This window comes from Stenotrophomonas sp. 28608_Sma (assembly GCF_056486185.1).
This window is the reverse complement of sequence record NZ_CM151308.1, coordinates 2,344,064-2,456,837: the sequence shown is the minus strand read 5'-3', so window position 1 is coordinate 2,456,837 and position 112,774 is coordinate 2,344,064. Positions and strand designations below refer to the sequence as shown.

The 112,774-nt window shown below is 65.4% G+C and carries 118 protein-coding genes and 1 pseudogene (2 of these 119 cut by a window edge); 52 read left to right on the top strand and 67 right to left on the bottom strand.

Annotated elements, in window-relative coordinates; genetic code table 11:
- The 10 genes from ACZLHH_RS11545 to ACZLHH_RS11500 all read left to right on the top strand — a co-directional run.
- On the top strand, positions 1–90 hold the 3' portion of the coding sequence (locus ACZLHH_RS11545; protein ID WP_149908488.1) for an NAD(P)/FAD-dependent oxidoreductase. The gene continues 1,188 nt to the left of window position 1, outside the view; the window shows 90 of its 1,278 coding nt (coding positions 1,189–1,278); its start codon lies beyond the left edge, outside the window; the stop codon is at positions 88–90.
- The gene (locus tag ACZLHH_RS11540) at positions 87–854 is read left to right on the top strand and encodes a DUF1365 domain-containing protein (RefSeq protein ID WP_132810095.1); all 768 of its coding nucleotides are present in this window, start codon (positions 87–89) and stop codon (positions 852–854) included. The genes ACZLHH_RS11545 and ACZLHH_RS11540 overlap by 4 nt, the downstream gene beginning before the upstream one ends.
- Complete coding sequence (locus tag ACZLHH_RS11535; protein WP_180844238.1) at positions 851–2,110, top strand: class I SAM-dependent methyltransferase; 1,260 nt, start codon at positions 851–853, stop codon at positions 2,108–2,110. The genes ACZLHH_RS11540 and ACZLHH_RS11535 overlap by 4 nt, the downstream gene beginning before the upstream one ends.
- A 1-nt stretch (position 2,111) precedes the next feature.
- Positions 2,112–2,657, top strand: a complete 546-nt coding sequence (locus ACZLHH_RS11530; protein ID WP_132810094.1) for a DUF2878 domain-containing protein — start codon at positions 2,112–2,114, stop codon at positions 2,655–2,657.
- Entirely contained in the window at positions 2,654–3,439 is a 786-nt protein-coding gene (locus tag ACZLHH_RS11525; RefSeq protein ID WP_149908486.1) for a DUF1295 domain-containing protein, read from the top strand. The genes ACZLHH_RS11530 and ACZLHH_RS11525 overlap by 4 nt, the downstream gene beginning before the upstream one ends.
- Positions 3,436–4,509: an SAM-dependent methyltransferase gene (locus tag ACZLHH_RS11520; RefSeq protein ID WP_478478784.1), complete on the top strand. Its 1,074-nt coding sequence runs from the start codon at positions 3,436–3,438 to the stop codon at positions 4,507–4,509. Before ACZLHH_RS11525 ends, ACZLHH_RS11520 begins: the two co-directional genes overlap by 4 nt.
- 8 nt (positions 4,510–4,517) lie before the next feature.
- Positions 4,518–5,051: a lipocalin family protein gene (locus ACZLHH_RS11515; RefSeq protein WP_049421983.1), complete on the top strand. Its 534-nt coding sequence runs from the start codon at positions 4,518–4,520 to the stop codon at positions 5,049–5,051.
- 135 nt (positions 5,052–5,186) lie between these two features.
- The gene (locus ACZLHH_RS11510) at positions 5,187–5,714 is read left to right on the top strand and encodes a GNAT family N-acetyltransferase (protein ID WP_032127338.1); all 528 of its coding nucleotides are present in this window, start codon (positions 5,187–5,189) and stop codon (positions 5,712–5,714) included.
- Between the two features lie 44 nt (positions 5,715–5,758).
- On the top strand, positions 5,759–6,505 hold the full coding sequence (locus tag ACZLHH_RS11505; RefSeq protein WP_223224608.1) for a LuxR C-terminal-related transcriptional regulator: 747 nt from the start codon (positions 5,759–5,761) through the stop codon (positions 6,503–6,505).
- Positions 6,502–8,826 (top strand): ATP-binding protein, encoded by a 2,325-nt coding sequence (locus ACZLHH_RS11500; RefSeq protein WP_081352231.1) that lies wholly within the window; start codon positions 6,502–6,504, stop codon positions 8,824–8,826. Before ACZLHH_RS11505 ends, ACZLHH_RS11500 begins: the two co-directional genes overlap by 4 nt.
- Here the strand turns inward: ACZLHH_RS11500 and ACZLHH_RS11495 are convergent, their stop codons facing one another.
- From ACZLHH_RS11495 to ACZLHH_RS11240, 52 genes are all read right to left on the bottom strand, one after another.
- Positions 8,827–9,582, bottom strand: a complete 756-nt coding sequence (locus ACZLHH_RS11495) for a SapC family protein (protein ID WP_032127340.1) — start codon at positions 9,580–9,582, stop codon at positions 8,827–8,829.
- A 110-nt stretch (positions 9,583–9,692) separates the two neighbouring features.
- Positions 9,693–9,965: a hypothetical protein gene (locus tag ACZLHH_RS11490; RefSeq protein ID WP_005409616.1), complete on the bottom strand. Its 273-nt coding sequence runs from the start codon at positions 9,963–9,965 to the stop codon at positions 9,693–9,695.
- Positions 9,966–10,217: 252 nt separating this feature from the next.
- On the bottom strand, positions 10,218–12,254 hold the full coding sequence (fusA, locus tag ACZLHH_RS11485; protein WP_149908484.1) for an elongation factor G: 2,037 nt from the start codon (positions 12,252–12,254) through the stop codon (positions 10,218–10,220).
- A gap of 439 nt (positions 12,255–12,693) precedes the next feature.
- Positions 12,694–13,443, bottom strand: a complete 750-nt coding sequence (locus tag ACZLHH_RS11480) for a hypothetical protein (protein WP_149908483.1) — start codon at positions 13,441–13,443, stop codon at positions 12,694–12,696.
- Positions 13,444–13,506: 63 nt separating this feature from the next.
- Complete coding sequence (locus tag ACZLHH_RS11475) at positions 13,507–14,124, bottom strand: energy transducer TonB family protein (protein WP_149908482.1); 618 nt, start codon at positions 14,122–14,124, stop codon at positions 13,507–13,509.
- A gap of 75 nt (positions 14,125–14,199) precedes the next feature.
- Positions 14,200–14,640, bottom strand: coding sequence for a hypothetical protein (locus ACZLHH_RS11470; protein ID WP_149908481.1), 441 nt, complete (start codon positions 14,638–14,640; stop codon positions 14,200–14,202).
- Between the two features lie 221 nt (positions 14,641–14,861).
- Positions 14,862–15,623: a heme ABC transporter ATP-binding protein gene (locus tag ACZLHH_RS11465; protein WP_149908480.1), complete on the bottom strand. Its 762-nt coding sequence runs from the start codon at positions 15,621–15,623 to the stop codon at positions 14,862–14,864.
- The gene (locus tag ACZLHH_RS11460) at positions 15,620–16,663 is read right to left on the bottom strand and encodes a FecCD family ABC transporter permease (protein WP_014037165.1); all 1,044 of its coding nucleotides are present in this window, start codon (positions 16,661–16,663) and stop codon (positions 15,620–15,622) included. Before ACZLHH_RS11460 ends, ACZLHH_RS11465 begins: the two co-directional genes overlap by 4 nt.
- Positions 16,660–17,706 carry a heme/hemin ABC transporter substrate-binding protein gene (locus ACZLHH_RS11455; RefSeq protein WP_149908479.1) on the bottom strand — a complete coding sequence of 349 codons (1,047 nt, stop codon included), beginning with the start codon at positions 17,704–17,706 and terminating at the stop codon, positions 16,660–16,662. Before ACZLHH_RS11455 ends, ACZLHH_RS11460 begins: the two co-directional genes overlap by 4 nt.
- Positions 17,707–17,757: 51 nt before the next feature.
- Positions 17,758–19,134, bottom strand: a complete 1,377-nt coding sequence (locus tag ACZLHH_RS11450) for a YncE family protein (protein ID WP_149908478.1) — start codon at positions 19,132–19,134, stop codon at positions 17,758–17,760.
- A gap of 122 nt (positions 19,135–19,256) precedes the next feature.
- Positions 19,257–20,285, bottom strand: coding sequence for an alpha/beta hydrolase (locus ACZLHH_RS11445; protein WP_149908477.1), 1,029 nt, complete (start codon positions 20,283–20,285; stop codon positions 19,257–19,259).
- A 282-nt stretch (positions 20,286–20,567) separates the two neighbouring features.
- A complete protein-coding gene (locus ACZLHH_RS11440) occupies positions 20,568–21,365 on the bottom strand; it encodes a hypothetical protein (protein ID WP_180844237.1) in 798 nt (265 codons plus the stop codon).
- A 10-nt stretch (positions 21,366–21,375) separates the two neighbouring features.
- The gene (locus tag ACZLHH_RS11435) at positions 21,376–23,343 is read right to left on the bottom strand and encodes a hypothetical protein (RefSeq protein ID WP_180844236.1); all 1,968 of its coding nucleotides are present in this window, start codon (positions 23,341–23,343) and stop codon (positions 21,376–21,378) included.
- A 6-nt stretch (positions 23,344–23,349) separates the two neighbouring features.
- Positions 23,350–23,541, bottom strand: coding sequence for a hypothetical protein (locus ACZLHH_RS11430; protein WP_154263128.1), 192 nt, complete (start codon positions 23,539–23,541; stop codon positions 23,350–23,352).
- Positions 23,542–23,591: 50 nt separating this feature from the next.
- Positions 23,592–29,228, bottom strand: coding sequence for a hypothetical protein (locus tag ACZLHH_RS11425; RefSeq protein ID WP_180844235.1), 5,637 nt, complete (start codon positions 29,226–29,228; stop codon positions 23,592–23,594).
- Complete coding sequence (locus ACZLHH_RS11420) at positions 29,225–34,198, bottom strand: tape measure protein (protein ID WP_180844234.1); 4,974 nt, start codon at positions 34,196–34,198, stop codon at positions 29,225–29,227. The genes ACZLHH_RS11425 and ACZLHH_RS11420 overlap by 4 nt, the downstream gene beginning before the upstream one ends.
- Positions 34,195–34,356: a hypothetical protein gene (locus ACZLHH_RS11415; RefSeq protein WP_311069193.1), complete on the bottom strand. Its 162-nt coding sequence runs from the start codon at positions 34,354–34,356 to the stop codon at positions 34,195–34,197. The genes ACZLHH_RS11420 and ACZLHH_RS11415 overlap by 4 nt, the downstream gene beginning before the upstream one ends.
- Positions 34,357–34,541: 185 nt before the next feature.
- The gene (locus ACZLHH_RS11410; protein WP_180844233.1) at positions 34,542–34,901 is read right to left on the bottom strand and encodes a hypothetical protein; all 360 of its coding nucleotides are present in this window, start codon (positions 34,899–34,901) and stop codon (positions 34,542–34,544) included.
- A gap of 156 nt (positions 34,902–35,057) precedes the next feature.
- On the bottom strand, positions 35,058–36,038 hold the full coding sequence (locus ACZLHH_RS11405) for a hypothetical protein (RefSeq protein ID WP_180844232.1): 981 nt from the start codon (positions 36,036–36,038) through the stop codon (positions 35,058–35,060).
- A 2-nt stretch (positions 36,039–36,040) separates the two neighbouring features.
- Positions 36,041–36,214: a hypothetical protein gene (locus tag ACZLHH_RS11400; RefSeq protein WP_180844231.1), complete on the bottom strand. Its 174-nt coding sequence runs from the start codon at positions 36,212–36,214 to the stop codon at positions 36,041–36,043.
- Positions 36,211–36,663 (bottom strand): phage tail terminator protein, encoded by a 453-nt coding sequence (locus tag ACZLHH_RS11395; RefSeq protein ID WP_180844230.1) that lies wholly within the window; start codon positions 36,661–36,663, stop codon positions 36,211–36,213. Before ACZLHH_RS11395 ends, ACZLHH_RS11400 begins: the two co-directional genes overlap by 4 nt.
- Positions 36,660–37,166, bottom strand: coding sequence for a DUF1320 domain-containing protein (locus tag ACZLHH_RS11390; protein WP_180844229.1), 507 nt, complete (start codon positions 37,164–37,166; stop codon positions 36,660–36,662). The genes ACZLHH_RS11395 and ACZLHH_RS11390 overlap by 4 nt, the downstream gene beginning before the upstream one ends.
- Positions 37,166–37,522: a hypothetical protein gene (locus ACZLHH_RS11385; RefSeq protein WP_180844228.1), complete on the bottom strand. Its 357-nt coding sequence runs from the start codon at positions 37,520–37,522 to the stop codon at positions 37,166–37,168. Before ACZLHH_RS11385 ends, ACZLHH_RS11390 begins: the two co-directional genes overlap by 1 nt.
- Positions 37,523–37,589: 67 nt before the next feature.
- Positions 37,590–38,483 carry a Mu-like prophage major head subunit gpT family protein gene (locus ACZLHH_RS11380; protein WP_197572985.1) on the bottom strand — a complete coding sequence of 298 codons (894 nt, stop codon included), beginning with the start codon at positions 38,481–38,483 and terminating at the stop codon, positions 37,590–37,592.
- 37 nt (positions 38,484–38,520) lie between these two features.
- A complete protein-coding gene (locus ACZLHH_RS11375; protein ID WP_180844226.1) occupies positions 38,521–38,928 on the bottom strand; it encodes a hypothetical protein in 408 nt (135 codons plus the stop codon).
- Between the two features lie 32 nt (positions 38,929–38,960).
- Complete coding sequence (locus tag ACZLHH_RS11370; RefSeq protein WP_180844225.1) at positions 38,961–40,094, bottom strand: phage protease; 1,134 nt, start codon at positions 40,092–40,094, stop codon at positions 38,961–38,963.
- Between the two features lie 258 nt (positions 40,095–40,352).
- On the bottom strand, positions 40,353–40,904 hold the full coding sequence (locus ACZLHH_RS11365; protein WP_180844224.1) for a phage virion morphogenesis protein: 552 nt from the start codon (positions 40,902–40,904) through the stop codon (positions 40,353–40,355).
- A 138-nt stretch (positions 40,905–41,042) separates the two neighbouring features.
- Entirely contained in the window at positions 41,043–42,242 is a 1,200-nt protein-coding gene (locus ACZLHH_RS11360; protein ID WP_180844223.1) for a PBECR2 nuclease fold domain-containing protein, read from the bottom strand.
- Positions 42,235–43,818 (bottom strand): DUF935 domain-containing protein, encoded by a 1,584-nt coding sequence (locus ACZLHH_RS11355; protein ID WP_180844222.1) that lies wholly within the window; start codon positions 43,816–43,818, stop codon positions 42,235–42,237. The genes ACZLHH_RS11360 and ACZLHH_RS11355 overlap by 8 nt, the downstream gene beginning before the upstream one ends.
- On the bottom strand, positions 43,812–45,380 hold the full coding sequence (locus ACZLHH_RS11350; protein ID WP_180844221.1) for a hypothetical protein: 1,569 nt from the start codon (positions 45,378–45,380) through the stop codon (positions 43,812–43,814). The genes ACZLHH_RS11355 and ACZLHH_RS11350 overlap by 7 nt, the downstream gene beginning before the upstream one ends.
- Positions 45,377–45,955, bottom strand: coding sequence for a phage protein Gp27 family protein (locus tag ACZLHH_RS11345; protein ID WP_180844220.1), 579 nt, complete (start codon positions 45,953–45,955; stop codon positions 45,377–45,379). The genes ACZLHH_RS11350 and ACZLHH_RS11345 overlap by 4 nt, the downstream gene beginning before the upstream one ends.
- A 5-nt stretch (positions 45,956–45,960) precedes the next feature.
- Positions 45,961–46,266, bottom strand: a complete 306-nt coding sequence (locus ACZLHH_RS11340; RefSeq protein WP_049436663.1) for a VpaChn25_0724 family phage protein — start codon at positions 46,264–46,266, stop codon at positions 45,961–45,963.
- The gene (locus ACZLHH_RS11335; protein WP_049436662.1) at positions 46,266–46,544 is read right to left on the bottom strand and encodes a hypothetical protein; all 279 of its coding nucleotides are present in this window, start codon (positions 46,542–46,544) and stop codon (positions 46,266–46,268) included. Before ACZLHH_RS11335 ends, ACZLHH_RS11340 begins: the two co-directional genes overlap by 1 nt.
- Entirely contained in the window at positions 46,541–46,654 is a 114-nt protein-coding gene (locus tag ACZLHH_RS11330) for a TraR/DksA C4-type zinc finger protein (RefSeq protein WP_429000435.1), read from the bottom strand. The genes ACZLHH_RS11335 and ACZLHH_RS11330 overlap by 4 nt, the downstream gene beginning before the upstream one ends.
- Before the next feature lie 263 nt (positions 46,655–46,917).
- On the bottom strand, positions 46,918–47,331 hold the full coding sequence (locus tag ACZLHH_RS11325; RefSeq protein ID WP_180844218.1) for a hypothetical protein: 414 nt from the start codon (positions 47,329–47,331) through the stop codon (positions 46,918–46,920).
- A gap of 270 nt (positions 47,332–47,601) precedes the next feature.
- On the bottom strand, positions 47,602–48,291 hold the full coding sequence (locus ACZLHH_RS11320) for a transglycosylase SLT domain-containing protein (protein WP_180844217.1): 690 nt from the start codon (positions 48,289–48,291) through the stop codon (positions 47,602–47,604).
- Entirely contained in the window at positions 48,288–48,608 is a 321-nt protein-coding gene (locus ACZLHH_RS11315; protein WP_049436660.1) for a hypothetical protein, read from the bottom strand. Before ACZLHH_RS11315 ends, ACZLHH_RS11320 begins: the two co-directional genes overlap by 4 nt.
- A 166-nt stretch (positions 48,609–48,774) precedes the next feature.
- Positions 48,775–49,137, bottom strand: coding sequence for a hypothetical protein (locus ACZLHH_RS11310; protein ID WP_154263155.1), 363 nt, complete (start codon positions 49,135–49,137; stop codon positions 48,775–48,777).
- Between the two features lie 11 nt (positions 49,138–49,148).
- Entirely contained in the window at positions 49,149–49,565 is a 417-nt protein-coding gene (locus ACZLHH_RS11305) for a Mor transcription activator family protein (RefSeq protein WP_180844216.1), read from the bottom strand.
- On the bottom strand, positions 49,565–50,155 hold the full coding sequence (locus tag ACZLHH_RS11300) for a hypothetical protein (RefSeq protein ID WP_180844215.1): 591 nt from the start codon (positions 50,153–50,155) through the stop codon (positions 49,565–49,567). The genes ACZLHH_RS11305 and ACZLHH_RS11300 overlap by 1 nt, the downstream gene beginning before the upstream one ends.
- On the bottom strand, positions 50,152–50,418 hold the full coding sequence (locus tag ACZLHH_RS11295) for a hypothetical protein (RefSeq protein WP_180844214.1): 267 nt from the start codon (positions 50,416–50,418) through the stop codon (positions 50,152–50,154). Before ACZLHH_RS11295 ends, ACZLHH_RS11300 begins: the two co-directional genes overlap by 4 nt.
- Positions 50,415–50,831, bottom strand: a complete 417-nt coding sequence (locus tag ACZLHH_RS11290) for a gp16 family protein (protein ID WP_197572984.1) — start codon at positions 50,829–50,831, stop codon at positions 50,415–50,417. Before ACZLHH_RS11290 ends, ACZLHH_RS11295 begins: the two co-directional genes overlap by 4 nt.
- Positions 50,828–51,280, bottom strand: coding sequence for a hypothetical protein (locus ACZLHH_RS11285; RefSeq protein ID WP_154263159.1), 453 nt, complete (start codon positions 51,278–51,280; stop codon positions 50,828–50,830). Before ACZLHH_RS11285 ends, ACZLHH_RS11290 begins: the two co-directional genes overlap by 4 nt.
- Positions 51,267–51,560, bottom strand: a complete 294-nt coding sequence (locus ACZLHH_RS11280) for a hypothetical protein (RefSeq protein WP_154263160.1) — start codon at positions 51,558–51,560, stop codon at positions 51,267–51,269. Before ACZLHH_RS11280 ends, ACZLHH_RS11285 begins: the two co-directional genes overlap by 14 nt.
- The gene (locus ACZLHH_RS11275; RefSeq protein ID WP_128987855.1) at positions 51,557–52,177 is read right to left on the bottom strand and encodes a DUF3164 family protein; all 621 of its coding nucleotides are present in this window, start codon (positions 52,175–52,177) and stop codon (positions 51,557–51,559) included. Before ACZLHH_RS11275 ends, ACZLHH_RS11280 begins: the two co-directional genes overlap by 4 nt.
- Before the next feature lie 20 nt (positions 52,178–52,197).
- Positions 52,198–52,650: a hypothetical protein gene (locus ACZLHH_RS11270; RefSeq protein ID WP_180844212.1), complete on the bottom strand. Its 453-nt coding sequence runs from the start codon at positions 52,648–52,650 to the stop codon at positions 52,198–52,200.
- Between the two features lie 10 nt (positions 52,651–52,660).
- Positions 52,661–52,951, bottom strand: a complete 291-nt coding sequence (locus ACZLHH_RS11265) for a hypothetical protein (protein WP_049436652.1) — start codon at positions 52,949–52,951, stop codon at positions 52,661–52,663.
- Entirely contained in the window at positions 52,948–53,136 is a 189-nt protein-coding gene (locus ACZLHH_RS11260) for a hypothetical protein (RefSeq protein ID WP_180844211.1), read from the bottom strand. The genes ACZLHH_RS11265 and ACZLHH_RS11260 overlap by 4 nt, the downstream gene beginning before the upstream one ends.
- A 41-nt stretch (positions 53,137–53,177) precedes the next feature.
- Complete coding sequence (locus tag ACZLHH_RS11255; protein ID WP_180844210.1) at positions 53,178–54,149, bottom strand: AAA family ATPase; 972 nt, start codon at positions 54,147–54,149, stop codon at positions 53,178–53,180.
- 254 nt (positions 54,150–54,403) lie between these two features.
- Positions 54,404–56,380: a transposase domain-containing protein gene (locus ACZLHH_RS11250; protein ID WP_180844209.1), complete on the bottom strand. Its 1,977-nt coding sequence runs from the start codon at positions 56,378–56,380 to the stop codon at positions 54,404–54,406.
- A gap of 14 nt (positions 56,381–56,394) precedes the next feature.
- Positions 56,395–56,838, bottom strand: a complete 444-nt coding sequence (locus ACZLHH_RS11245; RefSeq protein WP_049436648.1) for a hypothetical protein — start codon at positions 56,836–56,838, stop codon at positions 56,395–56,397.
- Between the two features lie 65 nt (positions 56,839–56,903).
- The gene (locus ACZLHH_RS11240; RefSeq protein WP_180837778.1) at positions 56,904–57,254 is read right to left on the bottom strand and encodes a helix-turn-helix domain-containing protein; all 351 of its coding nucleotides are present in this window, start codon (positions 57,252–57,254) and stop codon (positions 56,904–56,906) included.
- A 160-nt stretch (positions 57,255–57,414) separates the two neighbouring features.
- Here ACZLHH_RS11240 and ACZLHH_RS11235 point away from each other — a divergent pair, with 160 nt between their 5' ends.
- The 3 genes from ACZLHH_RS11235 (at position 57,415) to ACZLHH_RS11225 (ending at position 59,391) form a co-directional block, all read left to right on the top strand.
- Complete coding sequence (locus tag ACZLHH_RS11235; RefSeq protein ID WP_180844208.1) at positions 57,415–57,951, top strand: helix-turn-helix domain-containing protein; 537 nt, start codon at positions 57,415–57,417, stop codon at positions 57,949–57,951.
- Between the two features lie 73 nt (positions 57,952–58,024).
- A complete protein-coding gene (locus ACZLHH_RS11230; RefSeq protein ID WP_152906275.1) occupies positions 58,025–58,249 on the top strand; it encodes a hypothetical protein in 225 nt (74 codons plus the stop codon).
- Positions 58,250–58,620: 371 nt separating this feature from the next.
- Positions 58,621–59,391, top strand: coding sequence for a class I SAM-dependent methyltransferase (locus ACZLHH_RS11225; RefSeq protein WP_180844207.1), 771 nt, complete (start codon positions 58,621–58,623; stop codon positions 59,389–59,391).
- A 131-nt stretch (positions 59,392–59,522) separates the two neighbouring features.
- Here ACZLHH_RS11225 and ACZLHH_RS11220 read toward each other — a convergent pair whose 3' ends face one another.
- Together ACZLHH_RS11220 and ACZLHH_RS11215 are read right to left on the bottom strand one after the other, a co-directional pair.
- On the bottom strand, positions 59,523–59,912 hold the full coding sequence (locus ACZLHH_RS11220; protein WP_149909321.1) for a DUF805 domain-containing protein: 390 nt from the start codon (positions 59,910–59,912) through the stop codon (positions 59,523–59,525).
- 189 nt (positions 59,913–60,101) lie between these two features.
- The gene (locus tag ACZLHH_RS11215) at positions 60,102–61,379 is read right to left on the bottom strand and encodes a replication-associated recombination protein A (protein ID WP_014037159.1); all 1,278 of its coding nucleotides are present in this window, start codon (positions 61,377–61,379) and stop codon (positions 60,102–60,104) included.
- Between the two features lie 288 nt (positions 61,380–61,667).
- Between ACZLHH_RS11215 and ACZLHH_RS11210 the strand changes: the two genes are divergently transcribed.
- Positions 61,668–62,840 (top strand): hypothetical protein, encoded by a 1,173-nt coding sequence (locus tag ACZLHH_RS11210; RefSeq protein WP_149909320.1) that lies wholly within the window; start codon positions 61,668–61,670, stop codon positions 62,838–62,840.
- 204 nt (positions 62,841–63,044) lie between these two features.
- On the opposite strand, the gene lolA is transcribed toward ACZLHH_RS11210, so the two are convergent.
- From lolA to ACZLHH_RS11195, 3 genes are all read right to left on the bottom strand, one after another.
- Positions 63,045–63,683 (bottom strand): outer membrane lipoprotein periplasmic chaperone LolA, encoded by a 639-nt coding sequence (gene lolA, locus ACZLHH_RS11205; protein ID WP_024958744.1) that lies wholly within the window; start codon positions 63,681–63,683, stop codon positions 63,045–63,047.
- Between the two features lie 111 nt (positions 63,684–63,794).
- Positions 63,795–65,738 (bottom strand): DUF3857 domain-containing protein, encoded by a 1,944-nt coding sequence (locus ACZLHH_RS11200; RefSeq protein ID WP_149909319.1) that lies wholly within the window; start codon positions 65,736–65,738, stop codon positions 63,795–63,797.
- Positions 65,739–65,777: 39 nt separating this feature from the next.
- Positions 65,778–68,138 (bottom strand): DNA translocase FtsK, encoded by a 2,361-nt coding sequence (locus tag ACZLHH_RS11195; protein ID WP_149909318.1) that lies wholly within the window; start codon positions 68,136–68,138, stop codon positions 65,778–65,780.
- A 233-nt stretch (positions 68,139–68,371) separates the two neighbouring features.
- Between ACZLHH_RS11195 and trxB the strand changes: the two genes are divergently transcribed.
- Complete coding sequence (trxB, locus tag ACZLHH_RS11190) at positions 68,372–69,343, top strand: thioredoxin-disulfide reductase (RefSeq protein ID WP_149909317.1); 972 nt, start codon at positions 68,372–68,374, stop codon at positions 69,341–69,343.
- Between the two features lie 102 nt (positions 69,344–69,445).
- Positions 69,446–70,570, top strand: coding sequence for a GNAT family N-acetyltransferase (locus ACZLHH_RS11185; protein WP_149909316.1), 1,125 nt, complete (start codon positions 69,446–69,448; stop codon positions 70,568–70,570).
- An 85-nt stretch (positions 70,571–70,655) separates the two neighbouring features.
- Here ACZLHH_RS11185 and ACZLHH_RS11180 read toward each other — a convergent pair whose 3' ends face one another.
- The gene (locus tag ACZLHH_RS11180) at positions 70,656–71,924 is read right to left on the bottom strand and encodes a hypothetical protein (RefSeq protein ID WP_149909315.1); all 1,269 of its coding nucleotides are present in this window, start codon (positions 71,922–71,924) and stop codon (positions 70,656–70,658) included.
- Positions 71,925–71,996: 72 nt separating this feature from the next.
- On the opposite strand from ACZLHH_RS11180, the gene aat reads away from it, so the two are divergent.
- The 4 genes from aat (at position 71,997) to ACZLHH_RS11160 (ending at position 73,992) form a co-directional block, all read left to right on the top strand.
- Positions 71,997–72,737, top strand: a complete 741-nt coding sequence (gene aat / locus ACZLHH_RS11175) for a leucyl/phenylalanyl-tRNA--protein transferase (protein ID WP_149909314.1) — start codon at positions 71,997–71,999, stop codon at positions 72,735–72,737.
- Positions 72,738–72,823: 86 nt separating this feature from the next.
- The gene (gene infA / locus ACZLHH_RS11170; RefSeq protein WP_005409596.1) at positions 72,824–73,042 is read left to right on the top strand and encodes a translation initiation factor IF-1; all 219 of its coding nucleotides are present in this window, start codon (positions 72,824–72,826) and stop codon (positions 73,040–73,042) included.
- 170 nt (positions 73,043–73,212) lie between these two features.
- Positions 73,213–73,485 (top strand): hypothetical protein, encoded by a 273-nt coding sequence (locus ACZLHH_RS11165; protein WP_019659642.1) that lies wholly within the window; start codon positions 73,213–73,215, stop codon positions 73,483–73,485.
- A 129-nt stretch (positions 73,486–73,614) separates the two neighbouring features.
- On the top strand, positions 73,615–73,992 hold the full coding sequence (locus tag ACZLHH_RS11160) for a hypothetical protein (protein ID WP_032127355.1): 378 nt from the start codon (positions 73,615–73,617) through the stop codon (positions 73,990–73,992).
- 48 nt (positions 73,993–74,040) lie between these two features.
- Here the strand turns inward: ACZLHH_RS11160 and ACZLHH_RS11155 are convergent, their stop codons facing one another.
- From ACZLHH_RS11155 to clpA, 3 genes are all read right to left on the bottom strand, one after another.
- Complete coding sequence (locus tag ACZLHH_RS11155; RefSeq protein ID WP_032127356.1) at positions 74,041–74,328, bottom strand: HigA family addiction module antitoxin; 288 nt, start codon at positions 74,326–74,328, stop codon at positions 74,041–74,043.
- Between the two features lie 8 nt (positions 74,329–74,336).
- On the bottom strand, positions 74,337–74,615 hold the full coding sequence (locus ACZLHH_RS11150; protein ID WP_149909313.1) for a type II toxin-antitoxin system RelE/ParE family toxin: 279 nt from the start codon (positions 74,613–74,615) through the stop codon (positions 74,337–74,339).
- Between the two features lie 183 nt (positions 74,616–74,798).
- Positions 74,799–77,084 (bottom strand): ATP-dependent Clp protease ATP-binding subunit ClpA, encoded by a 2,286-nt coding sequence (gene clpA, locus ACZLHH_RS11145; RefSeq protein WP_071227429.1) that lies wholly within the window; start codon positions 77,082–77,084, stop codon positions 74,799–74,801.
- Positions 77,085–77,222: 138 nt separating this feature from the next.
- On the opposite strand from clpA, the gene ACZLHH_RS11140 reads away from it, so the two are divergent.
- On the top strand, positions 77,223–78,035 hold the full coding sequence (locus tag ACZLHH_RS11140) for an APH(6) family putative aminoglycoside O-phosphotransferase (RefSeq protein WP_149909312.1): 813 nt from the start codon (positions 77,223–77,225) through the stop codon (positions 78,033–78,035).
- Positions 78,036–78,173: 138 nt separating this feature from the next.
- On the opposite strand, the gene clpS is transcribed toward ACZLHH_RS11140, so the two are convergent.
- On the bottom strand, positions 78,174–78,500 hold the full coding sequence (clpS, locus tag ACZLHH_RS11135; protein ID WP_006444529.1) for an ATP-dependent Clp protease adapter ClpS: 327 nt from the start codon (positions 78,498–78,500) through the stop codon (positions 78,174–78,176).
- Positions 78,501–78,612: 112 nt separating this feature from the next.
- Here clpS and ACZLHH_RS11130 point away from each other — a divergent pair, with 112 nt between their 5' ends.
- The 9 genes from ACZLHH_RS11130 to ACZLHH_RS11090 all read left to right on the top strand — a co-directional run bounded on the left by ACZLHH_RS11130 (position 78,613) and on the right by ACZLHH_RS11090 (position 84,410).
- Positions 78,613–79,086: a hypothetical protein gene (locus tag ACZLHH_RS11130; protein WP_032127360.1), complete on the top strand. Its 474-nt coding sequence runs from the start codon at positions 78,613–78,615 to the stop codon at positions 79,084–79,086.
- A 1-nt stretch (position 79,087) separates the two neighbouring features.
- On the top strand, positions 79,088–79,549 hold the full coding sequence (locus ACZLHH_RS11125; protein WP_149909311.1) for an NUDIX hydrolase: 462 nt from the start codon (positions 79,088–79,090) through the stop codon (positions 79,547–79,549).
- On the top strand, positions 79,546–80,688 hold the full coding sequence (mnmA, locus tag ACZLHH_RS11120; RefSeq protein WP_107431878.1) for a tRNA 2-thiouridine(34) synthase MnmA: 1,143 nt from the start codon (positions 79,546–79,548) through the stop codon (positions 80,686–80,688). Before ACZLHH_RS11125 ends, mnmA begins: the two co-directional genes overlap by 4 nt.
- Positions 80,685–81,299 carry a high frequency lysogenization protein HflD gene (hflD, locus tag ACZLHH_RS11115; RefSeq protein WP_149909310.1) on the top strand — a complete coding sequence of 205 codons (615 nt, stop codon included), beginning with the start codon at positions 80,685–80,687 and terminating at the stop codon, positions 81,297–81,299. The genes mnmA and hflD overlap by 4 nt, the downstream gene beginning before the upstream one ends.
- A 164-nt stretch (positions 81,300–81,463) precedes the next feature.
- Complete coding sequence (locus ACZLHH_RS11110; protein WP_010485867.1) at positions 81,464–82,654, top strand: methyl-accepting chemotaxis protein; 1,191 nt, start codon at positions 81,464–81,466, stop codon at positions 82,652–82,654.
- A 98-nt stretch (positions 82,655–82,752) separates the two neighbouring features.
- A complete protein-coding gene (locus ACZLHH_RS11105; RefSeq protein WP_049399379.1) occupies positions 82,753–82,968 on the top strand; it encodes a hypothetical protein in 216 nt (71 codons plus the stop codon).
- Positions 82,969–83,065: 97 nt separating this feature from the next.
- Positions 83,066–83,413, top strand: a complete 348-nt coding sequence (locus ACZLHH_RS11100; RefSeq protein ID WP_049399381.1) for a hypothetical protein — start codon at positions 83,066–83,068, stop codon at positions 83,411–83,413.
- Positions 83,414–83,532: 119 nt separating this feature from the next.
- On the top strand, positions 83,533–83,790 hold the full coding sequence (locus ACZLHH_RS11095; protein WP_223224721.1) for a hypothetical protein: 258 nt from the start codon (positions 83,533–83,535) through the stop codon (positions 83,788–83,790).
- Between the two features lie 92 nt (positions 83,791–83,882).
- The gene (locus ACZLHH_RS11090) at positions 83,883–84,410 is read left to right on the top strand and encodes a hypothetical protein (protein WP_149909309.1); all 528 of its coding nucleotides are present in this window, start codon (positions 83,883–83,885) and stop codon (positions 84,408–84,410) included.
- 117 nt (positions 84,411–84,527) lie between these two features.
- On the opposite strand, the gene ACZLHH_RS11085 is transcribed toward ACZLHH_RS11090, so the two are convergent.
- Positions 84,528–87,287 (bottom strand): bifunctional diguanylate cyclase/phosphodiesterase, encoded by a 2,760-nt coding sequence (locus ACZLHH_RS11085; protein WP_149909308.1) that lies wholly within the window; start codon positions 87,285–87,287, stop codon positions 84,528–84,530.
- A 131-nt stretch (positions 87,288–87,418) separates the two neighbouring features.
- Between ACZLHH_RS11085 and ACZLHH_RS11080 the strand changes: the two genes are divergently transcribed.
- Together ACZLHH_RS11080 and ACZLHH_RS11075 are read left to right on the top strand one after the other, a co-directional pair.
- A complete protein-coding gene (locus ACZLHH_RS11080; RefSeq protein WP_149909307.1) occupies positions 87,419–89,521 on the top strand; it encodes a sensor histidine kinase in 2,103 nt (700 codons plus the stop codon).
- Positions 89,522–89,525: 4 nt separating this feature from the next.
- Positions 89,526–91,298, top strand: coding sequence for an EAL domain-containing protein (locus tag ACZLHH_RS11075; RefSeq protein ID WP_032127372.1), 1,773 nt, complete (start codon positions 89,526–89,528; stop codon positions 91,296–91,298).
- A gap of 410 nt (positions 91,299–91,708) precedes the next feature.
- Here ACZLHH_RS11075 and ACZLHH_RS11070 read toward each other — a convergent pair whose 3' ends face one another.
- From ACZLHH_RS11070 to flgA, 4 genes are all read right to left on the bottom strand, one after another.
- Positions 91,709–92,929: an ATP-binding protein gene (locus ACZLHH_RS11070; RefSeq protein ID WP_019337422.1), complete on the bottom strand. Its 1,221-nt coding sequence runs from the start codon at positions 92,927–92,929 to the stop codon at positions 91,709–91,711.
- A gap of 91 nt (positions 92,930–93,020) precedes the next feature.
- Positions 93,021–93,359: a flagella protein gene (locus tag ACZLHH_RS11065; protein WP_049399388.1), complete on the bottom strand. Its 339-nt coding sequence runs from the start codon at positions 93,357–93,359 to the stop codon at positions 93,021–93,023.
- Positions 93,356–93,661, bottom strand: coding sequence for a flagellar biosynthesis anti-sigma factor FlgM (gene flgM / locus ACZLHH_RS11060; RefSeq protein ID WP_049421929.1), 306 nt, complete (start codon positions 93,659–93,661; stop codon positions 93,356–93,358). Before flgM ends, ACZLHH_RS11065 begins: the two co-directional genes overlap by 4 nt.
- Positions 93,662–93,736: 75 nt before the next feature.
- On the bottom strand, positions 93,737–94,393 hold the full coding sequence (flgA, locus tag ACZLHH_RS11055) for a flagellar basal body P-ring formation chaperone FlgA (RefSeq protein WP_180845105.1): 657 nt from the start codon (positions 94,391–94,393) through the stop codon (positions 93,737–93,739).
- 192 nt (positions 94,394–94,585) lie between these two features.
- Between flgA and ACZLHH_RS11050 the strand changes: the two genes are divergently transcribed.
- The 20 genes and pseudogenes from ACZLHH_RS11050 to ACZLHH_RS10955 all read left to right on the top strand — a co-directional run.
- Complete coding sequence (locus tag ACZLHH_RS11050; RefSeq protein WP_032127374.1) at positions 94,586–95,530, top strand: chemotaxis protein; 945 nt, start codon at positions 94,586–94,588, stop codon at positions 95,528–95,530.
- Positions 95,531–95,667: 137 nt separating this feature from the next.
- Complete coding sequence (gene flgB / locus ACZLHH_RS11045) at positions 95,668–96,063, top strand: flagellar basal body rod protein FlgB (RefSeq protein WP_005409576.1); 396 nt, start codon at positions 95,668–95,670, stop codon at positions 96,061–96,063.
- A gap of 3 nt (positions 96,064–96,066) precedes the next feature.
- Positions 96,067–96,474, top strand: a complete 408-nt coding sequence (flgC, locus tag ACZLHH_RS11040; protein WP_010485892.1) for a flagellar basal body rod protein FlgC — start codon at positions 96,067–96,069, stop codon at positions 96,472–96,474.
- 23 nt (positions 96,475–96,497) lie between these two features.
- Positions 96,498–97,181, top strand: a complete 684-nt coding sequence (locus ACZLHH_RS11035) for a flagellar hook assembly protein FlgD (protein ID WP_071229188.1) — start codon at positions 96,498–96,500, stop codon at positions 97,179–97,181.
- 32 nt (positions 97,182–97,213) lie between these two features.
- Positions 97,214–98,437: a flagellar hook protein FlgE gene (flgE, locus tag ACZLHH_RS11030; RefSeq protein ID WP_071229189.1), complete on the top strand. Its 1,224-nt coding sequence runs from the start codon at positions 97,214–97,216 to the stop codon at positions 98,435–98,437.
- Between the two features lie 32 nt (positions 98,438–98,469).
- Positions 98,470–99,219, top strand: a complete 750-nt coding sequence (locus tag ACZLHH_RS11025; RefSeq protein WP_180845104.1) for a flagellar basal body rod protein FlgF — start codon at positions 98,470–98,472, stop codon at positions 99,217–99,219.
- Between the two features lie 102 nt (positions 99,220–99,321).
- The gene (flgG, locus tag ACZLHH_RS11020) at positions 99,322–100,107 is read left to right on the top strand and encodes a flagellar basal-body rod protein FlgG (RefSeq protein WP_005409571.1); all 786 of its coding nucleotides are present in this window, start codon (positions 99,322–99,324) and stop codon (positions 100,105–100,107) included.
- A 22-nt stretch (positions 100,108–100,129) separates the two neighbouring features.
- Entirely contained in the window at positions 100,130–100,822 is a 693-nt protein-coding gene (gene flgH / locus ACZLHH_RS11015) for a flagellar basal body L-ring protein FlgH (RefSeq protein WP_180845103.1), read from the top strand.
- A gap of 2 nt (positions 100,823–100,824) precedes the next feature.
- Positions 100,825–101,961 carry a flagellar basal body P-ring protein FlgI gene (locus tag ACZLHH_RS11010; protein ID WP_049421917.1) on the top strand — a complete coding sequence of 379 codons (1,137 nt, stop codon included), beginning with the start codon at positions 100,825–100,827 and terminating at the stop codon, positions 101,959–101,961.
- 1 nt (position 101,962) lies between these two features.
- The gene (flgJ, locus tag ACZLHH_RS11005) at positions 101,963–103,162 is read left to right on the top strand and encodes a flagellar assembly peptidoglycan hydrolase FlgJ (protein ID WP_149909304.1); all 1,200 of its coding nucleotides are present in this window, start codon (positions 101,963–101,965) and stop codon (positions 103,160–103,162) included.
- 8 nt (positions 103,163–103,170) lie between these two features.
- On the top strand, positions 103,171–105,051 hold the full coding sequence (gene flgK / locus ACZLHH_RS11000) for a flagellar hook-associated protein FlgK (RefSeq protein ID WP_149909303.1): 1,881 nt from the start codon (positions 103,171–103,173) through the stop codon (positions 105,049–105,051).
- Positions 105,048–106,256, top strand: a complete 1,209-nt coding sequence (gene flgL / locus ACZLHH_RS10995; protein WP_049398114.1) for a flagellar hook-associated protein FlgL — start codon at positions 105,048–105,050, stop codon at positions 106,254–106,256. Before flgK ends, flgL begins: the two co-directional genes overlap by 4 nt.
- A gap of 86 nt (positions 106,257–106,342) precedes the next feature.
- A pseudogene (locus ACZLHH_RS10990) lies at positions 106,343–107,038 on the top strand (flagellin N-terminal helical domain-containing protein); the annotation flags it as partial.
- A 249-nt stretch (positions 107,039–107,287) separates the two neighbouring features.
- Positions 107,288–107,929 carry a flagellin gene (locus tag ACZLHH_RS10985; protein ID WP_428993308.1) on the top strand — a complete coding sequence of 214 codons (642 nt, stop codon included), beginning with the start codon at positions 107,288–107,290 and terminating at the stop codon, positions 107,927–107,929.
- A gap of 221 nt (positions 107,930–108,150) precedes the next feature.
- Positions 108,151–109,692, top strand: coding sequence for a flagellin N-terminal helical domain-containing protein (locus ACZLHH_RS10980; RefSeq protein ID WP_478478783.1), 1,542 nt, complete (start codon positions 108,151–108,153; stop codon positions 109,690–109,692).
- A 183-nt stretch (positions 109,693–109,875) separates the two neighbouring features.
- Entirely contained in the window at positions 109,876–111,216 is a 1,341-nt protein-coding gene (gene fliD / locus ACZLHH_RS10975; protein ID WP_049421909.1) for a flagellar filament capping protein FliD, read from the top strand.
- A gap of 125 nt (positions 111,217–111,341) precedes the next feature.
- Complete coding sequence (gene fliS, locus ACZLHH_RS10970) at positions 111,342–111,761, top strand: flagellar export chaperone FliS (RefSeq protein WP_049398118.1); 420 nt, start codon at positions 111,342–111,344, stop codon at positions 111,759–111,761.
- On the top strand, positions 111,758–112,048 hold the full coding sequence (locus ACZLHH_RS10965) for a hypothetical protein (RefSeq protein ID WP_125429337.1): 291 nt from the start codon (positions 111,758–111,760) through the stop codon (positions 112,046–112,048). Before fliS ends, ACZLHH_RS10965 begins: the two co-directional genes overlap by 4 nt.
- Positions 112,045–112,623 (top strand): PilZ domain-containing protein, encoded by a 579-nt coding sequence (locus tag ACZLHH_RS10960; protein WP_032127386.1) that lies wholly within the window; start codon positions 112,045–112,047, stop codon positions 112,621–112,623. Before ACZLHH_RS10965 ends, ACZLHH_RS10960 begins: the two co-directional genes overlap by 4 nt.
- 91 nt (positions 112,624–112,714) lie before the next feature.
- Positions 112,715–112,774, top strand: the start of a protein-coding gene (locus ACZLHH_RS10955) for a response regulator (protein ID WP_032970105.1). The gene runs 573 nt beyond the window's last position; only the first 60 of its 633 coding nucleotides appear in the window; its start codon is at positions 112,715–112,717; the stop codon falls past the right edge of the window.

Here is a 112,774-nt window from a genome sequence, read left to right as displayed (position 1 = left end):
GGCATCCGCAGCGCCCGCCGCGTGGTCGATGCCCTGCAGGCCTGCGCTCCACATCGGCTGGCATCCGCCGCGGATGAGGTGGCGGCATGAGTGCCAGCGCGCTCTACATCGGGCAGGTGATGCATCGCCGGCATCATCCGCACCCGCATGCCTTCCGTTACCCCATCGCCCAGCTGCTGCTCGATCTGGACGAACTCGATACGGTGTTCGACGGGCGCTGGTTGTGGTCGGTCAATCGCCGCAACCTGGCCGAGTTCCGCCGCAGCGACTACTTCGGCGATCCCGCACGGCCACTGGCCGATGCCATCCGCGATCACGCTGCCCACACGCTTGGCTACCGGCCGACCGGCCCGGTGCGCCTGCTCACCCATCTTCGCTTTGCCGGGCACGTGTTCAACCCGGTCAGTTTCTACTACTGCTACCAGGCAGACGGCAGCACGCTGGACTGCATTGTCGCCGAGATCACCAACACGCCCTGGAAGGAACGGCACGCCTATGTGCTGCCGGTCGCCACCGCCACGCACGAAGGCAGCTCACTGCGTTGGCAGTTCGACAAGTGCTTCCATGTCTCGCCGTTCATGCCGATGGACTGCGGCTACGACTGGCGATTCAACCGCCCCGACCAGGACCTGCGCGTGCACATGCAGGTCTGGCGGGACGGCGTGCGCCAGTTTGACGCCACCCAGGCCATGCAGCGGCGTGCCTTGGATGGCCGCGGGCTGGCCCGGGTCCTGGCCTGCTATCCCCTGATGACCACCCAGGTGGTGGCCGCCATTCACTGGCACGCACTGCGGCTGTGGTTGAAACGCAACCCGGTGTACGACCACCCCACTCTTGCCGAGAAACCGCGATGAACTCGATGACTCCCTGGGTTGCCCTGCCGCGCCCCGGCGCCTTGGACGCGTTCCTGCGCCGCCGCCTGCTGGCCCAGCTGGCCCCGATGCGCGACGGTCGGCTGTGCGTGCGCGATGCACTCGGCGAAGTCTGGCTGGGCGATGCCCATGATGAACTGCATGTCACCGTCACCATCGATGACCCGGCGTTCTATCGGAAGGTTGCTGCGCAAGGCAGCGTGGGCGCAGGTGAAAGCTACATCCAGGGCGAGTGGCACTGCGATGATCTGGTGGCACTGATCCGGCTGCTGGTGCGCAATCGCGATCTGCTCGACGGCATGGAGCGTGGCCCGGCCCGCTTGGGTGGGGGGATGCTGCGGGCCTGGAACCGCCTGCGCCGCAACAGCCGCGAAGGCAGTCGCCGCAATATCGCCGCGCACTATGACCTGGGCAACGACTTCTTTGCCCTGTTCCTGTCGCCGGACCTGATGTACTCGTCGGCGATGTTCGCCAGCGAATCCGAGCCATTGGAATCCGCCTCGCGGCGCAAGCTGGACCGCATCTGCCAGCAGCTGCAACTCAAGCCAGGCGACCGCGTGGTGGAGATCGGCACCGGCTGGGGCGGTTTCGCGGTACACGCCGCCCAGCACTATGGCTGCCATGTGACCACCACCACCATCTCCGCGGAACAGCATGCGCTGGCCGCCCAACGCGTAGAGGCGGCGGGCCTGCAGGATCAGATCACGCTGCTGATGCAGGACTACCGCGACCTGCAGGGCCAGTTCGACAAGCTGGTATCGATCGAAATGATCGAAGCGATCGGCGCCGAGTACCTGGACACCTACATGGCTACACTGCAACGCCTGCTCAAGCCGGATGGCGTTGCCCTGCTGCAGGCCATCACCATCGAGGACCATCGCTACGAACAGGCCCGGCGCAGCGTCGACTACATCAAGCGCTATGTATTTCCGGGCAGCTTCATCCCATCGATCAACGCGATCATGGCCGCCAAGACCCGATCCAGCGACCTGCAGCTGATCGCCCAGCAGGATTTCGGCCACTCCTACGCACTGACCCTGCGCGCCTGGCGCCAACGTTTCCTGGCCCAGCTGCCTGCGGTGCAGGCGCAGGGCTTTGATGCACGCTTCTGCCGGCTGTGGGAATTCTATCTGGCCTATTGCGAGGGCGGCTTCCTGGAACGTTCGATCGGCGTCTCGCATCTGCTGCTGGCCCGTCCGGACCACCGGCCCGTCCTCGCTGCGGGCGACAGCCGCTGACATGCGCCGGTTCTGGACCAATCTGCTTGGCAACCAGCTGGTCTGGCTGTGTGCCGTGGCCGGCGCAGGGCGAGGCTGGCAGTGGCCGGCGCTGCTGGCCGCAACGATCTATATCGGCAGCCAGCTGCTGACTTCACCGCACCCTCGACTGGACCTTCGGCTGATGCTGCTGGCGCTGGCCTGCGCGTGGCTGGTCGACGCCAGTGCCGCCGCCAGCGGCGCCGTGCGCTACGCTGCTGCCCCGCCGGGCTGGACTCCGCCCCTTTGGATCATGGCGTTGTGGGCCGCGTTTGCGATGACGCTGACCACGTCGATGCGCTTCCTGCTGCGCCACCCTGCCCTGCCAGCCCTGTTCGGCCTGTTGCTGGCCCCGCTGGCGTATCTCTCCGCAGCGCGCGGTTTCGAGGCGGTCCGTTTCACTGCGCCGCTGTGGCAGGGCCTGCTGGTGCTGGGTGTGGGCTGGAGCATCGCGCTTTCGCTGCTGTGCATGGCCGCTCGTCGCGGCTCCCGCACCCTCCCGCCGCCCTTGGCAGGAGCACCGTCATGATCAATCTGTTGTGGGTCCTGCTGTATGCCGTATTTGTGATGAGCTGGGGTTGGGCCTGGCAGCGCCGCCACGACAACATCGGCGTGGTCGATGTGCTCTGGGCCAAGGGCGTGGGCGCATCAGCCCTGTTGCTGGCGTGGCTCGGCGATGGTGCGGCGGCGCCACGGATGGCGCTCGGCGTGCTCGGTGGCCTGTGGGGCAGTCGACTCGCCTTGCACCTGTGGCACCGGGTCCGCCACGAACAGGAAGACGGCCGCTACCGTTATCTGCGCGAGCACTGGCAAGGGCATCAAGGCAAGATCTTCGGCTTCTTCATGGCCCAGGCGCTGCTGGTCGTGCTGTTCGCCCTGCCCTTCGTCGCGGTGGCTGACAATCCGCAGACAAGCACGACGTTGTGGATCGTGGCCGCAGCGCTGGTCTGGCTGCTGAGCGTCGGCGGCGAAAGCCTGGCCGACCGCCAGCTTGCGCGTTTCCGCGCCGACCCGGCGAACAGGGGCCGCACCTGTCGCGTCGGACTCTGGCGCTATTCCCGCCACCCCAACTACTTCTTCGAGTGGCTGCACTGGTTCACTTATGTCCTGCTCGCGGTCGGCTCGCCACTGTGGTGGCTGGCCTGGGCCGGCCCGCTGCTGATGTACGTGTTCCTGCGCTATCTGAGCGGCATTCCATTCACCGAGAAACAGGCGCTGCGCAGCCGCGGCGACGACTATCGCGCCTACCAGTGCAGTACACCGATGTTCTTTCCCTGGTTTCCCCGTTCTTCCAAGGAGCATGCCGCATGAGCGCGATCCCGTCACTGAACCCAGCCGAAGATGCGGAAACCGGGTTGATCGCCTGGGCCGAACGTGGGCTGGTGCCCGATGCGGCGCTGCGTGCGGGCATCCGCCGCTTGTGCGCGCAACGCCTGCATGAGGAAAGCGAAGGCGGCATCGAAGGCCAATCGGCACGCTTCAGCCAGCGCATCGCCGAGCTGGCCGACAGCCCACTCGCGCTGCATACCGAAGCGGCCAACCGCCAGCACTACGAAGTTCCCGCGGCATTCTTCCAGGCCTGCCTGGGCAAGCGGCTGAAGTACAGCAGCTGCTACTACGCCACCGGGCGCGAAACGCTGGACCAGGCCGAGGACGCCATGCTGGAACTGTACGGCCAGCGCGCCGGACTGGCCGATGGCCAGCAGATACTTGAGCTGGGCTGCGGCTGGGGCTCATTGACCCTGTGGATGGCCGAACGTTACCCGCAGGCGCATATCACCGCCGTCTCCAACTCGCACAGCCAACGCCAGTACATCAGGGCGCAGTGCCAGGCGCGCGGCCTGGGCAACGTCGAGGTGATGACCCGCGACGTCAACCAGCTTGACCTGCCGACGGCCCGGTTCGACCGCTGTATCTCGGTGGAGATGTTCGAGCACGTACGCAACTACCAGCGCCTGCTGGCAGGCATCGCACGGTGGCTGAAACCGGACGGTGCACTGTTCGTGCACATCTTCGCCCATCGCACACTGATGTATCCGTTCGAGACAGACGGCGGCGACAACTGGATGGGTCGCCACTTCTTTACCGGCGGGCTGATGCCGGCGGCCGACACACTGCTGCATTTCCAGCGCGACCTGCGCCTGGAGCAACGGTGGTTACTGGACGGCACCCATTACCAGCGCACGGCCGACCACTGGCTGGCCAACCAGGATGCGGCCCGCGAGCGGGTGATGCCGGAGTTGATCGCCACCTATGGCCAGGCTGCAGCGAAGGTCTGGTGGCAGCGCTGGCGGATGTTCTGGATGGCATGCGCCGAGCTGTTCGGCTACGACCATGGCCAGCAGTGGCTGGTGGCCCACTATCTGTTCCGACCCCGCTGAGGTGCCCGATGCGCATGTTTCCGCTGCTCCCCCTGATCGCGGTCGGCCTGTTCGGTTCCGGCTGCAGTTCCAGCGACACCCGCCCGTTGCCGCGTCCACCGTCGGTGGATGTGCCGCGCTTCATGGGCGACTGGTACGTGATCGCGCATATCCCGTCGCGCCCTGAGCGCGAAGCCTTCGACGCCGTGGAGAGCTATGCCCTGCGCCCCGATGGACGCATCCAGACCACCTTCACGTACCGCAAAGGCAGCTTCGAAGCGCCACAGAAGTCCATGCACCCCATCGGCCGTGTCGAGAAGGAAGGCAACGGCGCGGTCTGGGGCATGCAGTTCATCTGGCCGATCCAGGCTGAGTACGTGATCGCCTGGCTCGATGAAAGCTACCGCCAGACCATCGTGGCACGAAGCAAGCGCGATTACGTCTGGTACATGGCCCGCACCCCGCAGGTGTCGGACAGTGACTACCAGCAGGCGGTCGAGCGGATTGCGGCCATGGGTTACGACACCCGCAAGCTGAGGCGGGTGCCGCAATCGGTGCGATGACGCGGCACCTTCTGCCCGGGTCGATCGTCCTGGAGCATCAGTCGATCATCAATCATTGCAACGTGGTGCACTCGCGACGCGCCCTGCAGATACGATGCTGGGCAGGCCAGCAAGGCCGGAACGGATACACGATCGATGAACAGCCCCGCGGACGATGCCATCACAACCTCCTGGAATGGATTCGAAGTCCGGCAGATCCTTCCGTGCGACCTCGACCTCATCTGCGCTCACCGAGAGGCGATGTTCCGTGAAAGCGGCCGGAGCGAAGAGATCCTTCAGCAGATGGCGGCCCCGTTCCGTACCTGGCTCGAACCGCGCCTGGTGTCAGGCGACTACTTCGGCCATGTTCTTTCCGACAATGGACAACCCATCGCAGGCATTGGCCTGATGCTGATCGACTGGCCGCCCCACCCCGCCCATCCAGAGCAGGACACGCGCGGCTACGTACTCAATGTCTACGTGGAGCCCGGCTATCGGCGTCGCGGCATCGCCCGCCAACTGATGAAACTGGCCGACCATGCATTCGCCGGACGAGCGGTGGCCTACGCGGTGCTGCACGCTACCACCCAAGGGAAACCACTGTATGCGGATCTCGGATGGGCTGCGACCAGCGAAATGGCCCGCGACCTGCGCAGCGCGAGCGAAGTACCCCGAAGCGCTTGATTGGGTACTGACGATCCACCTCATCAATCGGCGGCATTGAATTGATGGGCTTTACGCATCGATTCTTAGGAATAATCGCAAAATTCCAACAAGTTCGATGCTCGACGCGACAGCGGCGCCAGAATGATCGCCACGCCCTGCGGGCGCCGATCACCTCCCTGCGCATGAATGGATATCCTGCACCGCGCCGACTGCGGCTGGCACTCCTCGACGATCACGAAATCGTCCGCCGCGGCACCGCCCTGCACCTGTCCCACGACGTCCGCTTCAGCATTGTCGCCAGCCACACCCGCAGCGATGAGCTCATCGGCAGCCTGCGCCAGTTGGCAGTGGATGTCGCCATCATCGATCTCACCCTGGCGCCTGGCGACCGCAGCAGTGATGAGCTGGTTCCGCTGCTGCGCGAGTGCTTCCCACATATTCCCCTGCTCGCCTTCGCCACGCTGACGCCATCCACCCGCATCGACCACCTGCTGGCGAGCGGCATCTCCGGCGTAGTCAGCAAGTCCGAGCCCCTGGAGATGCTGTCTGATGCCATCGTGCGCATCTCGCAGGGGCTGTGCCGCCTCCCTGCCGATTGCCTGTTCCCGGCGTGCCGCGAGGAACTCAGCCGCAATGAACGCGAAGTGCTGGATCTGCTCCTGGCCGGCCTGACTGTCTCGGAAATCGCGCTGCGTCGCCACCGCAGCGTGAAGACGGTCAGTACCCAGAAGGTCGCGGCCCTGCGCAAGCTCGGTTTGCGCAATGATGCGGAGATCTATGCACTGCGGCAGCAGCTGGAGATCCAATGAGGCGGCGCGTTCGCCTCCGTCTGCGCACGTCGTGCACGTTGTTGCTGGCCCTGATCCTGCTGCCGGCTGCATCGGCCGAGGATGCACAGTTGCGGAGATGGTCCGCCGGCCGCGAAGTGCGGGTTGCCACCGCGCCATCATTGCGACCGCTCCCCCCAACGCTGGCGGATTCAAGCGCACTGCCCACCCTCGCCCATGGCTATGCCAAGCTTGTGGCTCGGCATTCCGGCCTGCGCTTCCGCGATCTCAACTACCCCAGCACGAGCGCAGCGGTCGCTGCCGTCTGCCGGGACGAGGCCGACCTCGTGCTGGTCATGGGCAGCCCCTCGCATCACCCGCTTCCCTGTCCCGACCTGAGGGCCTCCGGCGCCTTCCATGGCGGCAAGACGGTATTGGCTGTGCGTAAAGGCGAGCACCCGCCCCGTGACATTACCGGCGTGAGGGCGCAGCTGCTGGCCGTAGTTGAAGGCGGTCCCTATGCCGACTGGCTGACGATCCACCACCCCCGGATCCACCTCCTGCATCTCCCCGACCGCCATGCGGCCCTGGCCGCTGTTGAAAGCGGCAACGCCGATGCTGCGATCGGCCTGGAAGCAACGCTGCACTCGATGATCCGGCAGCACTTCACGGGAAACCTGCAATTGCACCCGTTCGACAGCGGATTCTCCACCGATTTGCACCTGCTTGTCCGCCGGGAGGACCAGCAGCTGCTGGCGCGCATCGATCAGGCGCTGCGCGCCATCACCCTCGAAGAGCACGCAGGCCTGCTGGAGTTGTGGGCGCAGCAGATGCTGCCCACATCCATCGAGAGCGCACTGGATCGGGTGCGTTCCCCGCTCCTGCTCTGGCTGCTGTGTCTGGCCGCGGCACTCATCGGCCTGCCCGTGCTCTGGCAGGCGTTACGCTGGCGAATCGGCCGCGCGGAACAACGCCTCGGGCGCGCGGCGGGAATGATCAGCCATGAAGTGCGCAATTCCGCGCAGACAGTACTGGCTTCGATCGACCTGCTGAGCCAGTCACACCTGCCCAAGGGGCAGCGTGAACTGCTCGCGGCTGCCCTTGCCGCCGGCCACTCGCTGCGCAGGCTGCTCGATCGCTCGCTGGCGTTCTCGCGCCTTGCCAGCGGCAGCTTCAGGCCGCATCCCACGCCCTGCGACGTCGGCCAACTCTGTGCCCGTGCACTGGAAGCAATCCGGCCGGAGGCACTGCGGAGAGGGCTGTCACTCCAGTTGGATCGCGGGCCCGATCCAGCGCCAGTGGTTGTGCTCGATGCTGATGGACTGCGTCAGATTGTCGACAACCTGCTGGGCAATGCATTGAAATTCACCGATGTCGGCGGTATCGAGGTGCGCCTGCAACTACAACCCGCCCTGTCTCCCCGGGAGCTGTTGCTGGATGTGATCGACAGCGGCATCGGCATCGCACCCGCTCAACTGGCGCTTCTGTTCCGACCATTCCAGCAGAACGAGGATGGCCAGAGACGTGGCGGCAGCGGACTGGGCCTGACGATTGCGCACGAACTGGCCGTTGCCATGGGCGGCAACCTGACCGCACACAGCGTGCATGGGCGCGGCAGCCGTTTCACCCTGCGATTGCCGGTCCGCGCCGTTCACGGCGATCAGCCGCCCATCGAGCCGCTGCAGCAGACGCCACTGACCGGCATCGACCTGCTCCTTGTCGAAGATCATGCACTCAGCCGGCATGTCGTCGCAGAGCAACTGCGTCGGCTGGGCGCCGACGTACGCGCGGTTGCCGATGCCGACGCCGCATTGGCCGAGCATGCGCTACGACCGCGCGGCACGGTAGTACTGGATATCGGGCTTCGCGGCTCGGATGGCTATGCACTGGCGCAGCAGCTGCGCGCGCAGGCACAGGCACCTCTGCGAGTGATTGCCCTGTCCGCCCGCATGGGGCGCCGGCACGCGGCACGCTGCCGAAGGGCCGGCTTCGACGCCATCCTGGTCAAGCCGCTGCAGGTTGCGAGCCTGCTGCAGGCGCTGGACCTGCCGCCCTCGGCGCACGGCACCGCGCCCGATGACACCCCTGGCGCCGAGCCGGATTACGCTGCGGACATTGCCCATGAGCTGGCCAGGATTGAACAGGCCGTGCAGGACGCCGATACCTCGACACTGCGCCATCATGCACATCGGCTGCAGGGAACGCTGCAGATGTGCCGGGCAACGGATCAGGCCGGCACAGCGGCCGACCTGTGGGAACTGGGGCATGAGGCCGCGCCTGACTGGGTCGAGGCGCGGCGACTGCTGCGGGGATTGCAGCAGTGGCACGGCTCCCGCAAGGCGGAAGCCGCACCATCGGCCTGATCAGGCCGCCAGGCGCTCGACCTGGCGACGGGTCAGGTCATTGAAGCGACCCAGCGACATCAGGTGCTGGTGGATCAGCGCCAGCCAGCCGCTGCGGTGCCACTCGACCACGGTCGCTTCCGGCAGCGCTACGAACTTCTCGACGTCCACCACCAGGAAGCCGTTGAGATTGAACTCGCGGCCATCCGGAGTGCGGACGGTGGCGTTGCGCTCGACCAGCAGGCCGTTGTCGATCAGCGCCTTGGAGAAGGCCTGGGTCTGTTCGTGCTCGCGGGTGTACTGGCCGCAGAACTCCAACGCCTGCTGCACCATGTCGGTGGCCTTGCCATCGACGAACAGCGGCTGGCCTTCGTCACCGCCCTTGACCACGCGCGCGCTCTCTTCGTCGATGCCCAGCAGGAAGTCGTTGTCTGCACCGGTGTCGATGAAGATGAAGGGGTGGCGACGCAGGTAGGCCGGGATATAGGCCTCGTCTTCCCACAGGCCGTCCTTGATGAACAGGTTCTGGTCGGACACGCCCACGGCTGCCATCGGCACGGCGGTCGGGCCGGCGAACAGGATCGGGAAGTGGTGCAGGGCCAGCGAGAACTCGCCCAGCACCAGCGGAATGGCGTTGTTGCCGGCGGCAAACTCGAGCCTGCCCGGCAGGATGCGCAGATCGGCATGCACATCGGCCTGCAGCGGCACCGGACGGGTGTAGAACAGGGGGGCGCTGCTCGGCGCCGCTTCGGTGGTGGTGTCGCTGGTGGTCGTCATCTTGGGAACCGTTCGATCATGCGCGCCTGCCATCCCGGGCGCGCCAGCGGGAACAACCTGAATCCCGCATTATCAACAAGCTCGATGACAACGGCCACCCCACCGACGGCCTATTTCAACTGCAGGGGGTAGCGCTGCCAGAGGACGTGGACCAGGAACCCGGCCAGCTCGGTGTCGCGCGCGCTCACCGCAGCGCGGATCTTGTCCAGCAGCACCATGTCCGAGCAGGAGCGCACATCGGCGTGGTTGGCCTGCCCGGCCCGGCGCGCGCGGTAGCGCGCTGCGCGCTGCGCGTCACTCATTGCGTACCCGAACTTGGGCGGACGACCGCGCTTTCGCGGCAGGGTCAGCTCCAGGGTTCCGGGGTCTTTGTCATCACGCATGAGAGGGGTGCGGGCGGCGGCGAGCAACGGGGGGTGCGCAATTTATCGTGAGGCATCACTTTAATCCAGCTTTTTCTGCAGTTTTGTTGCGATGCAGTGCATTATCCCGGTGTCGATGCGAATTCATCCACGCATGGCGTGGATCTACTGCAGGGCCTGCAACCCGATCACCCGGTAGATCCACGCCATGCGTGGATGGGCGTTCCCGACGACAAAAAAAGGGAGCCCGCGAACGGGCTCCCTCACCTTTCCTCATGCAGCGCGTACCGGCTCGTAACCATGCAGGTGCGCCTCACTGCTGGCCCGCCCCTGGCTGAGCGAACGCAGTGATGTGGTGTAACCCACCAGCTGCGCCAGCGGCGCAAAGCCGCTGACCTCGGCGCGACCGTCCTGGTCCTCGATGCGGGCAATGCGACCATGGCGACGGTTGAGATCGCCCACCACATCACCCACCGACGCTGACGGGGAATGCACCGTCACCGCCATCACCGGCTCCAGCAGCTGCGTCCCGCCCTCCACCAGCGCCGCCTTGATCGCCTCGGCACCGGCACGGTGGAACGCCATCTCCGACGAGTCCTTGGCATGGGTCTGGCCATCGACAAGACTGACCTCGATACCGACCACCGGATGGCCCTGCGGACCTTCCGACAGCGCGGCACGCACGCCCTTCTCTACCGCGGCGATGAAGCTGCGCGGCACCACGCCACCGACAATGCGGTCGTTGAACACCACCTGGTCGTCCTCGCGCGGCGATACATCCAGCACCACGTGCGCGAACTGGCCCTGGCCACCGGTCTGCTTGACCAGTCGTCCGACGACGCCGTTCATCGCACGCAGCGGTGTCTCCTGATAGGCCACGCGCGGCGAACCTACGCCCACCTCGACCTTCCACTCGCTGCGCAGGCGCTCGACCATCACCTCCAGGTGCAGCTCGCCCATGCCCCAGACCAGGGTCTCCGCCGTGTCGCGATCGGTTTCGACGCGGAACGAGGGATCTTCCTGGGCCAGGCTGGCCAGGCCCTGCGCCATCCGGATCAGGTCGGCCGCACGCGCCGGCTCCAGCCGCCAGGCCAGCACCGGCGCCTGTGCCTGGATGTTCTCCAGGCGTAGCGGCTGCGCACGGCCGCTCAGCGTTTCACCGCTGACCGCATCCTTCCAGCCCAGCACCGCCACGATATCGCCGGCCACGGCCTGTTCGATGTCGTGGGTCTGGTCGGCCTGCACCCGCACCAGGCGACTGACACGTCGACCCTGCGGATGCTGCGAACTGGCCACGGCATCACCGACCTTCAAGGTGCCCGAGTACAGCCGCACGAAGCTCAATGCGCCGTGCTGCTGGTGAGTGATCTTGAACAGCAGACCGGCCAACGGACCGTCCGGATCCGGCGGCAGCACCACCTCGCCGCTCTCGCTTTCGGCGGTCACGGCAGGCCGATCCAGCGGCGACGGCAGGTAATCGACCACCGCATCCAGCAGCGTCTCGATGCCCTTGTCCTTGAAGGCCGCACCGGCCAATACCGGCACGCCCGCACCGGCCAGCGTCGCCCGTCGGATCGCCGCGCGCAGCTGTTCGGCATCGATCGCGCGACCTTCCAGCCAGGCATCAGCCAGCAGTTCGTCGTGGTCGGCCACGGCCTCGACCAGTGCGTCGCGTTGCGGCTGCCACAGGGTGCGCGCCGCGTCGTCCCACGGGGTCACCGTGGTTACGGCACCATCCTGCCAGTGCAGCACGCGCTCATCGACCAGGTCGACCCAGCCGTTGAAGTCGCTTTCGCTGCCCAGTGGCACACCGAGCGCCCACGGCCGCGCCCTCAGCTTGTCCTGCAGCTGCTCCAGCACGCGCTCGAACGAGGCGCCGACGCGATCCATCTTGTTGACGAAGGCGATCAGCGGCACGCGATGGCGACGCGCCTGGCGCCACACCGTCTCCGACTGCGGCTGCACGCCGTCCACCGCCGAGAACACGGCCACGGCGCCGTCGAGCACGCGCAGCGAACGCTCGACTTCAATGGCGAAGTCGATGTGGCCGGGAGTGTCGATCAGGGTCAGCCGATGCGGCGGCAGGTCGCGTGGCGCCCACTGCGCCTGTACGGCGGCAGCGCCGATGGTGATGCCACGTTCGCGTTCGATCGCCGAGAAATCGGTGGTCGCGTTGCCATCGTGCACTTCGCCGACGCGATGGATCTCGCCGCTTTTCCATAGCAGGCGTTCGGTCAGCGTGGTCTTGCCGGCGTCGATGTGGGCAATGATGCCGAGGTTGCGACGGCGGGAAAGGACTTGGGTGTTCATGAGAAAGGTTCCTGCAAAGCCAACTTCGGGGGCCGCGCACCCCGGTTGGCGACAGGGTGCGCGGCTAGCGTTCGGTCTCGGCGATCTGGTGCATGGCACGTTCTCCTTGGGTACTGGGTAGGGTCGACTGGGTAGAGTCGACTGTTAGTCGACTCACAAGAAACGAAAACGAAAAGAGCGCCCCGGAGGGCGCTCTGTCGAAGGTCCAGCGATGGCCGATTCAACGGCCTCGTGGGGCTCCAGGCAGACACGCCCGTTCCGCGCTTGCGCGGGTCAGGGTGAAAAACTTCAGGAGCGGCATCCGGTTCATGGGGCGCATTCTAGACCTGCCAATCTGGCGCGCAAGTGAATATTGCGCACATTAATAGAACAATGAGGCCGACGGGTCTCGGGGTCGGATCCCTTTGCCACGGGCAAAGGGCCCTGACCCCAGCTCAGCTCACTTGCACTCATGCAGCTTGCGCGCCTCAGCCACGGTCGCAGCCTGGTCGTCCCCCATCGAGATCCATCCCTTCAACGACATCGCCGGATCCACCTGCGCCTGGCGCGGGCCGCCATGGACCACCACCTCGGTCCAGCTGCCGACCGGCGCCAGCTCCGACAGTCGCGCCGCCTGGTCGTCTTCGGTACTGAACATGTCGTCCGGCTCCGCAGGCTTGGCCTTGTTCACGGTCTCGGTCTTGCGCGCCCGGATCCGCAGCGCGCCATCGGCCATGCGCTGGGTAGTGACGTCATGGCGTTCCACCCCGTAGGCCCAGCTGCTTTCACCTGCGCGACGGGTCTCGCTACCGTCGTCTGCCACCACCACCGAATCCCCCGCCGCTTCGGCCACGGTCGCAAGCGAACCCAGGCCGGACATCATTGCCTGATAGGCAATCATCTGCCGCTGCTCAGCGGCCAGCGCAACGTCACCTGCCTTGCCGGCAGGAATCTGCAGGTACACCGCCTCCCTGCACAGAATCAGCACCTGCTGGTCATCCCAGCTGATGAGCACTTCATCACTGGCGAAATAGCGGGTCGTCACCGGAACCACCGGAGCGCCCCCGCCGGCGGAATACCGGCTCTCGATCAGCGAGGCCTGCTCGGCGGCCTTGATCAGGGAGACCGAGGATGCGGACGCGGCGTGGGCCGCGCACGTCGTGGCAACACACGAAACAAGAAGTGCAAAGCGCGGGAGTTTGAATCGCATGGGGTCATTCCTTTGATGGCGGAAAGTCCAACATGATACCGGGCACGATCGAGGCCACCGGGACTATGGCGCTTCGATGTCAAAGGGGAAAGTCTCCTCAACTGTGCCGCCGACGTCTTTTCCAGCGCGCTGCGCAGGGACGTAGCACCATCCCCATGCATGCTCGATGGCAACAGCATCCTGTGCAGGATCACCGCTTGACTGAACAACCTCAACGGACTGAAGCAGACCCGAGGCATCCACGTGCATCCGCAAGCGCGCCACACCGCCAGAGCGCTTCTCTGGCGGATATTCCAGCGGACGCAACACCTGGGAAAAGAACGAAATTCCCACGCTCTCGCTCCGGCTGGAGATGGCAGAGCAGTCATCCCTACGCTCGAATCGCTTTTCACGCACGGCAACAATGCGCTGCAGAGCTGCCAAAGCCTCATCTGCACAGCGATCGCTTTCTCCCTCCAAGCGGCTGTTGCAGATGTATCGCATTTCCGCAGCACTTCCAGGCCCAGGAGCACAGCTGGGCAACACCAGAAGGCTGATGAGCAGTGAGATGTAGTGCGCGCGATTCATACTGTTTTCGGAGCAGTGCATGTCTCCCAGCACGATCCCACCGGAAGCACTCCAGTGCCATGCAACTTTTCTGAGATGCGCGGGAAAGGACAAGCAATTCCAGCAAGTGCTCATCGGGTCCTCCCTTGCGCATGGAACGGACCAGTAGGATCTACTGCTTGGAGTTTGGCCCCCCCCCCCAGATAGGGGCTATGAATCCCCACCGTACTTTCCCGGGTACTGCAGGTAGTCCCAGTTTCCTTGCGCCTGCTCCCTGACGCGGCGGCTCCTATCTCTTGCGAGTATCGGATACAACCTCGCGGCAAGCTCCTCTGAGATCCAAAGCATGTGGCAAGCCACTCGGAATCTCACCTTGGCCGTGGAGTGCGATGCCAGTTCAAACCAGACGCACTCTGTAGTTGGATACGCATCATTCAGCTTGCAAAGCCAGCTGCCAGATGCCTCCCATGTCCCCGAGGCGCCGTCCACAAGTCCCTTGCGAATCGCATTCACTGCGCTCTCGATCGGAACGATGCCGTCCTTCAAATCGTGAATGGCGCTGACGATGGCAAGCACCATCTGGAGCTCATCATCCTTGTGGTGTCTGCTAATCGCGCATTTGATTTCATGCTCGCGACCAAAGGTGAACATATGGACTTCCCCGCTCCGGAATGCCCAATGGTCAGTCAGCCCGAAACATCAAAGCAATAATCAACTAGCAGCGCTCGTACCTGAAGGGAGGGCGCAGCCAGCGCAGCTCCTGCCACCCCAAGGCCCAACACACCAGCTTCCCCGGTGGCAGGGCGGAGAATCAGCGGAAAGCAGCTCAGGGTATTGTCAAAGACGCGGCTATTTACGACATCACCCTGATATCAGGTCACCACCACCAGTGGCACCCCACGCCTTGGGTGCTCCAGCACCACCACATCCTGCTGGTAGACCCGCTGCAGGTTGTCTTCGGTGAGCACCTGCAACGGTGTGCCATCGGCTGCCACCCTGCCCTGCTCCAGCAGCACGATGCGGTCAGCATAGCCCGCAGCCAGATTGAGGTCGTGCAGCACCACGATCACGCACGCACCGGCTTCGGCACAGGCGCGCACACTGCGCAGCGTGCGTTCCTGGTGGCGCAGATCCAGCGCTGCGGTTGGCTCATCCAGCAGCAGCAGCGGCGTGTCCTGCGCCAGCACGCGCGCGAACGTGGTCCGTGCCGATTCACCGCCCGACAGCTGCTGCACCTCGCGCAGGCGCAGCGCCTGCAGTTCAGCGGCATCGATTGCCGCTTCCACCTGGGCGTCATCCACGGCTGGATCCGGCGGATGCGGAAGCCGCCCCATCGCCACCACTTCTTCCACACTGAAGGCGAAGCGCACGCCATGCTCCTGCGGCATCACCGCGCGCTCGCGCGCCAGCAGCCCGGCCTTGTAACCGGCCAACGGCTTGCCGAGTAGGCTTACTTCGCCAGCGTCGGCACGCAGGTCACCTGCCGCCACAGCCAGCAACGTGGACTTGCCCGCGCCATTCGGGCCAACCAGTGCGGTGACCGTACCCGGTTCGAACGCCAGCGAGATGCCGTGCAGGATCTCGCGCTGCTGGCGGCGTACCACCACCTCATGCAGCTTCAGCAGCACGCTCATGGCGCGGCCTTGCGGCGCTGCTGCAGCACCAGCCAGAGGAAGAACGGTGCGCCCAGTGCGGCCGAAAACAGGCCCAGCGGAATCTCCGCCGGGGGATCGAGCGTGCGAGCCGCGGTGTCGGCCACCACGATCAGCAGTGCGCCCAGCAGGCCGGACAACGGCAGCAGCCAGCGATGGCCCGGACCGACCAGCAGGCGCGCTACGTGCGGCACCACCAGGCCGACGAAACTGATCGAACCGGCAAACGCCACCGCTGCGCCCACCAGCAGCGCACTGAACGCCACCAGACGACGCCGCGTGCGGGTCACATCCAGCCCGAGGTGCTGTGCCTGGCGCTCGCCCAGCGCCAGCATGTCCAGCGGCGTGGCCAACCGCTGCAACGCAAACACGCCGATGGCAAACAACGGCACCACGGCCGCCACATCGGCCCAGTTGGCGCGCGCCAGCGAGCCCATCTGCCAGAACACCAGCGACTGCAGCTCGCTCTCGCTGGCGATATATGTAAGGAAACCGATCAACGCCGAGCAGAACGCCGCCATCGCGATGCCGACCAGCAGCAGCGTGGCGTTGCCCGTACCCTTGCCGGGCCGGGCCAACGCGTAGGTCAGGCCGATGGCCAGTGCGCCGCCAGCGAACGCGGCCACCGGCACCAGCCAACCGGCCGCGCCCGCAGCACCCAGCACGATGGCGGCAACTGCACCCAGTGCGGCACCTTGGCTGACACCGACAATGCCGGGATCGGCCAGCGGATTGCCGAACAGTCCCTGCAGGCTGGCACCGGCCATCGCCAGCGACGCACCGACCATCGCGCCCAACAGGGCACGCGGAATACGCAACTGCCACACCACCGCCAGATCACGGCTGCTGACCGCCTGCGGGTCGAGCAGCCCCAGCTTCACTGCCAGCGCCTGCATTACCTCCAGCGGCGGCAACCGCAACGGACCCACGGCGAACGAGGCCAGCACTGCCCCCAGCAGTGCCAGCAACGCCACCAGCAACATCGTCCGCCCGCGACGGCGGCGCCGATCCGCCGGACTCATGCCTTCGGCAACGCCGCAAGGGCCTTGGCCAGCGCCAGCGCACCAGCACCGGAACCGACACTGGTGTACTTCAGCTGCACATCCGGCATCACCCAGACCCGATTGGCCTGCCCGGCCGGGGTCTGCTTCAGCGTCGGGTACGCCTTCCACAGGCCCTCGGCACCGCCGAACAGCTGCAGGTCATGCTCGGTCACCAGGATCACTTCCGGTGCCGCCGCGACCACGCCCTCATTGCTCAGCTGCGAGTAGTTCTTCACTCCCGCTTCGGTGCCGATGTTGACGCCACCGGCCAGTGCGATCAGCTGCGCCGACGCACTGTCGGCACCCGCAACGGTGGGTGAGCCACCGGCGCCGGTGGCCGAGACGTGGATCACTCGTGGCGCATGGCCCAACCCCTTGCCAATCGCTGCAGCCTCGTCGAGCTGACGCTGCACCTGTGTGGCAAGTGCCTGCCCTGCCTCGGCCAGCCCTAGTGCGGCGGCGACCTTGCGAACCTTGTCCGGCGCCGGCTGCAGGTCATCGATGACCACCGCCGGTTCACCCACCTCACGCAGCTTCTTCGCCAGTTCGGTGTGGCGGCGCAGACTGTTGCCGAGGAACAGCGAGCCCTGCAGGCTCAGCACGCCCTCCACGCCGGTGGTGCGGTTGAACAGGAACTGGTGCGGCGCGGCCAGGCCGGCCCCGGTGGTGGTGTTGGTCGGCGCGGCGAACACCTGCTTGTCCAGTCCGAGCGCCTCGATCACCGCGATCACGTCGTCACCACCGGCAATGATGCGGCTGGTATCGGCCACCTCGACGTCGGCGCCGTCATCGGAATGCACCTGGGCCGGCAGCACAGCCTTCTGATCGCGCACGGCCGGCATATCGGTGCCGGCCACGCGCTGCCAGCCAGCCGGCAACGCGGCTTCGCCAGCCGCGGTCGCGGCGGCAGGCTCAGCCAGCTTGCCAGTGTCCGAGGGCGTCGATGAACCGCCACAGGCAGCCAGTGCCAGCGAGACAGCCAATGGAAGCGCACACAGGCGCAGACGGGACGCGATGTTCATGCTTGTTCTCCTTGCTGGCGGGGCGACGCGCACGCCGCCCCGCCGTGTGACTTACTGCTTCGGGGTGATGCGGGTGATGCGGTCACCCTTCGGATCTTCAGCACCGCGCGACTTGTTCACCGCGAACACGTTGCCCTTGCCATCGGCACGGACGTGGTTCGGCAGCGTGCCGCCGTCGAGGTTGGCGACCACCTTGCCGTCACCGTTCACCACGGTGACCGTGCCAGCGCCACGGTTGCTGACGTAGGCCAGGCCGGAGGCATCATCGAAGGCGACGTTCAGCGCACCGGCGCCGACCGGCACATCGTGCAGCACCTTGCCGGCGGCCACATCGACGATCAGCAGGTTGTCGGTGCCCTGCGAGGCCACGTACAGGCGGTTGCGCGCTGCGTCGAAGGCCACGCCCGAGGCGCTGATCGAATTGCCCAGGTCAATGACCTTCTCGACCTTGCCGCTGGCCACGTCGATCACCGCCGCTTCCGGGGTGCCGATGCTGACGGTGAACAGCTTGCCGCCCTTCTCGTCCAGCACCAGACTCATCGGGGTGAACTTGCCGTCGTCCACGCCGGATTCCAGCGTCACTGCCGGCAGTTCCTTGAAGGTCCTGGCATCGAACACCGACAGGTGGTCCTCGCCCGTGGCCGAGGCGAACACCTTGCCGTGGGTGCCATCAACCACCACGTCGCGCGCGTGCGGCACGGCATCGACCGGGAACTGGTGGACCAGCGACAGGTCCTTCTGGCGGTAGACCGCGATCGAGTTCTGGCGGGTGTTGGTGACCCACACGTTGCCGTTGGTGTCATCCACGCCAACGCCGTAGACCGCGTACACCGCACCATTGGTGCTGCCCGGCACCTGCGCCGGGGTGATCGCCTTGGTCACTTTCAGCGACTTCGGGTCCAGCTTCAGCAGCTGCGACTGGGTCACCGGCGGGCGACCCACGGCCGATGTCACGAACACCGCATTGCTGGCGGCGCTGTAGGCGGACTGGTACAGGCCCGGCACCAGCTTGTTGGACTGGGTGGCGAACTGCGCCTGACCGGACAGCGGCAGCTGCGGCGACACGCGCAGCTTCAGCACGGTGGCTGCAGCCGGCTGGCTGGCGCGCACCACCACCGGGTGGGTACCCGGCACCGCGTCGGCCGGAATGCTCAGCTGGGTCTTGAAGTTGCCATCGGCATCGACCACCAGCGGCTGCGTGTTGAGCACCCTGTCGCCACGCAGCAGGCTGACTTTCTGGCCCGGCACGAAACCGCGACCGACCACGTCGGCAGTGCTGCCGGGAACCACGTTCTCACCGCGCGAGACGACCTCGCCCTTGAAGGTGGCGTTGGCCGGCTGATCGAACACCGGCTGTGCGGTGGCGGTCACGGCCAGCAACAGGCCAGCGGCGAGAGAGGTGAGACGGAAAGACGGACGGAACGACATGGAAGGCTCCTTGCACACGTAGGCCGCGCCACGTGACGCGGGATTCATCGGTTGCCTGGGCCGCTGCACGCCGGCAGCCTCGCCTGGGTAGTGGGGTCGCACGGCATGGCGCGCGAAGGCATTCATTCGGCGGCGCTGTCCCCGCCATTGGGCGCGCCGTCACCGGCGCTGCGGTCGGTCACGCCGTACAGTTCATGTAACGCGGCATGGAACGACGCAGGCAGCATCGGGCCGTGGCCGAGGCCGGGGAACTCGCGATACTGCACGCGCATGCCCGGCACCTTGGCCAACCGCTCGGACAGCTGCATCGCCGCATCCGGGGTGGCGCCACCGATGCGGCGCAGGTGCGCGACCACGCGCGGATTGTTCATGTCGCGCTTGCCGCGATCACCGACACGCTCGGCACCGCCCAGCATCAGCCAGAGCTTTGCCGGCTGGCCATGCACGTTCTGCACGAACTGCTGTTCCGGATCACCCAGCGCCGCGCCCTGGCTCCACCACAGCGACGGGCTGGCCGCCAGATAGGACTGGAAGGCGGCGGGACGCGTGTACAGCGCGTTGAGCACGAACAACCCGCCCAGCGAGTGACCCCACAGCGCTTGTTGCTCCGTATCGATGCGTGCGCGACGCTCGACCTCCGGCTTGATGCGGCGTTCGATCACGTCGAGGAAAGCGGCGGCACCACCGCCGACGGCCTGGGTTGTGCCGCTCTCGTCGTCGGCACGGTCGATCCACGCGGTGTAGTCGCGGGTGCGCGCCTTCGAATCGATGCGCAGGTCGTTGTCGTAGCCGATCAGCACCAGTACCGGTGGCGCCTTGCGTGCCGCCAGCTCGGCCAGCAACGGCTGATCCAGCACCATCGCCACGGCATTGCCATCCAGCGCGTACAGCACCGGCAGCGGCGCCTTGCTGGCCTTGGCCGGGATCGCCACATTCACCCGCCAGCGGCGTTGCTGGTCTGGACTGTCCACCACGAAATGCTCGAAGCGATAACTGACCGCCGGCTCGTCGAGCACGGTGTGGCCGATCTTCTGCAGCGGATTGCGCTGCTGCGCATGGGCGTACGGGGTGGCCAGGAGCAGACCCATCATCAAGGCGACCAGGCCGCGGGCCAGTGGACCACGGCGCGAAGGCGGGACGAAATGCTTCATCAGCGGCGGCAGAAGCGGCCCAGGGCCGCCGGTTCACAAGGGACCGCAGTCTACCTTAAACGCGAATGATTATCACATCGATCGAACGTCACGCTGTGTATCACGCGCGCATGAGGGCCTTCGGCACGAATGTAAGCGGACAGTCCCTCTGCGAAATCGGGACACGGGGTTTGCAGAATCCCCAGCTCCGGCCGATCAGGGCTGAATTGACCCTGTGAGCCCCCTTTCCCTGACCATTCGACATCCCCTCATACGGGGTTAGAACCCCGCCTCAAGCGGGGCTCAAATCGGGGGGAGCTCATCGGCGACCCACCCGCCGCTGCGGAACTGGTTGCCGCCAGCGTGCCCAGCGGACCCGGCCACCACCGTGCCATACAGTGCCGTCCGATGGAGCTCCTCCGTGTCCAGGGCGCCATCCTTTCCCCAGCGCGGCACCAGCGACATCCGCGCTCCACCCGCAGCCGCCATCGCCAGTCGCTCCCAGTCCATCCCGCCCCCCAGGCCGCCCTGGCGAGCGACCTGCAGGCGGTCGGTCTGAGGGGTAAAGCGGAGACGCCGATAGGTGCGCCGCGCCACCACGTTGACGCCTGCGCCCAGGGTGCGCTCCACGATGCTTGGATCGATGCGCTCAGTCTCTGAGCCGGGCTCAATGGGTAGGTCTACCGCCTGGTGGGCGAACAGCTCGCCCACGTCCAGGCCCGCTACCCCAATCTCCACCTGGATACCCATGAGGGCCACAGTACCCGCTGGAAGCACCCACCAGGCCGCGCGGCTGCCGTCCACCAGCTCGACCACCTTTTGCGTGAGCGAGGTGCCACCGAGGGCTTGGCCATACGTAGCATCACCAGCCTTGCGCCCGGTGAGCTTGAGGGAGGTGCCGACCGGGCAGGACAAGCCGAGCATGCCAACGACACGGACACCAGCGGCCGCTGGCCAGGTCAACCGCAGCCGGACGGCCGACGTACCACCGCTGAGCCGAGCGATGCTTGTGGGCCGCCCATCGGCCAAGGCGGCAGGGTTTGCGGCAGTGGCGCCATCAACGGCAGCGGTCACGCCCGCAGGGGAGAATCCGATAAGCATGTGGCAGTCCTTATGCGCCCCAAAATTTAAGGGTCTGTTCGCCAGTGATGGGGTTGCTGGTCACCGCCGTGACGATCACCTTTCGACCGGCTGTGAGGCCGTAGCGCGGGTAGCGGATGCGCCCGACTTGGCCCGGCCGCAGCTGCAGGTCAGGCCGCGCCGTCATCCGGCCGGCATAGAAGTTGCGGGGCACTGCGTAGAGCTTCACGACGCGGTCAATCTCCGCCTGAGCGTCAGCGCGGCTATCGAAGCATGACTCCACCGCTGGCGCGGCCTCCGCGTGCTGGTAGCAGGCAGGCAGATCCCCGGTGGCGTAAACCTGGCCACGGTGGCTGGCGGACAGTTCCTTGCGGATGCTGGGCGGCACCTGGTCCAGGCCGGTGGCCATATCGCCGTCAGCCAGGACTATCGCGTTGGGCCGATAGCCCATGCGTCGGGTAAGCCCGGGGGCAAGGTCCGGCATCACAACCAGCGGAGCGGCGAGCTCGACCAGGTCGAGCTCGAATGCCAGGCTCGCATCTGCAACGCTCTCAGGGTCGATCAATCGCGCCAGGCGCAGCACGCCATCCCCATCCTGCCACCAGTCGGCGCAGTAGCTGCCCAGGATCGCAGCCAAGGCCTCGCGCGGCGTGCTGTTGCCGTCCGCAAAGTAGCCCACCCCGGCATAGCCCGTAGCCTGATCGATGGCCAGGGCGTCGGCACTCTGCCATGCAGCCTTCCCGATACGGCCGAACACGTCGGAAAGCGCCTGCTGAAGCGTTGCCGGCCGGTCGGCTCCGATGGTCGAAACGTCAGCCGTCAGCGGCCCGAGAGGTGGCGACTGCAGAGAGAGCTGCTGTCCACCAGCAACCAGGCTGTACGCGGTGCCGGCAACCAGCTCCACTGCGCGGTCACGGACACTCATCACTGATTGCAGGCGCGAATCGCAGATCCATTGCAGCGAACCATCACTGTTTACCGCCGTGGTCGGCACGCTTCGCACCAGCCCGATCACCACGGGCTGCGGCTGCCAGGCAATGCTCTCGCCATGGGTCGGGAGAAATACGGCCCTGCTCAGCGGCTCATCCAGGTCACTGTGCGCGTCCTTGAACGTCAGGCGCTTGTAACTGTCGTCTTCGACCTCGATTCGATCTAGCACATAGCGGGCGACTGGCACCGCACCGGCCATCGACTGGCCTTGCTCGACCTGGCGCACCGCAACTGGCACGTCACGAATAGCGGACAGCGCAGCGGCATCCAGCATCCCTGCGGCGTCCTGCACGCGGACCTGGGCGCTGCCGGCACGCGACTCGTTGCCCCACATCCAGAACGAAACTGCACTGATTGTGCTCAGGCCCTCGGTAGCGATGATCCCAGCGAACGCGGTGTTCGCTGGCGAGTCGCTGGCCGCGCTCATGTAGTCCTCACTTGCGACCCGGATTGTGGGGATCGGATCGGCAGCCTGGGCCCATCCCGCCAGTGCTGCCGGACTGAGCCCCTGCCACTGGCCAGCGTTCACGACACAGCGCAGGCCGCGCGCTTTCGTAGCGGCGATGGACACGGCGAAGTAGTACGGGCCACCCGCTGAGACATCAACGCTGGCCACCTGCTGGCCATCACGATAGAACTGAGCCTGCGCGGGTGTGCCAGGCAGCACGCGCACGCCCAGCGCTTCTCCCTTGGCGGGAATTGGCAGGCCGCTGGCAATTACCGTGCCGTTGCGAACCACTTGGCCGGTGTGCAGCTTCCAACCCACCCCGTTGGATGCGCCCAATTCGGATGACAACGGCGCTGCGGCATTGCAGAGGCCGATGATCGCAGTGAGAGGATCATCACCCCACAGCATGAACTCAGCGCCGGCAGGACCGGCAAGCGGAAAGGTGCTCCTGGCGATGCGAGCAAGAACAACCGCCCCCGGTGAGGCTACGGTCAATCCGCCATCCTCTACCAGCAGACCAGCACCGAGCGGAGACGCCGCCCAACGGCCAAAGGTACGCACGACTGGTCAACCCTCCTGGGTGATTTCAGTTGCCTCAAAGCGGTAGACAGCACCAACCTTCAGCGCGGCGGCGTCGGCCGTATCGACCGTGAGATTGATCTGGGGCATGTTCGGCTGACTGACTGGACGGAACTGCAGAGTCACGCCGGGCTGGTCAGCAGACTCGGTGCGAAGGTACAGGCGAGCATCAAAGCGCATGGGTGTTTCCTCTTATTGGGTGAGCGGCATTGCCCGGCCGCTGGAGCGGGTCACTCCTCAATGGAGACGATGGAAAGGCTGGCGGTGATGTCCAGGCCGGTGAAACTTCCAGTCTGATGGCTAACGTCCTGTTCGCTGAACCCAACGATCTCTGCACGATAGGTGCGATCCTGCGTGCCTTCGCTATCGTTCAACGTCACCGATCCAGACCAGAACGAAATCGCCATATCGGGGCCATCAAACTCGTTCGTAATAGACACGCCGCCACTGGCTTCAAAACTCGTCCAGAACTGCTCTGCGTTGTTGCCCAGCTTCCTGTAGACATTCACCGCACAGGCGTTCCTGTTTCCGCCTGCGACGAAGCCCTGGCGGTCCATTCGGCTGTTGGTTCGAACTACTCTTCGCTGATAGCTGACAACGACGTTCTTGTTTCGGCCGCTGGTGCTGAACGGGCCAACGACGATAGAGACCCCAATGGTCTGCGTGGTTGTTGACTGTGCCGCATTACGGCGGATGCCTGCCGCAATCGCGCCGCCCCAGTACGCGCCACCATTCACGTCCATCCACACGGTTGCGTTTCGCTTGGTCGCACCGGCGGCGCCGACGTTCGGGCCAAAGTAGTCAATCAATCCATCGGGCCCGAAACCGTTGCCGATGATGCGCTGGACGTTGCCGCGCCACACGCGCAGATAGCCGTCCTGCAGCTCCATGCCGTCAGGCGCGCCGGGACTGATGATGCGCAGGATCTTGGACAGAATGCGCATCTCGCTGCGGTCACCGTTCGCCTCCATTTCCAAACCGGCCATGTTGCCGTCCACATCGAGCGCGATGCCAAACCTGGCACTGCTCTCCGCGCCGCCTGCGGACCACTCAGGTGGCTCGGTCGCATCCTTGTCCACCATCGATAGCATTGGCCGGAGCCATCGGACGAACCAATGAGCGGTGCTGAGGTGATGGCTTACGAGAATGCTGCGAGCCCTTACTGCGTTAGCCGGAGCAACCGCCTTCACCCAAAGGCGGCTATACAGGGCGATGGTGTTCCCGCCACCGGCCAAGTCAGTGGCAGGTGAGCCCACGGAGCCAACCTGGACGCCGTTAGCATCTAAGAATTCGAGAATAAGCCGTGCGCGATGCCCCGATGCGTAGACGGAAAGCGCGTAGGTCTTTCCCGCCTCGACGGGGGCATCGCTCGCCGGCCAAACGAACACCGTGCCGCTGGCGGCGGTGGTGCCCGCTACGATGAGTGCCCTCATTCCGTAGGGGACGCCGGGGTCAACGCCGCCGGAAATTCCGACACCTGGAGCGAAATATTTCTGTGTGCCAGTCGCTCCATCGGGCGACCACATGTTCGGCCAGCCCACCGTGCCAGGCCCACCAGTGAACTGGGTGTTCCCAAGAAGGTTTCCGGCGCCGTTCTGGTTCTTGACCTTCGCCTCAAGCGTCTGGACGGCGGAGGAGCTGGCCTTTCCTGCAATCTCGGCCTGGACGCCTGTCACGGACTGGCCCAGTGCGGTGAGCTGCTGCCCCTGCTGGGTCACGGTCGAAGTGAGGCCAGCCGTCGCCGCAGAGTTTGCCGCTGCCGCCGCTGCCGTTTCCTTGCCGCTGGGCACCCAGCCGGTTGCTGCGGTGCCTTCCTGGAACAGCGCGTTATCTAGCTCAATGGCAACGCCCTGGACGGCCGTCGCGTGCATTCGACCTACGAACAGCCGAGCCTCCACGATATCGTCAACCATGGTGTCCACCTGAAACACCAGCCGCTGCCACTGAGCAGTCGCAACGACGTTGGGCATGGTGCTCGTTGCCTTGATGACACCGGCAGCGTTACGCCATTGGACGTACATGCGCAGCCCGGTTCCAGCAGTGGCGCGGACGTAGCTGCTCAAGACGTAAGGGGTTCGGGGCCGAACCTGGAGCCACCCGTTGTCATTGCGAGTAGCGAGGCCAAGATACTGCCCTACTGCAGTTGCGTTCGCTTCCAAACGGATCGCGCGACCTCCACCAGACAACGGCGATGGAATGTACTTGAGCACGACGTTGGCCATGTTCGTTTCGCGCACCCATCCGGTGGGGTCTGAGGTGTCGCTCGGCGAGGTCTCATAGCTGCTGTTGGGTGCCAGATTGTCACCGCCGATGCCGTCGATCCGAGCATTGACGCTGGTGAGCGACTGACCCAACGAGGTGACGCTGTTCTCGGTGGCCAGGGTGCGCGCTTCCAGGCTCGACGTTGCAGCCGCGTTTGCCTGGGTGGCCCGCTCCAGCGCAGATACGTCCAGGCTGCCCTGCGGGCGCCCGTTGACGAATTCCACGATGAGCTCAACCCATTGGTCGGCGCGGGCGGTCGAGGGTCGGGGCGACAGACGCTGCAGGCCGGCCGCTTCACCAGCGCGCTTGCGTCCGATCAGGACAAACATGCGGATGCCGTCCAGGGCCTCCACGTTGCGACGCGAGGCCCCTGCATCAACGAGGCGGTCCCTGGCCCCCGCGATGTCTGGGCTGACGCCATTGCTCAGCGGCCCAGTGTGATCGCTGGTGAACAGGATGAAATACTGATTCTCGGCCAGGGCATTGTCGTACCAATCGTTGAAGCTGGCGCAGGCCGATGCGCCGTTGCCGTAGGTGTCAAACGTCTGCCGGGGCCCCAAAGTGCTGTCGGCGTTTACCGCCTGGACATTGAGGCCGCGCGCAGCACCGCCCACAGCTGCACCCGCCGCGTTTCGTGTTCCCGACGAGCGCGGCCCTCCAGTGGGCTGACTGGTGATGGTTGCGTTGGCGGTGATTTCGTAGACCGTGGCGTTACCAATGCCGGCACGAACGGCAGTGAGTGCCGTGCCCTGGGACAGCAGCTGTCCCTCCGCGTTGGTGACGCGCGTATTGAGGGCGCTGTTCGCTTCGGCGTTTGCATTGGACTGCGCGGCCGTCTCCTCCAGGGAGGGCGCGTAGCCCGTGGCGGCGGCACCGGTCTGCAGCTGCGCGTTGTCCACCTCAATCCACTGGTCCGCCGAACCATCGCCGTATACCCGGAGGTAGAGGGTGGCACCGGTCGCGCTGGCGAGGATCTGCGACGCCGTGAACGTGTAGGACTTACGCTCCCATGCTTCCGTGACGACCATGCCCGCGCCAGCAGCTGGCCCGCCAGGCCAACCGACAGATGCACCGGCCGCATCCTTCAGCCCGAGCTGGAAGAAGAAGCGCGCCCCCGGTTTGCCACGCACGTTGCAGGACACCGTGACGGGCTGCTGAGGATCGATGCGGTACACCGACGAGTAGCACTCTGCATAGGCGGTGGCAGGGATGCCCGCCATTTCCCAGCGCCAGGCCTTGGTGCTACCTGGCAGCACAGAGTCCACCAGCTTGCGAGTGGTCTTGTTCGCTGCGTCCGTGGATGACGATGAGGGCGCCCAATACTGAGGAACGCCGTTGGGCAACAGAACCTCAAAGCTGCTGTTGCGCAGGCGATTGTCTCCGCCAAGGTTGTTGATGGCGGCCTGGACGCTGGTGAGCGCTCCACCCTGGCTGGTGATCGTGTTCCCCTGAAGCGTTACCTGGGACTGCAGAGCCTGGAGGGCGCCGTTGGTTGCCTTGCCATCCACGTCAGTGCGCAGGGCGCTGATGAGGCCAGACTGTGCATTGATGAGGCCAGCCTGCTGGGTGACCGTCCCGCTCAGCGAGCTGAGGCCATCGGCGACGGCCAGGATTTCAGTGACCTCCTCAATAGCAACATCATCCACCCACAACGTGCCTGCTGTGTGATCCACGTTGATGTTGAGCTTGAGGCCAGTGATGGACGTGTTTTCTGGGATGGCATAAACCGCGCCCAGGTAGGTCCACGCTCCCTGGTTCGCAGAGAAGTAGGTGGCGCCACCAATCAGCGCATTGTCCTGCGTGGCCAGACGGAGCTTTCCGTTGTTCGCGCTCCCGTTATAGTCCGCCGTTGTCTTGTACCAGCAGCCATAGCGGTACTTCTTTCCAGGCGCGACAGGGATAGGCACGCCGCCGTTGGCGGTTGCGCCACGCACAACAGTGGTTCCGCCGTCTACCCGTAGGCACGCACCACCTGCGCGGCCCTCGGTGGCCGCCACGCCGAGTGACGCATGGTTGTAGGTCCAGGCCACGTCCCGGCCGGATTGCCATCCACCGTTGAGCACCATGTTGGCGCCCTGAGCAGCAATCACCGGCAGCGTGGCGTTCACCTGGTCAATGCGTTGTCCAATTGCTTGGTCGCGGGTGACGCTTGCCTGCTCGACGGAATTGACCTTGGCCTCAGACGCGAGCGCACCTGTTCCTGCAGGCAGGCGAACCTCCACGGCCGACTGGCGCTGGCTAAGCGCTTCGTCCGCGCCTACACGCGCCCTCATTTCGTTGTAGGCCAGGCCGCCCGTCAGCTTCGCCGGATCGTTGCCGGGGTAGTCGCCGCGCATCTGCACGGCCAGCGTGTTGCGCTGGCCAGCCTCAGCGGCCAGGGCGGCGGTGCGCGCCTCGCTCTCCTGCTGGACCATGGCGACGGATGCGCCAGGCGATGGGCGGCCCACGGCAATCCAGTCGTATTCGATGTAGGCGCTGGCGGTCTGCGCACCCGTCAGTGCCAGACGAATGGCACGCAGTGGTGAGGGTCCGTTCCAGGGCAGACGATCAACGTCCAGGACGGCGATGCCGTTGGTGTCGAATGCCGGCACAGGGATGGAAAGCGACTTCGCTTCGTTCCACTCCTGGTCGGCGGCGGTGATCCAGCGAATCAACCCCATCCAGGCGGGATTGCCTACCTTGCGCATGCGCAGCTTGATGAAGCGATAGGCGGCACCGTCGATGTTGAGCGGCGCCGGGGACTGGATGCCGGAGTTGTTGGCGGTGTTGATCGGCCGCAGCATGCCGTCGGCGATAGTCGGGGTTCCATACACGCCCGTCCAGCCTTCCAGCCCGGCGTTGAAGTGCCAGATGCCGGCAGAGTCGAACTGGGTGCCGCTACCTGCGGCGACCTCGGCCAATGAGCGCGCCATCGAATCCAGGCCGTTCTGGACTTTCGTGTTGACGGCACTGATGTCTGCGGTGCGCTCGGTCTTTTCGTTGAGCACGCTCTGGATTCGGGCACGCTCCTCATTGGCAAGGTTGGTGGCCAGATCCTCGGCACGCTTGGCCACTTCGCCCACGGCGGCCGCACTCTTCTGACTCTCTACCAGGATCTGCGCCTGTGCAGCCTGGAAGTCCGCCATTCGCTGCTGTGCCTCGGCAGCGTCTGCCAGTGCCAGGTCGCGCAGGCCCTGGTCCACCTTGCCCTGCAGCTGGACCAGGTCCGCCGTGGTCGGCGGGACCACAGGGGCTTGAGCCTTGGGCGTGGAGTCTGCAGACGACACGCCGTTGACCTGGACAGTGACCTTCCACCAGCTCACAACGCCACTGGCCTCGGTATAGGTGTAGCGCGTGTCTGAGGTTTTGGTGACGTACTTCCATTCGCCCGGTTTACCGCCTGCGTCGGCCGCGCGCCAGAGGACATAGACAGCACCAGCCAGCGGCGAAGCGTTCCAGGTAATGGTCACGCTATCCGCTGCCGGCTTGGTCTCTACGCCCTCGGCTGGAGGAACCACAACAGCCGGCTTGGCCGACGCCACCCAGTTGGAGGGCTGCCGGGTCACTGGCGTGACTGCAGGCAGACCCTGGCCACCGATTTCAACGAGCAATACTTTCCGGTTCATAGCGCCATCAAAGCGTTGTGTTCACCCTGGCGTGCCAGGGACTGGATGCCGTCGCGGACCTGCAGCAGCACCTCGTAAGACGGATCGGCGTAGCCACGCCCAGGCGCGACCGGCGCTGCTGGTGCAGCAGGCGAGTTGCCTCCGCCAGGCGCCGGCGACGCCGGGACCGGAACGCGGCTGTCGGTCAGAACGGTGACCATTTCCTGGGCGATGCGCTTGGGCAGATCGAACAGGATTTCTGCCAGGTCGGTGATGTCGGCCTGCTGGTTCTGCAGGTACTTGGCCAGCTCGTCCGTGGTCAGGCCCAGATCCTTGGCCAGCGCCTCAGCGCTGATCCCAGTGACATTGCGCAGGATCTCCAACGGATCGCCGCCACGGGCGCCAGCCAGATCGGCCACGCCCTGGGCGATGCGCTGAGCGCGCTCCAGGCGGGCGGCGGCTTCCTGCTGCTGTTCCAAGGCAGCCTTTTGCGCGTACAGCTGCTGCAGCGACGCGGCGGTGCCATCACCGCCAAAGCGCTTGGCCAGCTCCAGTACCTGGCCATAGTCCACCTGATAGCCCTGGCCGCTGGCATTGAGTTTGCGGCTGACTTCCAGGAACTGCTGGGCGTATTGGGTGAAGCTCTCCAGGTTGCCGGCGCTGGCTGCGCTCTGCATCAGATCCGATGCCGTGGAGCGCTTCTGCGTGTCGGTGTCCGGTGACAGGGTGCTGCTCAGCTTGAGCGAGTTGATGAAGTCCTGCAGCTTGCTGCTCGTCCCGTCGATGGAACCGCCCAGGCGTTCGATTTCATCATTGACGCGGTTGAGCGCCAGGCCTACCAGCTCCGACTCCAGCGACCTGGCCAGCGCGTCGGCCTTGAGCTGGGCGGCCTGGCGGACGGTGGCCAGATCCTGCTCGCGGGCTGCCAGGCCGCCCAGGGCCTTGGCCTGCTGCTGCAGCGTGCGGATGCGCTCCTGCTCCTCCTGGCGTACAGCCAGGAGCGACTTGGCGAAGCCACTGAAACCATCCGTTGCGATCTCCTGCTGCGCGTTGCCCACCACGCTGCCGTAGGAGGAAGCGGCAGTAGTGATCGCCTTGACCTGTTCCTCCATGGTGGTGCCGGCCGCCTTGGCCATCCGCTGGAACATGGTTGTCGTGCGCTTGACCAGGTCGATTTCCTGGGCATTGAGCGCGCGGCCCAGCTCCTGGGCGTTGCCAGTCATCAGCTCGATGGACGCCGCCAGGCTGTTCATCACGTCGCCGGCTTCAAACCCCTTGTTGAGGAAGTCGCCGAATCCGAGGATCGACACGCCACGCCCGGTCAGGTTCTTGGCCGCGCCGGTAATCAGCTGCTCCAGCTGCGCCTGGGCCTTGTCCGGGTCCGCATCGAGCTGAACCTTGCCGAGGTCTACGCGGACGGAGGACAGCTGGCTATTGATGTCCACGCCCAGCTGCTCGGCCAAGCTGATGACGCCTGCACGCGCCCGCCCAGTGGCCTGGCTGAAAGCGTCCGTGATCGTGGTATCGACCTGGCCATACTCGGTCCACTTCTTGTCGCTGCGGAACAAGCCGCCCTTGGCCTTGATGTCGGCGTAGGACTGGCCAGCGAACCCGTCGAAGCCATACGAGCCGGTAAGGCCCTGCGCCTGGATCTGCGGCTTCTTGCGGCCGAACAGGGCAGCGTGGATCGAGGAGCCAGACAGAATGGAGGCTGCCTTGGCGTTGAGTCCGAGCTTGCGCGCCATCTTATCGACGTGGCCCACGGCGCCCAGGGTGGCGATCTTGCCAGCCCAGCTTTCGCCATTGGCGATGTCCCAGCCCTGATCGAACAGCTCGGCATTCTTCATCATGGCCGCGACCACCCAGCCGATGATCGGCACGGCCATCGATGCGGACGCCGCGCCGCCGCCAGCAGCCCCGGTGCCAATGAAACCGCCGACGTTGTTGCCAAAGCCCATCATCTTGCCTGGCGCCGCGACGCCGGCACGCCAACCGCCCCCGGCCAGCATGGCGTTGGTGCCAGTGAGGTTGCGGCCGCCACCGATCATGTTGGCCAGGCTGCTCATCCAGCCGGAACCCGCGCCGCCCTGGTTGCCGCCACCGAACATGCCAGCGATCTTCGACAACCAGTTGCCATCGGCCTGGCCGCGCGACACACCGGCCAGCGCGCCATTCATGGCATTAGTGAGCGCATCCTGGAACGGGCGCACCAGGTTCTGCTCAAGCATGGTGCGCACGATGTCGCGCCAACCACGCTTGAAGATGTCCTTGAGGCGGCTGAAGAAGCTCTCAGACTTGTCCAGGCCGCCGCTGAACATATCGGCCAGCATATCGGCCACATCGGCGACACCGCGCGTGCCGACGTTGGCCCATTCCTCCAGGTCGGCGGTCTGCTGCTCGATACGAATAGACGCATTGGCCCACGCCCGTGCCTGGGCCATCAGGCCTGCGGTCGCCTCTGCGTTGATGCCGGCGCCGGCCTTGTTGGCCTCGTTGATCGCCTGGAGCATGTCCTGCTCGTTGCGCAGCTGGCGGGCGCGGCGCTCGCGCTCGATCCCTACCATGCCCAGCAGTTGCACCTCGCCGCTCAGCGTATCGAGCAATGCCGTGGGCGCCTGCTGCTGCTTGGTGACCTCGGCGGCATTCTTGGCCAACTCGGCCGCTGACGACTTCACCAGGCTGGCGTAGGCCTCCTGGGTAATGAGGTGCTTGGCCAGTTCGCGGTCGAGCTCGGCAATGCGTTGCTTGTGCTGCTCCTGGGCAGCGGCCATCGGCCCGGAGAGCTCGGCAGCGGCCAACGCGGCCTGGCGGGTGTACTTGGCCTGGGAGTCGGCCTGTTGCTCTGCCAGCCGCGCAGCCTGCTCGCCGGAGCGCTTGGCCTCGGTCTGGGTTCGCGTCAGATCACGGGTGGCCGCATTCTGCTTGTCCAGCGTCAGGGTGAGCTGGATAAGCTGCTCGTTCTTGGCCCGCGCCAGTTGATAGTCGGCGCTGGTCGGGTCCAGACCCTTCTGCGCGCTTTCCGTGATGAACTGCGCGCGCATGCGGGCTGCCTTGCCCTGGGTCTTCTCGATCAGGTCCAGCTGGACGCTCTGGATCTGCTTATCCAGGCCTTCGTTGACCGACTGGAGAGCAGCCTTGATCGCGGCGCCAGAGCTGCGCGCTGCGGACGCCACGGCATCGAAGCTGGCGGCAGCGATGCGGTTGGCGCTTTCGACGCCGACCTGGCCCTTGGCCCACTGCTCCAGCAGTGGCCGGGTTTGCTCCAATGTCTGACCCTGGTTGGCCTGGCGCTTGAGCAACTCCTCCAGGGAGCGGCGTTGGGCGTCCGTGGCATCGGTGACGTTGGCGGTGCGCAGCACAACGCCAGCCGAAACCGAGATGGCCCTGTCATACCCCTTGGTCAGGTTGTCCAGGCGAAGGCGCGCCGACTCCATGGCCGCCGAGGCGCTTTCCAGTTCCTTGTCGAGTCCGAAAGGCAGGGCGCGGTCGCGCGCCTGAAACGCGCGGCGCTTCGCCGCCAGACGTTCATATTCATCGCCAAAATTCTTGAGCTCTTGCCGCGCCGTATCAATGGTTTCAACGGTGTTTGCGAGCTCCGCGAATGATGTGTTCGCAGTCTCCTGATTGAACTCCTGCAGCACCCGCATAGCCGGCTGGAACCCAGCAGTGACCGCCTTCGACAGCTCCTGCGCCTTCTGGCTGCTGTTCATCGCCCAGGCCACGAATAGCGACAGTGCGGTGATCGCAAGGCCTGCAGGGCCGCCAAACGCGCCCATCGCCACGTTGAGGCCTCGCATGGCGGCAGCCTTTGCGGTAAGCGCAACGGACGCGGCCTGGGCAGCAGCGGCGGTGCGCAGCTGGGCGGCGGCCAGAGCCTGCTCAGCCGCGGCTACGCCACCTGCCACGCTCATGCCGGCGCGAGCGGCCGATAGACGGCCTGCCGCCTGCTGCTCGGCAATACGGGCTGCAGCCAGCTCCTCGCGGGCCAGCGCTCGCGATGCGGCGGCGGCCGTGATCTTCTCGGCGGTAGCCTTGGCCAGGCTGACGACCAGGCGGCTTCCCAGGGCGACGGCCAGGACACCGGCGATCTGGTCCAGGTGCTGCATGTTGTTGGCCAGGAACGCGATGCCCTGGGCGATCCCACCGCTGGCGCCCAGCTCCTGGGAGGACTCGCCGACGAACTTCGTGACGCTGTTGCGCAGCAGCTCCATGGCGCGCCCGACCGTGAGCGGGATCTGCTCAAACTCGGTGGCGATGACGGAGGACTGGTTCTCAAGCGCGGCCACCATCTGATCGACGGTCACCTTGCCGTCGTTGACGTGCTTGCGCAGCTCGCCCATCGACAGGCCCATACCGTCGGCCAGCGCCTTGGCCAGACGCGGCGAGTTTTCCACGACAGAGTTGAATTCCTCTGCGCGCAGCACGCCCCCAGCCAGGGCCTGGCTGAGCTGGACAATGGTGTTGGCGGTGGCGACGTTGCTGGCGCCTGAGATGGCGAACGTCTTGTTGATGGACTCGGTGAGCGCCAGCTGCCGTTGCTGGGTGATCCCATACTCGGCGGTGGACTGCGACAAGCGCGCGTAGAGGGTGGCGGTACTGTCGAGCGCGGTGGCGGTGCGCTGGGAGATGTTGAACACCTGGGCCGATGCGGTGGCATAGGCCTTGTGTCCATCTGTTGCCAGCTTGAGCCGCGCTGAAATGTTGGCGTAGTTGTCCGCAACGGAAATGAGGGCGCCGGCCGTCTGCGCGCCAATGTAGGTGGCCACCGTCGCCCGCGCCGATGCCAGTGCGCTGGACACAGCAGAGACACGGCGAGCAGTGGAATCCGCCGCCGTGCCGATGCTGGAAATGCCGGCAGCACCACGCCGTGCCTGGTCGCCGGTTGTGCCCGCCGTCGCGCCCAGTCGCTTGAGCTCCGCATCCGATGCCCGAACGGCTGGCACCAGGCGGCTGTTGTCGGCATCGAGGCGGAGGGTGACGGTTGGGTTCACGGGCTATCCGAGGCTTCGCGATGGGCCATAGCCGTGGTGCCAATCAGCACGTCCAGCGATGGCATCAGGTCTGGCAATAGGTGCGGGGCAATGCCCTGGAGGCAGGCAGCGGCTTGGATCTCGCGGGCTTCAATGCCGTCGTAAACCGGGGCGTGCATGCCGGTGATCCAGCGGGCCTTACAGCGCACGAACAGTTGGACGACTTCCCAGTTCTCATCCAGGACCGGGATAACGCTCGGCGGCTCCTCGCCGCCGCCCCCGTCGCGCAGAAAGTCCGCCGCGCTGACGGCGCCGTCAGGTTCATGGTTCCTGTCAGCGCCGTCAGTGCGTGGACCCTTCCCAATCAGCGCCCGCGCGACGGCTTCGAGTTTTTTACGTGCGCCCGGCCGAACTGGTCGAAGTAGGCGCCGATGATGGCCGGCTGCAGGAAGGCGTAGAACGGGCCATCGAAAACTTCCTTGATCGCGGCTTCGCCCTCGATGGGCTTGCCGTCTGCATCACCCAGGCCAGCGACGCTGACCAGGATCTTGCGCAGGTACTCCTCATCCTCAACGGGGTTGTCCTGGATGGCTTTGATTTCTTCGCGCACCAGGATCTTGACCTGGCACTGGATGGTGCCGGTGACGAAAACGTTGGGCTGGTCGGTGGGGATGCGCAGTTCCACCGGCAGGTGCACGGTGTTGGTTCGGGCGAGACGGAGCATGGGAAAGTCCTTGGGAAGTGGTTAAACAGCCCCTTGATCGGGGACAGGTCCACTTTGCCCAGGCACAGCCGCCGTTCGGGACTAAAGCGCTTCACTGAAAAAGAAAGGCCCCGCACAGTGGCGGGGCCGTTGGGAGTGTAGCGCAGTGCCTGCGAATTACGGCGGCGTGCTGTCGCCGAATTCGATATACAGCTCATCGCCGCCAGCGTCGCTGGCAACGCAGGGGCCAGTGAGCTCCCAGCCGTAGTCGCCATCAATCTCGACTTCGTTGATGTTCTCGATCTGGCCGCGAATGCCCAGCTCGCTGTAGAGCTTGCTCTTTTCGGTCAGGCGCAGCGCAACCTCCAGGACGCCGGCCGAGTCGCGCACTGCCCACGGATTGAAGTCAGCCAGGGCCGTCTTGGCCAGGCGCAGCGTCCAGGTCGGGGCGCGGTCGCTGATGCCGCTTTCCTTGTGGCTGGTGTACTCCTTCGACGTGATCGTGTTGCCCACGTCCACCGAGAGGGACTTGGCCCACACGACCAGGCCCGCCCCGCCATCAACCGTGACCGTGGTGCGGGTGTTGTCCGCGCGCGCGACGGTGGGCACCACGGCGGTGGTGGTGATGTTGGGCAGAGCGTCCTCGGCGATGGTGTCGTAGTCGCCCTGGATGCGGATGTTGCCCTTGAAGCGCTCGCCAACGGCCAGTGCCAGGTTGGTGAGGTTGTGACGTGCGGCGCCGATCTGCTTGACCGTGCCGGCATGCCAGAACTTGGCATCAGAGATCGGGATGTTCGCGCTGATCGGGTTGTAGCGCGTGGTTTTCGCAACGGCATCCTTGACGGCGGTCATGCCAGCGGGCAGCAACAGCGGCGCACAGACGGCATCGGAGTCAGCCGCTGCACCCGGCTTGGTCGGCGGGAACAGCTCAAACTCGCCCTCAATGAAGGCGCGCTTGGCACCGACTGCGAAGGGCTGACCGGTCAGGAACGGTCGATCCACCGGGCGTTCAATCTTGTCGAACTCGGTGCCGCTGCTGCCGTTGAACAGCAGCACGCCGTCGGCGGCGGCGGTGGGGACAATCGGCACCGAGGCCGATGCACGCAGCGCCAGGGCAAGGCCGCGACGCTTGAAGGATTCCAGGTTGGGCTGGGCCATGGTCAGTTCTCGGGTGAGGTTGCAGAGGAGCGACGCGAGCGGTTCTGGCTCGATGCCAGCGGTGGCGGCGGCTCGGGTGCTGGAGCGGGTTCGGCGGGCAGTACGGACTCATCCACGAGCTGGCCATCGATCACGCGCCAGGCACCGCCGCTGGTGGGGGTGTGCTTGGTAGTCATGGGGGTGGTGTGTGTTGCATGCGGTAGTTGGTGACGAATACCTGCTGGCTGACCAGCCAGCCGGCGCGGAACTTCTCATCACGACCAGCCTGGAAGCTGAGCGCGTCGAACGCATCGACAGGAGTCCAGCCGGCCAGCGCCTTGCGGACGCCTGGAATGACTTGCTCATCCATCTGGCGGCGCGCGCCGCTGCCACTGGCCTGGCCGCTGAAGTTGCGCACCATCAGGACCACGCGCAACGTGACATCCACGTTCTGGATGTGCTGATCTCCCGTGTACTTCGGGCGTCCACCCACCTCGGCGGCCGTCACATACGCGGCGCAGTCCTTTGCCGGCTGCTGGTCCAGGGCGGTGTCCAGGTCAGCGGCGTCACCGACCAGGAGCAATGCCTTGACGTGTTCCCGCAACCGCTCCAGGACGGGCGCGACCGGGAACGGCCCGACAGTCACGGCCGGCCCTCGCGCCCGAACACCTTGTTGCCGGCATGGAAGATGAATTCCCCCGCAGAGCCGGTGGACGTGGTCGGATCTTCGATGCCCAGGTGGAACTTTTCCTGTGCCGTCTCCTGCAGCAGTCGAATCGCGTCACGGTAGTCACGCACGATGGGATCGGTGCGCTCATCCGTCTGGCGATCAGGGTGCAGCAGGTAGCGCGTGATGCTGCGCGACCAAACGGCCAGCAGCGGCACGGCCTTGGCCAGCGGCAACCTGTAGCGCCGTGCCAGGTAGCCGTCGATGATTGCATCTGCCTGACGGGTGGCCTCCTTGATGCGCTCCAGGGCTGCATCCGCCTTGGCCACCTCGCTTGGCGGGAAGGCGCTGCGATCACCCCCACGCAACGTGGCATCCATCAGCTCGGAGGCAACCGGGCGCTCATCGCGCCCACCCGCCACCTGGGACAATTCCAGCGCCCCTGGGAGCTCGGCCAGTTGCGTGAGGGTGACGTAGGCCATTACGCGCCAGCCTCCAGCGCTGCCTCGATCAGGCCCACGCGATCAGCTGCCGGCTGGTTCGCCCAGACTTCCTCGGCCAGGCCAGCGGCGGTGCGTGCGCGGGCCTCGGCTTCCGCCCACTTGCGCTTGGCATTGCCGGACTTGGTTGCCTTGCGTTCGCGAGCCAGTGCCAGTTCGTCGGGATCGTCCGACGCTGTCAGCTCCGTCACGATCAGCTCGGGGTCGTTGTTGATCGCGTCGAGCTGTTTCTTGTCCAGGTCATCGACGTGCACCGTCTGGCCCTGTCGGGTGAAGTGCATGCCGGCACGCCAGCGGCCACGCTCCAGGCGGGCCTTTACCAGGATCTGTTCGGCCATGGGCCGCTCCTTCTGTATTCGGGGAAGTTGCGACCGGCACCCTGCGGTGCCGGTCAGTGGTCGAGGGTCAGAGCAACCAGGCGCTGTCCATCGCCTCGACAACGCCCTTCATCACGTTGTCAGTGCCGGCGATCTGGTTGGCGGTGAGGATCTTGGCAGCCTTGAACTTGTCCTTCGGGATGCACACCAGCAGATCCGGCACCAGGCCCAGCGGACGGCCGTGGTCGCCCGTGCGCGAAGTGAACTCGGTATAGGCTGCCTGCAGGTTCTCCTCGGTCAGCGGCTTGTTGCAGGCGTAGGCCATCTGCCAGAAACCGAAACCGACGTTGCGGCGGCAATCGGCGCCGTAGCGGAATTCCTTCTTGTTGAACACGCCCTCATCGGTATCCGTGTCCATGGAAACGAACTGCGGCGGCTTCCGGTTCTGGAAGATGATCGGCTTGAGTGCGCGCTTGGTGCACAGCAGATACCAGTAGGCACCATTGCCGCCCGAGTCCACGTTGCTCTGGACCGTTTCCTTGCCGTCCTTGTCCAGCACCGGGTGATCGGTGTCGAAGAAGTTCTGGCCGTCGTAGCAGGCGGTGGAGATGCCATTCTTCAGCAGCTCGAACGTCAGCTGGTCCGGCTGTGCGCCGACCGACTCGCCCATGCTCTGCATGAGCGGGCTGTAGATGCCGAGGTTGTCATCCTCGATGTCATCCTTGTCCACGCCGACAGTCAGCTCATACGGCTTGTTCTTGATGGTGTAGCCATGGTTCTGCAGGCCATGCACCACACGTTCGCCGATCCATTCGCGCACGTTGGGCAGCTTGCCCAACCAGCCGTACTCGTTGGACTTGGTGGTGGACGGCACCACCGTGGCAATGCGCTGGAACTGGGACGGTGCCTGGCCGAGGCCAGCGTTGAATGCTGCATTGAAGGCGACGTACAGCGTGGAAAGATTGCCGCGATTGACGATCATGGGATTGTCCTGGTGATAGGGGAACGGATGGGCCGGCTCAGCCGACCACGATCCACACGCCGGCCGCATCCACGTCCAGGACGACACCAGCGCGCTTGCGGGCGCCGCTGTTGTCAGTCTTGGCCACGGTCTGGTCATCGACGATGTAGGCAGTTGCGCCGATGTCGGCGCGGGCGATGGCATCAGCGCCAGCACTGTTGTCGAAACGGAAGCCGGTGCCGCGCTCGCATTCGACGGTCTCGCCTGCGGCAGTGCCGGTGACGGTGCGGAGTGCAACGCCGACTGCGTCACCGGAGCCGGCAGTGCCTGCCGGCACTGCGTTGCCGTTGGTGGCCAGCAGCGCAATCAGCGTGCCCGCATGGAGCGCGATGCCGGGGTTGGAGGGGTGGCCGACACGATGTGCGTCCCGGCGCGGGGTGTTGCGAGCCTGGGTGGCTGCGCTCATAGCGGACTCCGGTGAGAGGTGAGGTGTAGTGCTCAGGCCGTGGCCTGGGTGGTGTCCTTCTTGGATTTCGCGAAGGCTTCGGGGGTGACGCCGGTAGCGCTGCAGACAGCCATTTCAGCCGCGTCCAGGCCATGCTCGTTGGTCGCGCCGGCCGGCTTCTGGCCTCCGGTCTGCGTACCGCCCAGGGCAGCGATCGGAGAGGCCTTGTCCAGGTAGGACGACAGCGCGGCCAGGTTCTGCTTGCCCAGGTCGATGGCCCATTCCTTCATGCTCGGCAGGAGGCGGCCATCAGCCAGGCCAGCCTCGACCAGGGCGCCGACCTTGTCAGCGGTGCGCTCGGCGGACAGCGCGGCGACCTGGCCGCGCACTTCCTCCAGGGCGGCGATGGGCACGAACTTGGTCGGGTCCGGGGTGGCGGTGGCGGTGGCCTTGGTCTTGAGGGCACTGCAGGCCGCAACGGCCGGCTCGCCCTCGGCGCCCAGCTCGGCCTGCAGTCGGCGCAGCACGCCCAGGCTGGTGGTCAGGGAACTGCAGGCGGCGATGGCGTCCGCTTCGGAGGTGGTTTCGGGCAGGCCCAGGGCAGCCAGGAAGGCTTTGAGCAACGGATTCATGGAGGTTTCCTTGTCAGGATCGATGTCGTGGGCAAAGCAAGCCGCTGCGCGCAGCTCCATGGCCTGCATGCCGTCGATGGCGGGGTCATTGGTGAAGGCGGCCATCTGCATGGCCAGCACCTCGCCGGTGGTCTTGTCGTAGAGGAACACCGGAGAGACATAGCGATAGGCGCCGGTTCGGATCTGCTCCGCAGCCTGGGGAGTCAGCTCGGTGGTGGCCCAGAGGCCAGATCCCTCGCGCCATTGCAGCGCACGCATCCAGGCAGCGGCCGGCGCGGGCTGCCCGTTGGTTTCTTTGTGCAGGGTCTGGTGTTCGTAATCGACCACTGCCGGGTTGACGCGAGCGTTGAAGCGCTCGATCACGCGAGCCGCCACCGAGGCGTCGATGTACCAGGCGGGGACATCCATCTTTCGCCCGTCGCTGGGCTTGAAGTGACCGGCAGGGGTCAGCTGGATGGAGATGATGCGGTCATCGCCTACGGCGTCGGCCTGCAGCTGGAAGCTGCAGGCAGCCAGGGCAACGGCGGTATGGAGGCGGCGGGCGGGCTGATTCATCCCCGCCAGATTCGCCGCCCTCGATCAGGCGGCGGGACTAAAGCCCTTCACTGATTTCCGGGCGTGGCCCGATGGGCGGGATGTCGGCAGGGACTCTACACCGGACCGGGTGATTTTTGTCCCTCGCCGGGGTGGTCACTTGAACAGCCGCCTTCAATGGCGTTTGAAAGGCGTTTAAATCGACCGCCTCTGCCCGTTTGGGGTGGGCCATGGACGGTGGCCGCGCCCAGGGGGCCTCCACGGGCCGTACAGGCCGTTTTAGGCGGGGGTCAATCCAGCGGGGTCCGCGTCCAGTTCCAGCCAGGCGACGGCCAGGCGTTCGATGCTCTGCTCATCCTCGGCGCTCAAGCCCATGAAGGGACGCGCCGGCAATCCAGGATGATTCACCTTGGCCACGAACGCGGGTCCGTCCTGGCCATCCTTTCCTGAGCGCGTCTGCATGCCGGGCCAGTAAAGCGCCTTTCCGTTCTTTGCTCGGATCTCGTATGGCTTGGTGCCTTCCTGGTGCCAGCGCGCCTGCTTGGAATCGGAGCGGATCTCCACCCAGTCAGCGCCCGACAACGGGTGGATGCCGTCACGGGTGCGGCGGGTATCGTTGAGCGGGGTCCGGCCCGATCCATCGGCCAGCGGCTGCCAGGCAACGCCGTCCGGTCCAATGCCGGTATCGAATCGGGCCTGGGTGCTTTCAGTCAGATCCTCGCCAACCTGGGCCATCAGGCCTGACAGGTTGACGCTGCGCTCCAGGAGACGGGCAAACCACTGTTCGGCCTGCCGCGCATCGATAGTGAGAATCAGGGGTTCATTGGCCATGGTATTCTCCGCAAACGGGCCGGGGCCAAGCCGCCCCCGGCGTAGCGGCTCGGCCGCAATCCTTCCACAGGGTGGGCCAGCCCCCGAGGCCCTGCAGGAAGCGCCGCAGAGCGGACTGGCGCGTCTGTAGGCAAAGGCTCATTCCTCCGACCGTCCCCATACCAACAGCCCCTGCCGCGAACGCGGCTGAGCCTTGCTGCCACGGAAGAAGTCGAACGATCCCCACACTCCGCCTGGCAGCACCTCGGCAATCACTGTCAGGGCGTAGCGCTTCTGCGCGCCGCCTTCGGACTCGGTGACTTCGATCCGCTTGACGTAGTAGCGGCGCAGGCCGAGCTGGCCAGCCTCGTTGCGGGCGAAGTTGGCCCATACCTCAAACGGGCTCTGGATCGTCTCGGCCAGCAGCGGCAGATACTTCTCCCGACCATCCAGGCGTGACGGCTTCTCCAGCCAGTGCTCAATGACCTGGTCAGTAAGCAAAACCTCGGCCCCGGATGGATCGGTGAGCGTGGCAGTGCGGCCGTACAGCTCCTGCCAGGCCTGACGCACCTGTTGAGGATCACGAATACCCGTGGGCAGCGGCCGCGCAATCGCAGCGTCCAGCGGAACCTGAGCGGGACGCCCGTAGTCCTCGGCGCTTCGCCCTGGCACCTCCGACCACTTGGCCGCTGCATCCTTGGCAAGCGTGCTGTCGGCGATGTGGCGGCCGCTGGCGGCGTGACCGACGTGATAGGCCCACTCCGGTGGCGGGTCGCCCTGGATGGGCGCTGGCGGCTCGCTGACCTTCCAGCCCATGGCCTTCATCTTGGCGGCTGATACCCCCAGCACCGTGCAGCGACAGCCCCAGCCATTGGGCGTGTAGTGGGTGTCCCACCAGGGATGGTCGGACGGCAGGATGACGCCATCCCATGCCTTGTGCTGCTCGCGCGGGTTGCGCACGGTGTTGTGTTTGTACCGCAGGAAGGGGAAATTCTTGAGCGTCTCCCAGCGGCCGGCCTGGTACGCCGTTCGCAGGTTGGTGTGATAGATGGTCGCCGTGCGCCAGGCTTGCCCGCCTGGGCTACCTTCGCCGGTCCAGCCATGCCATCCGTTGCGCTGGACGATGTCCTGGAAGCGAGCGCGGAAATCCTCCAGCGTTTCGCCCTGGGTAATGGCTGCATCCACCGCTTCGCGCAGATCGGTCAACAGCGCATCGCGGGTGGCGCCGGCAACGACAAACGCCCGAGCGTGTTGCCCGTGCATCAGGTCATCCCACCGCCGCGTCGGAAGGTTCACCTTCCCGCGAAAGTAGCGCTCCGCCTCGGGCATGCTCCCGAAGTTGCCCCGGATCTCAGCCACGGCTTTCGTCCAGGGCATCGAGCATACCCGCTGCACCGGCAATAGCCAGGGCGTGCTGCATGGCCTGGCCGAACTGCGCCACGCTCAGGTTGGGCAGCAGGGCCAGCAGGCCATCGCGGATCTGCTCCAGATCCTGTGCGCCATCCACCAACTCGCGGATCGCGCCCACCCACTCGGCCACCACAGGGTCGAGCTCGTTGGCCACCAGCCGCGCCAACTGGTCCTCGCGGTCGCGTGACGACACCGAGACGGGCTGGGCGGCCGTTGCTGTAGTCCGCACACTGCTCAACGCCACCTGATCCGTTACTGCGGGAGCTTGCCCCAGCATCGGCTCATCCTCGCCGGCTTCGGGGATGCCCAGTTCGGTGTGTGCCCAAGCGCGGGGGATCTGCATGCCCATGGCGACCATCGCGGGCAGCGCTGTGGCATAGGTGCCGATGTCCTTGATCTCGGCCAGGTCGAACACCAGGCGCGGGCAACGGCGGTAGTCACCTGGTCGCACCAGCCCGTTGAGGACCGCCAACGGGTAAATCAGGTCACGGGACAGCGTGCTGGCCAACTGGCCAGCATCGGCATCCTTGATTTCCTTGCGCACTTCGTTGTGCACGTTGCCCAGCGCATTGGTGCTGCTTTTGCCGTCGGCCTGACTGGTCAGCGTGCCGCCCAGGATGGCCTTGCTCTGGCTGCGCTCGCACCAGTTCATCATCAGCTCAAAAGCCTTGGGATCACCCTCGGCGACAGCGGGGAAGTCCATGCTCATCCCCTCGGGGATGATGCCCGCCGCGTTGTGGCCGATTTCCATCAACGCGCGCAGCAGTGACATTTTCTCGCGGTCGGACGCTCCTGGCGGGTACTTGCCGATCCGCATCGGGATGCCGTAGACCTCCAGGAACTCGGCCAGGTCGCCGACGGCGTAGTTCTTGAACAGGTATGGCCACACCAGCACGCGGAACAGCGCGGCGCGCTCCAGATAGCCGCTCTTGGCCTTGTGGGTGTGGGTGATCCAGCCGAACTGGCGCAACGGTTCGCCCTCGCCGGTTCCGTTGCGTAGACGGATCTCCTGGCGATAGCCGCGGTGCAGCTGGAACCAGGACTGCGGCCGATGGGTGATGGATTTCGGCAGCCACTCCTGGGCGCTGCGGTCCCATTCGATTTCCAGGTTGGCGAAACCCTTGCCGATGGCGTCGGTGGTATCGAACACGATGCCATCGAAGTCATCGATAGCAAGCACCATCGCCTGCAGCTGCTCGGCCGCCTTCTTCTCGGCCGCACTGGGGTTGGGCGGTGCGCTGATCTTGAACGGCAGCCCCGAGACGGCGCGGCGGCGCTTGGACATCTCCGAGAAAACGTGGGCGTCGCGCTCCTCGATGTCTTCAAACAGCTCGTATTGGCGGATCAAATCGCCTTGTTCGGCCGCCAGGAGGATTGAGGCCAGCCGGCTGGGCGTGAGGCCGCGCGAGGGATGCCCCTGGAACTCGCGCTGCAGCGAATTCGCGTGCGCGGTCTGAGGCTGTGCCAGGTCGGCCACGGTGAAGGGCTTGCCATCAGGGCCAAGAATGCGGGTTTGGGTCACCATGCTTGCGGTTCCGGCAGATTGAATTCGTCGTCCTCGGGACGCTCGTGCCCGTGGCTCGCCACGGAATCAAAGCCGCGCACTGAGCGCGGCACAGGGGTCCAGTCCATCTCGGCACCTGGATGGCGACTGGCGTAGTACATGAGGGCAACCGCGATAGCCGAGTCGCCATGGCGCTGGCCTCCATCGCGCCCAGTGGTCCGCTCGGGCACCCTGGCCACGCCCTTGATGACTCGCACCACGCGAAGGTCTGCCATCGTGTCCTTGTCACGCGGCAGGGAAATGGTGTTGTCCTCAAATGCCTTCTTGACTGGTGGCATGTGCTCTCGATACCAGCCCTCAGTGGCCATGACCAGCGCCACCCGGCTGTAGCCGAACTCCTGGGCGAGGAACTCAGAGACGGCGCTGCCATTGCCCCGAGCATCCACTGCAGCTTTGACGAATCTGGGCAAACGGTGGATAACGAACTTGGCTACCTGTTCCTGCTGCCGGTGCGGCATGTTGCGCAGTTCAAGAATGAACGGCACTTTGCGCACCAGCGTCTGCGTGATCTGTGCAGGCATCATCACAGTGAGATCGCCTGTCCGGCCGAAATCCTGCCCGTAGACGCTCTGCAGCTCAGGGTCCAGCTTGTCCAGATGTGGTCCAACTTCGTCATCCAGCCACGTCTGCACTGCCTCCCATCGGACGTGGTCGCTTTCCTGCTCAAAGCCGATTGGGCAGGTGTAGCGCAACACCGGGGCATCGGTCATGCGCGCCTCGATCAACGCGGCACTGAGCCATGCGCCACTGCCCTGTGACGGAATGCAGTCCAGCTCCTCGGCGGCGGCATCGCCATAGGTGCCGTACACCTCGGCGATAAACTCCTCCTCGGCTTCCTGTGACCAGGTCTTGCCCAGACGCATGCAGACACGCCGGTAAAGTCCTTCCTCGACCGCCTCACGGAAAGGCACGCGGTGGATCGACCCGCGACGGCCACCCGCGCGGATCTCCTCGATCAGCTCGTTGAATGCGTTGTCATGGCCGTCGTGGGTGGAGATGAGGCGAACCTTTCCGCCCCACACCAGGAAGGCAACTGCCGCCTTGAGCAGCTCCTGCAGGTCATCAACGAATGCGGCTTCGTCGCCCACCAGTACGCCCTGACGACCACGCAGCTTGCGCGGCCGGCTGGCCAGCGCCGTGATTTTGAAGCCACTTTCAGGAAAGCGAATGGTGAAGGTCTTGATGTGCTTGTCATCCTCCTCCTCATCCCAAAAGCCTTCCTCCACCAGCCCGGCCGCATAGTTGAAGGCCTTGGCCCACATGGCGCAGGCCTGGATGTACTCCTCGGTCATTTCCTTGTCGGTGCCGAGGTAGTACACGTTCTGACCACCCGCACCCTTTGCACTGGCGGCAATCAGCACGTCGTCAGCAGCCTCCGCCCAGGTGATGCCGGTACGGCGTCCCTTTTCCATAACCTTGAGGTTGGCGGGATCGGCGATCCAGCGCTGCTGATACGGCATCAGTGCCGCAGGCACGTCGGCGGCGGCAGTGTTCGGAACAAGCTGGCGTGCGTTCTCATTCATTCGGTGCGGATTCCCAGGATCTGAGAGCGAATGTCGGCGGCGGCAGCGGCGGACAGCCCGCCGCTCTTGACGACCTTCTCCAGCTTGGCGGCTTGCTCGCGCACCATGGCATCGCGCGCTTCCTGCATGATGGCGCGCCGCACATTGACGCTCACCCGCTGGGTGTCCATGGCGTCCTTGGCAGCGCGGGCCAGTTTACGGATCTCATCAATGCTCACGTCCTCCTTTTCGTGAGCCCGCAGCGCCGCATTGGTGGCCAGGGTGGTGATGGCTTGGCCGAGGAGCGCGCCGGCCTTCTCTCCCACACCTTCGCCCAGTTCGCCCACCACAGCCTGGGACACTGCCTCAATCTCCCGCATGCGAGCCGTCAGCTCAGCAAACCCCGCACCATAGCGATGCAGGGCGGAGCGCGAGATGTCGGCCGCAGGCTGTCCAGGGAATTGCTGTTGCAGTGTCTCGATCATCTCGGCCAGCGTGAGGCGATCTTCGCGCAACAGCTTCTCGATGAACGTGCGTTGTTCTGCGGGCAGGCGCTGAATGCTGGACTTGCCGCGACGGCGCGGTGTGGTGCTCATCGTCGTTACCGGGGGCTGGGGCGGCTGACACCGGGCACGCTGGCCATGCCGCGCGAAACGTCGTGACCGCGAGCGCTCAGCTCAGCAACCATCACGCCCGGCACGGGCTCATCAACGCGCACCAGCGATTGCTCGCTCAGCCAGGTCAGGTCGGTCAGCACGTCATCGCGGCTGGCGGCCACGGCCAGGACGTTGAGGCCGGCATGCAGGACCGAACTGTTGGCGCGGTAGCCGTTCTGTTCCGAGAGCAGCCGCAGCAACACCAGGCGGCGGTCCTCGCGGTGGCGCTCCGCAAAGGTCTTGTGGGACATCAGTCTTTCTCCATGAGGTGTTCTTGGACGGTTTCGAGCATGCGATTGGTGGCGGCTGCCATGCCCTCCAATCGGGCAATTCGGTCAAACAGTTCGCCGGTTTCCTTGTGGGTCAGGTGGTGTGCGTGCTGAACCTCCAGTTTCGTGACTCGATCAGCCAGGCCGGAGTGGCGCCACCACAGCACCACACCGACTAGGAGGTTGAGCGCGACCAGTCCAGCAACCAGGACCAACAGCCCAATCACGATGGACGCGTCCCATGCGGCGGCGGCGATCATGGGCGGAATCCCGCGCCTGCGCAGGCGGTGCAATGGCGGGTGCCTGGCACTGCCTGCAGGCGACCGACTGGGACGATGGCGCCGCACTCCTGGCATTCGGTATCGCGCATCGGCTTGGGCGTTGGTTGAGGGTTGAACTGCGCGCGGCTGTGCCTGAAACGGTCCCAGGCGCGTTCGGTTACTACGTCGGCCTGGTCAGCGTCGTCTGCCACTCGGGTGCCTCTTGCCTTGGATGATTTCAGTCAGGTCCACCGCCACGGCACGAAGCGTGGCCACGCGCCCTCGGTTGATGAGCCCTGCGTTGCCTGGCTGCCTGCTGCCGCTTTCGGCATCGCGAGCCATCTGCTCGTACTCGTTCCGCAAGCGGGTCAGGTCAGTGACCTTGATCGTGGGTTCCGCCTTCACGGGCACAGGCCTCCACGGGCAGCTGCAGCTGGGTGATCGCTGTGCAGTACCAGCCCCAGGCGGTCGCCTCCCAGTCCGACACTGCCTGCGTCAGCCTTCGCTGCTGGTTGCGGCAGTCGTGGTACAGCGCCGCGACCTGGTCGTGATTCCCCAGCAGGGTTTCCCAGAGATCGTCCTTGGCTGCCGGCAGCTCCGGGCACTCGGCCTTGAGCGCTGCTGGCATCGGCGGGGCGGGCGGCTGGGGGAGCGGCGCCTGCGTTACTGCGGTTCCAGTGCTGCAGGACATCAGCCCCGGCGTGACCAGTGCGCAGATCAGGGCGATTACGCAGGAGCGCAGCGAGCGCCTCTTGCTGCTGCAGGTTGAATTGACGTTGGTTCTCACGGTCCAGCTCCTGGAGCTCGGCAATGTGGTTGAGGCGCTGGGTTGCGCGGTAGTAATTGGCGGTTGCCTGGGCCGATTGGGTCTGCAGCGTCTTGGCCGACTGCTGCAGTTGACGCAGCTGCAGCTCCAGGCCCTCGCGCTGCTCGATGGCCGCCGATCCGGCTGCCCAGCGATGCCCCGTCGCAAACCCGAGGCCGAGCAACGCGGCAACGGTCAGGCACAGCACCAACAGCAACGAGAGATAGCGATAGGGGCGGGTTGGGTCTGCGATCAGGGGCATGTGGCCACCCCCGTCCAACCGGCCGCGAGATATGCCGGCTCCAGTGTCAGCAGGATTCGTTTCGGGTAGCCGGTGTTCTCTCTGTGCGCCCACTCTGCTCGGGCGCGGTACGGCTCGACAGCCCGCCAGTCGTTTGCATCCGCTCCCTTGGTATACGCCAGCGCTCGCTCGCGGTTGAGCGCCTTTTCACCGCCGTTGTACGCGCGGAACGTAAAGGCCCACCGGCTGCAGCTGCTCATACGTCCCTGGCTGTACTCGGCGACCCGGTCGAACAGCCAGCGGTCATAGAGGGCGGCAGCCAGGATGGCCTGCTGCGGGTTCCAGGGATCGAATCCCGCCAGGTCCGTCGGATAGATCGTGGCGATCCAGCGCGCCGTGGACGGCATGAACTGGGCGATCCCCTGGGCACCCACAGGGGAGCGCGCATCTGCCCGAAACGCGGACTCCTGGTGCAACTGTGCGGCCAGGCGCGCCGAGCTCGCGTTGACGCCCCATGCACGGGACGCTGCCTGTTCCACGCGATGTCGATACAAGGCGGATGCGGGGGCAACCTTGACGGTGGCGCGGGCGGGTGCAGCTTCTGCCTTGTCGCAGATGGCCCACGTCACGATGGCCACAAGCACCAGACAGACCGCGATGGCCAGGCGCAGGCCGGGATCGGGGCGGCCGTGCGAGGTCATCCGATCAATCCTGCCGCGATCATGGCTGCAGCGATCAGCGTCACGCGCCGGGTCTGTGCCATGGACTTCTCGATGCCATCGAGATACCTGGGATCGGCTCCACGGAACAGGGTGAGGTCAACGCCATGACCGATCACCGCTGCCATCGTCAGCTTGGCAGCTGCCCAGGCGTAGGAGGCCACCAGGATGGGATTGAGGATGGCCACGCTGGCCAGCAGGAACAGGCTCAGTGCCAGCCACAGCCAGATATAGCCGATGCGGTCGAACAGCGAGCCAAGGTAAGCGATGGCTCGGGTACGGCGATTGTTGGGTTCCATGTGCACTCCGCTGTATGGGTAAGCGGGGTGCGTCCGTGCTGCGCACGTTGACCGTCCCCCGGTGCACACAGCTTCCGCGCGCGCGAAAGTGGACAGGGACTAAAGTGCTTCAATGAAAACGCCCCGCAAGGCGGGGCGTTTGTCAGGGATGAGAGCCGGGAAACTGCTACTTGACCAGGTTGCCCGCACAAAGTTCTTGAATTGCGCCGTCAAGCGTAACCTCATCTGTACCGGGGAACGCAGCCTTCGTCAGCAGCGTTCCGTCCGGGTGCCAGGCGAAGGGCTCGAATCCAGCAAACCCGCCGAATCCATTCTTTGCATTGAATTCACCGCAAACGATGGGAGCTGGGCCGGCCGGCGTGCGCAGCTGAACAATAGAGACTTTGCGAAACTCCGCAGATCCTGGATCTTTCAGTAGCTTCTTCACCGCGTCCTGAGCTTCAGCTACCAGCGCCTTGTCCTTGCTGCCACACGCCGTGCCGGAAGCCAAAACAAGGCCCAATGCCGCCGCACCCATCCACTTAATCACGCTGCCGCTCCTTAGAAGTCGAAATTCCGCTGCACTCTGGCAAGGTGCAGCTGGCGTTGCTGACGAATGATCTCGTAGACCCGAACCTCAGTAAGGCCATACTCGGTCACCAGCTGCGCAATGTTACCTCGCTTGGCCCGGCGGTAGATTTCCGCGTCCCGCAGGGCATTGCGAAGGCGCATACCCTGGGGGATGTATATCTGGCGCCCCCCGGCATACTCGGCTTGCGCCAGCATGCCGGCAAGGGCCAGCCTGGTGGCCTGTTCTTCATCCAGACCGGCGCGACGGAACGCAGCTTCCATGACCGCGACCAACGCGACCAGGGTGCCCTCCCATTGCTTTTCGGTCAGATCCAGCGGTGCGGCCGCGATCAGCTCGGCGGCTGCATCGGCGTCCGGTATTCCGACCCAATCGCGTTGCTCGATCATCAGTGTTCTCCGTACTTCTCGCGCGCCTCTGCGCGCTCGCGCTCGGCATCGTCGTCGGACATCTGGCCCAGCGATACCATCTGGCTGATCCAGGCCAAGCGCTGATCCAGCCTGGATTCGCCAGCACCAGGATTGACGCGTGCCGTGGTGCCCAGGTGCCGGCCTGCGCGGGCGTGTTCTTCTCGTTCACGCTCAGCGGCTGCATCGGCCTGGTCGGCCAAGCCGAACACGACCGCGCGCAGGTAGCCGTGCGACTCCAGCGGGAGGGTCAGGTTCGGTCGTGCCACCAGCATTTGATCGATGCCTGCCACCCAGTGACGAACCTGCGCCGGGCGGCGGATGCCGCCGCGTTCGTCCTTGCAGACCGTGCCAGAGGCGACCAGGTCGGCCACTTCCTGGGCGAGCTTCACCGCGCGCCCCATTCGCAGGCCCTGTTTGGCCGGTTTGAACAGGCCCAGATAGGCCAGCACTGCTCGGCCAAGCTCGGGCGGCATTGCCGCCACGGCAACCGCCAGGCGCTTGCCTTCCTCCTCCAGGAGAAACGCATTGATGTGGCCCTGGCAGCCACAATCGGGACATGTGGCTCTCATTGGTGCGTCCGCAGATCCTTCAACGTGAAGATGGGCGGGGCATCCAGGGCGGTCAGGGCTCCCTCCAGAAACTCCCTTACATACGCATCCTCTCGTCCATTGGCGCGCAGCAGTTCGATTCCGACCAGCGCAACGCTGGTCAGATACTGAATCACCTGCGTCGGCGGGAGCGTCTTGATACGCTCGAAGGTTACGCGCAGGGCTTCGCCTGTGGCCTTCTCCCGCTCCTGTTCCCGCTCGGCGTCGCTTACGGTATTGCTCATCCTTCCCTCCGGTTGCAGTCGATCTGTAGCGCAGCAATCAGGCTGTGCAGCTGGTCATGCTTGAGAAACTCCAGGCGGTCCACCTGAAACATGCGCACTGACATTGCGTGCGCGTAGCTCCAGGGACGTTTGGCGCTGGCCAGCAGTGCCTCCACCTTTCGCAGCATCGGCACCTGGTCGGTGTTCTTCGGGCGGTCCGGGTGAGGCTTGCCCGGCTTGGCCTTCCAGCCAAGCCGGGTCAGCTCAGCCAGCACCGCATCGCGCTCGCTCGGCGACATCTGCGTGGATGACTGCTTGCCGGTCACGCGCTGCAAGAGCGCGCGATAACCCGCTTCATCCATGCCGAGCTCCTTCTGCGCAACCTTGATCTTGGCGATCTGCGCGCGGCGCAGCGGGTCGGTTGCAGGCTTCATAGGTGACCCTCCGGCACCCGTGCTGACCATCCAGCGCGGATCAGCTCGATGCTTGTGCAGGTGCGGTTGAGGTGACGGCGCAGGGCAGCTGCCGAAGGCCAGCCGGGATCGTAGAACGTTCCCGTTCCCTGCTTGACCATAGCGGCAGTGCGACGCTTGCCCAGGCTCTTGACCATCCGCGCTTGCTGAGCCCTGCTATAGATGCAGATTTTAGAGGGGCGGTAGAACTTGGCGCCGATGGGGCTGCTTTCCTGCATGTACTCCTGCTTTATCTTCCCATCAACGAACACGACAACCGCGTATCGCAGCGTCTTGATCTGCTGGACCTGGATCACCAGCCGGTGTTCATCAGCGATCAGTTCCACGTCACCGCCGTAGGGCGTCGCAAGTGCCTTCTCGACTTGCGCCCACTGTTCTTTGCTCAGTGGTGATTTCTTATGCGCTGACATCGCGAGGGTCCTTATCGCGGAAGCAAACGAGGGTCGGGGCGCTGATGTGGCGCACCAGGCGCCAGGGAAACACGTCGCCGCGTGCCTCGATGTAGGCGGCTGCCCGCTGGATGTAGCCCATGGCCTCCGGTGAACGTGGATCATCGGCACAGCTCAGGTCATAGAACATCAGGCCTTCGATGTCCTGCTGGCGGGCAAACAGCTCGATGTCGGCGCGCACGGTCGCATCGGCCACGGCGAGTGCCAGCTCGGCGAGGTCGGCAGGAATGCGCGCGGTCACAGTGCCACCGCCGACAGGTCCAGGGTGATGGGCTGATAGGCGCCATCCTTGTCCCGCTGGTACACGCGGACGTAGGACTTACTGCCCATGACCTGGACGGCTTCACCGATGGCGCGCATGGCTTCCTGCCAGCGCGGATCGTCAATCTCCAGGCGCCGCAGCTGCAGCACCTGCCCGGTGCGGATGTTGCCCTGCTGATCGACACGGAACGCATCGTTGATGATGGTGCGGATCTCGGTGCGTGCGCCTTCGGTCCACTCTGCCAAACACTGGTCGATGAGTGCCTTGGCAGCGAGCAGACGTTCGTCAAACTTGATCGTCTCCTGGAATTGGCGGATCACCTTGTATCGGCCATCGTAGGCCACCAGCGTGACGTTGCCCTTCTTGCCACCGATGTGGACGCGGTACTGCTCTGCGCTGAGGGACACGAACGCGGCAATGCTGTTGAAGGCATGGCGCTTGAAGTCGGCCATGCGCTTGTGCAGATCCTGAGCGCGCTCAGCGAGCTCCTGCACCAGCTCATCGCGCAGCTTGTCGATCTCCTTGATGTGCTGTTCCGGGACCAGGTGCCCCTTGGCGTCTTGTCGGTAGCCTTCGGGAATCGCGTTCGCTTGCATGGGTGAGATTTCCTTGTTCATCACGGGGTGAGGTGGTTACGGGCTTCGCTGAGGGCGCCATCGCACTGCATCAGCAGTCGCACCAGGGGCGCTGGCAGCCCGGCAGCGCGGGCATCCAGTGCCGTGTCCAGAACGTCCTGGGCAATGGCTTCCAGGCGTCGATCCACGGCGAGCGCTCGGGCGTTGTGCAGTGACCGCTCGCAACCGGCCGGCGTGGGCTCCGGCACGGCAGCAAACTCGGTGCCCGTGGAGCCACGGACCAGCCAGAGCATCTGCGGATCATTGCCTTGGCGTTCGACCTGGTTGCGGTCGATCAGCTCCTCCAGGGTGTCGTCGATGTCCAGCGGACGCGCATCGTGCAGGGTGGTGGCCAGCTGGACGCGCGTCATGCAGCCACCTGCCTGGTCGATTGCGTCCAGGATTCGCTGCAGCAGCTGCTGCAGCGACTTGGGAAACGGAACATGCTTCGTCATGGTGTCTTGCTCAATGCAGCCCACTGGTGGGGGTGGATTGGCACACGTCCCACTCCACTTGGCAGCCGTGGAATGGGGTCGCCATCTTCGTGCGGGTCACCAGCTGGCCCTTGCGCTCGCGGATGTGCTGGGCGCCCACCAGCGAATCGCCGCGCGGGCGGTCGATCACGATCACGGGCCGAGCGCCAGTGATCGAGACGGAACGAGCCGTGAGTCCCTTGTCGGCCAGGGCATTGATGGCCTCCAGCGCGGCGGTCAGCTGGTGCTGGATGGCGGTGCGGTTCTTGTCGGTGGTGGTCACGGGAGACGCTCCTGGTTGTCGATTGGTGCCGTTTGAGCGGCGCTTGCGATGGCTTCATTGCTCCACTGCAGCAACTGGCCGATGGTCAGCGAATCGAATGGGGTGGCCAGCGCATAGCAGCGCTGGACGATCAGGCAGCGCGCCGAAAGTGCATCCGGTGATGCCAGCCTGGCGATGCCGCCCACAGCCGACACCAGGTCGGCCGTGAGATGAGAAATGGACGTGGTCACACCAGCACGCCCAGTTCTTTGGCCGCGTAGCGGATGGACTCGCAGCAGATCCGCTCGTTCTTCGCCTGTGAGTAGATCGAGGCAAGGCGCAATACCTTGTTCAGGACGCGGAGTGCGCCCGGAAGGTCGGCGATCTGCCGGATCTGATCGCGGCAACCGGCATCGGCGATGTTCCAGGCGTCAATGATCGCGTCGGCGTCACCCTTGACCACCTTGTGAATGACCAGTCGCTTGCCGACCCGGCTATACAGGCGATCAAGGAACGGAGCGCGATTGCCGCCCGTCATCTGCGTGATGACACGATCATTGCCACACAGCACAAGGCCGATGCTGGTCTGATCGTTGATGGCACGGACCATGTCCAGCGCCTGCACGGTCAGATGCTGTGCTTCATCCAAGATCAGCAGGCCGCTGGTGTTGCGCACCTTCTGGAAGATGGCCCGCTGGATGTAGGCGGCGGAGTTGACCAGGTCGCGCAGGCCCATGACTGCGGCAATTTCCTGCAGGCAGGTAAGGACGCCACCCGTGGCCGGGGTCAACTCGACGTGCCAGACGTTCGGGCTCACGGCTGCATAGCGCTTGTTCGTGACGGTCTTGCCCAGGCCTGCACCGCCAGCGATCACTGCGATGTCGCCAGCCATGTGGGCGTACTGCAGCACGGCGCGCAGCTTCTCGCTGGTGGGCGTGGTGACGAACTCGGGGCCCTCGGGCAGCTTGCCGCTGCTGATGCGCTCATCGCGGACATTGAGCCAACCGGCCAGCTTGCGAGCCACGTTTTGCTGGTTGCCCGCATAGGTGCCGCCCAAGAACTGCGACAGCGTGGCGCTGCTGATGTCCGATTCCTTTGCCAAGCGGGCCTGGCTCAGGTTCTTGTCTTCTTCCAGGGTGATACGCAGACGGTCGCGCAGATCGGCGAGCTGCTCCGGTGACAGTTCTTCGGGGGTGATCGGGGTGACGGCCAGATTCATCGTGTTGGGTTCCTTGGATTGGTGCGGGTGCAGCGGGGCAACGGGTGGAAGGGGCGGACGTTTGAGGGCGGCAAGCTTCGATCTGCGGCGGGCGATGCCACCGCCTGCTGCTGTCGCTTTCGGGTTGGTCCGGGTGTCTACGCCGGACCGGAAACGGGCTTGTGCCTGGTGGCGAAGTGGGTGCGAACCTTCATTGCGAATGCGCTGGAGGTAGGCCTGCCGACGCTGGTAGCCGGTGGCTGGGTTGCTTTGCATCAGGCCTCCCCGTCAGGCGTGGTCCACAGGCTGTTCCGGCGCTGCTTGGCCTGCATGCGATCCATCAGCGACACGAACGCGCTTTCGTTGTCGTCGGTGCCGGTTCGCAGCCGTTCGGCAGGCTCGGCTTCCTGTACGCGCGGCGGCTGCCGACGACCGAACAGCGGCGCGATCACGCCTGCAGGCGGCAGCGATTCGGGCATCGGCGACGGCAGCTGGTTGGCCACGCTGGCCGCTTCCATCCGGCGCTCCGCGTCCAGCTGCTTACGTGTTGCCTGGCGGTATTGCTTCTTTGCCCTGGCGTGTTCGCGGGCGGCGCCTGTATCGGCGAAGCCAACGGCGGCGATGCAGTCCAGCTGGCCGATGTAGACGTTGGCCAAGGTGTACGCATGCACAGCCTGGTGCAGATGCTCGGGATCAAAGCGAAGCATCACCTTCTGACCTGCAAACGGGGCGATGGCGTCGCTCCAGTACCGATTGCCGGACAGGCGAACGCTGCTATCACGGCGGTCACAGGTGACCACGTCCGTGGACAGGAGCATTTCCCGCAACTGCTCAGGCGATGCCTTGCGGATCGTGGACTGCGCATAGCTGGACTCAAAGGCGGAATCAAAGCTCCGGCCTGCAGCGGTGCGCGTGCGCCGGCCCTCGCGAGCGTTGTGGGCCGCGATTTCCTCATTCAGGACACGCACGAACTCATCCAGCGGAATGGCCTTGCTGCCGTAGTTCTCGGGCTTTGCGTCGGGCTTGTTACCCGTGTAGGCGCCAGCGAATGCCGGGTGCTTGGCAACGCGGTCGCACAGGTCACGCCAGGCGCGCTCGATGGGCTTGGCCTGGCCGTGATACGGCGTCGCCCAGTGGATCTCGCAGCCCATTGCCGTCAGCAGGCCGGTCGGATCGTCTTCTTTCACCTTGAATCGGAAGCGATTCGCGGTGCCGCCGGTCAGCATCTTGGACGCGAAGCCGCGACCGTTGTCCAGCCAGACCTTGCCGGGAATGCCATAGCGCTCGATCACGTCACGGAACGCGAAGCGCGCAAGGTCCGACGACTCGGTTTCGGCGATGCGGTAGCCCAGCAGCTTGCCGCTGTAGAGATCCTGGACGCCCACCATGATCGGGCGTGCAACCGTGCCGTCCGGCCAACGTGCGAACACGTCGAACTTGTGGCCGTCGCTGTTCACTGCCTCCAGCGCGTGGAACACGCTGCGGTCGCGCTCCTGGGCCGGGAACGTCTGATTGAATCGCTCCTGGCCTTCGCGAGCCATCACCAGGACGGCGCGCGGCAGTTCTGCCTCAACACGGCGGGTGAACGTCTTGGCGCACGGAAGTGCGGGCCAATCCTTGGTGGCGGCGATGCGCTGCAGCCGGTCATAGCAGCTTTGCGCACTCGGAGCCTCTACCCGCAGATAGTCGGCCTTGAACAGATCCCAGGCCTCGGCGTGAATCTCGGCCTTGGCCTTGGTCGCGGCGTATGCCGGCACCAACAGCGCCAGGCGGTGCTGCTTCTCGGCTTTGGCCACCAGCGCGGCCCAGCGGCCCAGGCTGGCCACGCTCACGCCGCCGACCTGGTCGCGCTGCATCTGGCTGGCGACGATCTGACGCGCTGCCATCAGAGGATGGCCGGCAGCCTGCAGCGCCTCAACGGCCTGCAGGGCGCGCAGGCGGCGTGCGGCTTCGTCCTTCAAATGCTGCGGGACGGCCTCGTAGCGCTTCCATGCGGACGCGATGGAATCGACGTTGGCCTGGCGAACCACCACGGCCCGCTGCGGCGTCTCGCTGACCTGACCCGCGATGACTGCTGCGGCCTGTACGTCTGGCGGTAGCGCATCAACGGCATACAGTCGGCGACGACCACCGCGAGTGGCCTTTTCCTCAAACGCCCAGCCTTCGCGCTTTGCGCGGATCTCGACGGCTCGCTTGGTCTTGCCCAGGCTGCTGGCCAAGCTGGCCAGGTCCAGCATCGAACGGGGGGACATGTTGCCGTCCGCCATTAGGATGCCCTCACGCTCAGGCGGTGCAGCTGGCGCAGGCGCTGGCTTGCGACGACACGCTCACGGTGGGCGCGGCCGATTTCAACGTCCAAGGTTTCGGCGCCCAGCAGCAGCTGGCCACCGATAACCTGGGCCTGCCACTCAGCGAGCAGCGTCCCGCCGCAGATCACTTCCAGCACGGGCGCAACCCACAGCGGAATGTTGAACGTCTCGCGGCTGGGCGCGGTGTAGCCGTCGAGCATCGCCTTGGATACGTTCTGGCCAGTCAGGCGACTGGCGCGTGCGGCCACTTCGTGCCGGTCCAGGCCAGCAGCGTGCGCGGCCTCCAGCATCTGGCCGACCAGCATGCTGACGGACTTGCGGTAATCCATGGTGCCGTTGACCGGCGCCGAGGGGCGTGGGGTCAAGAAGAAGTCATAGGGCTGGCTGGGCTGACGATTCATCCTTGCGTCTCCTGCTCGGTGGGGGCGCCTGTGCGCCGGGGGGAAGCGGTAGATAGAGGCGCTGTTCATTGCGGGGCGCCAATTTGTGGATTGCGGCCTGTCCGCAGGCTGCTAGGCTTTGCATCGGGGGGCAGCAGCGGTTTGCGGCCTCCTGAGCCACGGTTCGGCTTACCGTCGGCGTCGTATCGGGTGGGCCAGATGGCCTGGGGCTTCTTTCCAAGGGCCTCGGCGATCAGCGCCTCCGCCTGCGGGTACGGCCGGCGGAGTGCTGTATTGAGGCTGTTAGCGTTGGTGTAGCCGTTCAGTAGTGCGAGCTGCCGCAGGGAGATTTCCTTGCGATGCAGCGCCGCTACGACATCGGCGGGATGCCAGTCCTTGGCGGGACTGGCTTTTCTCGGGGTAGTCGTTGCTGACACTTCGTATCTGTCCGTTGAGTGATGTCTACGGCGCAGATCATACGTCCAAATGGACGCGTGTCAACGTCCAATCGGACTTCGCACTTCCCTTTTTGCGCCCATACGGAAAACGTAATGATTTTTAGCTTTACAAACAGACACTTACGGGAAGTGCGAAACCATGAATGACACGTCCGCAGCCTTTCGCGCTTCACCCGATGAAAGTGCGAAGTCCGAATGGGCGCAAATTGGCGCGCGACTCGTTTCCGTTCGGGCGCAGATGACCCAGGCGGAAATGGCGCATGCGTTGGGGGTGTCAAAGACCACGTACAGCCGCTGGGAGCGGGGCGTCAGAGAGATCGGGTCGGATGGGCTGGGCGCACTTGTCCGGCGCGGCTGGAACGCCAATTGGCTCCTGACAGGCTCGGGCGATGAACGCCTGGATTCCGGCACGATTTCGCGTCAAAACAATGACTTGCGGCAGTCTCAGGTGGTGAGCCAGTCGTCTGTGAAGATCGCCGCGCAACTGCTCCAGGAGGCGCTTGATGACGCGGATGCTGCACTGGCCCCGGCCCAGTATGGCGAGGCGCTTGTTCTGCTGGCTCAGCTGCTGGAAAAGGGACTGCCGGAAGCGGACGTAAGGCCGTTTGCCCGGCAGACAGTCGGGATGATCGTTACAGGGGCAAAGGATGCAGGAACAGCGGCAACTGGTAGGTAGATTGAGGGCGATTCTGCGGGACGCGATCCCTCGGAATCATTGGGAAACAAGGCTTTCGGACCCCGTGCTGGCAATGCCAGTGCATCTGCGTCGCGCTCGCGCGCGCTATGAGATCCAGGATCTCGCCGCCCGCTACGGTTGGCAGCGGGAAGTGGAACGGGATCTGCTCCGCCTCGGCGTTCCTTCCCTCAAATATCTGAGCCAGGAGCAGCTCGACCAGGTGCTGGTCAGGCTCAAGGGCCTGGAGGATTGCCTGCAGAACATCTGCGATCCGCCCGATGGACCGCCAGCCCGTTGAAGCCCCTTTAAACACAAATCAAACGGCCGCCAGTGATGGCGGCCGTTTTGCATTTCTGGTGTCCAATCGGGTCAGATGGGGCTGGTTTCGCAAACCGAGCTCTATCTATCAGTAGATGTCACTCGGCGGGTGAAACGCTTGCCGCGCGGGGCTTTCGTCCCATTTCATCCCGTTTCATCCCGTTTTTTCCCCGTTCTCAATCTCTAAGTCCCCCAACAACGAAACGAGGCAATGGGCAGGCTGGATTCGCGCCACGGCCATACGGCAAGCTAGGCGGTATCAACAAGAACAGGGACTGTCATAGCGTGTACGCCATTTGCCGCAGCCTTGCCCGAAAAGGGCTCGACACGATTCGCCCACACGTCTTCCCCGTGAGCATACCGACCACCGAGAGGCCCGCGTGCAACATCTGCGGTTTCCGCCTGCGAGCATCCCGCGAGGCCATCGCCGAAAGGGAAACCCGCAGCTGTATTGGCTGCGGATCCACTCTGCGCTTCCGTGCCCTCATGGCAGCCCTGCAGTCGGAGATGGACCAAGCGCGGGAGATCCGCGTGCTTGAGCGGATCCCCAGGCGCGGACAGATCAAGGGAATCGGCATGACCGACGCCCATATCTACACTAATGCCCTGCGGCGCAAGTTCGATTACATCAATACCTACTTCCACAAGCGCCCCATGCTGGACATCCGTCACCCAGCCGCACACTACCTGGGAAAATATGACTTTGTTGTCAGCTCAGATGTGCTGGAACACGTGGATGGGCCCTGCGAGCGCACGCTCGGAAACCTGCGTGCATTGCTGAAGCCGGGCGGGCTGCTTGTGCTCACCGTTCCCTATGGATTTCACGAGGTCACGATTGAGCACTTCCCTGAGCTCAACGACTACCGGATCGAGGGCAAAGGTGCGGATCGGGTTCTTGTCAACATCACCAGCGATGGCAGGGAGCAACGATTCTCTGACCTGTCCTTCCATGGTGGTGACGGCTCAACTTTGGAACTGAGGATCTATTCGTATCCTCACCTGGTGCGATTGCTGGGGGAAGCCGGCTTTGTTGACGTCAAGCTGCACGATAGCCAATACCCGGAATGGGGCATCATCCACGACAGCCTGCTGGGCTTGCCCATCACGGCACGCGCTGCATAGGCCGTCAGCCCCCTCCGGTATCCTGCCTCGCGCAACCGACACCCCCTTGCAAATGACGAAGCCGGCATCACGCCGGCTTCGCCCCCCCCCCCCGCTTCTGTAGAGTCGAGCCATGCTCGACTCCCGCAGCCTCACGGCCCCGCGGGAACCGGACCGTACACGTTCTCCTGCGGCGTGCCCGGCAGCAGCGAGAAGATCATGATCACGATCCCACCGCCCGGCACCAAGGCCAGCAGGAACAGCCAACCCGACTGGTTGCAGTCATGCAGGCGGCGCACGGTCACGGCAATCAGCGGCACGATCGTGGCCAGCCACATCACGCCCAGCAGCACTATCATGCCGAACAGGATGCCGGCCAGTGCATCGGGACTGTTGCGCTGGAGGATCGCCAGCACACCGGCGAGCAGCATCACCGCGGTTGCGACCAGGAACAGGAACAGCTGGTACATCCAGTACTCGCGGCGGTTGGCGCGGCCCTCGAACTGGGCGTAGCGCTTCAACGGCAGAATCATTTCCTGCACGGCATCGATCCTTGAAAAAGTAGCCGCGCAGTGTGCCAAATGCAGGCGCACAGGACAATGTGACGACGAACCATGCTCGACTGCCATTGCCCCCTGTAGAGCCGAGCCATGCTCGGCTGCTGTTCCAGAAGGCACCCGTAACCCGCGCAAGAGCGAAGTCGAGCATGGCTCGACTCTGCAAGAGCTGGGTCAGCGGCCCTTTGCCGCCCTTGCCGCCTCGCGCTCGGCGCGCAGCCGATCCAGCTTTTCCTTCAGCTTGATTTCCAGGCCACGCGGCACCGGGTTGTAATACACCCGTTCGCCCATCGCATCCGGGAAGCCGGTCTGGTCCAGTGCGATGCCGCCTTCGGCGTCGTGGTCATATTGGTACTCGGCACCGTAGCCCAGCTCCTTCATCAGCTTGGTCGGCGCATTACGCAGGTGCAGCGGTACTTCTTCGGTACCGCTCTCGCGCACATCGGCCTTGGCCTGGTTGAAGGCCGCATAGCCTGCATTCGACTTGGCGGTACTGGCCAGGTACAGCACCAGCTGAGCAAAGGCGAGCTCGCCTTCCGGGCTACCCAGCCGCTCGTAGATGTCCCAGGCCTCCAGCGCCATGCTCTGCGCGCGCGGATCGGCCAGACCGATGTCCTCGATGGCCATGCGGGTCAGCCGGCGGGCCAGGTAGGACGGATCGCAGCCGCCATCGAGCATCCGGGTCAGCCAGTACAGCGCGGCATCCGGGTTGGAACTGCGAACCGACTTGTGCAGCGCTGAGATCTGGTCGTAGAACTGCTCGCCACCCTTGTCGAAGCGACGGGTGCGGTCGGCCAGTACCTGGGTCAGGGTCTGCGGGGTGATGCGGCCACCCTCCCCGCCCGCCAGCTCGGCAGCGATTTCCAACAGGGTCAGCGCACGGCGCACGTCGCCGTCGGCGGCGGTAGCGATTTCCAGCAGCAGCTCGGGGGCGACCTCGATGCCCTCCTCGCCCAGGCCGCGTTCGCGGTCACCCAGCGCACGCTCCAGCGCCTCGACGATATCGGTGGGCGAGACGCCTTCCAGCACGTGCACGCGGCAGCGCGACAGCAGTGCCGAGTTCAGTTCGAAAGACGGATTCTCGGTGGTGGCACCGACGAACAGGATGGTGCCGCGCTCGATGTGCGGCAGGAACGCATCCTGCTGTGCCTTGTTGAAGCGATGCACCTCATCCACGAACAGCACGGTGCGGCGGCCTTCGGCGAACCGTTGCGCCGCCTCGGCCAGCACTTGGCGCACTTCCGGCAGGCCGGACAGCACCGCGGAGATCGCACGGAACTCGGCGTCGGAATACTCGGCCAGCAGCAGCGCCAGCGTGGTCTTGCCGCAGCCCGGCGGCCCCCACAGGATCATCGAATGCACGCGCCCGGATTCGACTGCGCGACGCAGCGCACTGTCCGGCGCCAGCAGGCGCTTCTGCCCGACCATTTCGTCGAGGGTGCGTGGGCGCATGCGCTCGGCCAGCGGGCGCAGATGTTCCCGATCGACGCTCAGCAGATCGGGGCCGGGGAAGGAAGTTGAACGATGTCTTGCCACACGCTCATTGTACCGCGCCGGGTGATCACGATTCCGGTAGTGCCGGCCGCTGGCCGGCAGCCCCGCGATGTGTCGGAAATGAACCGAAGCCGGCGCAGCGAATCCATCAGTAAGTCGCTGATTCACATGGAGCATGCTTGCGCGGGGCCCGTGTGTCCTCATCAGTAACCGAGAATTTGGAACTCAACCATTCAGAAACCATTCGTGCGCGATCCCGAATCCAATGTCCTTGAGTTCGTTGCCGGCTGCGCGGTCGATGCGGACATCTACTATCTGGCTGCGGCCCTTGGGCCTGGGCATGAATACTACGACCCGGATCCCGGCCCACCCACCCGTATGTTCGTCTTTGGCCGCACCCCCAAAGAGGAGTGGTTCCACCATGACCTGCAGGACTTTCAGGTCATGTCCACACAGCTTGTCCCAGAGGAACAAGGCGGTCGCCCCCGTCGTGTGCTTGCCCTGGATTTCTATGGGCAGCTGGAAGATTACTCCCGTGCTGGGGCAACGATCGAGTACGTCCCAGCTGAAGGCGCCGACTTTCCCGGAGGTCTTACCCGTTTGCGACTGCTGGGCGACGTCCTTTTCTGCGCGGGCACAAGAGGACAGATCCATCATCGGGGCGACGGCGGATGGCGGCAGCTTCCAACCCAATTCGCGACTGCCTTCTGCGAGGAGGACGAAGACGAGTCGGATCTGGATGACTTCGTCAGTTGGCTCGAAGATTTCGGCCACCTGCTCGAACTGGGCGATGCTCCCGCACTTCCTCGAGATCCGATGGAACGCGACGCAGAGCTTCGCCGGAGATTCGCCGATTGGCGAGCCCACATGACCCATGTCCGGGAGGATGAAGGATTCAACCAGCTACTCGCTGAGTTCCGCGTGGGCAGCGTGAACGACCTCTGCGGAACGGGCTTTGCTGACCTCTACGCAATCGGCTCCCAAGGCCTGATTGCGCACTGGGATGGCTCGAGCTGGACCGTGCCCGAACAAGTCACTACTGCGGAGCTGCTTCATGCTTGCAGGACCGACCAGGGCCGCCTCGTCCTTGTAGGAATGCACGGCACCATCGTTACGGGCGACATCTCCGCTGGATTCGAGTGCCTCCAACACGAGGTCGGCGAAGGCATCAACTTCAACTCTGCGTGCCAGTACAAGCAACAGGTTTACATCGGCTCGGAGAATGGCGGCCTCTACGTCTACGGTCTAGAAACCGGCGTAGTTGAACCGTTGCTGGAAGGCATCCCCGAAGAACTGAGAGATGCAACGATTGTTGATATCAGTTCCGTCGGTAGCGTGCTTTGGGTGCTGACGCCCTGGGACCTGATTCGATTTGATGGCACCGCGTGGCAGGTGATCGTTCACCCGGACAACGGATGAGCTAGCCGAAAGCGTGTCAACCAAGGTTGACACCCACCAGCACCAGGCAATGATCGGGTAGTGCCGGCCGCTGGCCGGCAGATCAAGCAAAAGCGTGTCAACCAAGGTTGACACCCACCGGAGCAGAAGGTTGACACCCACCAGGGCGGTGCCGGTTGACACCCACCAGGGCAGGTAGCGCCGGGCCATGCCCGGCGACCGCAATCAATTACCGATGACGTCGGTGCCCTTCGGCGGGGTGAAGCTGAAGGTGCCGGCAGCAAAGCCCGGGTTGCGCTTCCAGCCACTGAAGCTGATCACGGTGCGCTGGCCGACGGCGTCGGTGATTTCCATCTTGGCCAGGCCCTGGGCATTGAAGCCCAGCGCGGCGTACTGGAAGCTGGCTTCGGTCTCGCGCTTCGGCGACAGCGACAGCCACTGCAGGCCGTCGCGCTGCGCGGCCTCTTCGCTGACGTCGTACTGCTGTTCCAGCAGCGCCGGGTTGATCAGCGCGGTGAGCGGGCTGTTCTGCTCTTCCTTGCCCTGCTCGCGCACGGTGGCCTGCTCCAGGTCCGGCTCGTACATCCAGACCTTCCTGCCGTCGGCCACGATCAGCTGCTCGTGCGGACGCACGTATTCCCAGCGGAACAGGCGCGGCGCCGACAGGGCCACGCGGCCGCTGGTCGATTCCTTCACCTTGCCGCGGCTGTCGAACACCTGCTGGCTGAACTGGCCATCCAGGCCCTTCAGGCCACTGGTGAAGGTCTTCAGGTCATCGCGGGCGCCAGCCCAGGCGCTGCCGGCGGCGGCGCAGGCCACAGCCAGGGTGGTGGTGGCAAGGAAACGGCGGAAGCGGAAGTTCATGCGGGAATCCTGTGGGCGCGGGCGCCAGGAAAGGTGGTTGCCAGTGTGCCCGGACAAAGATGAATGGGCGATCAGGGCGACATTATGCCGCCCCGAACGTCCATCGGCGATTCAGCCGCCGGAACCCGGCAGCTTGCCGTACAGCACCTGCCCGCGGAAGCCGCGCCGCACTTCGCGGTACAGCGCGCGGAACGCCGGATAGTCCTGTGGCTGGCACAGCGCCTCCGGGCCGCGCACCGCATTCTGCTGCAAACGGTGATGGACGATCACGTCCTGGCCCTCGCGACTCCAGTCCACCCGGTACTCACCGGCGGCGTTGGTGAAACGCTGGCTGGCCGGGATGGCGATGATCGGCGCATTGGCCGGGAACTGCAGGCGATAGGTTTCCTCGCGCAGGCTGGCGTTGCAGTAGAACGGCGTCTCGTTGGCCGGCGCCGAGGCGGTGGCGTACAACCCGCGCACCGATTCACCACCCGGCGGGTCCGGCACGGCCATGCCGCCGGCCACGCTGAAGTCGGCGTAGTCCTCGGCCTGGAAGGCCATGCGGTAGCCGAACGGCCGGGTCAGGTCGACCGGTACGCCCTGGATCTGCAGCTGCCCTCGCCCATCGAAACCTGAGGCGGCCATGATCTGCTCCTCAGCGCGCGCACGGTTCTGCGCGTTGAGCTGTGAGAACTGCGCGCGCATGCCGATCTCGGCGTTCTCGCCCAGCTTCGGAATCGTTTCGCCGCGCAGGTTGCCGTTGGCATCAAACGTAAAACGCACTTCCATCGACGTCGCATTGCGCTCCGGCGTGTTGGCCGGGGTGCGCGCCAGCGTGGCGTCACGGGTACGCATCACCGGTGCACCCAGGTCACCCTCTGGCAGCTGACCGAAGCGCGCCCACGCGGTGGTCGAATCCAGGTACAGATCAAACTCGGGAATGTAGGTGATGGCGTGGTTGAAGCGCCCCAGCACCGGAATCTTCGGCAGCGTCGGGCCACCGCCGGCACCGATCAGCACCGGCGAGCTGGCGATGCCCTTGGCTGCCAGCAGCGCCTCCAGGATCGTCACATGGTCCTTGCAGTCACCGTAGTGGTTGTCGAGGATGCTCTGCGCACTGTTCGGCTCCAGGCCGCCATTGCCCAGGTACACCGCCACGTAGCGGATGTTCTGCGCGACCCAGCGGTACAGCGCATCGGCCTGTTCGCGTCGGTCGCTGATGCCAGCGGTGATCTCATCGGCCAGCGCCTGCAGTTCCGGGGTGACCTGCGCCGCCGGCCCCGCCTTGAGCTGGTAGGCGCGGCCCATCTGCGACCAGTCACGATAGGTGCTGGCCATGATGTTCGGGCCGAACTCCCACCCTGCCGCCGACCAGTTCTGTGCCGGCATGGCCTCGCGACGCTGGTAGCGCCAGCGCCACTGTGCCTGTCCGTTCTTCACCGTCGGGCGATCACTACCCTGCACGCCGCGGCTGTCGACGAACATCGGCAGGTTGGCCGGCGCACTCAGGGTGACCTCGGCGTCCTCGTACTCGGTGAAGACATTGAAGGTTTCCCACAGGCCGAAGTAGCCGGGGAAGTACGGCGTGGCCTGGGTGCGGCGCACCTGGTAGAACAGGCGCGTGCCCGGGGCCAGGTTCGGGAACACGATCACCCGCACCTTGCGGTCGGCATACATCGCCGCCGAGGCGCTGGAATAGCTTTCCTGGGTGTAGATGCGGTCGGCCGGCACGTCGCGGCGCTGGCCGTCGGCGGTGATGGTGTAGGCGCCGAGTACTTCCAGCGTCTCCATCTTCTCGCTGTAGCTCAGCCGCACCTGGCTGAACTGCTCGACCGAGGCCTTGGTCTTGAGCAGGACTTCGTAGGTTTCGGTCTGCACATTGCCCGCATCCGGCCGCACCTGGTAGTCGGCGCGGTAACGGACAATGCTGAAATTATTGCTGGCTTCGGTATCGCCGCTGGTGGAAGGCGGCGCCGTGGCGGGCGCGGAGGTGGCGGTGTCTGCCAGTGCCGGGCCGGCAGCCAGGAAGGCTGCCAGCGCCAGTGCCAGCGCGCTTGGTACGGGGTGAAGCATGCGTCGGTTCCTTGGACGTCGTGGGGGATACGTCGGGTCTTACTTCGGCGGCGGCGGTGCCAGCACCGTGCGGTCGCCATTGTGCTCGGGCGGACTGACCACGCCGGCCGCTTCCATGGCCTCGATCAATCGCGCTGCACGGTTGTAGCCGATCTTCAGCCGGCGCTGCACGCCGGAAATCGAGGCACGGCGGGTCTCGGTGACCACCCGCAGCGCTTCGTCATACAACGGGTCGGACTCATCGCCGGCAGCGCTGTTCTCGGGCAGGCCGGTGGCGCCGACGACCACGCCGTCGCCCATCGTCTGCACTTCGTCCAGCACGCCGTCGACGTAGTCGGCAGGTCCCATCGCCTTGAGGTGCTCGACCACGCGATGCACTTCATCGTCGGACACGAACGCACCATGCACGCGCTCGGGTAGCGCGGTGCCCGGCGGCAGGTACAGCATGTCGCCGTGGCCCAGCAGTGTTTCCGCGCCGGACTGGTCGAGGATGGTGCGCGAGTCGATCTTGGAGCTGACCTGGAAGGCGATTCGGGTCGGGATGTTGGCCTTGATCAGGCCGGTGATCACGTCCACCGACGGGCGCTGCGTGGCCAGGATCAGGTGGATGCCGGCCGCACGCGCCTTCTGTGCCAGGCGCGCGATCAGCTCTTCCACCTTCTTGCCGACGATCATCATCATGTCGGCGAATTCGTCGATGAAGATGACGATGAACGGCAGCGTCTCCAGCGGACGCGGTGCCTCGCCGAGCTCCGGGTTCGGCTTGAACAGCGGATCCATCAGCGGCTGTCCTGCGTCCTGGGCTTCCTTCACCTTCTTGTTGAAGCCAGCCAGGTTGCGCACGCCCACTGCGCTCATCAACTTGTAGCGGCGCTCCATCTCGGCCACGCACCAGCGCAGGCCGTTGGCGGCCTCCTTCATGTCGGTGACCACAGGTGCCAGCAGGTGCGGGATGCCCTGGTAGACGCTCAGTTCGAGCATCTTCGGGTCGATCATCAGCATCCGCAGGTCTTTCGGCGAGGCCTTGAACAACAGGCTCAGCACCATCGCGTTGACCGCCACCGACTTGCCCGAACCGGTGGTACCGGCCACCAATAGATGCGGCATGCGTGCCAGGTCGGCCACGGTCGGGCGACCGGCGATGTCCTTGCCCAGCGCCAGGGTCAGCACACTGGCCGACTTGTCATATTCCTTCGAGCGCAGCAGCTCGGACAGGAAGATCATCTCGCGGGTGACGTTGGGGATTTCCAGGCCGATCACCGACTTGCCCGGAATGACGTCGACCACGCGCACCGACTTCACCGACAAGCCGCGCGCGATGTCCTTGTCCAGCGAACTGATCTGGCTGACCTTGATACCCGGTGCCGGCTCGATCTCGAAGCGGGTGATGACCGGGCCGGGATTGGCGCCGACCACCTGCGCATCGATGCGGAAGTCCTTCAGCTTGAACTCGATCTGCCGCGACAGGGTCTCCAGCGTCTCTTCGTCGTAGCCCTTCGGCTGCGGCTTGGGATCATCCAGCAGCGCCAGCGGCGGCAGGTCCGAGCCATCACCGTTGACGCCGCGGAACATCGGAATCTGGGTATCGCGCTTGGCCCGATCGCTCTTCTCGATCACCGGCTCCGGACGCGGCTCGATCTTCACCGGCTCGCGCTTGGCGCGCACCTCGGCGTCGGCCTTGCGCACTTCCTGGCGCTCCTCGCGCATCACCCGGGTCTGCTTCCACTCGGTGACTTCTTCCTTCTTGCGTTCCAGCAACGGCGCCAGCGACATCACGCCGCGGCCGATCTTCTCCATCACCGTGAACCAGGACAGCCCGGTCGCGAGCGTGATCGAGGCCAGCAGCAGCACCAGCACGAACAGGTTGGCGCCCAGCGCGCCGAAGCCCACCGTGAGCGAATTGCCCACCAGCTTGCCGAGGATGCCGCCGGCGCTGGAGACGTCGCCACTGAACAGGCGCACGTGCAGGAAGCCGGTGCCGGCGATAAGAAAACCGACCAGGCCGACCAGGCGCAGCGCAGGATCCAGGTCGTTCTCGCCCTTGCTCTCGCGCTTGAGCCCGAACATGGCGATCCACGCCAGCGCGCCGAGCACCACCGGCAGCAGGAAGGCGATGTAGCCGAACAGCTGCAGCAGCACGTCGGCGATCCAGGCCCCGGCGCGACCGCCGAGGTTGTGCACCGGCGCGACCACGCTGCCGGTGTGCGACCAGCCCGGGTCGGTCGCTGAATAGGTGAACAGACTGGCCGCCAGATACAGCAGCGCCGGCGCGATGGCGATCAGGCCAAGGTCGCGCCAGAGGCGTTGGCGGCGTGGATTGTCGGTCGTCGCCGCCGCGGCCGTGCGACGTGACGCCTTGCTGTCGTCGGACTTGGAGCGTTCGGGGACCTGCTTCGCCACCTTAGACCATACCTTTGGAATGCGCTGTTAGTGATTGATAATAAATGAGACGGCGTCAGTTTTCAGTTATGCGACATCTGACAGGGCAATCGGAGGGCCGGAACTACTGCTGGATGACGGCGTTCTGTTCATCGGCTTGAATCGCCCTGCCCCAGCCGCCACTCTATGACCAGCCACGGATGCTGCGCAAACATCGCCAGCGCCTTGTCCCATCTACTTTTTCGCGAGTCTACATGAGCACCAGCCTGCCCTCCCGCCACCAGCGCCTCGTCATCCTCGGTTCCGGCCCGGCCGGTTGGACCGCCGCCGTCTACGCCGCCCGCGCCAACCTGAAGCCGGTCGTCATCACCGGCCTGCAGCAGGGCGGCCAGCTGATGACCACCACCGAGGTGGACAACTGGCCGGGCGACGCCCACGGCCTGATGGGCCCGGACCTGATGGCGCGCATGCAGGCCCACGCCGAGCGCTTCGAGACCGAGGTCATCTTCGACCACATCCACACCGCCGACGTGTCGCAGCGCCCGTTCAAGCTGATCGGCGACAGCCACGAGTACACCTGCGATGCCCTGATCATCGCCACCGGCGCCACCGCCAAGTACCTGGGCATCCCGACCGAGGACGAGTTCAAGGGCCGGGGCGTGTCTGCCTGCGCCACCTGTGACGGCTTCTTCTACCGCGACCAGGACGTGGTCGTGGTCGGCGGCGGCAACACCGCCGTGGAAGAAGCGCTGTACCTGTCCAACATCGCCCGCAAGGTCTACCTGGTCCACCGCCGCGACACCCTGAAGGCGGAAAAGATCATGCAGGACAAGCTGTTCAGGAAGGTCGCCGAAGGCAAGATCGAGACCGTCTGGCACCATCAGGTTGAAGAAGTGCTGGGCAATGATGCCGGCGTGACCGGCGTGCGCGTGAAGTCCACGCTGGACGGCAGCACCCGCGACATCGACGCCCACGGCTTCTTCGTGGCCATCGGCCACCACCCGAACACCACCCTGTTCGACGGCCAGCTGGCGATGAACAACGGCTACCTGGAAATCCGCTCGGGCCTGGGCGGCAACGCCACCCAGACCTCGGTGGAAGGCGTGTTCGCCGCCGGCGACGTGGCCGACCAGCACTACCGCCAGGCGATCACCTCGGCCGGTTTCGGCTGCATGGCCGCACTGGACGCCGAGCGCTACCTGGACGCGCAGGGCAAGGCCAGCTGAGAGGCTGACCCGCTCCTGTAGGGTCGAGCCATGCTCGACTCCGGATAAAAGGCCGACGCCAGTGCGTCGGCCTTTCTGTTTCATCTGCCCTATCCTTCCCCCATGCCCTCCTCCCGTTTCCTCGACTCCCTGCAGTCCGTTTCCGCCACCGACTGGGATGCCCTGCACGACGGCCGCAACCCCTTCGTCAGTCATGCCTTCCTTTCCGGGCTTGAACAGCACGGCTGCCTGCGCGAGGACTGGGGCTGGCAGCCCCGGCACTTCACGCTGTGGGAGGGCAACACGCTGGTCGGCGCCATTCCGGGTTACCTGAAGACCAACTCCCACGGCGAATTCGTGTTCGACCATGCCTGGGCCAACGCGTATGCCCGTCATGGCCGCGACTACTATCCGAAGTGGCTGGGCGCGGTGCCGTACTCGCCGGTCACCGGCCCGCGGTTGCTGGCCCGTCACGATTCAGAGCGCGCCGCATTGCTGTCGGCATTGCGCGACGCACTGCCGCCACTGGGGGTGTCGTCGGCCCACATCAACTTCCATACCGCCGGCGACGAGGCGCTGTTCGGCGATGACTGGCTGCTGCGCGAAGACGTGCAGTTCCAGTGGCAGAACCCGGGCGACTGGGCCACGTTCGAGCAGTTCCTCGGCGCGATGGACCACAAGCACCGCAAGAACATCCGCCAGGAACGCGCCAAGGTCATTCGCCAGGGCATCACCTTCCGCGTGGTGCACGGCGACGAGGCCAGCCGCGCCGACCTGCAGGCGATGTACCGCTTCTACCTGCAGACGTTCCTCGAGTACGGCAATGCCCCGGCGCTGACCGAGGCCTTCCTGCGCCATCTGGCCATTTCTTTGGGCCGCGGGCTGGTGCTGTTCCTGGCCGAACAGGACGGCGAGCCGATTGCCGGCGCGCTGTGCCTGCGGGGTGGCGACACGCTGTACGGCCGTTACTGGGGCGGCGCCACCCTGCCCGGCCTGCACTTCGAGGCCTGCTACTACCAAGGCATCGAGTATTGCCTGCGCGAAGGGCTGACCCGCTTCGAGCCGGGCGCACAGGGCGAGCACAAGCTGGCACGCGGTTTCCTGCCGACGCTGGTGCACAGCCGGCACTGGGTGGCCGATCCGGACTTCGCGGAAGCGCTGCAGGAGTGGTGCCGGCAGGAGCGGCGCAATGTGCGGCGTTACCAGCAGGAGCTGCAGGGGCATGGGCCGTTCCGCGTAGAACCGTAGAGGCGCGCTTGCTCGATTGGCGCGGTGCCGAAAAGCGTGCCAACCAAGGTTGGCACCTACCAAGGCAATAGCGAGGGCGCTGTGCTCAGGTGCACTGCCAGAAATGCCCGCTCACCCGGCACCTCGCGCACCAGAACGTATAGAGCATGCCGCCGCTGCCCCACAGCAGCGTGCCCTCACCCGTGGTCGGCAATGTCGAATCCAGCTGCATCACGAACGGCATCTCTTCGCCGCAATCGATGCACGCCGGGTACCAGGCACTCTGCACCCAGCTCGGCGCGCCGCCCACGCGCGACAGGTTCTGCCGATGGTTGGACTGGCCCCAGTCCTGTTGCTGCCAGCGCGCGCTTTCGAGTGCCACCAGGCCCACCTCGGCCCGCATCAAATCGCCACTATCGGTGGGCATATTCGGCACCTCGCGGTACTGGCTGGGATGGCAGGTGGGCAGACCGTCGGCATCATGGCGATAGAAACGCACGGGCGGGTCTTCCCAGCCGCAGCAGTCCAGACACAGGCCGAGCGTGATCTCGCCCGGCGCGCCCGGCTGCAGCGCGGCAGCATCGGTCCGCAGCAGGCGCTGCAGCGGCGCATGGCAGTTGCCACACAGCGCTTCCAGCGGCCCTCCCATCTGCCCAGCATGGTGTACCTGCCCACCATTCCAGGTCGGGTGCAGGCGCCAGGTGCGCTTGCGCCAGCTCGGCTCGTCCGCCTGCTGCGCGCGATGCTGTTCGCGGCCGAAGCGGAAGTGCAATGGCCGCTCGCCATGCAGGCGACGCGGCTGCGGACCTTCGGCGACGCCGGCCCAGTGCGCCCAGACCTCGGCATCCAAGCGCCCCCAGTCGACCAGGTAGCCGCGAGCAATGGCGTAGGTTTCGGGCTGGACGGCGAGCAGCAGCGCCCTGGCCCGCGCCATTTCGCGATCGTCATTGGCTTCGGCCAGGATCTGCGCCCAATGCGCTGCCGTCGCGCTGGGCAGGCCGTGCCAGACCTGCGCGGCCAACTGCACCTCATCCTCACTGGCGACCGCCAGCAATGCCTCCCAATCGCCCTGCAGCACCTGCGGCGCCTGATAGCTGGCGAACTCCATCACGCTCGTCAACACGTCACCGCGCTCGCCCGCGCGATAGCGGCGCCACGCGTCGGCCGCGACCGCGGGCACCGCGTCATCCGGCAGCAGGTCCAGTGCCATGTCGAGGAAGGCCGAGCCCGGCGAAGGCCGCGCCAGCGCCTGCAGCATCAACTCTCCCAGTTGACGCGGCTGTTCAGTGGCCATCGACAGCAGCATGCCTTGGCTGTCGTTGCGCGTGCGCGGGGCGTCATGCAGGTCGAGAATGGCGCTGATCGAGTCACTCATTCGGAGGCTCCTTGCCGGTGAACAGTGATGGTGCCAGACATCACGAATCACCACGACGAATACAATGGCCCCATGACCCGCCAGCTGCCCTGGCGCCTGGCCGATGCGCCGGACGCCCCCTTCCCTCCGGCCGAGACCGCACTGCGCCAGCCCGATGGCCTGCTGGCGGTGGGCGGCGACCTGCATCCGGTGCGTCTGCTCAATGCCTACGCCGGCGGTATCTTTCCGTGGTTCAGCGAGGGCGAGCCAATCCTGTGGTGGTCGCCGGACCCGCGCATGGTGTTCCGCACCGACGGCGTGCACCTGTCCAGCCGCTTCCGCCGCCAGCTGCGCAGCAGCACGTGGGAGGTCACCGCCGACACCGCCTTCAGTCGTGTGATGCGCGCCTGCGCCGCGGCACCTCGGCCCGGCCAGGACGGTACGTGGATCAGCCCGGCGATGGTCGAGGCTTACAGCCAACTGCACGACCTTGGCTTCGCCCATTCCTTCGAAGTCTGGGATCGGCAGACCCTGGTCGGCGGCATCTACGGCGTCGCGATCGGCGCCATGTTCTTCGGCGAGAGCATGTTCAGTGGCGCCAGTGGCGGCTCCAAGATCGCCCTGGCCGCATTGGCAGCCACCCTGTGTGGCTGGGGCTGGGAACTGATCGATGCCCAGGTGGAGAATCCGCACCTGCTGCGGATGGGCGCCGAGCACCTGCCGCGCGCGGACTTTCTGGAGCACGTCCGCCAGGCCGTACACCGTGACGGCCGTGCAGGCCCCTGGACCCAGGCGGTAGGACGCTTGCCAGCACAGCGTTTGGCCGGGGGTTAACACAAACTTTGCAAGCCGGGCCCATCACGCGTAAAATACCGCGCCTTAGGCCCAGCGTGGCCGTTTTCTGAACCGCACAGGACTACATGTCGAAAGACGATTCCATCGAGTTCGAGGGTACCGTCAGCGAGACGCTGCCGAACACCACTTTCCGCGTTCGTCTGGAAAATGGGCACGAAATCATCGCCCACATCTCCGGCCGCATGCGCAAGAACTACATCCGCATCCTCACCGGTGACCGGGTCAAGGTTGAAATGACCCCGTACGACCTGACCAAGGGTCGTATCACCTACCGCATGAAGTAATCGGTCGGCGCATTGCGCCACTCCGACAGGGCCGGCCTCGCTGCTGGCCCTTTGTCGTGCGCGGAAGAAAGCGACCGGCACCGGGACCGCTCGATTTTCGTCCCTGTCCGAAATACCGCATCGCGCCGCGACTCTAGACTCAACGCGTTCTTCAAGAAGGCGTTGCGCGCATGACCTACCTGATCGTCCTGGACCCCCAGTCCGTCACCAGCCGCTGCTACGCCAGCAAGGGCCCGGACGGCACCTGGTTCGGCCAGCCCTGCCTGGTCTGCACCAGCATGGACGCCTCGCACCCGCTGTACCTGGCCGTGCAGCGCGAGGTTCCGCATATGGGCAGCACCCTCAAACAGCGCCTGCACATTCCGCACGAGGCGGTTGCCTTTGTCATCGAAGACGGCGGCGACCAGGGGCGCCAGCAGGGATTCCGTTCGATCGCGGCCTGAGGCGCCAAAGGTCATCGTGACCGATCTCACCGTGGCGTCGGTCAGCCCTGCTTGCGGCAGATTCGCATTTGCAGCGGCGGCGGCATCTTGGGATCCGATCCAGTCCGGATCGCTGCCCCCTGCCCCGCCATGAACCTGTCTTCCCTGCTCATCCCCCTGGCTTTGTCTGCCGTCACCCTGCTGGCGTCGTCCGCCCATGCCGCCGACACCGCGCCGGCACAGTGCGTATCACTGACCGGCGAACAGCAGATCGTTCGCGCCGGCGCCGACAAGAACATCCTGCTTCGCTCCGGCGAAGACCACTATGTTGTGCATTTCCGCAACAGCTGCCCTTCTGCCGTACTGGCCACCCGCCTCGGCTTCAAGACCGACGGCAAAGAAGCTGACGAGCTGTGCAGCGAGGGCCGAAGCGCACTGGACACAGGTCGCGGCAGCTGCGAGGTTGCACGCATCGAGCCGATCGATGCCGAGCGATTCAAGCGTGAGGCGCGCCGCCGCAGCCGCTGACCCCAGACAGGACAAGGGCGGCCGAAGCCGCCCTTGTCGCAATATACGTCAACGCGTCGCGGCAACCAACGACAACACTCTCGGTTGCGCGCGCTGCCGTGCCAACCAGAGATCGTAGCTGGATTGCAGCCCCATCCAGAAAACCGCAGTACTCACCCCCGCCATCTCAAGGCGGATGGCCAGGTCAGGACTGATGCCCGCCTTGCCGTTCAGAACCCGCGAAAGGGCTACCCGCGACATTGCCAGGCGCTCGGCCGCTTCGGTCACAGACAGATCCATTGGATCAAAGACCATTGCCTTGATCGCCTGCCCGGGATGCGGATGGTGATGAATCATGCGCGGCCTCAGTGATAGTCCAGGTAATCCAGCAGCTCCACGTCGCTGCCAGCGAAACGGAAGGTAATCCGCCAGTTTCCATCGACCCATACAGACCAATGCCCTTTCAGGCCGCCCCGGAGCTTATGCAGACGCAATCCAGGCATGGCCAGATCCTCAGGACCCGAAGCAACATCCAGGATCGACAGGATCAACAACACCTTGCTGGCGTGACTGTGGCGGATTCCACTGCTACTGCCGGAACGGTAGAGCCGCTCGAGGCCCCTGTGGCGAAAACCGATGATCATCACTGTATCCTGTATCGTTTCGCGATACAAACAGGGCAACACTCTATCGCGACCAGAAGACAGCATTGGCACCTCCGTTCCGTTCAAGCAAGGCCGCGGACGACAGTCCCACTGGAAACAACAAGGGCGGCCGAAGCCGCCCTTGTCATTTCCAGGCTTTCACGCCAAGCCTATGGCATCAGCTCACTCCACCGTGACCGGCAGCAGCCGCTCCGGCTCGGCCTGGGTCTCGACCACCAGCTCGTCGTCGCGAACATCGATGCTGACCTTGCCACCGTTGACCAGCTTGCCGAACAGCAGCTCGTCGGCCAGCGGACGCTTGATCCTGTCCTGGATCACGCGGGCCATCGGGCGGGCACCCATCAGCGGGTCGAAACCATGGTGGGCCAGCCAGTCGCGCGCGGTCGGGGTGGCCGACAGGCTGACGTGCTTGTCCTGCAGCAGCATCTCCAGCTCGATCAGGAACTTGTCGACCACGCGCAGGATGTGCTCGAAGCCCAGCGCCTGGAACTGCACCACCGCGTCGAGGCGGTTGCGGAATTCCGGGGTGAAGCTGCGGCGGATGGTCTCCATCGCGTCGGTGGCATGGTCCTGCTTGGTGAAGCCGATCGAACGCCGCGAGGCCTGCGCCGCACCGGCATTGGTGGTCATCACCAGCACGACGTTCTTGAAGTTGGCCTCGCGACCGTTGGTATCGGTCAGCACACCGCGGTCCATCACCTGCAACAGGATGTTGAAGATGTCCGGGTGCGCCTTCTCGATCTCATCCAGCAGCAGCACGCAGTGCGGCGTCTTGACGATCTTCTCGGTCAACAGGCCACCCTGGTCGAAGCCGACGTAGCCCGGAGGCGCACCGATCAGGCGGCTGATCGAATGCGGCTCCATGTACTCGGACATGTCGAAGCGGACCAGCTCGATGCCCAGCTGCAGCGCCAGCTGCTTGGTCACCTCGGTCTTGCCGACACCCGTGGGACCGGCGAACAGGAAGTTGCCGATCGGCTTTTCCGGGTTGCCCAGGCCGGAGCGTGCCAGCTTGATCGCCGAGGACAGCGTCTCGATGGCCGGGTCCTGGCCGAAGATCACCATCTTCAGGTTGCGCTCCAGGTGCTGCAGCACATCCTTGTCGGTGGCGCTGACCTGCTTGGTCGGGATACGCGCCATCTTGGCGACGATCGCCTCCACTTCCTCGACGTCAATCAGTTCCTTGCGCTGGCCTTCCGGCAGCAGGCGCTGGCGGGCGCCCGCCTCGTCGATCACGTCGATGGCCTTGTCCGGCAGCAGGCGGTCGCCGATGTGCTTCACCGACAGGTCCACCGCAGCCTGCAGCGCCTCGTCGGAATAGGTCACACCGTGGTGCAGCTCGTACTTGGACTTCAGGCCCTGCAGGATCTCGTAGGTCTCGCCGACGGTCGGCTCGACGATGTCGATCTTCTGGAAGCGGCGGGCCAGCGCCCGATCCTTCTCGAAGATGCCACGGTACTCCTGGAAGGTGGTCGAGCCGATGCAGCGCAGCTCACCGGACGCCAGGGCCGGCTTGATCAGGTTGGACGCATCCATCGTGCCGCCCGACGCCGAACCGGCACCGATGATGGTGTGGATCTCGTCGATGAACAGCACCGCATTGGGCACCTTCTTCAGCGCGGTCAGCACGCTCTTCAGGCGCTTCTCGAAGTCGCCGCGGTACTTGGTGCCGGCCACCAGCGCGCCCAGGTCGAGCGAATAGATCACCGCATCGGCCAGAACGTCGGGCACCGAGCCCTCGACGATGCGGCGGGCCAGGCCCTCGGCAATCGCGGTCTTGCCCACGCCCGCCTCACCCACGTACAGCGGGTTGTTCTTGCGGCGGCGGCACAGGACCTGGATGGTGCGCTCGATCTCGTCGGCACGGCCGACCAGCGGGTCGATGCGACCGGCCCGGGCCTGTTCGTTGAGGTTGCTGGCGAACTCGGTCAGGGCATCACCCTTCGGCTCACCTTCCCCGCCCTCCATTCGGCTCTCGCCCTCGGAGGAAGAGGACGGCGGCTCGCCCTCCTCGCCCAGCTTGGCGATGCCGTGGGACAGGTAATTGACCACATCCAGCCGGGTGACATCCTGCTGGTTGAGGTAGTAGACGGCGTGCGAGTCCTTCTCGCCGAAGATGGCGACCAGCACATTGGCGCCGGTGACCTCCTTCTTGCCCGAGGACTGCACGTGGTAAACGGCCCGCTGCAGCACGCGCTGGAAGCCCAGGGTCGGCTGGGTATCGCGGCCGTCATCTTCGGCCAGGCGGGACACGGAGGCCTCGATGGCCTGCTCCAGCTCCTGGCGCAGGCGTTCGGCGTCGGCGCCACAGGCCTTCAGTACGGCCTGGGCGGACGGGTTGTCGAGCAGTGCCAACAGCAGGTGTTCGACCGTCATGAACTCATGCCGGGCCTCACGGGCGCGCTTGTAGCACTGGCCGATGGTGTGTTCGAGGTCTTTGCTGAACATGGATTACTCCGGCGGCAGATGGGGACAATATGCGGCCTGACTACGCGATTTCCATCACCCTAGCGGATTGCTGCGTTCAGATGGCGTTATCAGTGCGAATCGATTGATCTTCATTCACTCCAGGACAGCCCACCCAGCATGAGCGAACCCTACCTGAGTCGCTGGCGATTGCGGCGTGATGGCGCAGCCATCGAAACGCCCCATGCCCAGCTCTGGCCGGTGCTGACCGCCGCCGGCGAGCCGGCCATGCTGAAGATCAGCAGCGAAACCGAAGAGCAGAACAGCCATCGCCTGCTGCGTTGGTGGGACGGTGACGGCGCCGCCCGCCTGCTGGCCCACGAGGGGCCGGCGATCCTGATCGAACGTGCCGGCGGCGACTCACTGCGGCAACGTTCGATCAAGGGCGACGATGACACCTGCACCACGGTCCTGTGCCAGGTCCTGCAACGGCTGCACCGGCCACGGAGCGCACCGCCAGCGGAACTGGTCTGCCTGCAAACATGGTTCGCCGACCTGCTGCAGCCAAGGGCCGCGCTGCCGCCACTGCTGGAACAGTGCAGATCGCTGGCGGAGGGGCTGCTGCAGCAGGAACAGGAGATCCGGCCGCTGCACGGCGACCTGCACCACGACAACGTGCTGGATTTCGGCGCGCGCGGCTGGTTGGCGATCGACCCGAAGCGGCTGCTGGGCGACCGCGCGTTCGATTACACGACGATGTTCAGCAATCCGGACCTGTGCGGCCCCGGCATCCATGTGGCCACCCGACCCGAGCGGTTTGCCACCCGGCTGGAACAGGTCGGCGCGCTGGCGGGCCTGGAACGCACGCGCCTGCTGCGCTGGATCGCAGCCAGCACAGGGCTGTCAGCGGTGTGGTTCCGCGATGATGGCGACCCCGCCGAAGTCGACGAGGCGGTGGCGCGGATGGCGCTGGAGGCGTTGGCGGAGGGCTGATCCCGCGCTCTGGTAGATGCCCCCCTTGGTGGGCACGCCCCATCCACTATCGATACAGGCCCCTGCCTTGGTAGGTGCCCACCTTGGTGGGCACACCGGGTCCGGAGTCGATGTGCCCGGACGAAAACCGGCAGCCGGTCAGGCCTTTTCCATCGTGCACAGCAGCGGGTGCTGGTTCATCCGCGAGTACTCGTTGACCTGGGCGACCTTGGTCTCGGCCACTTCGCGGGTGAACACCCCGCACACGCCGCGGCCACGGGTATGGACGTGCAGCATCACCTGCGTGGCCTTGTCCAGGTCCATGCTGAAGAACTGCTGCAGCACGTCCACCACGAAATCCATCGGGGTGTAGTCGTCGTTGAGCAGCATCACCTGGTAGAACGGCGGCGGCGCCACTTCCGGGCGCGCGGGCTCCACGGCAACGCCGTGCTCGTGATGGGAATCGGGGGAAGACTCATGGGGCATCTGACCATTATAGAGGCACGGGCCAGCCTGCGTCGGCCTGCCGCAGATTGGACGGCACGCACGCCCACCGTCACAATTGCACCCTCTCTCAACACTGTTTCACAGGATCTTCATGAAAAGGACCCTTCTTCCCGCCCTGCTGATCGCCCTGGCCGCCGCCGGCTCCGCCGCCGCCGAGACCCAGGCCGACAAGGCCGTGGCCCGCCACCTGGACAAGCTGGGCTATACCTACGAGGTCGACGAGGACGGCGACTACCGCATGGTGTTCGACGTCGAGGGTGATCGCACCCAGATGGTCTACGTGCGCTCGTCGGTGGAAGATTTCGGCACCCACAACATCCGCGAGATCTGGTCGCCGGCCTACAACGCCAAGACCAAGCAGTTCCCGGTGGCCGTAGCCAACCGCCTGCTGGAAGATTCGCAGGACGCCAAGATGGGCGGCTGGGTGAAGCAGGACACCACCGCCATGTTCGTGGTCAAGATCGACGCCGATGCCACGGCCGACCAGCTCAGCGACGCCATCGATGCGGCCATCCGCACCGCCGACGCCATGGAGCTGGAACTGACCAAGAAGGACGAGTTCTGAGTTGAACACCACGCCGGACCCGCGCTGGGCACCGCACGCCACTGTCGCCACCGTGGTGGTCGACGGTGGCCGCGTGCTGCTGGTCGAGGAGACCATCGACGGCCGCCAGGTGCTGAACCAGCCGGCCGGCCACCTCGAGCCGGGCGAAAGCCTGGCCGAGGCAGCCCTGCGCGAGACCCGCGAGGAAACCGGCTGGACGGTGCAGCTGACCCACTTCATCGGCTGCTACCAGTGGACGGCCGCCGACGGCACCACCTTCCTGCGCTTCTGCTATGCGGCGCATCCGGTCTCGCACGACCCGGCGCAGCCGCTGGACACCGGCATCGATCGCGCGCTGTGGCTGACCCCGGCCGAGCTGCAGGCCGCCACGGAGCGCCTGCGCAGCCCGCTGATCTGGCAGGTGGTGGCTGATTTCCTGGGTGGCCAGCGCCATCCGCTTTCGCTGGTCCGGGAGGTCGCATGAGCACTCCGCGCGTGATGGTGGGCGTCTCCGGTGGCGTCGACTCCTCGGTCGCCGCCTGGCGGCTGGTGCAGCAGGGCGAGGCCGTAGCCGGTCTGTTCATGCAGAACTGGGCCGACGACGGCAGCGGCGACTGCCGCGCCGAGGACGACCGCCGCGATGCAGTGGCCGTCTGCGGCCTGCTCGGTATCCCGTTCCACTTCCGTGATTTCTCCAGCGAGTACTGGCAGGGTGTGTTCGAGCACTTCCTGGCCGAGTACGCGGCCGGCCGCACCCCGAACCCGGACGTGCTGTGCAACCGCGAAGTGAAGTTCAAGCACTTCCTGGATGCCGCCCGCGAGCTGGGCGCCGAACGCATTGCCACCGGCCACTACGCGCGCGTGGCCCAGCGCGGCCACCAGTGGCTGCTGCTGCGTGGTGCCGACCGCTCCAAGGACCAGAGCTACTTCCTGCACCAGCTGGGCCAGGCGCAGCTGGCGGCCACCCTGTTCCCGATCGGCGACCTGGAAAAGACCGACCTGCGCCGGATCGCGCGTGACGTCAGCCTGCCGACCCACGCCAAGAAGGACTCCACCGGCATCTGCTTCATCGGCGAGCGTGACTTCCGCGAGTTCCTCGGCCGCTACCTGCCGGCCAAGCCCGGCCAGATCCTCGACCCGGCCGACGGCAGCGTCATCGCCGAACATCCGGGCGTGTTCTATTTCACCCTGGGCCAGCGCGAGGGCCTGAACATCGGCGGCGTGCGCGGCCGCCCGGCCGCACCGTGGTACGTGGTCGGCAAGGATGTGGCCAGCAACGTGCTGTATGTGGACCAGGACCGCGACAGCAAGTGGATGCTGTCCGACCGCCTGCGCTCGGAAACCGCGCACTGGATCGCCGGCGCGCCGCCGGCGCGGCGCTTCGAGTGCACCGCCCAGACCCGCTACCGCCAGCCCGACGAGCCGTGTACGGTCGAGGTGCTGGACGATGGCAGCGTGCTGGTCACCTTCGCGCGCCCGCAGCGCGCCGTTACCCCAGGTCAATCACTGGTGCTGTATGACGGTGATGTGTGCCTGGGTGGCGCGGTGATCGCCGCCACCGATGCGCCGCTGGAGCAGCGCCTGCGCACCACCCCTTCCCCTTTTGAGGTAATTGCTGCATGAGTTTCACTGTCGACGACCGCGTCCTGGCCCTGGCCGGCATTGCCCAGGCCCTGCAGCAGGTACGCCGCATCGCCGATACCGGCCATTCCGACGCCGCCGCCGTGCGCACCGCCGTGGACAGCGTGTTCCGCGTCGATGCGTCTTCGCCGCAGGAGGTGTTCGGTGACCGCCATGCATTGAAGGCTGGGCTGCGCCTGCTGCACAACTACTTCCGCAGCCAGGGCCAGGACCCGATCCTGCCCAAGCTGGCCCTGTCGGTGCTGCAGCTGGAGCGCCGCTTCGTGCAGGACGGCGCCACCGTGAACAAGGTCGCCTCGGGCATCGAACTCGCCCAGCGCCAGGCCGTCGAGCTGGGCGACAGTGGGCACCCGGACGTGCTGGCCAACCTGGGTGGCCTGTACGCCGACACCATCAGCCACCTGAAGCCGCGGGTGATGGTGCAGGGCAACCCGCATTACCTGGGCCAGGCCGGTGTGGTTGCGGAGATCCGCGCCCTGCTGCTGGCCGCGGTGCGTTCGGCGGTGCTGTGGCGGCAGCTGGGCGGCAGCTACTGGGACTTCCTGTTCAGCCGCAAGGCGATGATCGAGGCCGTGGACCGCCAGCTGGCCTGAGCCCCATGGGGTCGGATCCTTTTCCGGCAAGGAAAGGGCTCTGACCCCGAAGCCGCCGAGGCGTCGGAAAACCGGCGCATTCAGAATGCACTTCGAGGCATTTCGACGTTAAAGAGAAAGGGGGTACGGCCGATACATCCTCCGTGCACCTCCCGAGAACGTCCATGTACTCACGCATTTTCATCCGTCTGGCCGCCCCCCTGGCTCTGACCCTGCTGCTCCCCTTCGCCATCGGTTTCGAATGGCCGGCCGCCCTGCGCTGGGCGATCCTGACCACGATGACGCTGAGCTGGCTCGGCTTTGCGTGGTGGACCACCCGCGCCCAGGCGCACCGTTCCCCGGAACACGCCCGTGTCCTGCGTGAGCAGGACCAGCTGCTGACCGAACTGCGCAACTTCGTCGGCAACGAGATCGACGGCTCGCGCGGCGAAGTGGAACGCGCCCGTGACCTGATCCGCCAGGCGGTGTCCAGCCTGGGCGGCAGCTTCGACGCCATGAACCGCAAGTCGCGCCAGCAGAGCCAGGCCCTGTCGCGCATCGTCGATCGTGCCGGTGATGAAGGCAATGCCGGCCTCGACGTTGCCCGTTTCGCCCAGCACGCCAGCCACCGCATGGAACAGCTGGTAGAAGCACTGGAGCAGGTGAGCGGCCAGAGCAGCACCACCGTGCAGCACATCGACCAGATGGCGCAGCACCTGGATGGCATCTTCGCGCTGCTGGAAGACGTCAAGTCGATCGCCGACCAGACCAATCTGCTGGCGCTGAACGCCGCCATCGAAGCCGCGCGTGCCGGTGAAGCCGGTCGTGGCTTCGCGGTGGTCGCCGACGAAGTGCGCAACCTGTCCGAGCGCTCGACCACCTTCAACGAGCAGATCCGCAAGCTGGCGCACAGCTCCAAGGACGCCATCGCCAAGGTACGCGAGACGGTCTCGCACATGGCCTCGCGTGACATGGACCGCTCCCGCGAAGCGCGCCAGGAGGCGGCGGCGATGCTCGACAACGTCGCGCAGATCAATGCGTCGCTGGGCGACGGCATGCGCGAAGTCTCCGAGTGCGCCCGTTCGATCGATGGCAGCGTGGCCGAGGCCGTGCGCGCCCTGCAGTTCGAAGACATCGCCACTCAGGCGCTGGGCGGCGTGCACACCCACCTGGACCGCCTGACCGCGATCAACCGCGAGGCGGTGGCCCTGCAGGAACTGCTGCACCGCAATGGCGGGGTGTTCGACGAAGAGATCGCCACCGCCCTGCAGCGCACCGGCAGCCGCCTGCGCGAACTGCGCAGCGAATGGGAACGCCCGCCGCACAAGCCGGTTGCCCAGCAGAGCATGGGCGCTGGTACCGTCGAGCTGTTCTGATCCTGATGTCCGCTGCCGCCGCCGGCAGCCCGCAAGGCCCCGGTTCGTCCGGGGCCTTTGCCTGTAACCCGCCGTTGGATGCATCCTGTACACGCACCATGACCCTGATCCGCGCCCTGCCCTCCCTCGCCGACACCGAGCGCCCGCGCAACGCGAGCGTGCGTGAGCAGCTGCAGCAGCTGGAAGAGGTGGCCCGCGAGGAGATCCGCGAACTGCAGCAGCTGGCCGATGCGCGCCCTGCCCTGTCCCGCACGGACGACGCGCTGCTGGGTCTGGCGTGGGACCTGGGGTTGGATGGGGAAGCCTTGAGGTAGATCCACGCCATGCGTGGATGGTCTTCACCACCACCCGCTCCAAACCCATGGCATGATCCGCCCATCCCACCTACGGCTGGACACGGAGTGTCGTCGCATGAGCACCACGTTCATGACCTGGCTGGGATTTGCTGTGATGGTGCTCATCGCGGTCACCTTCACCTGGCGCCCCGCCTACGCCACTTTGCGGCCACCCCGGCATAGACCTGTCGCATTCCTGTTCGGCAGCCTGCTCTTCATGCTGATGGCCTTTCTATTTGCCTGGGCGCCGGCAACTGCCATCAACACCGGGCATGTTCATCTGAGCCATCACCGCTCCGGCACCATTGATGCATGGCGGGACATCGAGCCGATGACCTTCTGGCTGATCATCGTCGCGGAGTACGCGTTCGGGCTGTTGATCGCCAGCTATTCCATTGCAGGCATCGCATTGATGAAACGGTAGATCCACGCCATGCGTGGATGCATGCGATCGCCCTTCCACCCTCCCTCCTTTCGGACTTGTTGCATGGCCTGGATAACAGGCACGGGGCACACTCGCCGCTCTCCCTCCCTGGCAACCGCATGACATTCAATCCGGAAGAAGCGCGAGAAACCTTCGAACAGTTTCTGATCATCATGGACGATCAGATTGAATGGATGATCGAACAAGCACAGCTCCGCGGCCTCGATCTTGACGGCAGCCTGGAGAGCCTTGATCGCTTGGAGGCGCTGTACACAACGATGGCTGCAACGTTGTCGGAGGACGAACAGGATGGCCTGAGGATTGTGTTTGCACGATATCTGGGCGATGTAGTGTGGGAGCATCACGGCGGCAAGTAGCTGGTTCCGGGCAACATCCACGCATGGCGTGGATCTACTGGGGTGGCGAAATCGCTATGGCATGATGCGCAGGTCCCGTTCATGGAAGACCGATGGCCATCGCCCTGATCGCCGTGCTGTTGATCGAAGTCCTGCTGCTTGTGCTGTGGGCGCCGTTCTTTTTCCGCACCGGCATCGTCCTGTTCAATCAGCGCATCGCCGCTACGCCCGCAGAGCTGGCGCAGCTTTCGCTGGCCGGGTTGGAGCATGATCTGCCGGCCGATACCTGGCTTCGCCTGGTGTTCCGCGCGCTGCCGGACGGCAGCGTTGCCTTTCGCGAGAGCTTCACGCCGAGCTTTGGCGGTCGCTACTTTCCGCTGATGCGCGGGCGGGTGATGATCGACGCACGACGCAGGGAGGTGCGGGTGGTGGGGCGGTGCAGCTGGTTCGCGCTGGGCCTGACACTGATGCTGGTGCCGATCATCCTGGTCCGCCCGGCTGCGTCGCCGATGCTGGTGGCCCTGCTGCTGTTCTACATGGGCTATTTCATCCAGCGCCGACGCTATGCACACGTGGTGGAAGCAGTGCGCGCACGGCTTCGCTCCGAATTTCCGCAGCGGACGGTTGCCGCATCGCAGTAGATCCACGCCATGCGTGGATGATCGCGAGCACCGGCATCCGTGTCGACCAAGGTCGACACCTACCAGAGCGGTGCGTCGGCGTGCGGCGATCCCGACGGGCATGGCCCGGCGCCACCCTCAGCGTGCCAGCACGACCTCGCTGGCAGCGTCGGTGCGCCCGGGCGCCGGGTGCTGCTGGCGCAGCCACTGCGCCAGGTCGCGCGGGCTGAGCGGGCGCGAATACAGGTAGCCCTGGATCTCGTCGCAGCCCTGGCGGCGCAGCATGTCTTCTTCCTGGTGTGTTTCCACGCCTTCGGCAACTACCTTCATGCCCAGCGCGTGGCCCAGGTGCACGATGGCCTGGGTTACTTCGGCCGTGCCCGAATCATGCAGCATGCCCTGCACGAAACTGCGGTCGATCTTCAGGCGGCCCACCGGGAATCGGTTGAGGTAATTGAGGTTGGAGAAGCCGGTACCAAAGTCATCCACCGCCAGTGGCACACCATGCCGTTCCAGCACGTCGAAGCAGTGGCGCAGGATGTCGGTGTCACGGATCAGCGCCGACTCGGTCAGCTCCAGTTCCAGCCTCTGCGGCGGCCAGCCATGGGCATGGCAGATCTCGATCACGCGTTCGGCGAAGCCACGATCACGCAGCTGCACCGCCGACACATTGACCGCGATGCGGTCGAAACACAGGCCGGCCCGGTCCCAGGCGATGGCCTGGCGGCAGGCTTCGTTCAGCACCCAGTCGCCGATGCGCACGATCTCGCCGCACTTCTCTGCAATCGGAATGAACTCGGCCGGGCTGCAGTAGCCGATACCTGGGCGATGCCAGCGCAACAAGGCTTCGATCGCTGGCGGCTCGCCCTGGTGCGCGTGCAGCAGCGGCTGGTAGGCCAGGCTGAACTCTTCGCGTTCGATCGCGCCGTGCAGGGCATGCTCCAACTCGAGCTTGCGCTGGATGCGGGCCAATGCGTCCTGGCTGTAGTACTGGTAGGTGTTGCGCCCCGCTTCCTTGGCCGCGTACATCGCGGCGTCGGCGGCACGCAGCAGTGAATCGAAATCGGTCTGCGCATCGCCCAGCATCGCGATGCCGACGCTGGCACCGACCTTCAACGTGGTCTCGCCACGGCGCAATGGCTCGGCCAGCGAAGCGATCAGCTTCCGCGCCACGTGGCCGGCGTCTTCCGGCTCGGCCAGGTCGCGCAGCACGACGATGAACTCGTCGCCACTGAAGCGGCCGAACAGGTCGTTGTTGCGAAGGTTCTGGTGCAGGCGGGTGGCGGCAGCCTTCAGCAGCGCATCACCGGTGGCATGACCGAAGCTGTCGTTGATGGTCTTGAAGCCGTCCAGATCAATGAACAGCATCGCCAGCGAGGTGCCGCGGTCGCGCGCTTCCTCGATGGCTTCGGCGGTCTGTTCGCCGAGCAGCACACGATTGGGCAGACCGGTGAGCAGATCGTAGTGCGCCAGCAGCTCGATGCGCTCGTTGGCCTCGCGCTCGCGGGTGATGTCACGGAACAGGACCACGAACCGAGGCGGCAGGCCGTCACGGCGATCCAGCTCGATCAGTACCTGCACCCACACGCGCAGGCCGGACTGGCGGTAGAAGCACAGGTCCAGCTGTTCGGGCAGCCCGCCGCCGGCAATCCGGACCAACGCGGCGTCGAAGGCATTGCGCGAATCCTCGGTGTACAGCGCCAGCGCCTGGTCGAGGGTGATCGGCTCCTTGCGCAGGCCGTGGATGCGGTAGCACTCCTCGGTCCACTGCATATGCCGGGTCTGCACTTCGATCTCGCAACCGCCGATGCGGCCCAGTGCGGAGACACGGTTCAGCAGCTCGGTGCGCCAGCGGATCAGTGCGTCGGTCTGGTGCTGTTCGGTAATGTTCTGCACCTGGCCGAGCAGGCGCTTGGGCTGGCCATCGGTGTCCAGCAGCGGCTGCATCCACAGCCGCAGATGCTGCGACGGTTCGTTGCCCCGGGTCAGTTCCAGTTCGATGTTGGCGGCCCGGCCATCGCGCCACAAGCGTCGCCATGCTGCGCGTAGCGCACCACGCGAGCGCGGATGCAGCTGCTTCAGCCAGCGCCGCTGGCCGGGTACGGCCCCCTGCTCCAACGCCAGCAGCGAACGCAGCTCCGGCGACCACCAGAAATGACCGCTGTTGGGGTCGAACGACCAGCTGCCCATGCTGGCGATGCGCTGGGCCTCGCTCAGGTGCAGCTGCTGTTCCTGAAGCAGCCCTTCCAGCTGCTTCTGTTGTTCGATATCGGTATGCGTGCCGACCATGCGCAGCGGCTGGCCATCGGCGGTGCGCGCGACCACGCGCCCGCGGTCCAGTACCCAACGCCACTGGCCGTCGCCCTGACGGAAACGGAACTGTGCGCTGTACTGTTCGCTCAAGCCACGCAGATGCTCATCCAGTGCAGCCCGCACCTGTGCGATGTCCTCGCTGTGCACGCGGGCCAGAATCTCGGTAGCGGTTTCATCGCCCAGTGCCGGGGTGCGCACCACACGGTCGCTGGGAATGTCCCAGTCCCAGAGGCTGTGCCCGGCGCTGTCCAGCGCCAGCTCCCAGCGCCCACCGCCGCCGAGCGGCACCGGCTCTGGAATGCTCAGCGTGAAGGCCAGCAGGTTGCCGGCGCCATCATGCACGGCGCGCAGGTGGCCGTCGTAGTGACCGTGCGGGCCACCCGGCAGCGTGCAGGCCACGATGCCGCCATCGGCGGCCATCAGGCGCAGATCTTCCAGCATCGGCGCATACGCAGCCACGGTCGCCGGCAGGCCATGCTCGCGCGCAGCCGGATTGGCCGCCAGCGGGCGGCCCGTGCGGTCGACGATGACCAGCGCCGACGCAAGCGGGTGCTGCAGCAGGCTGGCGATGATCCCTTGGTCCACGCGATCTTGCTCCGGATGACACGCCCGTCAGCGGGGCACGCAGTGGTTAACGGCGCCTGCGGCGGATAATTGAGTGGTCTGGGCGCACCTGCGCGGTAAGATGGCCGGCGCCCCTTTCTTCCGCCCTGTCCATGCCCGCAGAACCGACCGGCAACGCCCCAGTTCCCGACCCGCGGATGGCGCAGGCGCTGAGCCGCGACCGGCGCCGGGTGGTGCTGAGCTACCTGGCGATGGCGCTGGCCTGGATGATCTCCACCGACAGTGCAGTGCAGGCACTGGTGCCCGACCCGCAGCAGGCGGCCTTGTGGCAGGGCCTGAAGGGCTCGTTCTTCGCCCTTGCCAGCGCGGGCCTGCTGTATCTGCTGCTGCGCCCGCTGGCCGAGCATGTGCTGCACACCCATGCACGCCAGCAGGCCTCCGAGCTGCGCCTGCGGCAGATGTTCGAAGGCAACCCCGGCCCGATCCTGGTCTACGACCTGGACACACTGGCGATCCTCGATGCCAATCCGGCGGCCTGTACGGCCTTCGGCTGGGACCGTGACGAACTGCTGGAGCAGACCATCGATTCGCTGTGGCCGCCAGGCCAGGACCAGGCACTGCAGACCAAGCTGGAGGCGATCCGCGAGGCACCGGAGGAACTGTGCATACTGCGTACCCAGCTACAGCTGCGCGACGGCTCCCTGCGTCAGATGGAACTTCGCTCCAACGCCATCAGCTATGACGGCCACAACGCCCGCCTGCTGATTGCCATCGACCGCACCGCTGAAAACCTGGCCCAGCTGCGCCGTGACCAGGCGCTGGCGCGGGTCGAAGAAGCCCACGAGCTGGCACGCATCGGCGCCTGGGAGCTGGACCCCTCCACGGGACTTGGCCGCTATTCGAACCAGGTCTATCGCCTGCTCGGTCGCCGCCCGCCCGAGGCGCGGCGCTGGCATCGCTTCGACGAACTGCTGGTGCCGGCCGACCCGGCCACCGCCACCCAGACCGAACAGCTGCTGGCCGAGCTCTGCTCCGGCGATCCCGTGCAGGTGGACGTGCTGTTGCCGTTGCTGTCGATGGATGGGCGCGCCTTGATGGTGCATCTGCGTGCGGCCAGCGGCATCGACGAGGCCGGCCGCAACCGCGTGCTGGGCACCCTGCAGGACGTGACGGAGCGCGAGCAGTCGCGACGCCTGCTGCGCGAGCGCGAGGAACAGTTCCGCGAGCTGGTACGGGTACTGCCCGACGGCGTGGTCATCCTCTCCGACGAACACGTGCTGTACGCCAACGCCTGGGCCGCCAGCCTGTTCGGCTATGGCAGCCACACCCTGCTGGGCGAGCCCCTGTCAGCACTGGTGGACAGCGCCGATCTGGCCCGCGTGCGCAGCCAATTGCGTGCAGGCCAGCCACACCTGGGGCCCGGTCACAGCAGCGTGGTGGCGATGCAGCGCGCGGATGGCCGCAGCTTCCATGCCGGCCTGGCGGTGGGCGAAGTGCGTTATGGCGGACGCGACTGCAAGCTGCTGATCGTGCGCGACCTGAGCGATTCCGAGCGCACCCGCAGTGCACTGGAAACCAGCAACCGTGAACTGCAGGCGATGGCCGGCCGCCTGTTCTCGCTGCAGGAGGATGAGCGCCGCGCGATCTCGCGCGACCTGCACGACGATATCGGCCAGGCGATCACAGCGATCAAATTGTCTGCGTATGCCGCTCAGGACGAGGACGATCCACAGCGCCGCGCCGAGGATCTGGCGCAGATCGTCAGCCTGGCCGATACCACGGTGGCCAAGCTGCGCGACATCTCTACCCTGCTGCGCCCGCCACAGTTGGACGCGCTGGGCCTGGAAGCAGCCCTGAGCTGGCAGGCACGGGTGCTGTTCCGTTCGTCGCCAGTGGAACTGCTGGCCGAGATCGAGCGGCTGCCGCATCGTCCCGACAACAGCATCGAACAGGCCTGCTTCCGCATCGCCCAGGAAAGCCTGACCAACGTACTGCGCCACGCCCGCGCCAGCCAGGTACAGCTGCAGCTGCGCGATGTCGGCCAGCGCGGCCTGCACCTGCAGATCCGCGACGACGGCGAGGGTTTCGACCCCGATGGTCCGCGCGGGCTGGGCCTGATCGTGATGCGTGAGCGTGCGCAGAGCGTCGGTGGCCATGTGCGGATCGAATCCGCGCATGGTGAAGGCACCCTGATCGACGTTCACCTCCCCTACCAGGCGGCCAGCATGGCCGCCGTTGAGTCACCGGACTACTGAGCCTATGTGGAATCCCAACCAGCCCCCGGTCAGCATCGATGATGCGCCTGACCGCCTTGGCGCCGGCAACCCCGAGCTGCAGGCGATGGTCGCCGAGGCGGCCTCGGGCGGCACCGCACTGATGTTGATGCACGTGGACATCGACCACTTCGCCTCGGTCAACGAAAACATGAGCGCCGAGGTGGGTGACCAGGCCCTGGTGCTGGTGGCGCAGCGGTTGCAGTCCTACCTGCGTGGTCGCGGCAAGCTGTGGCGCCACGGCAGCGATGAGTTCCTGATCGCAGTGCCACGCACCGCCGACGTGCCATTGCCGGAGGACTTCGCAGAGGAGATCCGCCAGCAGATGGAACTTCCACTGTCGGTGTTGCCGTACACCTTGTTCATGACCGGCAAGCTGGGTGTCAGCCTGTGCCCGGACCATGCCAGCAGCACCTCGCGCCTGCTTGATCACGCCGAGGATGCGCTGTACCAGGCGGCCCGCGAAGGCGGCAACGCGGTGCGCATCCACGCCGTGGATACGCCACCGAGCGCGCACAGCGAAAGCATCATCGCCCGCCAGATCGTGGACGCCATTCCCAACGGCGAACTGAAACTGCGTTACCAGCCACTGGTCAGCGCCCGCGATGGCCACGTGGTCGGCATGGAAGCGCTGCTGCGCTGGCAGTCACCGACGCTTGGCATGCTGGTGCCGGAGCGCTTCATGCGCACCGCCGAGCGGCTGGGCATCATCGTGCAGATCGGCACCTGGGTGCTGGAAGGCGCACTGAAGCAGGCCCGCCTGTGGCGTGACCAGGGCTTCGACGACTTCACCATTGCGGTGAATGTCTCCACGCTGCAGCTGCTGCGGCCCAACTTCTTCGCTGAAGTCATGGGCCTGATCCAGGCCGCGGGCGTGCCGGCACAGATGCTGACGCTGGAGATCAACGAAAGCGCGCTGACCAACAACGTCAACTTCGTGCACGAGACGCTGGCCAATCTGCGCAACGAAGGCATCAGCCTGAGCCTGGACAATTTCGGCACCGGCGATTCCAGCCTGAGTGCACTGGTCCGCTACCCGGTGGACAAGCTCAAGATCGACCGCAGCTTCATCAAGAGCGCGCCGGCCGGCAACCGTGAGGCGGCCATCGCCCGCGCGATCATCGCCATGGGCCATCAGCTGGGCATGACCGTGATCGCCAACGGTGTGGAATCGCAGGCCCAGCTGGGCTTCCTGCGCCGCAACGACTGCGATGTGTTCCAGGGCTATCTGTTCGGCGAACCGATGTCGGCCGATGCCGCCGGCATGACCCTGCGCCGCCGCTACCTGCGTCCGGAAGCCTTTGCCGAGACCCGTCCCGACCGCACGCTGCTATTGCTGGACGACGAAGAGAACGTGCTGCGCTCGCTGGTGCGTCTGTTCCGTCGCGACGGCTACCGCATCCTGGCCGCCGGCAACGTGCGCGATGCGTTCGACCTGCTGGCAATCAATGACGTGCAGGTGATCCTGTCCGACCAGCGCATGAGCGACATGAGCGGCACCGAGTTTCTGGGCCGGGTGAAGATGCTGTACCCGGACACGATCCGCCTGGTGCTGTCCGGTTACACCGATCTGAACACCGTGACCGACGCGATCAACCGCGGTGCGATCTATCGCTTCCTGACCAAGCCGTGGAACGACGACGAGCTGCGCAAGCACATCCACCAGGCGTTCCGCACCTATGAGGAACAGCGCCGCAGCAACGCCGGTCCGGCGCCGGTGGAAAGCGGAGATGGCGGTGAGGATCGCCCATTGCGGTAACGATCCCCTCTGGTAGAGCCGGCCGCTGGCCGGCTGCTCTGGATGTCGGGTTCAATGAGGTTGCCGGCCAGCGGCCGGCACTACCCGAAGCGCGGACCCGGTCGGGGACAAGCCCTGGTAGAGCCGGCCGCTGGCCGGCTGCTCTCGATGCCCAGTTCAATGAGGTTGCCGGCCAGCGGCCGGCACTACCCGAAGCGCGAATCCAGGTCGGGGACAAGCCCTGGTAGAGCCGGCCGCTGGCCGGCTGCTCTGGACGTCGGGTTCAATGAGGTTGCCGGCCAGCGGCCGGCACTACTCGAAGCGCGAATCCAGGTCTGGGACAAGCCCTGGTAGAGCCGGCCGCTGGCCGGCTGCTCTCGATGCCGGGTTCAATGAGGTTGCCGGCCAGCGGCCGGCACTACCCTGAGCAGTCAGCGCGGCTGCTTCACCGGCAGCACCACGCGGAAACGCGAACCCACGCCTGGGGTACTGTCCAGGTCGATGCGGCCGTGGTGCTTGTTGATGATGCTGTAGGAGATCGACAGGCCCAGGCCGGTACCGCTGCCCACCGGCTTGGTGGTGAAGAACGGATCGAAGATGCGCTGGCGCAGTTCCGGCGAGATGCCACCGCCGGTGTCTTCAAACTCGACCCACACATGATCGCCATCAACGCCGGTGCGCACCGTAATCGTGCCGCGCTCGGCGATGGCATGGCCGGCGTTGAGCAGCAGGTTCATGTAGACCTGGTTCAATTCCGACGGCAGGCACTCCACCAACGGCAACTGGCCGAACTCCCGCACCAAGGTGACCTTGTACTTCAGCTCGTTCCAGATGATGTTGATGGTCGATTCCAGGCCCGCGTGCAGGTCGACCAGCTTCCACGACTCGTCGCGGCCGGAATACGAGAAGTCCTTCAGATCACGCACGATGCGCGTCACCCGCTCGATGCCTTCGCGCGACTCGGCCATCAGCTGCGGCAGGTCGCGGCTGATGAAATCGATGTCCAGGCGGTCACGGATATCGTCGATCTCCGGGATCAGCGCCTTCGGGTCCGGCGCCCGCAATGCGCGTTCGTAGGCTTCGATCACGGTGAACAGGCTGCGCAGGTACTCCTGCAGGCTGCCCAGGTTGGAGTGCACGTAGCCGATCGGGTTGTTGATCTCGTGCGCGACGCCTGCGGCGAGCTGGCCGATCGAGGCCATTTTCTCCGACTGCAGCAGTTTTTCCTGGGTACCGTTGAGGCGCAGGTAGGCCTGCCGCAGCTCCGCATGACGCTGCTGCAATTCGCGTTCGTAGTCTTCCTGGCCTTCGATATGGCGGAACAACGCCAGGAAGTGGCCCTGGCCGACCGGACCGTGGTGATACAGATGGGCGATGACCACGCCCTCGCCCAGCGGCAGGCTGCCGTTCCAATGACCATGCTGGCGCGCCTGCTCCAATGCATCAGGCGGCAGCAGTTCACGCAGGCGCTGCGGCGGTGGCAGGCCGCCGCCCTCACCACTGGCCAGCAGGTTCTGCGCGGCCGGGTTGGCCAGGGCCACCTGCCCGTCTTCGGTGAACAGCAGCAGCCCTTCGCGCAGGCGCTCAAGCAGCGCCTGCAGCACCGGCTGCGGCGGAAGGGGGGCGGTAACCAGGGCGTTGGCAGCGGACACGGCGACTCGGGGCATTCGAACAGGCGCCCAATATACGCGGTCGTGCGGCGGGCTTCAGCCCGCGGGGGTGGGATGTGCGACCGCCGTCGCGTCAGGCGATGGCGAGTGGGCGCCGCGCAGTGACCGTATGCGACTGGCCCTTGGCATCATAGGAGGAGGAGGCCTCGGTACGCCCGAGCTGGCGCAGCGCCCAATCGACCTCGCGGCGCCGGCGCGACAGCAGCACGCCATTGGCTCGGTTGCGTTCGGCCAGTTCCTGGAGGTGATCCCCCTCACCAAGCGGCGGCGTGCCTTCCAGTGCACGCAGCGCCTCCAGCTTGGCACCGGTCGCCCGGATCAGCGCGTGTACGTCATGATCGACCAGCGCCTGACGTTCAACGTCAAGCGCCTGGGCCAGCCGCTGCAGTTGTTCGCTCATCGGCGCGGTCATCCGTGCAGCTGCTGATCCAGCTCAAGCATGCGCGATGCGATCGCGTCCGGATTGATCTTGTAGGTGCCGTTCTGCAGCGACTCGCGCACTGCGGCCACACGCTGGGCGTCGATTGCCGGGGCGGTGGTCAGCTCACGCTCGATGGCCTGCAGATTGGTGGCCTCGCCGGTCAGGCGCAGGCTGTCGGCCGCTTCGACCGGGCGCGTCGCCGCATCGGTGCTGACGCCGGGCTTGTTGGCCGGGGTCGTCACGCTGCGCAGTGCCTGGGGGACCTGCAGGTTGCCGTCGATTTTCTGGCTCATGGGGTGTCCTGGAGTTGCCGTTCACAAGGGATAACGGCCGCAGGGCCGTGATCTTTAGGGATATTTTGCGGTAAATCAACGCGCCACGATTACGTCACCGGCGGCATCGACCGTGCCCTGCACGATCCGCCGCGAGGACAGGTTCTCCACCGAGACCCGTTCGTTTTCACCGGCATCGCCCATCGCACGGCCTGCAATACGGACCTCGACCGAGCCACGACGCGAAACCAGGGCCACATTGTCTCCTCGCTTGATGAGACGCTGCACCACCAGATCGTTGTTCGACAGCAGGGCTCCGGCCTGCAACGGACGGCGGGCGATGCGGCCGATCGCTGCATTTGGATCGGCCAGCACCGCACCGGCAATCCGGGCGGCATCACGCTGGGCAGTGGTGATATCGGCGGCGGTGAGGGTTTCTCCAGTACCGATTCCGCGGTTGAGCACCAGCACGGTCTGGTTGCGCCGCACCTTTACTGGTACGAACAGGCGCCAGCCGCCGGCATCGGCGCAGCTGACTTCAACCGTGGTGTTGGCGGTGGGCTGCACCTGCAGCGCGCCACCACACCTGGGCAAGCGCAGCGCATCGGCCACCTGGGCCTCGCCCTCGCTGCCTGCCGGCAGCGTCGACAACGCGGCGGTGCGGATACTGGCCACCGGCTGCCAGTCGGCGGCATCCGCCCACGGCGAGGCCAGGGCAAGCGCGATGGCGAAGAGCGATGTGACCCGGCGCATGGCGCCTCCTGTCGAAGGGATCTGGCCCAGGTGCGTGCAAGGGGTGTGCCAGAGCGGCTTGTGTAGAGTCGAGCTTGCTCGACTACTTTCATGACCAGTCGAGCAAGCTCGACTCTACAGAGGCAGGGTCGAGCATGGCTCGACTCTACAAAAGCGCTCAAGTTCGGCGCCCACCCCGCCGATACAGCAGCCATGTCCCATGACCTGCTCAACCGGATCGACCAGCGGACCCGACTGGCCGGCCACAATCGCCTGGCGCTGCTGCTGTTCCGCCTCGGCGGACGTCAGCTTTTTGGCGTCAATGTCTTCAAGGTGCAGGAAGTCCTGCGCCGCCCGGAGCTGTTCCAGGTGCCCGGACTGCCCAGCCAGTTCGCCGGCGTGGCCGACGTCCGTGGCCGCTCGGTGCCGGTGCTGGACCTGGGCCTGGCCATCGGCCACCCCGAGCGTGAGCCCGATGCGGACACCTCGCCCGGCTACCTGGTCGTGACCGAGTTCAACCGCTCGATCCAGGGCTTCCTGGTCAGCGGCGTGGAGCGCATCGTCAACATCGCGGTGGAAGACATCCACCCGCCACCGGAACTGGGCGCCGAATCGAGCTATCTGACGGCGGTGACGCGCTTCCAGGGCGAGTTGATCCAGGTGATCGACGTTGAAAGCGTGCTGGCCGATATCGCCCAGGTACGCGGTGAAGCAGTACTCGACCCGGCGATGGCAATGCCCGCCGACGGCCCGCAGCTGCAGGTGCTGGTGGTGGACGACTCTCGTGTAGCCCGCCAACAGATCCGCAGCGTGCTGGACCAGCTTGGGGTGGGCGCCACCCTGCTTTCCGACGGCAAGCAGGCGCTGGACCACCTGCTGCAGATCCAGGCCTCGGGCGAGAACCCCGCCGAGCGCTACGCCATGGTCATCTCGGACATCGAAATGCCGGCCATGGACGGCTATACGCTGACGACGGAAATCCGGCGCCATCCGGGCCTGGCCGGCCTTTACGTCCTGCTTCATACCTCGCTGTCGGGCGTATTCAACAATGCGATGGTCGAGCGCGTCGGCGCCAACGCCTTCGTCGCCAAGTACTCGCCGCACGAACTGGCCGACTTCGTGCTGGACCGCCTGCGCAAGGTCGCGATGGCGGCCTGAGGCCTCTGATCCGGTAGTGCCGGCCGCTGGCCGGCAACCACAGACAATCCGGGAAGCCGGCCAGCGACCGGCACTACCCTCTCGAATTTGGCACACCCCTTGCAGCTTCCCGGGCAACGTTCCTGTGGGAGTGCACCGTGCGCAACCTGATTACCGACTACCTGGGCGTCCACGCCCAGGCCATGCCGTTGCGCGAACAGCGGATGAAGCTGATCGCCAGCAACCTCGGCAATGCCGACACTCCCGGCTACAAGGCCCAGGATCTGGACTTCGATGCCGCCCTGCGCCACGCCCAGGGGCAGGATGCCAATGGCCTGATGGCCACCACCCACGAGCAGCACTACGAGATCAGTAGTGGCCTGAACCCGTTCCAGATCGCGCGCGAAGGCGTGCAGCCCAGCCTGGACGGCAACACCGTCGATCCCGATGCCGAGCGTGCCGCCTATGGCCGCGCCGCACTCGAATACCGCGCCTCGCTCAGCTTCGTCGAGAGCAAGGTGCGTTCCATGCTGACCGCGATCACGGGGCAATAAGCCATGAGCAACCTGCCGATCTTCGATATCGCCGGCTCCGCGCTGCAGGCGCAGTCGGTGCGCATGAGCACCATCGCCTCCAACCTCTCCAACGCCGACACCGTCGCCGGTTCCGCCGATGCCGTGTACAAGCCGCTGGAACCGATCTTCCAGGCAGTGACCAGCAAGAACGATCCGAACATCACGTCGGTGAAGGTCAAGGAGATCACCCAGAGCGAGGCAGCGCCGATCAAGCGCTACGAGCCCGGCCATCCGCTGGCCGACGGCGATGGCTACATCTACCAGCCCGACGTCGATCCGGTGGCGCAGATGGTCAACCTGATCTCGACTTCGCGCAATTACCAGGCTGGCGTGGAGATGCTGACCACCGCCAAGGAACTGGCCCTGGCGACCTTGACCATGGGCCGCTGAGGCCCGTAGCACCGGATACCACCATGACCACCGCCGTCAACAACCAGACCAACCAGGACGTCTACGCCGCGCTCGGCCTGAACGCCCCGAACAGCAATGCCACCAAGAAGAAGAACACGCTGGACCAGGCCGATTTCCTGCGCCTGATGACCGAGCAGCTGCAGCACCAGGATCCGCTGAAGCCGATGGACAACACGCAGATGGTTGCGCAGATGGCGCAGATGTCCACCGTGCAGGGCATCACCGATCTGAACAAGACGGTGAAGGGTTTCCAGGAATCGATGGCCAGCGACCAGGTGCTGCGCGGTGCCGCTCTGGTTGGCCACCAGGTACTGGTGCCGTCGGAAAAGCTGGTACTGGAAAAGGAAGGCAGCGTCGAAGGCACGGTGGCTGCGCCCTCGGCCGGCATCGTGACCGTCGACATCACCGATGCCAACGGCACCAAGATCACCTCGCTGAGCGTAGAAGCCAAGGCCGCTGGCGAAACCGCGTTTCAGTGGGACGGCAAGGACGCCAACGGCAAGCGCATGGAACCGGGCAAGTACTCCATCGTCGCCAACCACGTCGACACCGCCGGCAAGAGCACCAAGCTGTCCACCTTCGTGCAGGCCCCGGTGGAGAGCGTGACCGTCGGCTCCGACGGCCTGTACCTGAATCTCAAGGGCCTGGGCACGGCCCCGATCGACTACGTGCTCCGCGTCAGCTGAGCCGCACATTCCGCATCTACCAGGAGCATCCCATGGGCTTCAACGTCTCCCTGTCCGGCATCAATGCCGCCAATACCGACCTGAGCGTCACCGCCAACAACGTCGCCAACGTCAATACCGCCGGCTTCAAGCAATCACGCGCCGAGTTCGCTGACCTGTTCGCCTCCACCAGCTACGGCCTGTCGAAGAACCAGACCGGCTCGGGCGTGCGTGTTTCCAACGTGGCCCAACAGTTCATCCAGGGCCACAACGAGCAGACCGGCCGCAGCCTGGACATGGCGATCTCCGGTGAGGGCTTCTTCACCATGAACATGAACGGCTCGCGCGTGTACTCGCGTGCCGGCAACTTCCAGACAGATTCCGCCGGCTATGTGATCAACCCGCAGGGCGCTCGCCTGCAGGTGTTCGCGCCGAACGCCGATGGCACCAACTTCGATGCCGGCCGCCTGGTGGACCTGCAGCTGCTGACTACCGACAGCGCGCCGAAGCAGACCAGCGAAGTGAAGGTCGGTTTCACCCTGCCCGCCAACGCCAAGCAACCGACGGTCACCAATTTCGACCCAACCGACTCCAACAGCTACAATCACTCCAGCGGCGGCATCACCGTGTACGACTCGCTGGGCGTCAGCCATATCCAGGTCTCGTACTTCGTGAAGGGCGCAAATCCAAACGAGTGGACCGTTCACAACTATGTGGACGGCCAACCGGCCGGTACCCCGACCGCGGTCGCCTTCGACAACAGCGGCAAGCTGATCAATCCGGCCAACGGCAAGGTCAGCCTCGGCACCTTCACCCCGACCACCGGCGCGGGCCAGCTGAACATGACGCTGGATATCAGCGGCTCGACCCAGTACGGCGAGAAGTTCGCGCTGCGCAACACCCAGCAGGACGGCTATGCCGCCGGCAAGCTCAACGAGATCACCGTGTCGGAAACCGGCGTGGTCTACGCCCGATATTCCAATGGCGACGACAAGCCGCTGGGCCAGGTCGCACTGACCACGTTCAACAACACGCAGGGTCTGGAGCAGAAGGGCAACAACCTGTGGGTGGAGACCTTCGAATCGGGCACGCCGCGCACCGGCATGCCGGACACCTCCAACCTTGGCAAGATCCAGGCCGGTTCGCTGGAAGCGTCCACCGTCGACCTCACCGAGCAGCTGGTCAACATGATCACCGCGCAGCGCAACTTCCAGGCCAACGCGCAGATGATCACGACCCAGGACCAGATCACCCAGACCGTCATCAACATCCGTTGATGACGCGCTGACCCTGTCACGGAACTCCCCGCATGGATAAAGCCCTTTACGTGGCGATGACCGGTGCCCGCGCCTCCCTGCAGGCGCAGGGTACGCTCAGCCACAACCTCGCCAACTCCGACACCCCCGGCTTCAAGGAAGCGCTGGCCAACACCGAAGCCTTCCCGATCCGTGGCCCGGGCTTTGCTTCGCGGGTGGATGCGCTGCATGTCGACGCCGGATTCAACCGCACGCCGGGCTCGCAGCACATCACCGGCAAACCGCTGGACCTGTCCCTGCAGACCGGCACCTGGCTGGCCGTGCAGTCCAGTGACGGAAGCGAGGCGTACACGCGCGGCGCGGCGTTGTCGGTGACGCCGAACGGCCAGCTGGTGACCTCCAGCGGCCGCCCGGTACTGGATGACAACAACAACCCGATCGCCATTCCGCCCTACCAGGCGATGGAGATCGGTGCCGACGGCACGCTCTCGATCATTCCGCAGGGCGAAGGCCCGCAGATCATGGCGCAGATCGGTCGCATCAAAGTGGTGCAGGCACCGGATGAACGCCTGGAGCGTGGCCTGGACGGCCTGTTCCGCAACACCGACCCGCTGCAGCCGTTCGCACCGGCACAGGGCACGGCCGTGCACAGCGGCCAGCTGGAAGGCAGCAACGTGGATGCGGCTGGCGCGCTGGTGCAGATGATCCAGCTGCAGCGCCAGTACGAAATGCAGGTGCAGGTGATCAAGCACGGCGACGAAAACGCGCGCAGCGCCAACAGCATGCTGCGCCTGGGCAGCTGACGGAATTCCGGCGCCGGTTGATGCCGGCGCTGGCACACCGCTTGCACACCCGCATACAAGGGCCGCACCGCGCGGCCGGCTTCAGCAGACAGGACATCGAAGATGAACCAGGCATTGTGGATCGCGAAAACCGGACTGGATGCGCAGCAGATGCGCATGTCGGTGGTTTCCAACAACCTCGCCAACACCAACACCACCGGCTTCAAGCAGGACCGTGCCAGTTTTGAAGACCTGCTGTACCAGCAGGTACGGCAGCCCGGCGGCTCCTCGTCGGCGCAGACGCAGCTGCCCACCGGCCTGCAGCTGGGTACCGGCGTGCGCGTGGTCGCCACCGCCAAGAACTTTGAACAGGGTGGCCAGCAGCAGACCGGCCGCGCCCTGGACGTGATGGTCAATGGCCGCGGCTTCTTCGAAGTTCAGATGCCTGATGGCAGCTCGGCCTACACCCGTGATGGCTCGTTCAAGATCAACCAGGACAGCGAGCTGGTCACCAACAGCGGCTACCCGGTGCAGCCGGGCATCCAGATTCCCGAAGGCGCGCAGTCGGTGACCATCGGCACCGATGGCACCATCAGCGTGAAGATGGCCGACGGCGCCGCCTCGGTGGAAGTCGGCGCACTGACCCTGACCGACTTCGTCAATCCCGCTGGCCTGCAGGCACGTGGCGAGAACCTGTTCCTGGAGACCACTGCGTCCGGCCCGGCACAGAACGGCAACCCCGGCCTCAACGGCCTCGGCACTGTGGTGCAGGGCGCGCTGGAAGGCAGCAACGTCAACGTGGTGGAAGAGCTGGTGTCGATGATCGAAACCCAGCGCGCCTACGAGATGAACGCCAAGGCGATCTCCACCACCGACTCGATGCTCGGTTATCTCAACAACAAGCTCTGACCGGCCAAACCGGGAAACCGCCATGTCGCCCATTTCCAACTTCGCCCGCACTGCCCTCGCCTGCGCCGTGGCCGCCCTGCTCGGTGGCTGCGTGATCGCGGGCGACGTGCGCCCCTACCCGACGATGGCACCGATCCAGCCGATCATGCCGCCGCAGGCACAGCCGACCGCCGGCGCGATCTACGCTGCCGGCCCGACCCTGCAGCTGTATTCGGACCGGCGCGCGCGCGATGTTGGCGACCTGTTGACCATCACCCTGCTGGAAAACACCACCGCGCAGACCAGCGCCAACACGGCCACCAACAAGGAATCGAACCTGAGCCTGGGAGCGCCGTCCATTCTCGGTGCTCCGGTCACCCTCGGCGGCAAGGACATCCTGAGTGCCACGGCCAAGGGCGCGCGTGACTTCACCGGCAAGGGCAACAGCGCGCAGAGCAACCGCCTGCAGGGCAGCGTCACCGTCACCGTGGTGCAGCGCCTGCCCAACGGCAACCTGGTGGTGCAGGGTCAGAAGAACCTGCGCCTGAACCAGGGCGATGAACTGGTGCAGGTGCAGGGCATCGTGCGCCCGGGCGACATCAGCCAGGACAACACCATTCCGTCCAGCCGCGTGGCCGAGGCCCGCATCGTCTACGGCGGCCGCGGTCCCGTCGCGCAGTCCAACGCGATGGGCTGGCTGAGCCGCTTCTTCAACTCCGGCCTGACGCCGTTCTGAGTATGGCCATGAAACTCTTCTCCTCTTCTTCCTGGCAGCGACGCATGGCGTCGTTCGTTGCGCTGATGCTGCTGGTCGTGGCTGCCCCGGCCAGCGCCGAGCGCATCAAGGACCTGGCCCAGGTCGGCGGCGTGCGCGGCAATGCGCTGGTGGGTTATGGCCTGGTGGTCGGCCTGGATGGCAGCGGCGACCGCACCAGCCAGGCACCCTTCACCGTGCAGAGCCTGAAGAACCTGCTCGGCGAACTGGGCGTCAACGTGCCGCCGAACGTCAACCCGCAGCTGAAGAACGTGGCCGCCGTGGCGATCCACGCCGAACTGCCGCCGTTCGCCAAGCCGGGCCAGCCGATCGACATCACCGTGTCCTCGATCGGCAACGCGGTCTCGCTGCGCGGCGGTTCGCTGCTGATGGCGCCGCTGCGCGGTGCTGACGGCCAGATCTATGCCATCGCCCAGGGCAACCTGATCGTCGGCGGCTTTGGTGCGCAGGGCAAGGATGGTTCCCGTGTCTCGGTGAACGTGCCCAGCGTCGGCCGCATTCCCAACGGTGCCACCGTTGAACGCGCCCTGCCCGACCCGCTGGCCAACGGCGGCGACATCACCCTGAATCTGCACAACAACGACTTCACCACGGTCTCGCGCATGGTTGCCGCGCTCAACAACGCCTTCGGCGAAGGTGCCGCGCGTGCGGTCGACGGCGTGACCGTAGCGGTTACCGCGCCGACCGATCCGGGCGCACGCATCGGCCTGCTGGCGCGAATCGAGAACCTGGAACTGACCCCCGGCAGCGCCCCGGCCAAGGTGGTGGTCAATTCGCGTACCGGCACCGTGGTCATCGGCCAGCAGGTGCGCGTGGGACCTGCGGCGATCTCGCATGGTTCGCTGACCGTGACCATCCAGGAAAACACCAACGTCAGCCAGCCCAATGCGCTGTCCGGCGGCCGCACCGTGGCCAGCCCGCAGTCGACCATCACCGCCACCAACGACGGCAGCCGCATGTTCAAGTTCAGCGGCGGCACCACCCTGGACGAGATCGTGCACGCGGTCAACGCCGTGGGCGCAGCACCAGGCGATCTCATCGCGATCCTGGAAGCCCTGAAGCAGGCCGGCGCACTGAGTGCCGAGCTCGAGGTGATCTGATATGCGTATCAATCCCGCATTCGATCTGCACCCGGCGCAACAGAACGATCCGGCCAAGATCGACAAGGTCGCGCGCCAGCTGGAAGGCCAGTTCGCACAGATGCTGGTCAAGAGCATGCGTGACGCCAGCTTCGGCGACTCGCTGTTCCCCGGCGAAAACAAGATGTTCCGCGAGATGTACGACCAGAAGATTGCCGAGGCGATGACCCGCGGCAAGGGCCTGGGCCTGTCGGGCATGATCAGCCGGCAGCTGTCCGGCCAGGCCGCCGACGGCCCGGCGCTGGATACCCGCGTGGACCCGGCCAAGGCCAGTCGTGCCTACCAGCTCAATGCACCGGCCAAGCCGGCACCGTCGCTGCCGCTGGAAGACGGCAGCCAGGCCGTGCGCCTGCTGCAGCAGATGGCCGCCGGTGCACAGCACGGTGCGCAGGCGGCGGTCGCACCGATGGAACAGGCCCTGGACCTGATCGCCGGCCGCGAGAGCAGCAGCATGCACCGCTCGTTGGGCACCGAGGATCCGTACATCGGCAGCCTGCAGGGCGAGGACTGGGCCGCCAACAGCGACCAGTGGTCGGCCACCGCCAGCAACCGCGGCACCGCCATCAGCCCGGCCGATGCGATGGCTACCCGCACCGCCGTCGCCCAGCTGGGCGAGCACACCCCGGAAGGCTTCGTTGCCAGCATCTGGCAGCACGCGCAGAGTGCAGCCAAGGAACTGGGCGTGGATGCCCGCGCCCTGGTCGCCCAGGCGGCGCTGGAAACCGGCTGGGGCAAGCGCCACATCAAGCATGCCGACGGCAGCACCTCGCACAACCTGTTCGGCATCAAGGCCAATGGCTGGAACGGCCAGCGCGCCGTGGCCGGCACCCACGAATATGTCGATGGCGTGCGCCGCAACGAGACCGCCAGCTTCCGCGCCTACAGTTCGCCGGCCGAGAGCTTCGCCGACTATGTGCGCCTGCTGAAGACCAGCCCGCGTTACCAGCAGGCCCTGCAGGCCGGCACCGACGTGCAGGGCTTCGCCCGCGGCCTGCAACGCGCCGGCTATGCCACCGATCCGCGTTACGCGGCCAAGATCGCCGCGATCGCCGGCGGCCCGACCATCGAGCGCGCCGTCAGCGCCGTCGCCGATGCCGGCTCGCGCCTTGGCCAGACCTTCGCCAGCACCGCAACCGCGGCGCTGGGTATCACTCGTCGTTGAGGAACCCCATGTCCAGCGTACTTTCCACCGGTACCGGTGCCCTGCTCGCCTTCCAGCGTGCGTTGGCGACCACCAGCCACAACGTCGCCAACATCAACACCCCTGGCTACAGCCGGCAGAAGGTCGACTTCGCCACGTCTGATCCGCAGAACTACGGCTTTGGGGACGTTGGCAGCGGCACCCGCATCACCGATATCCGCCGTGCTGCCGACCAGCTGGCCATCTCGCGCCTGCTCGACAGCAGCGGCGAGCTGGCACGCCTGAAGCAGCTTTCGGGCATGGCCGACCGGGTGAATGCCCTGTTCTCGGACCCGGCCACGAATGTCGCCGGCTCCTGGTCCAACTTCTTCGACGCCGTCAGTGGCCTTTCGTCCAACGCGGCCGGCACGGCCGACCGGCAGAGCCTGCTCGATGGCGGCAAGGCCCTGGCGAGCCGCTTCGTGCAGCTCAACACGCAGATGAACAACCTGAGCAGCGAGGTCAACAACGGGCTCATTGCCGGCGCCACGGAAGTCAATCGCCTGGCGCAGGAGATTGCGCAGATCAACGGCGCCATTGGCAGCAACGTGGCCAACGCGGCGCCGGACCTGCTCGACCGTCGCGACCAGCTGATCTCGCAGCTGATCGGTTACACCGGTGGCACTGCCGTCGTCCAGGATGGCGGCGTGATGAACGTCTATACCGCAGGCGGCAATGCGCTGGTGGTGGGCACGACCGCGTCCAAGGTCACTACGGTGACCGATCCATACCAGCCCGAACGCCTGCAACTGGCGCTGGAAACCCAGGGCAACACGATCACGCTCGATCCCAAGGCAGTGGGCGGAAAGATCGGCGGCATGCTCGAGTTCCGCGATACCGTGCTGACACCGGCCCAGGCCGAATTGGGCAAGCTCGCCGTCGGCCTGGCCGAGAGCTTCAACCAGGCGCACCACCAGGGCGTGGACCTGTACGGCAAGTTGGGCGGCGACTTCTTCACCATCGGCAACCCACGCGTCACGCCCAACGCGAGCAATACCGGTACCGGCAGCCTCACTGCGACCTATGGTGACCTGTCCAAGCTGGAGGCACAGAACATCGTCCTCAAGTTCGACGGCACCCAGTGGCAGGCCACCCGCGCCGACACTGGCGCCACCGTTGCGTTGACCGGTACCGGCACGACCGCCGATCCGCTGGTGATCAATGGCGTCAAGCTGGTGGTCGGCGGCACCCCGGCCACCAACGACCGTTTCCTCCTGCAACCGACCGCGGGCGTCGCCGGAAGCCTGGAAACCGCCATCACCGATCCCTCCCGCATCGCCGCAGCGGCAGCGGTCAAGGGTACGGCTGCACTGGCCAACACCGGCACCGGGAAGCTGACCGGCGTCACCGTCAGCGATGTATCCAATCCGAACCTGCGCGATCCTGCCGCAATCGTGTTCACGTCGGCGACCACCTACACCATCAACGGTGGGCCGCCGCAGACCTACACACCGGGCCAGACCATCAGCGCCAATGGCTGGAGCTTCGTGCTGGACGGTGCACCGAAGGTCGGCGACACCTTCAATATCAGCCCTACTCCGGCAGGCTCGTCGGACAACAGCAACGCGGCAAAGCTGGCCAAGGTCGAGGACGCCAAGGCGTTCAACGGCGGCACCGTCACCCTCAACGGTGCGCTGGGGGGGTTGACCACGCAGGTCGGCGCGGCGGCACGTTCGGCCGAGTACTCGCTGGACGCGCAGCAGGTCATCACAGACAAGGCGCAGGCAGCCCGCGACGAGATCTCCGGCGTCAACCTGGATGAGGAAGCAGCCGACATGCTGCGGTTGCAGCAGGCCTATCAGGCCGCCTCACAGCTGATCTCCACCGCCGACAACATGTTCCAGACCATCCTGGGAGCCGTCCGTCGATGAGCAGCCGAATTTCCACCGGGATGATGTTCAACCAGTCCGTGTCGCTGATGCTCGCCAAGCAGTCGAAAATCAGCCACCTCGAGCAGCAGATCGCGACTGGCAGCAAGATCACCTCCGCCAAGGACGACCCGGTCGCTGCAGGTACGGCCGTTGGCCTGGACCGTGTCGTGGCCGGGCTCGAGCAGCTCGGCAAGAACGCCAACAGCGTGCAGAACCGCCTGGGCCTGCAGGAAAACGCCTTGGCTCAGGTCAATGAGCTCATGTCGCGCGCCGTGGAGTTGAGTATCCAGGCCAACAGTCCGGTGCCCAAGGCCAGTGACCTCAAGGCCATCGTCAGCGAGCTGAAGACCATCCAGGAAAGCCTGCTGTCGCTGGCCAACTCCAGGGATGGCAGCGGACGCTACCTGTTCGGTGGCAGCAACGACGCTGACGCCCCGTTCCAGCGAAGCGGCGGCACCGTGACCTACAGCGGTGACCAGAACCAGCGGCAGGTGGAGGTGGCACCGGGCCAACTGGTCTCCGACGCCCTGCCCGGCAGCGAGATCTTCATGCGCATCCCCACCGGCGATGGCCGTGTGGATGCCAGCGCGGCCGCCGGCAATACCGGCAGTGGCCTGTTGACCTCAGTCAGCCGTGACGGCAGCGGCAGCTGGGCCGGCGGCACGCTCAATGTCCGCTTCACCGGCACTGCCGAAGGTGCCTATGAGGTGGTTGATGGCACCGGCACGGTGGTCGGCAGCGGAACCCACAAACCCGGCGAGGACATTGTCGTTGGCGGCGTGCGCATGCGCATCGAGGGCAAGCCAGCCGCCGGTGATCAGTTCAACGTCAGCGACGCGGGTAGCCGCGACATCTTCTCCACCCTGGACAAACTGGTCGCCGCACTGGAAACCGACCCGTCCACCGAAAGCCAGCGCACGGCGCTGCAGAACACGCTGCAGTCCAGCATCCGCGACCTCAACAGGGCCTCGGAAACGATGATCGACGCCCGCGCCAAGGGCGGCGCCCAGCTGGCCGCCATCGATACCGCGGCCAGCGCCCGCGAAGCCACTGCCGTCACCGTCAAGAGCACGCTCTCGACGATGCGCGACCTCGATTACGCCGATGCCATCGGCCAATACAAGCTGGAGACCGCCGCCCTTCAAGCCGCCCAGACGATCTTCAGCCAGATGCAGGCGATGTCCCTGTTCAACAAGATCCGCTAGTCCCTTTCCCCGTTCCATCCGTCTTCCAGCACGGCGCGTCCCGCGCCTTCCACACCGAAACAACCGAGCAACCACGGAGAAGCACCATGGCACAGATCATCAACACCAACACCATGTCGCTGAACGCTCAGCGCAACCTGTCCACCAGCAGCAGCTCGCTGGCCACCTCGATCCAGCGCCTGTCCTCGGGCATGCGCATCAACAGTGCCAAGGACGACGCCGCCGGTCTGGCGATCTCCGAGCGTTTCACCACCCAGATCCGTGGCATCAACCAGGCCGCACGCAACGCCAACGACGGCATCTCGCTGGCGCAGACCGCTGAAGGCGCACTGGGCGAAGTCGGCAACAATCTGCAGCGCATCCGCGAACTGGCCGTTCAGGCCCGCAGTGCAACCAACTCGGCCTCGGACCGCCAGGCGCTGAACGCCGAAGTGCAGCTGCTGAAGCAGGAAATCCAGCGCGTTGCGGAGCAGACCAACTTCAACGGCACCAGCCTGCTGGACGGCAGCTTCACCAACCAGGCCTTCCAGATCGGCGCCGACCAGGGCCAGACCATCAACATCTCGCAGATCACCAATGCGAATGTGCACATGCTGGGCAGCTGGACTACGGCTTCCCGCGCTGCCTCGCTGGTGGGCGCCACGCCTACCGGCGCAACCGCTGCGGCTGCCACGCCGGCCACTGTGGGCATCGGCACCATTACGGCCGGTACAGGTGGCACCTCCACCAGCACCCTGGCGACCACCTTCACCGCCAACAACGGCAAGTCGGTCAGCATCAACATCACCGGCACGGTCGACAATGCAAGCGTCACCACGGCCCTACAGGGAACGTTCGGCGCGGACGGCAAGAATGAAGTCGACGGCTTCACCCTGGACCTCGGCGGCAGCGCTACCGTCGCCGCGGCGGTTACGGCAGGCAGCCTGAAGGTTGTTCGTACCGACGGTTCCAACATCAATGTAACGGAGACGGCTACGGGTTACACCACGCCGGCCAGCCTGGGCTTCGACGCAGCGAGTACGGATGGCAAGGTGGCCGTCGCAAAGTATGACGCGATCACTGCCGACCAGTTCACCATCAACGGCCAGAGCATCGAAGTTGGCGCGGCCAAGGACGCAAGCGAGCGTGCCACCACGCTGGTCAATGCAATCAACGCGCAGACCCACAAGACCGGCGTCACTGCCTCCCTGATTGACGGCAAGCTGCAGCTGACCTCGCCGGACAAGGACTTCATCGTTGGCGGCACCCTTGCCGGTGGCTTGGCAGCAGCAACGGGTCTGACTACCGGCACCACCGACGCTGCTTCGGCAACGCCGATCGCCGGTGCGACCTCGTTCAAGCCCGGCGAGCCCGCGACCGGCTTCGCCGAACTGGATATCTCCAACCAGGCCAACGCCGACAACGCCATCCTCGCCATGGATGCGGCACTGCAGTCCGTCAATTCCGCCCGTGCCGACCTCGGTGCAATCCAGAACCGCTTCACCTCGACCATCGCCAACCTGAACACCAATTCGGAGAACCTGTCCGCCGCACGCAGCCGCATCCGCGACGTTGACTACGCCCAGGAAACCGCCGAACTGACCCGTGGCCAGATCCTGCAGCAGGCTGGCACGGCCATGCTGGCCCAGGCCAACCAGGTACCGCAGAACGTACTGCGCCTGCTGCAGTCGTAACACCTGCACCACTCGAGCTGGAGCCGGGCCCCGCCATGCAGATGGCGGGGCCTTTTCGTTTGACCAGAAAAAAAGGATCGAAACTCAGCTAAAGGCCGGAGGGGTAGTGCCGTTATTGATTTCAGCAGCGGTAGCACACCCCTTGGGGGGAAGCCAGCCACTGCCCCCCGAAACCGGTCAGGCTGCTCTGCCGGACACACTGCCTACAAGGAAACCGCACCATGGCACAAGTCATCAACACCAACACCATGTCGCTGAACGCCCAGCGCAACCTGGGCACCAGCGGCGCCAACCTGGCCACCACCATTCAGCGCCTGTCCTCGGGCATGCGCATCAACAGCGCCAAGGACGATGCCGCCGGCCTGGCGATCTCCGAGCGCTTCACCACCCAGATCCGCGGCGCCAACCAGGCCGCCCGCAACGCCAACGACGGTATCTCGCTGGCCCAGACCGCTGAAGGCGCCCTGGGTGAGATCGGCAACAACCTGCAGCGCGTCCGTGAACTGGCCGTGCAGTCGCGCAGCGCCACCAATTCCGATTCCGACCGTCAGGCCCTGAACGCTGAAGTCCAGCTGCTGAAGCAGGAAATCCAGCGCGTCGCCGAGCAGACCAACTTCAACGGCACCAACCTGCTGGACGGTACCTTCACCAACCAGGCCTTCCAGATCGGCGCCAACCAGGGCCAGACGATCAACATCTCGCAGGTCGCCAACGCCAATATCAGCAAGCTGGGCAGCTGGACCACCGCTACCACCAGCGCTTCGGTCGCTGGCGCGATCCCGGCTTCGGCAGCCACCGATGGCACCGCCAGCAGCACCCCGCTCGCCCTGACGGCCTTTGCTGACGGTACCGACAACACCGGCTCCGGCGGTACTTATGATATCGCCGCTTCCACTTTCACCATCGCCGGCCAGACCCTGAATGTTGGCGCCCAGACCGGCGCTGACGGCGATGCCGCAAAGACCAATCTGCGTACCGCCCTGGCTGCGCAGATCAATGGCAATGCCGAGCTGAAGGCTGCTGGCATCTCCATGAATGCCGCCACCGGCGCGATTGCGAATCTCGGTGAAGAAGCTACCCTCGCCTCCACGGCTCTGACCAAGAGCGTCACCGTCGCTGAGGCAACCGCCCCGGCCTCGCCGGCCTTCGCTGCAATCGAAGCAGGCGGTCTGCAGATCAACGGCGTCGACATCACTGTGGGTTCGGCGAAGACCTCAGCGGACCGTTCCACCGCTCTGGCCAATGCCATCAACGCCAAGACCCACGAGACCGGCGTGACCGCTTCCCTGATCGAAGGCAAGCTGCAGCTGACTTCGAAGGACAAGGACTTCACCATCAAGTCGGATCTGTCCGCGGATGCACTGCTGAAGGCCACTGGCCTGGCGGCAGTCGACACGTCCAGCAGCACCGCAGCCGGCGTGGTCAAGTTCGACAAGGGCACTGCCACTGAAGGCTTTGCCGCTCTGGACATCTCCTCGGTCAACGGTGCCGACAACGCCATCCTGGCGATGGACGCAGCCCTGAACTCGATCAACTCCGCCCGCGCCGACCTGGGTGCGATCCAGAACCGCTTCACCTCGGTGGTTGCGAACCTGAACACCTCGTCGGAAAACATGTCGGCTGCCCGCAGCCGCATCCGCGACGTGGACTACGCTTCGGAAACCGCCGAGCTGACCCGCAACCAGATCCTGCAGCAGGCCGGTACCGCCATGCTTGCCCAGGCCAACCAGTCCAGCCAGAACGTGCTGAGCCTGCTGCGCTGATCCAGCGGTAGTACAAGGCAACAACGGGAAGGGGGCGCAAGCCCCCTTCTTCGTGCCCGGTGGCGGATTGGCATGGGCCTTGCAGAAGGCTGGAGAGCGTTTCCACGCTCAAGCTCGCCCCTCCCAGGCCGATAGCAGGTGCAGGACACCCGCCCGGCCCGTCCAAGAAAAAGGATTCCCCTCATGGCCATCGGCACGATTGGTTCCGGCCTCGACATTCCCAGCCTGGTTGCACAGCTGACCGCCAAGGAACGCGAGCCCCGGGAAAAGCAGATCAACTCGGCGGGTGTTGCCGCCAGCGCCAAGCTTTCGGCGCTTGGCACCATCAAAAGCGGAATGACAGGTCTGCAGAGCGCGCTGAAGACCCTGGTCAAGGGTGTGGCCACCCCCGGCCTGAAAGTCAGCACGCCAACCGAGTCGAACTTCACTGCGACCCTGGACACCAGCACGACCGCCGGCAAGGCCGCTGCGGGCAGCCACCAGGTGGAAGTCAAATCCCTGGCACAGAACCAGAAGCTCAGCTCCAAGGCGTATACAAAGGACGCCGTGGTTGGCGACGGAACGCTGACGATCGCATACGGCGACAAGTCCATCAGCGTGAACATCGAACCCGGCGCGACGATGGAGAAGATCGCAGCCGAGATCAATTCCGCCGCCGAGAGCAAGGGCGTCACCGCGGCCGTGGTGACCGCCGACGATGGCATGCACCTGGTATTGACCGCCGTTGATTCCGGCAGCAAGGGCGCGTTGAAGGTCAGCGCCAGTGGCGGCAATGGCGGACTCTCCGAGCTGGCCTATGACGGCACATCCGCATCGAAGATGACCGAGATGGTGCCCGCCAAGGATGCAGTGGTGGTGGTGGATGGTTTCACCCGCACCAGCAGCTCCAACACGATCACCGACCTGGTACCCGGTATCAGCCTCACCCTGACCAAGGCGAAGGAAGGCGAGACGCAGACGCTGACCGTCACTCCGGACAACAGCACGCTGAAGACCAATCTCACGGCCTTCATCACCGCCTACAACGGCATCCAGACCACGTTGAAGAATTCCAGCGCTTACAACGCTGAGACGCGCACGGCCTCGACCATGACCGGCGACGCCATGGTCCGTGGCCTGCAGCAGCAGCTGCGCGCCCAGCTGAGTGCCAACGTCAACGACCTCAAGGATCTGGGCATCACCATTGCCGCCGACGGCAGCATGAGCCTTGATGGCGCCAAGCTCGACACCGCGCTGGCGAAGAACCCGGAGGCCGCCACCAAGCTGTTCGGTGCAGAGGGCGCGCTGGGCAAGCCGATGACCGAACTGCTCAAGAGCAGCCTGGACGCGACCACCGGCACGATCACCCAGCGTACGGCGACCTTGAACAAGCAGATCAAGGCACTGGAAAAGCAGCTGGACGAGCTGGACAAGAACATGGAAAAGGTGGCCGACCGCTACACCAAGCAGTTCACCGCGATGGAAAAGATGGTCACGCAGATGCAATCGGCCGGCGGCTCGCTCATCCAGCAGCTCGGCAACTGATTTCCAGGCATTTTTCCGGCGCAGTCGGTACTCAAGTAGAGCCCCGGCTGCGCCGATAACCCGTTAGACCCGTGCCGAACCCCTCAACCCACGCGGATGGGCAGGCATTCCAGGAGACTTCCCCTATGTACGGTTCCAATCGGCAGTTCGCCGAGCAGTACCGAAAAGTCGGCGTGACCACCTCGGTCGTCGATGCCGATCCACACAAGTTGGTAGCGCTGCTGCTGGCCGGTGCCTGCGAGCGCATCCGCACCGCTGAAGCCTCTTTGCAGCAGAATGACCAGGCGCGCAAGGGCAAGGCCATCGGCGAAGCCTGCGCCATCGTCGGCCACCTCAACGGCTCGCTCGATCACGAAGCCGGCGGCGAGATTGCCGGCAATCTGTCGGCACTGTACGACTTCGTCATCATGCGCCTGACCGAGGGCAACCTGCACAACGATCCAACCGCACTGAAGGAAGCCCTGGGCTTGATGGTGGAGATCGATTCGGCCTGGAACGCGATTCCGGCAGACCAGCGCCAGGTCACCAAAGCGGTGGCGCCATGAACCTTCAAACTATGCACGACGCCCTTGATACGCTGGAAACCAGCCTCCAAGGCGAGGACCACGACACCAGCGAACGCCTGATGGCCGAACACCTGGAAGCCGTGGCTGCCCTGTCGTTGGTTGTCGAGCGCCCCAGTGATGCCGCCATCCTCGCGTTGCGTGACCACCAGCAACGCGTACTGGCGCGCATGATCTCCCTCCGCGATGAAGCCGCAGCTCACCTGAAGCACACCGGCCGCTCCCTTCGCGCGGCGCATGCCTACCTGCAGGCAGAATCACTCGCATGACCCAACTGCCGACCACGTCGCTGCACCACCCCGCCGAAAGCGAGCTGTTCGACGAAACGCTCAGCTGCGAGCTGGCCTTGCCGGCCGAGTTCCAGGCAGGCAGCGCCGCCGGTCGCACCAGCAGTGCCGAAGGTCTGCTGCGCAGCCTGGCCCTGGTCGAGGACAGCCGCGTTGACGAGCACGACGACCGCAATGAGTCCAGCCTGCAGTTGCAGCGGCTGGAAGCCAAGGTGGATCTGGCGATGGTGCTGCTCGGCCGCCTGGTACGCCAGCAGGGCCAGGAACTGACGCTGCGCCCCGTGCGCTGGTCACGCCGCGGCATCCGCCTGCAGCTGGGGCCGCGCAGCGGCGCCAGCCCTGGTCAGGCCGGCCTGGTGCGTCTGCAGCCCAGCGACTGGCTGCCTGACCATATCGACCTGCCCGTGGAAGTGATCGCCGAAGCGGCGGACGGTGGCGGTGGTCATTACCTGTGGCTGCGTTTCCAGCGTCTTGGCGATGGCCTGGAGATGGCAATGGAGCGGCATCTGTTCCGCCTGCATCGCCGCCAGGTGGCCGAAGCACGCCGCGCCCGCTGAAACCTGCCACCATGACGCCGGATGGACAACCCTTGGCGCGCCCGTTCAGCTAAGTTAAGGTGGACTCCCCTCACGGACCTCCAACGTGCCTGTGCGAGTTCTCATCGTCGACGATCACACCCTGGTCCGCGCCGGCCTGGCGCGGCTGCTG

Coding starts and splice junctions, on each gene's coding strand:
- ACZLHH_RS11540 (WP_132810095.1), top strand. CDS start 87: ATGAGTGCCAGCGCGCTCTACATCGGGCAGGTGATGCATCGCCGGCAT.
- ACZLHH_RS11535 (WP_180844238.1), top strand. CDS start 851: ATGAACTCGATGACTCCCTGGGTTGCCCTGCCGCGCCCCGGCGCCTTG.
- ACZLHH_RS11530 (WP_132810094.1), top strand. CDS start 2,112: ATGCGCCGGTTCTGGACCAATCTGCTTGGCAACCAGCTGGTCTGGCTG.
- ACZLHH_RS11525 (WP_149908486.1), top strand. CDS start 2,654: ATGATCAATCTGTTGTGGGTCCTGCTGTATGCCGTATTTGTGATGAGC.
- ACZLHH_RS11520 (WP_478478784.1), top strand. CDS start 3,436: ATGAGCGCGATCCCGTCACTGAACCCAGCCGAAGATGCGGAAACCGGG.
- ACZLHH_RS11515 (WP_049421983.1), top strand. CDS start 4,518: ATGCGCATGTTTCCGCTGCTCCCCCTGATCGCGGTCGGCCTGTTCGGT.
- ACZLHH_RS11510 (WP_032127338.1), top strand. CDS start 5,187: ATGAACAGCCCCGCGGACGATGCCATCACAACCTCCTGGAATGGATTC.
- ACZLHH_RS11505 (WP_223224608.1), top strand. CDS start 5,759: ATGGGCTTTACGCATCGATTCTTAGGAATAATCGCAAAATTCCAACAA.
- ACZLHH_RS11500 (WP_081352231.1), top strand. CDS start 6,502: ATGAGGCGGCGCGTTCGCCTCCGTCTGCGCACGTCGTGCACGTTGTTG.
- ACZLHH_RS11495 (WP_032127340.1), bottom strand. CDS start 9,582: ATGACGACCACCAGCGACACCACCACCGAAGCGGCGCCGAGCAGCGCC.
- ACZLHH_RS11490 (WP_005409616.1), bottom strand. CDS start 9,965: ATGCGTGATGACAAAGACCCCGGAACCCTGGAGCTGACCCTGCCGCGA.
- fusA (WP_149908484.1), bottom strand. CDS start 12,254: ATGAACACCCAAGTCCTTTCCCGCCGTCGCAACCTCGGCATCATTGCC.
- ACZLHH_RS11480 (WP_149908483.1), bottom strand. CDS start 13,443: ATGCGATTCAAACTCCCGCGCTTTGCACTTCTTGTTTCGTGTGTTGCC.
- ACZLHH_RS11475 (WP_149908482.1), bottom strand. CDS start 14,124: ATGAGCACTTGCTGGAATTGCTTGTCCTTTCCCGCGCATCTCAGAAAA.
- ACZLHH_RS11470 (WP_149908481.1), bottom strand. CDS start 14,640: ATGTTCACCTTTGGTCGCGAGCATGAAATCAAATGCGCGATTAGCAGA.
- ACZLHH_RS11465 (WP_149908480.1), bottom strand. CDS start 15,623: ATGAGCGTGCTGCTGAAGCTGCATGAGGTGGTGGTACGCCGCCAGCAG.
- ACZLHH_RS11460 (WP_014037165.1), bottom strand. CDS start 16,663: ATGAGTCCGGCGGATCGGCGCCGCCGTCGCGGGCGGACGATGTTGCTG.
- ACZLHH_RS11455 (WP_149908479.1), bottom strand. CDS start 17,706: ATGAACATCGCGTCCCGTCTGCGCCTGTGTGCGCTTCCATTGGCTGTC.
- ACZLHH_RS11450 (WP_149908478.1), bottom strand. CDS start 19,134: ATGTCGTTCCGTCCGTCTTTCCGTCTCACCTCTCTCGCCGCTGGCCTG.
- ACZLHH_RS11445 (WP_149908477.1), bottom strand. CDS start 20,285: ATGAAGCATTTCGTCCCGCCTTCGCGCCGTGGTCCACTGGCCCGCGGC.
- ACZLHH_RS11440 (WP_180844237.1), bottom strand. CDS start 21,365: ATGCTTATCGGATTCTCCCCTGCGGGCGTGACCGCTGCCGTTGATGGC.
- ACZLHH_RS11430 (WP_154263128.1), bottom strand. CDS start 23,541: ATGCGCTTTGATGCTCGCCTGTACCTTCGCACCGAGTCTGCTGACCAG.
- ACZLHH_RS11425 (WP_180844235.1), bottom strand. CDS start 29,228: ATGAACCGGAAAGTATTGCTCGTTGAAATCGGTGGCCAGGGTCTGCCT.
- ACZLHH_RS11415 (WP_311069193.1), bottom strand. CDS start 34,356: ATGCACGCCCCGGTTTACGACGGCATTGAAGCCCGCGAGATCCAAGCC.
- ACZLHH_RS11410 (WP_180844233.1), bottom strand. CDS start 34,901: ATGCTCCGTCTCGCCCGAACCAACACCGTGCACCTGCCGGTGGAACTG.
- ACZLHH_RS11405 (WP_180844232.1), bottom strand. CDS start 36,038: ATGGCCCAGCCCAACCTGGAATCCTTCAAGCGTCGCGGCCTTGCCCTG.
- ACZLHH_RS11400 (WP_180844231.1), bottom strand. CDS start 36,214: ATGACTACCAAGCACACCCCCACCAGCGGCGGTGCCTGGCGCGTGATC.
- ACZLHH_RS11390 (WP_180844229.1), bottom strand. CDS start 37,166: ATGGCCTACGTCACCCTCACGCAACTGGCCGAGCTCCCAGGGGCGCTG.
- ACZLHH_RS11385 (WP_180844228.1), bottom strand. CDS start 37,522: ATGGCCGAACAGATCCTGGTAAAGGCCCGCCTGGAGCGTGGCCGCTGG.
- ACZLHH_RS11380 (WP_197572985.1), bottom strand. CDS start 38,483: ATGATCGTCAATCGCGGCAATCTTTCCACGCTGTACGTCGCCTTCAAT.
- ACZLHH_RS11375 (WP_180844226.1), bottom strand. CDS start 38,928: ATGAGCGCAGCCACCCAGGCTCGCAACACCCCGCGCCGGGACGCACAT.
- ACZLHH_RS11370 (WP_180844225.1), bottom strand. CDS start 40,094: ATGAATCAGCCCGCCCGCCGCCTCCATACCGCCGTTGCCCTGGCTGCC.
- ACZLHH_RS11365 (WP_180844224.1), bottom strand. CDS start 40,904: ATGGCCAATGAACCCCTGATTCTCACTATCGATGCGCGGCAGGCCGAA.
- ACZLHH_RS11355 (WP_180844222.1), bottom strand. CDS start 43,818: ATGGTGACCCAAACCCGCATTCTTGGCCCTGATGGCAAGCCCTTCACC.
- ACZLHH_RS11350 (WP_180844221.1), bottom strand. CDS start 45,380: ATGAATGAGAACGCACGCCAGCTTGTTCCGAACACTGCCGCCGCCGAC.
- ACZLHH_RS11345 (WP_180844220.1), bottom strand. CDS start 45,955: ATGAGCACCACACCGCGCCGTCGCGGCAAGTCCAGCATTCAGCGCCTG.
- ACZLHH_RS11340 (WP_049436663.1), bottom strand. CDS start 46,266: ATGTCCCACAAGACCTTTGCGGAGCGCCACCGCGAGGACCGCCGCCTG.
- ACZLHH_RS11335 (WP_049436662.1), bottom strand. CDS start 46,544: ATGATCGCCGCCGCCGCATGGGACGCGTCCATCGTGATTGGGCTGTTG.
- ACZLHH_RS11330 (WP_429000435.1), bottom strand. CDS start 46,654: ATGCGCGATACCGAATGCCAGGAGTGCGGCGCCATCGTCCCAGTCGGT.
- ACZLHH_RS11320 (WP_180844217.1), bottom strand. CDS start 48,291: ATGACCTCGCACGGCCGCCCCGATCCCGGCCTGCGCCTGGCCATCGCG.
- ACZLHH_RS11315 (WP_049436660.1), bottom strand. CDS start 48,608: ATGGAACCCAACAATCGCCGTACCCGAGCCATCGCTTACCTTGGCTCG.
- ACZLHH_RS11305 (WP_180844216.1), bottom strand. CDS start 49,565: ATGATCGAGCAACGCGATTGGGTCGGAATACCGGACGCCGATGCAGCC.
- ACZLHH_RS11300 (WP_180844215.1), bottom strand. CDS start 50,155: ATGAGAGCCACATGTCCCGATTGTGGCTGCCAGGGCCACATCAATGCG.
- ACZLHH_RS11295 (WP_180844214.1), bottom strand. CDS start 50,418: ATGAGCAATACCGTAAGCGACGCCGAGCGGGAACAGGAGCGGGAGAAG.
- ACZLHH_RS11290 (WP_197572984.1), bottom strand. CDS start 50,831: ATGAAGCCTGCAACCGACCCGCTGCGCCGCGCGCAGATCGCCAAGATC.
- ACZLHH_RS11285 (WP_154263159.1), bottom strand. CDS start 51,280: ATGTCAGCGCATAAGAAATCACCACTGAGCAAAGAACAGTGGGCGCAA.
- ACZLHH_RS11275 (WP_128987855.1), bottom strand. CDS start 52,177: ATGCAAGCGAACGCGATTCCCGAAGGCTACCGACAAGACGCCAAGGGG.
- ACZLHH_RS11270 (WP_180844212.1), bottom strand. CDS start 52,650: ATGACGAAGCATGTTCCGTTTCCCAAGTCGCTGCAGCAGCTGCTGCAG.
- ACZLHH_RS11255 (WP_180844210.1), bottom strand. CDS start 54,149: ATGAATCTGGCCGTCACCCCGATCACCCCCGAAGAACTGTCACCGGAG.
- ACZLHH_RS11250 (WP_180844209.1), bottom strand. CDS start 56,380: ATGTCCCCCCGTTCGATGCTGGACCTGGCCAGCTTGGCCAGCAGCCTG.
- ACZLHH_RS11245 (WP_049436648.1), bottom strand. CDS start 56,838: ATGAATCGTCAGCCCAGCCAGCCCTATGACTTCTTCTTGACCCCACGC.
- ACZLHH_RS11235 (WP_180844208.1), top strand. CDS start 57,415: ATGAATGACACGTCCGCAGCCTTTCGCGCTTCACCCGATGAAAGTGCG.
- ACZLHH_RS11230 (WP_152906275.1), top strand. CDS start 58,025: ATGCCAGTGCATCTGCGTCGCGCTCGCGCGCGCTATGAGATCCAGGAT.
- ACZLHH_RS11215 (WP_014037159.1), bottom strand. CDS start 61,379: ATGCGCCCACGCACCCTCGACGAAATGGTCGGGCAGAAGCGCCTGCTG.
- lolA (WP_024958744.1), bottom strand. CDS start 63,683: ATGAACTTCCGCTTCCGCCGTTTCCTTGCCACCACCACCCTGGCTGTG.
- ACZLHH_RS11200 (WP_149909319.1), bottom strand. CDS start 65,738: ATGCTTCACCCCGTACCAAGCGCGCTGGCACTGGCGCTGGCAGCCTTC.
- trxB (WP_149909317.1), top strand. CDS start 68,372: ATGAGCACCAGCCTGCCCTCCCGCCACCAGCGCCTCGTCATCCTCGGT.
- ACZLHH_RS11185 (WP_149909316.1), top strand. CDS start 69,446: ATGCCCTCCTCCCGTTTCCTCGACTCCCTGCAGTCCGTTTCCGCCACC.
- ACZLHH_RS11180 (WP_149909315.1), bottom strand. CDS start 71,924: ATGAGTGACTCGATCAGCGCCATTCTCGACCTGCATGACGCCCCGCGC.
- aat (WP_149909314.1), top strand. CDS start 71,997: ATGACCCGCCAGCTGCCCTGGCGCCTGGCCGATGCGCCGGACGCCCCC.
- infA (WP_005409596.1), top strand. CDS start 72,824: ATGTCGAAAGACGATTCCATCGAGTTCGAGGGTACCGTCAGCGAGACG.
- ACZLHH_RS11165 (WP_019659642.1), top strand. CDS start 73,213: ATGACCTACCTGATCGTCCTGGACCCCCAGTCCGTCACCAGCCGCTGC.
- ACZLHH_RS11160 (WP_032127355.1), top strand. CDS start 73,615: ATGAACCTGTCTTCCCTGCTCATCCCCCTGGCTTTGTCTGCCGTCACC.
- ACZLHH_RS11155 (WP_032127356.1), bottom strand. CDS start 74,328: ATGATTCATCACCATCCGCATCCCGGGCAGGCGATCAAGGCAATGGTC.
- ACZLHH_RS11150 (WP_149909313.1), bottom strand. CDS start 74,615: ATGATCATCGGTTTTCGCCACAGGGGCCTCGAGCGGCTCTACCGTTCC.
- clpA (WP_071227429.1), bottom strand. CDS start 77,084: ATGTTCAGCAAAGACCTCGAACACACCATCGGCCAGTGCTACAAGCGC.
- ACZLHH_RS11140 (WP_149909312.1), top strand. CDS start 77,223: ATGAGCGAACCCTACCTGAGTCGCTGGCGATTGCGGCGTGATGGCGCA.
- clpS (WP_006444529.1), bottom strand. CDS start 78,500: ATGCCCCATGAGTCTTCCCCCGATTCCCATCACGAGCACGGCGTTGCC.
- ACZLHH_RS11130 (WP_032127360.1), top strand. CDS start 78,613: ATGAAAAGGACCCTTCTTCCCGCCCTGCTGATCGCCCTGGCCGCCGCC.
- mnmA (WP_107431878.1), top strand. CDS start 79,546: ATGAGCACTCCGCGCGTGATGGTGGGCGTCTCCGGTGGCGTCGACTCC.
- hflD (WP_149909310.1), top strand. CDS start 80,685: ATGAGTTTCACTGTCGACGACCGCGTCCTGGCCCTGGCCGGCATTGCC.
- ACZLHH_RS11110 (WP_010485867.1), top strand. CDS start 81,464: ATGTACTCACGCATTTTCATCCGTCTGGCCGCCCCCCTGGCTCTGACC.
- ACZLHH_RS11105 (WP_049399379.1), top strand. CDS start 82,753: ATGACCCTGATCCGCGCCCTGCCCTCCCTCGCCGACACCGAGCGCCCG.
- ACZLHH_RS11100 (WP_049399381.1), top strand. CDS start 83,066: ATGAGCACCACGTTCATGACCTGGCTGGGATTTGCTGTGATGGTGCTC.
- ACZLHH_RS11095 (WP_223224721.1), top strand. CDS start 83,533: ATGACATTCAATCCGGAAGAAGCGCGAGAAACCTTCGAACAGTTTCTG.
- ACZLHH_RS11090 (WP_149909309.1), top strand. CDS start 83,883: ATGGCCATCGCCCTGATCGCCGTGCTGTTGATCGAAGTCCTGCTGCTT.
- ACZLHH_RS11080 (WP_149909307.1), top strand. CDS start 87,419: ATGCCCGCAGAACCGACCGGCAACGCCCCAGTTCCCGACCCGCGGATG.
- ACZLHH_RS11075 (WP_032127372.1), top strand. CDS start 89,526: ATGTGGAATCCCAACCAGCCCCCGGTCAGCATCGATGATGCGCCTGAC.
- ACZLHH_RS11065 (WP_049399388.1), bottom strand. CDS start 93,359: ATGACCGCGCCGATGAGCGAACAACTGCAGCGGCTGGCCCAGGCGCTT.
- flgM (WP_049421929.1), bottom strand. CDS start 93,661: ATGAGCCAGAAAATCGACGGCAACCTGCAGGTCCCCCAGGCACTGCGC.
- flgA (WP_180845105.1), bottom strand. CDS start 94,393: ATGCGCCGGGTCACATCGCTCTTCGCCATCGCGCTTGCCCTGGCCTCG.
- ACZLHH_RS11050 (WP_032127374.1), top strand. CDS start 94,586: ATGTCCCATGACCTGCTCAACCGGATCGACCAGCGGACCCGACTGGCC.
- flgC (WP_010485892.1), top strand. CDS start 96,067: ATGAGCAACCTGCCGATCTTCGATATCGCCGGCTCCGCGCTGCAGGCG.
- ACZLHH_RS11035 (WP_071229188.1), top strand. CDS start 96,498: ATGACCACCGCCGTCAACAACCAGACCAACCAGGACGTCTACGCCGCG.
- flgE (WP_071229189.1), top strand. CDS start 97,214: ATGGGCTTCAACGTCTCCCTGTCCGGCATCAATGCCGCCAATACCGAC.
- ACZLHH_RS11025 (WP_180845104.1), top strand. CDS start 98,470: ATGGATAAAGCCCTTTACGTGGCGATGACCGGTGCCCGCGCCTCCCTG.
- flgG (WP_005409571.1), top strand. CDS start 99,322: ATGAACCAGGCATTGTGGATCGCGAAAACCGGACTGGATGCGCAGCAG.
- flgH (WP_180845103.1), top strand. CDS start 100,130: ATGTCGCCCATTTCCAACTTCGCCCGCACTGCCCTCGCCTGCGCCGTG.
- ACZLHH_RS11010 (WP_049421917.1), top strand. CDS start 100,825: ATGGCCATGAAACTCTTCTCCTCTTCTTCCTGGCAGCGACGCATGGCG.
- flgJ (WP_149909304.1), top strand. CDS start 101,963: ATGCGTATCAATCCCGCATTCGATCTGCACCCGGCGCAACAGAACGAT.
- flgK (WP_149909303.1), top strand. CDS start 103,171: ATGTCCAGCGTACTTTCCACCGGTACCGGTGCCCTGCTCGCCTTCCAG.
- flgL (WP_049398114.1), top strand. CDS start 105,048: ATGAGCAGCCGAATTTCCACCGGGATGATGTTCAACCAGTCCGTGTCG.
- ACZLHH_RS10980 (WP_478478783.1), top strand. CDS start 108,151: ATGGCACAAGTCATCAACACCAACACCATGTCGCTGAACGCCCAGCGC.
- fliD (WP_049421909.1), top strand. CDS start 109,876: ATGGCCATCGGCACGATTGGTTCCGGCCTCGACATTCCCAGCCTGGTT.
- fliS (WP_049398118.1), top strand. CDS start 111,342: ATGTACGGTTCCAATCGGCAGTTCGCCGAGCAGTACCGAAAAGTCGGC.
- ACZLHH_RS10965 (WP_125429337.1), top strand. CDS start 111,758: ATGAACCTTCAAACTATGCACGACGCCCTTGATACGCTGGAAACCAGC.
- ACZLHH_RS10960 (WP_032127386.1), top strand. CDS start 112,045: ATGACCCAACTGCCGACCACGTCGCTGCACCACCCCGCCGAAAGCGAG.